General features: G+C 65.3%; 103 protein-coding genes and 2 riboswitches (1 of these 105 running past the window's edge). Of the genes, 50 read left to right on the top strand and 53 right to left on the bottom strand.

Features of this window, described 5'->3' with window-relative positions; translation table 11 throughout:
- Positions 1 to 614: the 5' end (the start) of an MFS transporter gene (locus tag DN388_RS16670; protein ID WP_054914613.1), read on the bottom strand. Its footprint begins 1,063 nt before the window's first position; 614 of the gene's 1,677 nt are visible here — the first part of the coding sequence; the start codon lies at positions 612 to 614; its stop codon lies off the left edge, out of view.
- Positions 615 to 835: 221 nt separating this feature from the next.
- Here DN388_RS16670 and DN388_RS16665 point away from each other — a divergent pair, with 221 nt between their 5' ends.
- Together DN388_RS16665 and DN388_RS16660 are read left to right on the top strand one after the other, a co-directional pair.
- On the top strand, positions 836 to 1,132 hold the full coding sequence (locus tag DN388_RS16665; protein WP_043861375.1) for a DUF3144 domain-containing protein: 297 nt from the start codon (positions 836 to 838) through the stop codon (positions 1,130 to 1,132).
- A gap of 50 nt (positions 1,133 to 1,182) precedes the next feature.
- The gene (locus tag DN388_RS16660) at positions 1,183 to 1,614 is read left to right on the top strand and encodes a hypothetical protein (RefSeq protein WP_043861374.1); all 432 of its coding nucleotides are present in this window, start codon (positions 1,183 to 1,185) and stop codon (positions 1,612 to 1,614) included.
- 52 nt (positions 1,615 to 1,666) lie between these two features.
- Here the strand turns inward: DN388_RS16660 and DN388_RS16655 are convergent, their stop codons facing one another.
- Positions 1,667 to 2,413: a hypothetical protein gene (locus DN388_RS16655; RefSeq protein WP_255001211.1), complete on the bottom strand. Its 747-nt coding sequence runs from the start codon at positions 2,411 to 2,413 to the stop codon at positions 1,667 to 1,669.
- Positions 2,414 to 2,579: 166 nt separating this feature from the next.
- Here DN388_RS16655 and DN388_RS16650 point away from each other — a divergent pair, with 166 nt between their 5' ends.
- The 5 genes from DN388_RS16650 (at position 2,580) to DN388_RS16630 (ending at position 9,084) form a co-directional block, all read left to right on the top strand.
- Positions 2,580 to 3,089: a sigma-70 family RNA polymerase sigma factor gene (locus tag DN388_RS16650; protein WP_043861372.1), complete on the top strand. Its 510-nt coding sequence runs from the start codon at positions 2,580 to 2,582 to the stop codon at positions 3,087 to 3,089.
- Positions 3,086 to 4,051, top strand: coding sequence for a DUF4880 domain-containing protein (locus DN388_RS16645; RefSeq protein ID WP_255001208.1), 966 nt, complete (start codon positions 3,086 to 3,088; stop codon positions 4,049 to 4,051). The genes DN388_RS16650 and DN388_RS16645 overlap by 4 nt, the downstream gene beginning before the upstream one ends.
- Positions 4,052 to 4,161: 110 nt before the next feature.
- Positions 4,162 to 6,567: a TonB-dependent siderophore receptor gene (locus DN388_RS16640; protein ID WP_058540112.1), complete on the top strand. Its 2,406-nt coding sequence runs from the start codon at positions 4,162 to 4,164 to the stop codon at positions 6,565 to 6,567.
- 157 nt (positions 6,568 to 6,724) lie between these two features.
- Positions 6,725 to 7,822 (top strand): carboxynorspermidine decarboxylase, encoded by a 1,098-nt coding sequence (gene nspC, locus DN388_RS16635; protein ID WP_043861418.1) that lies wholly within the window; start codon positions 6,725 to 6,727, stop codon positions 7,820 to 7,822.
- 26 nt (positions 7,823 to 7,848) lie between these two features.
- Complete coding sequence (locus DN388_RS16630) at positions 7,849 to 9,084, top strand: saccharopine dehydrogenase family protein (protein WP_043861369.1); 1,236 nt, start codon at positions 7,849 to 7,851, stop codon at positions 9,082 to 9,084.
- A 144-nt stretch (positions 9,085 to 9,228) separates the two neighbouring features.
- Here DN388_RS16630 and DN388_RS16625 read toward each other — a convergent pair whose 3' ends face one another.
- A complete protein-coding gene (locus DN388_RS16625; RefSeq protein ID WP_058540113.1) occupies positions 9,229 to 10,947 on the bottom strand; it encodes an amidase in 1,719 nt (572 codons plus the stop codon).
- Between the two features lie 217 nt (positions 10,948 to 11,164).
- On the opposite strand from DN388_RS16625, the gene DN388_RS16620 reads away from it, so the two are divergent.
- The 8 genes from DN388_RS16620 (at position 11,165) to DN388_RS16585 (ending at position 18,627) form a co-directional block, all read left to right on the top strand.
- The gene (locus tag DN388_RS16620) at positions 11,165 to 12,508 is read left to right on the top strand and encodes a gluconate:H+ symporter (protein WP_255001203.1); all 1,344 of its coding nucleotides are present in this window, start codon (positions 11,165 to 11,167) and stop codon (positions 12,506 to 12,508) included.
- A gap of 37 nt (positions 12,509 to 12,545) precedes the next feature.
- Positions 12,546 to 13,898, top strand: coding sequence for a D-serine ammonia-lyase (locus DN388_RS16615; RefSeq protein ID WP_255001201.1), 1,353 nt, complete (start codon positions 12,546 to 12,548; stop codon positions 13,896 to 13,898).
- A 14-nt stretch (positions 13,899 to 13,912) separates the two neighbouring features.
- The gene (dsdC, locus tag DN388_RS16610) at positions 13,913 to 14,851 is read left to right on the top strand and encodes a DNA-binding transcriptional regulator DsdC (RefSeq protein ID WP_054914605.1); all 939 of its coding nucleotides are present in this window, start codon (positions 13,913 to 13,915) and stop codon (positions 14,849 to 14,851) included.
- A gap of 37 nt (positions 14,852 to 14,888) precedes the next feature.
- Positions 14,889 to 15,386, top strand: a complete 498-nt coding sequence (locus tag DN388_RS16605) for a VOC family protein (RefSeq protein WP_058540117.1) — start codon at positions 14,889 to 14,891, stop codon at positions 15,384 to 15,386.
- A gap of 161 nt (positions 15,387 to 15,547) precedes the next feature.
- Positions 15,548 to 16,264, top strand: a complete 717-nt coding sequence (locus tag DN388_RS16600; RefSeq protein ID WP_043861363.1) for an AzlC family ABC transporter permease — start codon at positions 15,548 to 15,550, stop codon at positions 16,262 to 16,264.
- Positions 16,254 to 16,562, top strand: coding sequence for an AzlD domain-containing protein (locus DN388_RS16595; RefSeq protein ID WP_043861362.1), 309 nt, complete (start codon positions 16,254 to 16,256; stop codon positions 16,560 to 16,562). The genes DN388_RS16600 and DN388_RS16595 overlap by 11 nt, the downstream gene beginning before the upstream one ends.
- Before the next feature lie 124 nt (positions 16,563 to 16,686).
- Complete coding sequence (locus tag DN388_RS16590) at positions 16,687 to 17,661, top strand: quinone oxidoreductase (protein WP_255001197.1); 975 nt, start codon at positions 16,687 to 16,689, stop codon at positions 17,659 to 17,661.
- A gap of 27 nt (positions 17,662 to 17,688) precedes the next feature.
- Positions 17,689 to 18,627: a LysR family transcriptional regulator gene (locus tag DN388_RS16585; protein ID WP_255001194.1), complete on the top strand. Its 939-nt coding sequence runs from the start codon at positions 17,689 to 17,691 to the stop codon at positions 18,625 to 18,627.
- 3 nt (positions 18,628 to 18,630) lie between these two features.
- On the opposite strand, the gene DN388_RS16580 is transcribed toward DN388_RS16585, so the two are convergent.
- Positions 18,631 to 20,112, bottom strand: coding sequence for a PucR family transcriptional regulator ligand-binding domain-containing protein (locus DN388_RS16580; protein WP_255001192.1), 1,482 nt, complete (start codon positions 20,110 to 20,112; stop codon positions 18,631 to 18,633).
- Between the two features lie 176 nt (positions 20,113 to 20,288).
- Here DN388_RS16580 and DN388_RS16575 point away from each other — a divergent pair, with 176 nt between their 5' ends.
- The 4 genes from DN388_RS16575 to DN388_RS16560 all read left to right on the top strand — a co-directional run bounded on the left by DN388_RS16575 (position 20,289) and on the right by DN388_RS16560 (position 24,079).
- Positions 20,289 to 21,320, top strand: a complete 1,032-nt coding sequence (locus tag DN388_RS16575; protein ID WP_043861358.1) for an ABC transporter substrate-binding protein — start codon at positions 20,289 to 20,291, stop codon at positions 21,318 to 21,320.
- Positions 21,317 to 22,723 (top strand): FAD-binding oxidoreductase, encoded by a 1,407-nt coding sequence (locus DN388_RS16570; protein WP_054914599.1) that lies wholly within the window; start codon positions 21,317 to 21,319, stop codon positions 22,721 to 22,723. Before DN388_RS16575 ends, DN388_RS16570 begins: the two co-directional genes overlap by 4 nt.
- A gap of 9 nt (positions 22,724 to 22,732) precedes the next feature.
- Entirely contained in the window at positions 22,733 to 23,080 is a 348-nt protein-coding gene (locus DN388_RS16565; RefSeq protein ID WP_043861356.1) for a cupin domain-containing protein, read from the top strand.
- 105 nt (positions 23,081 to 23,185) lie between these two features.
- On the top strand, positions 23,186 to 24,079 hold the full coding sequence (locus tag DN388_RS16560) for an AraC family transcriptional regulator (RefSeq protein WP_054914598.1): 894 nt from the start codon (positions 23,186 to 23,188) through the stop codon (positions 24,077 to 24,079).
- A gap of 65 nt (positions 24,080 to 24,144) precedes the next feature.
- Here DN388_RS16560 and DN388_RS16555 read toward each other — a convergent pair whose 3' ends face one another.
- Both DN388_RS16555 and thpR read right to left on the bottom strand, forming a co-directional pair.
- Positions 24,145 to 24,855: a hypothetical protein gene (locus DN388_RS16555; protein ID WP_255001187.1), complete on the bottom strand. Its 711-nt coding sequence runs from the start codon at positions 24,853 to 24,855 to the stop codon at positions 24,145 to 24,147.
- Positions 24,856 to 24,899: 44 nt separating this feature from the next.
- Positions 24,900 to 25,442 (bottom strand): RNA 2',3'-cyclic phosphodiesterase, encoded by a 543-nt coding sequence (gene thpR / locus DN388_RS16550; protein WP_043861354.1) that lies wholly within the window; start codon positions 25,440 to 25,442, stop codon positions 24,900 to 24,902.
- Between the two features lie 125 nt (positions 25,443 to 25,567).
- Here thpR and DN388_RS16545 point away from each other — a divergent pair, with 125 nt between their 5' ends.
- Positions 25,568 to 26,590, top strand: a complete 1,023-nt coding sequence (locus tag DN388_RS16545; RefSeq protein WP_043861353.1) for a hypothetical protein — start codon at positions 25,568 to 25,570, stop codon at positions 26,588 to 26,590.
- Between the two features lie 9 nt (positions 26,591 to 26,599).
- Here DN388_RS16545 and DN388_RS16540 read toward each other — a convergent pair whose 3' ends face one another.
- Positions 26,600 to 27,673, bottom strand: a complete 1,074-nt coding sequence (locus DN388_RS16540; protein ID WP_043861352.1) for an NAD(P)-dependent alcohol dehydrogenase — start codon at positions 27,671 to 27,673, stop codon at positions 26,600 to 26,602.
- Between the two features lie 319 nt (positions 27,674 to 27,992).
- Between DN388_RS16540 and DN388_RS16535 the strand changes: the two genes are divergently transcribed.
- Complete coding sequence (locus DN388_RS16535) at positions 27,993 to 28,322, top strand: hypothetical protein (RefSeq protein ID WP_043861351.1); 330 nt, start codon at positions 27,993 to 27,995, stop codon at positions 28,320 to 28,322.
- A 34-nt stretch (positions 28,323 to 28,356) separates the two neighbouring features.
- Entirely contained in the window at positions 28,357 to 29,979 is a 1,623-nt protein-coding gene (locus tag DN388_RS25420; RefSeq protein ID WP_255001183.1) for an ankyrin repeat domain-containing protein, read from the top strand.
- A 67-nt stretch (positions 29,980 to 30,046) separates the two neighbouring features.
- Here the strand turns inward: DN388_RS25420 and DN388_RS16525 are convergent, their stop codons facing one another.
- From DN388_RS16525 to araD1, 4 genes are read right to left on the bottom strand one after another with little or no spacing between them, the layout of a single operon-like run.
- Positions 30,047 to 31,633, bottom strand: a complete 1,587-nt coding sequence (locus DN388_RS16525; RefSeq protein WP_255001181.1) for an aldehyde dehydrogenase (NADP(+)) — start codon at positions 31,631 to 31,633, stop codon at positions 30,047 to 30,049.
- A gap of 31 nt (positions 31,634 to 31,664) precedes the next feature.
- Positions 31,665 to 33,221, bottom strand: a complete 1,557-nt coding sequence (locus tag DN388_RS16520) for a UxaA family hydrolase (protein WP_058540127.1) — start codon at positions 33,219 to 33,221, stop codon at positions 31,665 to 31,667.
- A gap of 29 nt (positions 33,222 to 33,250) precedes the next feature.
- Positions 33,251 to 34,573, bottom strand: coding sequence for an MFS transporter (locus tag DN388_RS16515; protein WP_054914592.1), 1,323 nt, complete (start codon positions 34,571 to 34,573; stop codon positions 33,251 to 33,253).
- Between the two features lie 57 nt (positions 34,574 to 34,630).
- The gene (gene araD1, locus DN388_RS16510) at positions 34,631 to 35,629 is read right to left on the bottom strand and encodes an AraD1 family protein (RefSeq protein WP_255001180.1); all 999 of its coding nucleotides are present in this window, start codon (positions 35,627 to 35,629) and stop codon (positions 34,631 to 34,633) included.
- 112 nt (positions 35,630 to 35,741) lie between these two features.
- On the opposite strand from araD1, the gene DN388_RS16505 reads away from it, so the two are divergent.
- The gene (locus DN388_RS16505) at positions 35,742 to 36,659 is read left to right on the top strand and encodes a LysR family transcriptional regulator (protein WP_043861345.1); all 918 of its coding nucleotides are present in this window, start codon (positions 35,742 to 35,744) and stop codon (positions 36,657 to 36,659) included.
- Between the two features lie 80 nt (positions 36,660 to 36,739).
- Here DN388_RS16505 and DN388_RS16500 read toward each other — a convergent pair whose 3' ends face one another.
- From DN388_RS16500 to DN388_RS16480, 5 genes are all read right to left on the bottom strand, one after another.
- Positions 36,740 to 37,555 carry a gamma-glutamyl-gamma-aminobutyrate hydrolase family protein gene (locus tag DN388_RS16500; RefSeq protein ID WP_043861344.1) on the bottom strand — a complete coding sequence of 272 codons (816 nt, stop codon included), beginning with the start codon at positions 37,553 to 37,555 and terminating at the stop codon, positions 36,740 to 36,742.
- A 306-nt stretch (positions 37,556 to 37,861) separates the two neighbouring features.
- A complete protein-coding gene (locus DN388_RS16495) occupies positions 37,862 to 38,323 on the bottom strand; it encodes a hypothetical protein (RefSeq protein ID WP_052504253.1) in 462 nt (153 codons plus the stop codon).
- A 30-nt stretch (positions 38,324 to 38,353) separates the two neighbouring features.
- The gene (locus DN388_RS16490; RefSeq protein ID WP_058540130.1) at positions 38,354 to 38,992 is read right to left on the bottom strand and encodes a glycine zipper domain-containing protein; all 639 of its coding nucleotides are present in this window, start codon (positions 38,990 to 38,992) and stop codon (positions 38,354 to 38,356) included.
- A gap of 37 nt (positions 38,993 to 39,029) precedes the next feature.
- Positions 39,030 to 40,670 carry a hypothetical protein gene (locus DN388_RS16485; protein WP_255001175.1) on the bottom strand — a complete coding sequence of 547 codons (1,641 nt, stop codon included), beginning with the start codon at positions 40,668 to 40,670 and terminating at the stop codon, positions 39,030 to 39,032.
- Positions 40,671 to 40,672: 2 nt separating this feature from the next.
- The gene (locus DN388_RS16480) at positions 40,673 to 41,464 is read right to left on the bottom strand and encodes a hypothetical protein (protein ID WP_255001329.1); all 792 of its coding nucleotides are present in this window, start codon (positions 41,462 to 41,464) and stop codon (positions 40,673 to 40,675) included.
- 197 nt (positions 41,465 to 41,661) lie between these two features.
- Here DN388_RS16480 and DN388_RS16475 point away from each other — a divergent pair, with 197 nt between their 5' ends.
- Positions 41,662 to 43,392: a zinc finger-like domain-containing protein gene (locus DN388_RS16475; RefSeq protein WP_196933107.1), complete on the top strand. Its 1,731-nt coding sequence runs from the start codon at positions 41,662 to 41,664 to the stop codon at positions 43,390 to 43,392.
- Between the two features lie 158 nt (positions 43,393 to 43,550).
- On the top strand, positions 43,551 to 43,844 hold the full coding sequence (locus DN388_RS16470; RefSeq protein ID WP_054914585.1) for a hypothetical protein: 294 nt from the start codon (positions 43,551 to 43,553) through the stop codon (positions 43,842 to 43,844).
- A gap of 99 nt (positions 43,845 to 43,943) precedes the next feature.
- On the opposite strand, the gene DN388_RS16465 is transcribed toward DN388_RS16470, so the two are convergent.
- The 6 genes from DN388_RS16465 to DN388_RS16440 form a co-directional block, all read right to left on the bottom strand.
- Positions 43,944 to 44,732, bottom strand: coding sequence for an amino acid ABC transporter ATP-binding protein (locus tag DN388_RS16465; protein WP_043861496.1), 789 nt, complete (start codon positions 44,730 to 44,732; stop codon positions 43,944 to 43,946).
- 19 nt (positions 44,733 to 44,751) lie between these two features.
- Complete coding sequence (locus DN388_RS16460; RefSeq protein WP_043861425.1) at positions 44,752 to 45,996, bottom strand: FAD-binding oxidoreductase; 1,245 nt, start codon at positions 45,994 to 45,996, stop codon at positions 44,752 to 44,754.
- Between the two features lie 24 nt (positions 45,997 to 46,020).
- Entirely contained in the window at positions 46,021 to 46,731 is a 711-nt protein-coding gene (locus DN388_RS16455) for an ABC transporter permease (protein WP_043861426.1), read from the bottom strand.
- Positions 46,728 to 47,447: an ABC transporter permease gene (locus tag DN388_RS16450; RefSeq protein ID WP_043861427.1), complete on the bottom strand. Its 720-nt coding sequence runs from the start codon at positions 47,445 to 47,447 to the stop codon at positions 46,728 to 46,730. The genes DN388_RS16455 and DN388_RS16450 overlap by 4 nt, the downstream gene beginning before the upstream one ends.
- 109 nt (positions 47,448 to 47,556) lie before the next feature.
- Positions 47,557 to 48,315: an ABC transporter substrate-binding protein gene (locus DN388_RS16445; protein WP_054914583.1), complete on the bottom strand. Its 759-nt coding sequence runs from the start codon at positions 48,313 to 48,315 to the stop codon at positions 47,557 to 47,559.
- Positions 48,316 to 48,344: 29 nt separating this feature from the next.
- The gene (locus DN388_RS16440; RefSeq protein ID WP_043861429.1) at positions 48,345 to 49,214 is read right to left on the bottom strand and encodes a MurR/RpiR family transcriptional regulator; all 870 of its coding nucleotides are present in this window, start codon (positions 49,212 to 49,214) and stop codon (positions 48,345 to 48,347) included.
- A gap of 148 nt (positions 49,215 to 49,362) precedes the next feature.
- Here DN388_RS16440 and DN388_RS16435 point away from each other — a divergent pair, with 148 nt between their 5' ends.
- The 9 genes from DN388_RS16435 to DN388_RS16395 all read left to right on the top strand — a co-directional run bounded on the left by DN388_RS16435 (position 49,363) and on the right by DN388_RS16395 (position 65,427).
- Positions 49,363 to 50,379, top strand: coding sequence for an Ldh family oxidoreductase (locus DN388_RS16435; RefSeq protein ID WP_043861430.1), 1,017 nt, complete (start codon positions 49,363 to 49,365; stop codon positions 50,377 to 50,379).
- A gap of 137 nt (positions 50,380 to 50,516) precedes the next feature.
- Entirely contained in the window at positions 50,517 to 51,719 is a 1,203-nt protein-coding gene (locus DN388_RS16430) for an amino acid aminotransferase (protein ID WP_043861431.1), read from the top strand.
- Positions 51,720 to 51,947: 228 nt separating this feature from the next.
- A complete protein-coding gene (locus tag DN388_RS16425) occupies positions 51,948 to 53,225 on the top strand; it encodes a serine/threonine transporter (protein WP_255001169.1) in 1,278 nt (425 codons plus the stop codon).
- Positions 53,226 to 53,377: 152 nt separating this feature from the next.
- Entirely contained in the window at positions 53,378 to 53,878 is a 501-nt protein-coding gene (gene tpx, locus DN388_RS16420) for a thiol peroxidase (RefSeq protein ID WP_043861433.1), read from the top strand.
- Between the two features lie 256 nt (positions 53,879 to 54,134).
- Positions 54,135 to 55,421: an MdtA/MuxA family multidrug efflux RND transporter periplasmic adaptor subunit gene (locus DN388_RS16415; RefSeq protein ID WP_255001168.1), complete on the top strand. Its 1,287-nt coding sequence runs from the start codon at positions 54,135 to 54,137 to the stop codon at positions 55,419 to 55,421.
- Positions 55,418 to 58,516: an MdtB/MuxB family multidrug efflux RND transporter permease subunit gene (locus DN388_RS16410; RefSeq protein ID WP_255001167.1), complete on the top strand. Its 3,099-nt coding sequence runs from the start codon at positions 55,418 to 55,420 to the stop codon at positions 58,514 to 58,516. The genes DN388_RS16415 and DN388_RS16410 overlap by 4 nt, the downstream gene beginning before the upstream one ends.
- Entirely contained in the window at positions 58,513 to 61,620 is a 3,108-nt protein-coding gene (locus tag DN388_RS16405; RefSeq protein ID WP_043861436.1) for an efflux RND transporter permease subunit, read from the top strand. The genes DN388_RS16410 and DN388_RS16405 overlap by 4 nt, the downstream gene beginning before the upstream one ends.
- Positions 61,617 to 63,119: an efflux transporter outer membrane subunit gene (locus DN388_RS16400; RefSeq protein WP_255001166.1), complete on the top strand. Its 1,503-nt coding sequence runs from the start codon at positions 61,617 to 61,619 to the stop codon at positions 63,117 to 63,119. The genes DN388_RS16405 and DN388_RS16400 overlap by 4 nt, the downstream gene beginning before the upstream one ends.
- A gap of 229 nt (positions 63,120 to 63,348) precedes the next feature.
- Complete coding sequence (locus tag DN388_RS16395; protein WP_255001165.1) at positions 63,349 to 65,427, top strand: bifunctional diguanylate cyclase/phosphodiesterase; 2,079 nt, start codon at positions 63,349 to 63,351, stop codon at positions 65,425 to 65,427.
- 9 nt (positions 65,428 to 65,436) lie between these two features.
- On the opposite strand, the gene DN388_RS16390 is transcribed toward DN388_RS16395, so the two are convergent.
- A complete protein-coding gene (locus tag DN388_RS16390; protein ID WP_043861439.1) occupies positions 65,437 to 65,694 on the bottom strand; it encodes a DUF1652 domain-containing protein in 258 nt (85 codons plus the stop codon).
- A gap of 278 nt (positions 65,695 to 65,972) precedes the next feature.
- Positions 65,973 to 66,620: a DUF1345 domain-containing protein gene (locus DN388_RS16385; RefSeq protein WP_054914577.1), complete on the bottom strand. Its 648-nt coding sequence runs from the start codon at positions 66,618 to 66,620 to the stop codon at positions 65,973 to 65,975.
- 81 nt (positions 66,621 to 66,701) lie between these two features.
- Here DN388_RS16385 and DN388_RS16380 point away from each other — a divergent pair, with 81 nt between their 5' ends.
- The 4 genes from DN388_RS16380 to yiaY all read left to right on the top strand — a co-directional run bounded on the left by DN388_RS16380 (position 66,702) and on the right by yiaY (position 70,963).
- Entirely contained in the window at positions 66,702 to 67,373 is a 672-nt protein-coding gene (locus DN388_RS16380) for a DUF3313 domain-containing protein (RefSeq protein ID WP_043861440.1), read from the top strand.
- A gap of 156 nt (positions 67,374 to 67,529) precedes the next feature.
- Positions 67,530 to 67,982: a PACE efflux transporter gene (locus tag DN388_RS16375; RefSeq protein WP_210014543.1), complete on the top strand. Its 453-nt coding sequence runs from the start codon at positions 67,530 to 67,532 to the stop codon at positions 67,980 to 67,982.
- 191 nt (positions 67,983 to 68,173) lie between these two features.
- Positions 68,174 to 69,736 (top strand): threonine ammonia-lyase, biosynthetic, encoded by a 1,563-nt coding sequence (ilvA, locus tag DN388_RS16370; protein ID WP_088514957.1) that lies wholly within the window; start codon positions 68,174 to 68,176, stop codon positions 69,734 to 69,736.
- A gap of 78 nt (positions 69,737 to 69,814) precedes the next feature.
- Entirely contained in the window at positions 69,815 to 70,963 is a 1,149-nt protein-coding gene (gene yiaY, locus DN388_RS16365; RefSeq protein WP_054914574.1) for an L-threonine dehydrogenase, read from the top strand.
- A gap of 80 nt (positions 70,964 to 71,043) precedes the next feature.
- On the opposite strand, the gene DN388_RS16360 is transcribed toward yiaY, so the two are convergent.
- Positions 71,044 to 72,396, bottom strand: coding sequence for a GntP family permease (locus DN388_RS16360; protein ID WP_043861444.1), 1,353 nt, complete (start codon positions 72,394 to 72,396; stop codon positions 71,044 to 71,046).
- Between the two features lie 100 nt (positions 72,397 to 72,496).
- Entirely contained in the window at positions 72,497 to 73,036 is a 540-nt protein-coding gene (locus tag DN388_RS16355) for a gluconokinase (protein WP_043861445.1), read from the bottom strand.
- A gap of 207 nt (positions 73,037 to 73,243) precedes the next feature.
- Between DN388_RS16355 and DN388_RS16350 the strand changes: the two genes are divergently transcribed.
- Positions 73,244 to 74,263, top strand: coding sequence for a LacI family DNA-binding transcriptional regulator (locus DN388_RS16350; RefSeq protein WP_255001161.1), 1,020 nt, complete (start codon positions 73,244 to 73,246; stop codon positions 74,261 to 74,263).
- 89 nt (positions 74,264 to 74,352) lie between these two features.
- Complete coding sequence (locus tag DN388_RS16345; RefSeq protein ID WP_100632796.1) at positions 74,353 to 75,672, top strand: PAS domain-containing methyl-accepting chemotaxis protein; 1,320 nt, start codon at positions 74,353 to 74,355, stop codon at positions 75,670 to 75,672.
- A gap of 8 nt (positions 75,673 to 75,680) precedes the next feature.
- On the opposite strand, the gene DN388_RS16340 is transcribed toward DN388_RS16345, so the two are convergent.
- From DN388_RS16340 to DN388_RS16315, 6 genes are all read right to left on the bottom strand, one after another.
- Entirely contained in the window at positions 75,681 to 78,977 is a 3,297-nt protein-coding gene (locus DN388_RS16340; protein ID WP_054914571.1) for a transporter substrate-binding domain-containing protein, read from the bottom strand.
- Positions 78,978 to 78,984: 7 nt separating this feature from the next.
- Complete coding sequence (locus tag DN388_RS16335) at positions 78,985 to 79,599, bottom strand: response regulator transcription factor (RefSeq protein ID WP_043861449.1); 615 nt, start codon at positions 79,597 to 79,599, stop codon at positions 78,985 to 78,987.
- Positions 79,600 to 79,894: 295 nt separating this feature from the next.
- On the bottom strand, positions 79,895 to 80,641 hold the full coding sequence (gene cobM / locus DN388_RS16330) for a precorrin-4 C(11)-methyltransferase (protein ID WP_043861450.1): 747 nt from the start codon (positions 80,639 to 80,641) through the stop codon (positions 79,895 to 79,897).
- 28 nt (positions 80,642 to 80,669) lie between these two features.
- Positions 80,670 to 81,074, bottom strand: coding sequence for a cobalamin biosynthesis protein (locus DN388_RS16325; RefSeq protein WP_123752579.1), 405 nt, complete (start codon positions 81,072 to 81,074; stop codon positions 80,670 to 80,672).
- Positions 81,074 to 81,763 carry a CbtA family protein gene (locus DN388_RS16320; RefSeq protein ID WP_054914568.1) on the bottom strand — a complete coding sequence of 230 codons (690 nt, stop codon included), beginning with the start codon at positions 81,761 to 81,763 and terminating at the stop codon, positions 81,074 to 81,076. Before DN388_RS16320 ends, DN388_RS16325 begins: the two co-directional genes overlap by 1 nt.
- 11 nt (positions 81,764 to 81,774) lie before the next feature.
- Complete coding sequence (locus DN388_RS16315) at positions 81,775 to 81,960, bottom strand: CbtB domain-containing protein (RefSeq protein WP_043861453.1); 186 nt, start codon at positions 81,958 to 81,960, stop codon at positions 81,775 to 81,777.
- Between the two features lie 113 nt (positions 81,961 to 82,073).
- A riboswitch (cobalamin riboswitch) is annotated at positions 82,074 to 82,303 on the bottom strand.
- Positions 82,304 to 82,359: 56 nt separating this feature from the next.
- A riboswitch (cobalamin riboswitch) is annotated at positions 82,360 to 82,559 on the top strand.
- Between the two features lie 97 nt (positions 82,560 to 82,656).
- On the opposite strand from DN388_RS16315, the gene cobW reads away from it, so the two are divergent.
- The 4 genes from cobW to DN388_RS16295 all read left to right on the top strand — a co-directional run bounded on the left by cobW (position 82,657) and on the right by DN388_RS16295 (position 89,160).
- Positions 82,657 to 83,727 carry a cobalamin biosynthesis protein CobW gene (gene cobW / locus DN388_RS16310; RefSeq protein ID WP_043861454.1) on the top strand — a complete coding sequence of 357 codons (1,071 nt, stop codon included), beginning with the start codon at positions 82,657 to 82,659 and terminating at the stop codon, positions 83,725 to 83,727.
- Positions 83,728 to 83,730: 3 nt separating this feature from the next.
- Positions 83,731 to 87,480: a cobaltochelatase subunit CobN gene (cobN, locus tag DN388_RS16305; protein WP_058540146.1), complete on the top strand. Its 3,750-nt coding sequence runs from the start codon at positions 83,731 to 83,733 to the stop codon at positions 87,478 to 87,480.
- A 7-nt stretch (positions 87,481 to 87,487) separates the two neighbouring features.
- The gene (locus tag DN388_RS16300; protein ID WP_043861456.1) at positions 87,488 to 88,495 is read left to right on the top strand and encodes an ATP-binding protein; all 1,008 of its coding nucleotides are present in this window, start codon (positions 87,488 to 87,490) and stop codon (positions 88,493 to 88,495) included.
- Between the two features lie 101 nt (positions 88,496 to 88,596).
- A complete protein-coding gene (locus DN388_RS16295; RefSeq protein ID WP_058540516.1) occupies positions 88,597 to 89,160 on the top strand; it encodes a VWA domain-containing protein in 564 nt (187 codons plus the stop codon).
- A gap of 117 nt (positions 89,161 to 89,277) precedes the next feature.
- Here the strand turns inward: DN388_RS16295 and DN388_RS16290 are convergent, their stop codons facing one another.
- A complete protein-coding gene (locus tag DN388_RS16290) occupies positions 89,278 to 89,544 on the bottom strand; it encodes a hypothetical protein (protein ID WP_054914565.1) in 267 nt (88 codons plus the stop codon).
- A gap of 323 nt (positions 89,545 to 89,867) precedes the next feature.
- On the opposite strand from DN388_RS16290, the gene DN388_RS16285 reads away from it, so the two are divergent.
- The gene (locus tag DN388_RS16285; protein ID WP_043861458.1) at positions 89,868 to 91,193 is read left to right on the top strand and encodes a sigma-54 dependent transcriptional regulator; all 1,326 of its coding nucleotides are present in this window, start codon (positions 89,868 to 89,870) and stop codon (positions 91,191 to 91,193) included.
- 88 nt (positions 91,194 to 91,281) lie between these two features.
- Here the strand turns inward: DN388_RS16285 and DN388_RS16280 are convergent, their stop codons facing one another.
- The 9 genes from DN388_RS16280 to DN388_RS16240 form a co-directional block, all read right to left on the bottom strand.
- Positions 91,282 to 92,568 carry a hypothetical protein gene (locus DN388_RS16280; protein WP_123752581.1) on the bottom strand — a complete coding sequence of 429 codons (1,287 nt, stop codon included), beginning with the start codon at positions 92,566 to 92,568 and terminating at the stop codon, positions 91,282 to 91,284.
- Between the two features lie 47 nt (positions 92,569 to 92,615).
- Complete coding sequence (locus DN388_RS16275; protein WP_123752582.1) at positions 92,616 to 93,356, bottom strand: hypothetical protein; 741 nt, start codon at positions 93,354 to 93,356, stop codon at positions 92,616 to 92,618.
- A 33-nt stretch (positions 93,357 to 93,389) separates the two neighbouring features.
- A complete protein-coding gene (locus tag DN388_RS16270) occupies positions 93,390 to 94,070 on the bottom strand; it encodes a C39 family peptidase (protein WP_043861461.1) in 681 nt (226 codons plus the stop codon).
- Between the two features lie 60 nt (positions 94,071 to 94,130).
- Positions 94,131 to 95,126 (bottom strand): hypothetical protein, encoded by a 996-nt coding sequence (locus tag DN388_RS16265; protein WP_043861462.1) that lies wholly within the window; start codon positions 95,124 to 95,126, stop codon positions 94,131 to 94,133.
- A gap of 65 nt (positions 95,127 to 95,191) precedes the next feature.
- Complete coding sequence (locus tag DN388_RS16260; protein WP_123752583.1) at positions 95,192 to 95,764, bottom strand: adhesin; 573 nt, start codon at positions 95,762 to 95,764, stop codon at positions 95,192 to 95,194.
- Between the two features lies 1 nt (position 95,765).
- A complete protein-coding gene (locus tag DN388_RS16255) occupies positions 95,766 to 96,179 on the bottom strand; it encodes a hypothetical protein (RefSeq protein ID WP_054914659.1) in 414 nt (137 codons plus the stop codon).
- A gap of 333 nt (positions 96,180 to 96,512) precedes the next feature.
- Positions 96,513 to 97,064 carry an AAA family ATPase gene (locus DN388_RS16250; RefSeq protein ID WP_255001148.1) on the bottom strand — a complete coding sequence of 184 codons (552 nt, stop codon included), beginning with the start codon at positions 97,062 to 97,064 and terminating at the stop codon, positions 96,513 to 96,515.
- A complete protein-coding gene (gene pnuC / locus DN388_RS16245) occupies positions 97,061 to 97,627 on the bottom strand; it encodes a nicotinamide riboside transporter PnuC (protein WP_255001146.1) in 567 nt (188 codons plus the stop codon). Before pnuC ends, DN388_RS16250 begins: the two co-directional genes overlap by 4 nt.
- A gap of 150 nt (positions 97,628 to 97,777) precedes the next feature.
- Positions 97,778 to 99,412, bottom strand: coding sequence for a methyl-accepting chemotaxis protein (locus DN388_RS16240; protein WP_043861500.1), 1,635 nt, complete (start codon positions 99,410 to 99,412; stop codon positions 97,778 to 97,780).
- 284 nt (positions 99,413 to 99,696) lie between these two features.
- On the opposite strand from DN388_RS16240, the gene DN388_RS16235 reads away from it, so the two are divergent.
- Both DN388_RS16235 and DN388_RS16230 read left to right on the top strand, forming a co-directional pair.
- Entirely contained in the window at positions 99,697 to 100,527 is an 831-nt protein-coding gene (locus DN388_RS16235) for an undecaprenyl-diphosphate phosphatase (protein WP_054914658.1), read from the top strand.
- A 1-nt stretch (position 100,528) separates the two neighbouring features.
- Positions 100,529 to 100,930: a DUF1294 domain-containing protein gene (locus tag DN388_RS16230; protein ID WP_054914559.1), complete on the top strand. Its 402-nt coding sequence runs from the start codon at positions 100,529 to 100,531 to the stop codon at positions 100,928 to 100,930.
- A gap of 63 nt (positions 100,931 to 100,993) precedes the next feature.
- On the opposite strand, the gene DN388_RS16225 is transcribed toward DN388_RS16230, so the two are convergent.
- Both DN388_RS16225 and DN388_RS16220 read right to left on the bottom strand, forming a co-directional pair.
- A complete protein-coding gene (locus tag DN388_RS16225) occupies positions 100,994 to 101,353 on the bottom strand; it encodes an MmcQ/YjbR family DNA-binding protein (protein WP_043861467.1) in 360 nt (119 codons plus the stop codon).
- The gene (locus tag DN388_RS16220) at positions 101,346 to 102,254 is read right to left on the bottom strand and encodes a LysR substrate-binding domain-containing protein (RefSeq protein WP_043861502.1); all 909 of its coding nucleotides are present in this window, start codon (positions 102,252 to 102,254) and stop codon (positions 101,346 to 101,348) included. The genes DN388_RS16225 and DN388_RS16220 overlap by 8 nt, the downstream gene beginning before the upstream one ends.
- A gap of 128 nt (positions 102,255 to 102,382) precedes the next feature.
- On the opposite strand from DN388_RS16220, the gene DN388_RS16215 reads away from it, so the two are divergent.
- Both DN388_RS16215 and DN388_RS16210 read left to right on the top strand, forming a co-directional pair.
- Complete coding sequence (locus DN388_RS16215; RefSeq protein ID WP_255001143.1) at positions 102,383 to 102,994, top strand: FMN-dependent NADH-azoreductase; 612 nt, start codon at positions 102,383 to 102,385, stop codon at positions 102,992 to 102,994.
- A gap of 157 nt (positions 102,995 to 103,151) precedes the next feature.
- A complete protein-coding gene (locus DN388_RS16210; protein WP_229589113.1) occupies positions 103,152 to 104,159 on the top strand; it encodes a dienelactone hydrolase in 1,008 nt (335 codons plus the stop codon).
- Here DN388_RS16210 and DN388_RS16205 read toward each other — a convergent pair.
- The 4 genes from DN388_RS16205 to DN388_RS16190 all read right to left on the bottom strand — a co-directional run bounded on the left by DN388_RS16205 (position 104,153) and on the right by DN388_RS16190 (position 109,355).
- Positions 104,153 to 105,346: an MFS transporter gene (locus DN388_RS16205; RefSeq protein WP_054914556.1), complete on the bottom strand. Its 1,194-nt coding sequence runs from the start codon at positions 105,344 to 105,346 to the stop codon at positions 104,153 to 104,155. The two genes, DN388_RS16210 and DN388_RS16205, sit on opposite strands and share 7 nt — an antisense overlap.
- A 171-nt stretch (positions 105,347 to 105,517) precedes the next feature.
- Positions 105,518 to 107,104, bottom strand: coding sequence for an ABC-F family ATPase (locus tag DN388_RS16200; RefSeq protein WP_043861471.1), 1,587 nt, complete (start codon positions 107,102 to 107,104; stop codon positions 105,518 to 105,520).
- Between the two features lie 20 nt (positions 107,105 to 107,124).
- Entirely contained in the window at positions 107,125 to 108,318 is a 1,194-nt protein-coding gene (locus DN388_RS16195; protein WP_229589111.1) for a tyrosine-type recombinase/integrase, read from the bottom strand.
- Positions 108,319 to 109,166: 848 nt separating this feature from the next.
- The gene (locus DN388_RS16190; protein ID WP_229589110.1) at positions 109,167 to 109,355 is read right to left on the bottom strand and encodes a hypothetical protein; all 189 of its coding nucleotides are present in this window, start codon (positions 109,353 to 109,355) and stop codon (positions 109,167 to 109,169) included.
- 179 nt (positions 109,356 to 109,534) lie between these two features.
- On the opposite strand from DN388_RS16190, the gene DN388_RS16185 reads away from it, so the two are divergent.
- Positions 109,535 to 109,834 carry a hypothetical protein gene (locus tag DN388_RS16185; RefSeq protein WP_229589109.1) on the top strand — a complete coding sequence of 100 codons (300 nt, stop codon included), beginning with the start codon at positions 109,535 to 109,537 and terminating at the stop codon, positions 109,832 to 109,834.
- A gap of 3 nt (positions 109,835 to 109,837) precedes the next feature.
- Here DN388_RS16185 and DN388_RS16180 read toward each other — a convergent pair whose 3' ends face one another.
- The 5 genes from DN388_RS16180 to DN388_RS16160 all read right to left on the bottom strand — a co-directional run bounded on the left by DN388_RS16180 (position 109,838) and on the right by DN388_RS16160 (position 113,085).
- Positions 109,838 to 110,131 (bottom strand): hypothetical protein, encoded by a 294-nt coding sequence (locus DN388_RS16180; protein WP_229589108.1) that lies wholly within the window; start codon positions 110,129 to 110,131, stop codon positions 109,838 to 109,840.
- Positions 110,132 to 110,221: 90 nt separating this feature from the next.
- Positions 110,222 to 110,953: a hypothetical protein gene (locus DN388_RS16175; protein ID WP_229589107.1), complete on the bottom strand. Its 732-nt coding sequence runs from the start codon at positions 110,951 to 110,953 to the stop codon at positions 110,222 to 110,224.
- A gap of 13 nt (positions 110,954 to 110,966) precedes the next feature.
- Positions 110,967 to 111,890: a DNA cytosine methyltransferase gene (locus DN388_RS16170; RefSeq protein WP_229589106.1), complete on the bottom strand. Its 924-nt coding sequence runs from the start codon at positions 111,888 to 111,890 to the stop codon at positions 110,967 to 110,969.
- 16 nt (positions 111,891 to 111,906) lie between these two features.
- Complete coding sequence (locus DN388_RS16165; RefSeq protein ID WP_255001140.1) at positions 111,907 to 112,188, bottom strand: hypothetical protein; 282 nt, start codon at positions 112,186 to 112,188, stop codon at positions 111,907 to 111,909.
- Between the two features lie 117 nt (positions 112,189 to 112,305).
- Positions 112,306 to 113,085: a DUF2786 domain-containing protein gene (locus tag DN388_RS16160; protein ID WP_229589104.1), complete on the bottom strand. Its 780-nt coding sequence runs from the start codon at positions 113,083 to 113,085 to the stop codon at positions 112,306 to 112,308.
- Positions 113,086 to 113,111 lie beyond the last annotated feature (26 nt).

Genomic DNA, 113,111 nt, shown 5'->3' with positions numbered 1-113,111 from the left:
GACAGCAGGAATGGTATGCGCCAGCCCCACGCCTCGAACGCCTCGGTGCCCAGCACGGTACGGCACGCCAGGATCACCAGCAGCGACAGGAACAGCCCCAGCGTGGCGGTGGTCTGGATCCACGAGGTGAAGAAGCCGCGCTTGCCGGGCGGTGCGTGCTCGGCCACGTAGGTGGCGGCGCCGCCGTATTCACCGCCCAGCGCCAGGCCTTGCAGCAGGCGCAGGGTGATCAGGATCACCGGTGCCGCCACGCCGATGCTCGAGTAGCTGGGCAACAGGCCCACCACCGCGGTGGACACGCCCATGATCACGATGGTGATGAGGAAGGTGTGCTTGCGTCCGATCATGTCGCCCAGGCGGCCGAACACAATGGCGCCGAACGGCCTTACCGCAAACCCGGCGGCGAAGGCGAGCAGGGCGAAGATGAAGGCAGTGGTTTCGTTGACCCCGGCAAAGAAGTGCTTGGCGATGATCGCCGCCAGGGAGCCATACAGATAGAAGTCGTACCACTCGAACACGGTGCCCAGGGACGAGGCAAAGATGACCTTGCGTTCCTCTTTGGTGATCCCGCGCCTGGGCGCACTGCCTGTGGAAGTGCTGTCGATTGTCGCCATGAGTTTTCTCCGGATTGTTGTTGTAGGCCGGAACACCCACTGCCACTTCACCCAAGCCCTGGGGCTGATGTCATCGGACTACGCAATGCGCACAGACACCTCGCAGCGCTGCCCGCTCGTTTGAAGCATAATCAGCTTCGCGCAGATATCCACTCGCCGACGGTTGGCCGGACGGCAGGAGGGGGCTGCAATAACCAGACGTGATGAGAAAGGGACACGCAATGCCGCAAAATGCTGACGACTCGTTCTACGACCGCGCCGACGCCCATATAGAACTGTCCAACGAGCAGCTCGGGCAGGTCCAGGACCTGGGCAAGGTGAGCGCCTCGATGATGTTCGGCACCACCCGGTTCAATGCCTGGGTGAGTGCGCGCAACTTCAAGTCGGGGGAAGAAATGGCGCAGGCACGCGAGGCGATGCTCACGTACTTCTGCGACCAGTACCGGATGATGCTCGAAGACAACCTGGACGACCATATCAACAACTTTGCGACGTACATGCAGGGTTCGGCCAAGTAACGCGTTGCCCGCTTCGCCGGCAACGCCGGCTCCTACAAGGAAGAACCGTTATGGCAGGTGAATACAATCTGGCGCTGGTGATTGCCGCGGCGCTCAGCGCGCTGGCGGCCGTGCTGCACGTGGGTACGATCATCGCGGGGCCGTCCTGGTATCGCCTGTTCGGGGCGGGTGAGCGCTTCATCCGGGCGGCGGAGGCGGGCCGGACCTTTCCGGCGGTGGTCACGGCAGCGATTGCGCTGGTGCTGCTGAGCTGGGCGGCCTTTGCATTGTCGGGGGCGGGCGTGATCGCGCCGCTGCCGTTGCTGCTGCCGGCGTTGTGCGCGATCACGCTGGTGTACCTGCTGCGCGGTATCGCCGGGCCCTTCGTGCTGGCCAATACCGGGCGCAGCCAGCGCTTCATCGTGGTGAGCTCGCTGGTGTGCCTGGGGTTCGGGGTGGTGCACCTGGTGGGGCTGGTGCAGGTCTGGGGCCGCCTGGGCTGATCCGCGAATGGCCGGGCGGGGGCGCCGGGCCGGTGTCGCCACCCGGTTGGCCTCAGGCCTGTGCAGCCACACTGGCCATGAACAACCCCAGTTTTTTCTGGAAGTCGGCCACCTGCTGGTTGCCGGTGTCCTCGTTGCAGCGCAGCTCCCATTTCAGGCGTGATGCCTGGCGCTGCACCGCATCGCACTCGGTATCCAGTTGCACCAGCCGGTTCAACTGTTCGCCGCGTTGCCCGGCCTGCTGGCTCAGCTCCACGAACCGCCAGGATTTGCCCGGCTGGATGTGGGTCTTGCGATAGCTGACCTGCAACGTGGGGCGTTCATCGTGCAGGTTGAGGTTGAGGTAGAACTTGATCTGCTTTTTCAGCACGCTCTGCAGGTTGAGATCGTCCACCACCTCGCGACGGCCGCTCAGGTAGTCCTCGATGAACGGCAGGTTGTCGCGGTTCTGCTCACTGAAGGTCGCCGGTTCGATCAGTGCCGGGGTCAGGTTGACGGCAATCTTCTCGAACTCCAGAAAGTAGGTGTGGATGTCGTCGAGCAGCGCCTTGCGCTCGTCGTGAAGCTGCTGCAGGTGCTGTTCGCTGTCGTGCAGTGCCTGGGCCAGCGCCGGCGATGTCTTGTCCGGGCTGTGCTTGCCCTGCAACGAGCGGAAGGCATAGCGGGCGAGGAAGTCGGACAGTGCCTCTTCCCCCCGGGCCGCCAGTGCCACTGCCTGGGCCTGCAGGTCGGCGGCCGCGCCCTCGAGGTCGCAATTGCGGAGCTTGGTCAACAAGGTGGTGAGTGTCGCTTGATCCATATGCAGCCCTCCCTTTGGCTGCCTCGCACAGTACTGCACCTGAGCGCTGGCCTGCCAGTGTCGGTGAAGCAGGTTGTTTCGGCGGCAATCATAAAAATCCACCGCAAGCTAATGAGAAGTATTACCATGCACGACTCCCGTCAGCCTGCGTCCCGGAACCCTGCCGATGCATCCACTTTCCAGCACCCACCATGCGGTGGGCGAACTCTACGTTCAACACCACAGCTGGTTGACGCAGATGCTGCGCCGCAAGCTGGGCAACCGGGAGCAGGCGCTGGACCTGGCGCAGGACACCTTCGTGCGCATCCTGCGCAGCGAGGCACCGCCGGTGTACCGCGAGCCGCGCGCCTACCTCACCACCGTGGCCAGCCGCCTGTGCATCCAGTACTTTCGGCGCCATGCGCTGGAGAAGGCCTACATGGAGTCGCTGGCGCATCTTGAACCGGCGCTGGTGCCGTCCCCGGAAACTCGCCTGCTGGTGCTCGAGGCGCTGGACGCGGTGGGCCAGGTGCTCGATGGGCTGGGCAGCAAGGTGCGCGAGATCTTCCTGCTGTCACAGCTTGACGGTCTGACCTACGCGCAGATCGCCGAACACCAGGGCCTGACGGTGAACGTGGTGCAAAAGGCCATGCTCAAGGCCTACCGACACTGCTATGCGGCGGTCTACGGCGCATGAGCCGCTTCGCCCGGATCGACAACCAGCCGCTGGACCCCGGCGTGGTAGAGCAGGCCATGCTGTGGATGGTCACCCTGCAGTCGGGTGTCAGCAGCCTGGCCGAGCAGCAGGCCTGCCAGCACTGGCGCAATGAAAACCCCCAGCATGAACTGGCCTGGCAGCGTCTTGCCGGGCTCACCCATGACCTGCGCCAGGGCACCAGGACGTTACCGGCCGCCGGCGCGCGCGGATTGCTGCAGGCACGTGGCACTGCGTCGCGGCGCAATGTGCTCAAGGGCTTCGCCGGGCTGGGGGTGGTACTGGCGGCTGGCCTTAGCGTGCGTGAGCGGGTGCTGCTGCCGGAACTGTTCAGTGACTACCGCACCACCACCGGCGAGCGTCATCACGTGGCGTTGTCTGGCGAGGTGGAGCTGACCCTGGATACCCGCACCGGCGTGGATGCTCACGCAGACGTGCTGGCGCTCAACCTGGGGCGGATCATGCTCACCCTGGGGCAAGGTGCTTCGCTGGCGGTGCGCACCGCCAATGGCTGGGTACGCCCCGAGCCCGCCTCGCGGCTGGTGGTCAGCCAGGGCCTGCCCGGGGTGTCGGGTACCCAGGTGCAGGTGCTGGCAGGCAGTGCCTCGATCGCCTGGGCCGGCAGCACCCGCATGACCTTGAGCGCCGGCCAGCAGGTGGCGTTCGGGCAGCAGGTCGGCAGTGTCGAACCTCTCGACGCGGGCGCCCAGGCCTGGGTTGACGGCCTGCTGATTGCCGAGCGCATGCCACTGGGCCAGGTGTTGGCCCAGCTCGACCGCTACCGGCGCGGCGTACTGCGCTGCGATCCGGCGATGGCGGCCTTGCAGGTGTCGGGTTCGTTCTCCCTCGATCGGCCCGATGCCAGCCTCGACCTGCTGGCCAGTGTGTTGCCGATACGGGTACAGCGTGTGTTCGGCTACTGGGCAAACGTGGTCGTGGCCTGAGAACGATTATTTTTAACAGCGGCGGCAGTTTTTTCCATCTCATGCATCAAGACCAGGGAAGACGCTGAAAAACAGCGCATCGCCAACACCCTCAACCCATGGAATTGTTTATGCACAGCCGCCTCACTCCGCTTGCCGGTGCCTTGCGCACGGCCATCCTCGGGCTTTCCCTCGTGTGCGCCAGCCAGGGCGTACTGGCCGGCGCCGATGCCCACGCCACCCACGCCTTCCATATCGACGCCGGCAACCTCGATCGCGTGCTCGGCGCATTCGGCCAGCAGGCCGGGGTGATGATCGCGGTCGACTCGGCCCTGACCCAAGGCATCCACAGCAGCGGCCTGGACGGCAGCTACGCCATCGCCGAGGGCCTGGAGCGGCTGCTCGCGCCCAAGGGCCTGCAGGCGATGCCCGAAGGCGAGGGCTACCGGGTAATGCCAAGGCTGGCCACCGGCAGTGCGCAGCTGGAGCTGCAGGCCACCGAAGTCAGCGCCAACCAGCTGGGCACCATCACCGAAGGCACCGGCTCCTACACGCCGGGCACCATCGCCACCGCCACGCGCATGGTGCTGACCCCGCGGGAAACCCCGCAGTCGATCTCGGTGGTCACGCGCCAGGCCATGGACGATTTCGGCCTGAACGCCATCGACGATGTGATGCGCCACACCCCCGGCATCACCGTGTCGACCTACGACAGTGAACGTACCAACTACTATTCGCGCGGCTTCTCCATCGTCAACTTCCAGTACGACGGCATCCCGACCCTGCGTGACGCGCAGTACTCGGCCGGGCAGACCCTTACCGACATGGCGATCTATGACCGGGTCGAGGTGCTCAAGGGCGCCACCGGCCTGCTCACCGGCGCGGGCGGCCCCGGTGGCACGATCAACCTGATCCGCAAGAAGCCGACGGCCGACTTCAGGGGGCATGTGGACCTGGGCGCCGGCTCCTGGGACAACTACCGCTCGGAGATCGACCTCAGCGGCCCGCTGACCGACAGTGGCAACGTGCGGGGCCGGGCGGTGGCCGCCTATCAGGACAAGCACTCGTTCATGGACCATTACGAGCGCAAGACCAGCGTGTACTACGGCATCCTGGAAGTGGACCTGGACGAAGACACCCTGCTGACCCTGGGCGCCGACTACCAGGACAGCGACCCCAGGGGCTCGGGCTGGTCGGGCAGCCGTCCGGTGTACGACTCCCAGGGCAACCCCATCAGCCTGCCGCGTTCGTTCAACAATGGCGCCAAGTGGAGCAGTTGGGAGCAGTACTCGCGCACGCTGTTCGCCACCCTGGAGCATCGCCTGGCCAATGACTGGGTCATCAAGGGTCAGTACAACCACCAGATCAATGGTTATGACGCGCCACTGGGCTCGGTGTCGCCCGACACCCCGACCGTGTCGTCGATCTATTCGCGCAAGTACACCGGCGAAACCACCAGCGACAGCGGCGACCTCTACGCCACCGGGCCGTTCAGCCTGTTCGGGCGCGAACACCAACTGGTGGTGGGTGGCTCGGTGTCCAGCTCGCACTGGAAGGGCGACAACTACAACAACGTCACCTACTTCGACAACGAATACGATCTGGAGAGCTGGCACGGTCAGGCCATCGAGCCGGACTGGGGCTCGGTGACAAAGCGCAACGACGAAACCACCCGGCAAAGTGGCGGCTACCTGACTGCGCGCTTCAGTGTCACCGATGACCTTTCGCTGCTGCTGGGCAGCCGCCTGGCAAACTTTCAGGTCACCGGCACCAGCGACAGCCAGGAGAGCGGACGGCTGGTGCCCTATGCCGGGGTGGTGTACGACCTCAACAGCAACTTCTCTGCGTATGCCAGCTACACCGATATCTTCCTGCCGCAGACGGCCTACCGTGACAGCCGCAACAGGATGCTCGAGCCCAACGAGGGCCAGAACTACGAGGTGGGCATCAAGGGTGAGTTCTACGACGGTCGCCTGAACACCAGCCTGGCCTACTTCGAAGTGCACGAAGATAACCGCCCGCAGGCCGACACGTTCTACAACGCCAGGCCAACCAACCCCGACATCGACTACGCCTACATGGGCATCAAGTCCAGAACCAAGGGCTACGAGGCAGAGGTGTCCGGGGAACTGGCGCCCGGCTGGCAGGTGCAGGCCGGCTACACGCACAAGGTCAGCCGCGACCAGGGCGGGGCCAAGGTAGCTACCTGGGAGCCCGAAGATCAGCTCAACCTCTACACCACCTACAAACTTGGCGGGCGCCTCGACAAGCTCACCGTGGGGGGTGGGGCACGCTGGCAGGGCAAGGGCTGGCAGGTCCTCAACAACTACGCCAAGGGCACCAATGACACTTTCACCCAGACCCCGTACTGGCTGGTCGACCTGATGGCGCGCTACCAGTTCACCGAGCACCTGTCGGCGTCGGTCAACGTCTACAACCTGTTCGACAAGTACTACTACACCAACATCGGCTTCTATAACTCCTCGTACTACGGTGACCCGCGCAACGTGATGTTCAGCACTCGCTGGGACTTCTGACGTCCAGGCCCGCTCCCGTGTGGGGGCGGGTTCGACCTGCGATGGGTGCACCCGAAAAATCCGCGTCGGGCAAAAATCACTTCCGAGCTTTCGATTCCCGTGCAGTGAAGGCACAATGCGTGTCCTTTTTTTGGCCGGCCTTGCCGGGGGCCTCGAAATGATCAAGACGCCGTACTACCTCATCGACAAAACCAAGCTGCTGCACAACATGCAGAAGATCGCCTATGTGCGCGAACAGTCCGGGGCCAAGGCCCTGCTGGCGCTCAAGTGCTTCGCCACCTGGTCGGTGTTCGACCTGATGCAGCAGTACATGGACGGCACCACCTCGTCCTCGCTCTACGAGCTCAAGCTCGGCCGCCAGAAGTTCGAAGGCGAGACCCACGCCTACAGCGTGGCCTGGGCCGACGATGAAATCGACGAGATGATCGAGAACTGCGACAAGATCATCTTCAACTCCATCGGCCAGCTGCAGCGCTATGCCCAGGCCACCGAAGGCAAGGTGCGCGGCCTGCGCGTCAACCCGCAGGTGAGCAGTTCGGACTACCTGCTGGCCGACCCGGCGCGCCCGTTCAGCCGCCTGGGCGAATGGGACCCGGTCAAGATCGATGCGGTCATGTCGCAGATCTCCGGCTTCATGTTCCACAACAACTGCGAGAACGGCGATTTCGGCCTGTTCGACCAGATGCTCAACACCATCGAAGAGCGCTTCGGCGAGCTGCTGCACAAGGTCGAGTGGGTGAGCCTGGGCGGCGGTATCCACTTCACCGGCGAAGACTATGCACTGGATGCATTCTGCGCGCGCCTGAAGGCGTTCTCGCAGAAGTACGGCGTGCAGGTGTACCTGGAGCCGGGCGAAGCGGCGATCACCCAGAGCGCTTCGCTGGAAGTGACCGTGCTCGACACCCTGTACAACGGCAAGCACCTGGCCGTGGTCGACAGCTCCATCGAGGCTCACATGCTCGACCTGCTGATCTATCGCCTCAACGCCAAGCTGGCGCCCAGCGAGGGTGAGCACACCTACATGGTATGCGGCAAATCCTGCCTGGCCGGGGATATCTTCGGCGAGTATCAATTCGATCGTCCGCTGGCCATCGGCGATCGGCTGTCGTTCATCGACGCGGCAGGCTACACCATGGTCAAGAAAAACTGGTTCAACGGTTTGAAGATGCCATCCATCGTAGTGAAACAACTTGACGGTACTGTCGAGGTGGTTCGCGAATTTGGTTTTGACGACTACCTGTCCAGCCTCTCGTAAGCTGGCGGAAAGGAGAGATAAAGAAATTGAAGAAAAACGTTCTTATCATTGGTGCAGGAGGTGTCGCCAAGGTGGTGGCCCACAAGTGCGCGCAGCACAACGACGAACTCGGTCGTATTGCCATCGCGTCACGCAACATCTCCAAATGCCAGGCCATCATCGACAGCGTCAAGGCCAAGGGTAGCCTGAAGGTACCCGCCGACATCACGGCCTTTTCGCTCAATGCTCTGGATGTCGAGGCAACCAAGGCGCTGATCCGCGAAACCGAATCGCAGATCGTGATCAACGTCGGTTCCGCCTTCCTCAACATGTCGGTGCTGCGTGCCTGCATCGATACCGGTGTGGCCTACCTGGACACCGCCATTCACGAAGAACCGGGCAAGATCTGCGAGACGCCGCCCTGGTATGGCAACTACGAGTGGAAGCACCTCGAGGAATGCCAGCAGAAGAACATCACCGCCATTCTTGGCGTGGGCTTCGACCCGGGTGTGGTCAATGCCTATGCAGCACTGGCGCAACAACAGTATTTCGACCGCATTGATTCGATCGACATTCTCGACGTCAATGCCGGCTCCCATGGCAAGTATTTCGCCACCAATTTCGACCCGGAAATCAATTTCCGCGAATTCACCGGACAGGTGTGGAGCTGGCAGAACAGCCAGTGGACCAGCAACACCATGTTCGAAGTCAAGCGTACCGACGACCTGCCGGTGGTGGGTTCGCAGAACCTGTACCTGACCGGCCATGACGAAGTGCACTCGCTGTCCAAGAACCTCGACGTGCCGAACGTGCGTTTCTGGATGAGCTTCGGTGAGCACTACATCAATGTGTTCACCGTACTGAAGAACCTGGGCCTGCTGTCCGAGCAACCGGTGAAGACCGCCGAGGGCCTGGAAGTGGTGCCGCTCAAGGTGGTCAAGGCCGTGCTGCCGGATCCGTCTTCGCTGGCGCCGGGCTACACCGGCAAGACCTGCATTGGCGACCTGGTCAAGGGCACGAAGGACGGCCAGCCACGCGAAGTGTTCATCTACAACGTGGCTGATCACGAAGAGGCCTATGCCGAGACCGACAGCCAGGGCATCTCCTACACCGCGGGCGTGCCGCCGGTGGCGGCGGCCCTGCTGGTGGCCCGTGGCGAGTGGGACGTGCAGCGCATGGCCAACGTCGAGGAACTGCCGGCCGAGCCGTTCCTGAAGGCGTTGGACGTGATGGGCCTGCCGACCCGCATCAAGGACGAGAACGGCGATCGTCCCTGGAACTGATGGGGTCAGGCTGACAAAAAAGGGGGGCGCCGTGATGGCGTCCCCCTTTTTTGTGTTGTGCCCTTCGCCAGCAAGGCTGGCTCCTACAGACCTACCAAACCCGTAGGAGCCAGCGTTGCTGGCGAAGAGGCCAGACCAATCAACTCAAGATAAACGGCCACCCACCAGCATCGGGGTTCGCGGCGGTATCAAGCGCTTTGAACCCGTAGCCTCGAACGCCGAGGCCAGGCGCAGCAACGCCGAGTCATCATACGCCCGCCCGGCAAAGGTCAGCCCCACCGGCATGCCGATGTCCGCCATCACCCCCATCGGCACCGTCACCGTCGGCACCCCAAGGTGACGGATCGCCAGGTTGCCGTTGGCCACCCACACCCCGTTGCTCCAGGCAATATCCGCCGAGGCCGGGTTCACATCGGCATCGGCCGGGGCCACATCGGCCACCGTCGGGAACAGCACCGCATCCAGCCCCAGCCTGTCCATCCAGTCTTCCAGGTCGATGCGCCGCGTCTGCTCCAGCCCGCGCAGGCCATCGGGCAGGGTAGCGATCTGGTCCCACGGCGTGATGCCGCGCTCGGCCATGCGCACATACTCGTCCATGCCCGCCGCCAGGTCGCCCTCGCGGTTGGGCAGGGTGCCGGGGTCGTGGGGGAAGATCTTCGGCCCGTCCACGTCCACCAGGCGGTTGAGCTGCGGGTCGCCGTTGGCCTGCAGGAAGTCGTCGAAGGCCCAGGCCGTCAGGTCCCACAGTTCATGGTGCAGGAATGCCTTGGACACCAGGCCCCGATTGAACACGGTGGGCGCACCTGGGCGGTCGCCCTCGCAGTTCGATACCAGCGGGAAATCCACTTCGAGCACCTCGGCGCCGGCCGCTTCCAGTGCCTTGCGCGCCGCCTCCCACAGTGCGATCACCGAAGGCCGCGTGTTGATGCGCTGGCCGGTCGGGCCGCCGATGCCGGGGCTGTCCGAGGTGCCGGCATCCGGGTCCTTGTTGATGTACATGCGCGGGATGCCGAAGCGCTTGCCGGCCAGCGCCGCGCTGTCCGCCGCCAGTTGTGGGTAGGCGGCGGGGCGCACCGAGGCCACGCTGGGGATCGGCACCCAGGGCTGCAGGCGCCACAGGTCGCCACGGGTGTCGGGGTCTTCGGCCACCACCACGTCGAGCACTTCGAGCAGGTCGGCCATGGTGCGGGCGAAGGGCACCACCACGTCCATGGTCGGCGTCAGCGGCCAGTTGCCGCGCACCGAGATCACCCCGCGCGAAGGGGTGTAGGCGCACAGGCCATTGTTGGAGGCCGGGCCGCGGCCGCTGGACCAGGTTTCCTCGGCCAGGCCGAACGCGGCGAAGCTGGCCGCCGTGGCCGTGCCCGCGCCGTTGGACGAGCCCGAGGCGAAGGGTGCGGTGAGGTAGGCGGCGTTGTACGGGCTTTCGGCCCGGCCATACACGCCGCGCTGCATGCCGCCGTTGGCCATGGGCGGCATGTTGGTCTTGCCCAGGCAGATCGCCCCGGCGCCGCGCAGGCGCTCGATGGTGAAGGCGTCGCGGTAGGCCACCAGGTTGGCGAAGGCCGGGCTGCCGGAGGCGGCGGTCATGCCCTTGACCAGGTAACTGTCCTTGGCGGTGTAGGGGATGCCGTCGAGCGGGCCGAGGGGCTTGCCCTGGGCACGACGCTCGTCGGATGCCTGGGCTTCGCGCAGGGCTTCGGGGTTGCGCACCACCACCGCATTGAGCGCGGTGGGCGTGTCTGCGCCGTCGTAGGCATCGATGCGGGCGAGGTAGGCCTTCACCAGCTCGACCGAGGTGGTCTGGCCCGATTCGAGGGCGGCGCGCAGCTGCGCAATGGAAACTTCGGTGACTTCGATCATGCGGTGGTTACCAGCGGCCAAAGGGGTCATGAGTGATGGCGGGAATCATAGCGGTTTAAGGTTCAGGTGTCCGCCCGGCGAGGGCCCTGGCAGATGACCTCAGATCACCTGTGCGCTGAAAAACCATCCTTTGTAAAGGCCTGCCTGCGTGCCGCCTAATCGCCTCCGACCGCGCCCTGCGCGGCAATCGCTCACTAAAACAAATAAAGGCGAAGTCATGCACGAAGACGCAGGTTTGTTACTGATATTGATGGCGGCCATCGGCCTGATCGTGGTGCTGGTGGTCAGGTTTCGGGTGCACTCGTTCCTGGCCCTGATGCTGGCCAGTTTTGTGGTGGGCGCCGGGGCCGGCATGCCGCTGCCGGCCATCGCCGATTCGTTCGAGAAGGGCATGGGCGGCACCCTGGGTTTTCTTGCGGCGGTGATCGGCCTGGGCAGCATCCTGGGCAAACTGCTGGAGGTGTCGGGCGGCGCCGAACGCATTGCGCGCTCGCTGCTCGACGCCCTGGGTGAACAGCGCACGGCGTGGGCCATGATGCTGGTGGGCTTCGTGGTGGGCATACCGGTGTTTTTCGAAGTCGGTTTCGTGTTGCTGATACCACTGATCTACGTGGTGGCCCGCCAGACCCGGCTCAACATCCTCTACGTCGGCCTGCCACTGGCCGTATCGCTGATGACCGTGCACTGCATGCTGCCGCCGCACCCGGCGGCAATGGCCATCACCCAGCTGCTGGGGGGCGACGTGGGCAAGGTGATCCTGTACGGGCTGATCGTCGGCCTGCCGACCGCGGTGATTGCCGGCCCGGTATGGGCCACGCTGGTGTGCCCGCGGCACGCGGCGCCCGACGCGCAGGCTGCGGCAGAGCCTGCCGCCACGCCAGCCGCTGGCCAGTCGATGCCGGGCCTGGGCCTGACCCTGCTGGTGATTCTGCTGCCGCTGCTGCTGATGGTGGGCAAGACCCTGGCCAGCATGACCCTGGCGCCCGAGGCCGGGCTGTTCCGGCTGATGATGTTCCTCGGCAACCCGCTCACTGCCCTGGCCATCGCGGTGTGCTTCGCCTACTGGGCGCTGGGCCTGCGCCGTGGCCTGGGCATGGCGCGGTTGCAGGCGCTGACTGCCGGCTCCTTCACCCCGCTGGCCAGTATCCTGTTGATCATCGGTGCCGGCGGTGCCTTCAATGGCGTACTGATCGACAGCGGGGTCGGCAAGGTGCTGGCCAGCACCCTGTCGCAGTGGGACCTGAACCCGATCCTGCTGGCCTGGTTCGTCGCCGGGCTGATGCACCTGGCGGTCGGCTCGGCCACCGTGGCAATGGTCAGCGCCGCCGGCATGGTGCTGCCGCTGCTGGACGCGATGCCGGGGCAGAACCGCGAGATCGTGATCATTGCCATTGGCGCCGGCGCGATTGGCTGGACTACCGTCACCGACTCGGCGTTCTGGGTGGTCAAGGAATACCTGGGCGTGTCGCTGGGCGAGGCGCTCAAAAAATTCACTGCCGCGACACTGCTGGCTTCGGTCGTGGCCCTGGGCATGACCCTGCTGCTGTCGCACTGGGTATGAGCCTGCCCGTACTACCGTCACTTTTCTGGAGAACCGCATGATTCACGACAAGACCCTGGACCAGTGGCAGCACAGCCACCCCTTGATCGCCGACCTGGTGCGCCTGCAACCGACCACCTGGTTCAACCCGGGCCTGGCCCCGACAGCGCAGGCGCTGGGCGACGTGCCGCTGACCCTGGCCGATGTGGACGACGCCAGCGCGCGGCTGGAACGTTTTGCCAGCTACATTGCCTCGGCCTTCCCGCAGACGGCGGTGAGCAAGGGCATCATCGAGTCGCCCCTGCTGCCGTTGGCGCAGGTGCAGGCCGCGCTGTGCGCCGAAGCGCAGGTACCCGTGCAGGGCGCGCTGTGGCTCAAGGCCGACAACCTGCTGCCGATCTCCGGCTCGATCAAGGCGCGTGGCGGTATCTACGAGGTGCTCGAGCACGCCGAAGACCTCGCATTGGCGGCGGGCATCCTGCAGCCTGGGGATGACTACGCGAGCCTCGACAGCGACCGCGCGCGGGCATTTTTCGGCCAGTACAGCGTGGCGGTCGGCTCCACCGGCAACCTGGGCCTGTCCATCGGCATCATTAGTGCGCGCCTGGGCTTCAAGGCCAGCGTGCACATGTCGGCCGACGCCCGGCAGTGGAAGAAGGACCGCTTGCGCAGTTGTGGGGTGGAGGTGATCGAGTATGCGTCCGACTACAGCGTGGCGGTGGAGCAGGGGCGCCAGCAGGCCGAGGCCGACCCGCGCTGCCATTTCGTCGATGACGAAAACTCCATCAACCTGTTCCTCGGCTACGCGGTGGCGGCGCGTCGCCTGCAACGCCAGCTCGAGGCGGCGGGCATCAGGGTGGATGCCGAGCACCCGCTGTTCGTCTACCTGCCATGCGGCGTTGGTGGTGGCCCTGGCGGGGTGGCATTCGGTCTGAAGCAGATCTTCGCCGACGCGGTGCACTGCGTGTTCGCCGAGCCGACCCATTCGCCCTGCATGCTGCTGGGGGTGTACACCGGGCTGCACGAGCAGGTCAGCGTGTACGACTTCGGCATCGACAACCGCACCGCCGCCGACGGCCTGGCGGTGGGGCGCCCGTCCGGGTTTGTCGGGCGCTCCATGCAGCGCCTGATCGACGGCTATTACACCGTTACCGACGAGCAGCTGTATCGGCAACTGGCGCAACTCGAAGCCATCGAGGGTCATCGCCTGGAACCCTCGGCGCTGGCCGGGCTGCCGGGGTTCCTGCGAGTGACCGGGGAGCGGCAGGGCTATCGCCAGCGCCTGGGCCTGAGCGCGCAGCGCCTGGCCAATGCCACGCACCTGGTGTGGGGCACCGGAGGCAGCATGGTGCCGGACGATGAAATGCAGGCGTATCTGGCGCAGGGCCGTACACTGCTGGCCGGACACTAGCGGAACCTGCCCCGATGCTGAACCTGCCCCCGCGTTTGAGCGCACGCCTGAACAGCTCGCAATTTGCCAACCTGCACACCTTTCTGGTGGCGGCGCGGCACCTGAGCTTTGCCCAGGCAGCCGAGGAGCTGTGCCTGACCCCCAGTGCGGTGAGCCACCGTATCGCCCGCCTGGAGCAGGCCCTGGCGCTGCGCCTGTTCGAGCGGCTGACCCGGCGCATACGCCTGACAGCCGAGGGCGAGCGGGTGTTCGCGATACTGCAGGGGGTGATGGAGCAGTTGGGCGATGCCCTGGAGCCATCGCCCGAGGCCGAGCTGCGCGGGGCGGTGGCGTTGTATGCGCGCCCGTCCGCAGCGCAATGCTGGCTGGTGCCGCGCCTGGCCGACTTCCACCAGCGCTATCCGAATATCGCGCTGGACGTGCGGGTGGGCAACGATGCGGTCGACTTTCGCACGCACAACATCGACCTGGCGCTGCTGTACGCCAATGGCGAGTTTCCCGGCCTGGTCAGCCATGCGCTGATGAGCGAGACCATCGCCCCGGTGTGCAGCCCGCGCTATGCCGAGCTGCACCAGCTGTTCGACAACCCTGCCAATCTGCGCCAGTGCACCTTGCTGCACGATGCACTGGCCTGGGAGAACGCGGTGTTCGATGCCGAGTGGCAATTGTGGGCTGGCCAGCAGGGGCTGCTGGACGCCTTGCCGCAGCGCGGCCTGACCTTCGACCGGTCGGACCTGTGCGTGACGGCGGCCATCCACCACGCCGGTATCGCCATCGGCCGCCAGCGCCTGGTGCAGGCGCGTATCGACCAGGGCGAGCTGGTGCTGCCGTTCGGCGGGTTTTCCCAGCCGGGGCGCTATGACTACTTTCTGGTTCACCCGCCGCGCGACCCGTTGCCCCGGCGGGTGCAGGTACTGATCGACTGGCTCAAGGGTTGCGCCGCGGGCGACTAGACTGCAGAGGTCTGTCGCTTTTCTGTGGAGAACCACGATGAACAGCAAGAACACGATCTGCCTCTGGTACGACGGCGCGGCGCTGGAGGCTGCCACCTTTTACGCCAGCATCTTTCCCGACAGCGCGGTGGGCGCCGTGCACCGTGCCCCCGGCGACTTCCCTGCCGGCAAGCAGGGCGATGTGCTGACCGTGGAATTCACGGTCATGGGCATCCCGTGCCTGGGCCTCAATGGCGGCTCGGCCTTCCATCACAGCGAGGCGTTCTCGTTCCAGGTGGCCACCGACGACCAGGCCGAGACCGACCGCCTGTGGCAGGCGATCATCGGCAACGGCGGCCAGGCCAGCGTGTGCGGCTGGTGCAAGGACAAGTGGGGGCTGTCGTGGCAGATCACCCCGCGCGCGCTGACCGCCGCGATCACTCACCCCGACCCGGCTGCGGCCAAGCGTGCCTTCGACGCGATGATGCAGATGGACAAGATAGACATCGCCGCCATCGAGGCCGCCTTGCGACCCCAGGCACCGACGCGAGAGTAAATTCGCCGACAACTGCACAACAGGCTTTGTGACGCGCGTGTGTGCGGGCATAGTAGCGCCCGCACGCCAGCGCGCGCGTGCGTCACTATAAAACGAGCGGTTCGGCATGCGCCCCTTCGGGCCGGTGCATGACAAGATCGCCACACGAAGGAGGCTGTGCCTTGTCAACCGTAGAGAAGCATCTATCCAGGCTTGCGTGGAGCGACGTCTGGGCTGGCTTCAAGCAACTCTTGCCGATTTCCCTGTTCGTCGTGGTGTTCGGTGTGGCCTTCGGCCTCGCTGCAGCCCAGACCGGGCTGGGGGACGCGGCGACCCTGCTGATGAGCGCACTGGTGTTCGCCGGCGCTTCGCAGTTCGCCGCGCTGGAACTGTGGGGCGAGCAGGTACCGCTGGTGCCGCTGATTATCACCGTGTTCGCCATCAATGCCCGTCACCTGCTGATGGGCGCCACGCTGTACCCCTGGCTGCGTGAGCTGCCCACTGCCCGGCGCTACGGCGTGATGCTGGTGGTGTCCGACGCCAACTGGGCGATGGCCATGCAGGCATTGAACGCCGGCAAGCCGGGCCTGGGCCTGGTGCTGGGCGGCGGTATCGCGCTGTGGTCGGCGTGGTGCCTGGGCAGTTGGCTGGGGCTGCATTTCGGCAATGCGATCCACGACCCGGTCAGCCTGGGCCTGGACATGGTGATGGGCTGCTTTCTGCTGGCGATGGTGCTGGGCGGGCACAAGAGCCTGCGCATGCTGATGATCTGGATCGTGGCGGCCGGTTCGTCGCTGCTGGCCTACTGGTACCTGCCGGAGAACAGCCACGTGGTGGTGGGCGCGCTGGCGGGCGGCATTCTGGGTGTGGTGTGGATGGAGAACAAGCATGAACGTTGAAACTGCAGGCGCCGGCACGCTGCTGCTGGTGGTGATCATGGGCCTGGTGACCCTGGCCACCCGTTGGGGGGGTGTGTTCGTGATGTCGTTCGTGCCCATCAATTACCGCGTGCAGCAGTTCATCAGCGCGATGTCCGGCTCGGTGCTGGTGGCGGTGCTGACGCCGTTGGCGGTGAACGGCGACAACGGCGCACGCCTGGCGCTGCTGAGCACGGCGGTGGTGATGCTGCTGGTGAAAAAGCCGCTGCCGGCGATTGCGGCAGGCATTGTGGCAGCGGCGCTGGTGCGGGCGCTGTAGGGGGCGAAGGGCACCTGGCATTGCTGCATCAGGTGCATATATGTTCGGCAATGGCGCTGTATTGTCGTTTACGGGTGCGCTAATTAGCCTTTGCAGACCTTCAACCACTGCAAGAGGCAACATCATGGTGACTTCAATCACGCTCCAGGCGGTAGGCGCCCCCGAGGTGATGCAGCTTCAGGCCGGCGCCGTGCAAGCGCCAGGCCCGGGCCAGGTGTGGCTTGAACAGGCCGCGATCGGCGTCAACCCGCTGGACATCAACCAGCGCAAGGGCACCGTGCCGATTGCCTTGCCGTCCGCGCTGGGCCTGGAAGGTGCCGGCACCGTGCGGGCGCTGGGGGCGGGCGTGACCGAGGTGGCCGTGGGCGACCGTGTGGCCTATGCCACCGGGCCGCTGGGTGGCTATGCCAGTGCACGCCTGTACCCGGCCGAGCGCCTGGTCAGGCTGCCCGCTGCCGTGTCGTTCGAAGACGCGGCTGCCGTGCTGTTCAAGGGCATCACCGCCCAGTACCTGCTCAAGGCGAGCTACCCGGTAGGCCCCGGCACGCGTGTGCTGATCTACGGTGCGGCGGGGGCGGTAGGGCAGATCATGGTGCCGTGGGCCAGGCACCTGGGCGCCCATGTGATTGGTGTGGTGTCCAGGGCGCAAAGCGTCGAGCGCGCCAAGGCGGCCGGCTGCAATGCGGTGCTGGTGTTTGACGCGGCCACGTTGGCGGCCCAGGTGAGCGAGCTGACCCAGGGCCTCAAGGTCGATGTGGTCTACGACTCGGTCGGCCGGGTGAGCTGGGAGGCGTCGCTGGACAGCCTGCGCCCGCGCGGCACGCTGGTGTCGTTCGGCGCCACCAGCGGCGTGCCCCCAGCGGTCGAGGTGGGCACGCTGAACGCCAAGGGCTCGCTGTTCCTCACCCGGCCGTCACTGGCGGCACATACCGCCAGCCCCCAGGAGTACCAGCAGCGCGCACAGGATGTGCTGGATGCACTGGCGGCGGGTATCATCCAGCCGCACATATGGCAACGCTACCCCCTGGCCGACGTGGCCAGCGCCCATGCTGCCATCGAGCAAGGCCGGTCCCAGGGGGCGGTCGTGCTGATTCCCTGACCGACCCGCACGAGGCCGACCTCACCGATGGACCCTTTCGACAGCCGTCAGGCCGATGAATTTGCCACCTTGCTGGCGCTGCACGAGCACGGCTCGTTCGCTGCCGCCGGCCGGGTGCTGCAACGCCATGCCTCGGTGCTGTCCAAGCGCCTGGCGGCTCTGGAGCAGCGCCTGGGTATCCGCCTGGTGGAGCGAACCACCCGGCAACTGCGCTTCACCGACGAGGGCACGCGGCTGGTGGAGCGCCTGCAGCATGCCGCCAGCCTGATCAGCACGGCCGAACTCGAGGCCTGCAACGGTGCGGCGCAGGTGCGCGGGCGGCTACGCGTGGCGCTGCCGGGGGCGATGGGCCGGCGCTGGCTGAGCCCGCTGGTGGCCGGGTTTTCCCTGGCCTACCCCGAGGTGACCGTCGACGTCGACTATGCCGACCGCTTCGTCGATATCGTGGGCGAAGGCTTCGACGTGGCCGTGCGCGTCGGCGAGCTGGCCGACAACCGGCTGGTGGCGCGCAAGCTGTGCGAGCACACGCGCATCCTGTGTGCTGCGCCGGCCTACCTGCATCGTCACGGCGCACCGCAACGGCCATCCGACCTGGCCGGGCACAATTGCCTGGGTTTCAGCGGCTTGCGTTCGTTCCCCGACTGGCGCCTGAACGGGCAGGGCGGGCAGCAGACGGTGCGGGTGCAGGGCAGCCTGATCAGCAATGACAACGAGGCACTGCTGGTGGCGGCGCGCTGCGGCGTGGGGATTCTGGCCGGTGGCGACTGGATGATGCACCAGGACCTGGCCGAGGGGCGCCTGGTGCGCGTGCTGCCCCAGTGGCAGCTGGACTCGGCGTCGGGCATCTACCTGATGCGGCCTTCGGCGCGCTTCACCACGGCCACTACCCTGGCGTTCAAGCACTGGATGGAGGCGGCCTTCGCCAAGGGGGCGCCATGGCAGCGCGCTGGGGCGTCTGCCGCCTAGCCCTCAGGCCAGCCCCGCCATGCGCGCCGCGCGCAGGGCGAACCACAGCGTGGCCACGTCCTCGGTACTGTCCAGCGAGCGGCCGGTGATCTCTTCGATGCGGCGCATGCGGTACACCAGCGTCTGCTTGTGCACGTGCAGCTGCGCGGCCGCCGCCAGCCACGAGCGGTTGTGTTGCAGAAACACCTGCAGGGTGTGCAGCAGCTGGGTGTTCTGCTGGCTGTCGTAGTCGGCCAGCGGGCCCAGTACGTTGCGGAAGGTACGTTCGGCTTCATCCAGGCTCTGCGCCAGCCACGGTACGCTGGCGCCGGCCTGGGCGTAGGTCACCAGCGGTTGCGCGGCGCTGGTGTGGGCCAGTGCCAGGCGCGCCTCGCGCAGCGCCTCGACACTGCGCCCGGCGTGGCCCAGCGGGTTGCTCACCCCCAGCGGCGCCTGCAGTTGCGCCTGCAACTGCGGGATGCACTCGGCGGCGCCGAGCACGATCAGGTCATCGCCCTGAACCCGAATCAGCACGCGACGACCCTGGCGTTGCAGGGCTTCGTCGCAGGCCGCCGGTGACACCCCGGCGGCGCGGCCGAGCAGCAGGCAGGCCTGTTCGGCGCCGATGTCGAAGGCGGCCAGGCGCTGTTGTGCCTGATGCGCCGGCAGACGCTGCTGCAACAGGTCGTCCAGCAGCTCGGAGCCCAGGCGCAGGTTGCGCTCGTTGTCGACCCGCAGGCGCTCCAGCTCGATGCCCAGCACCGCCACCACATGGTGCAACAGGCCGTAGTCGAGCAGCCCGTCACCTTCGGCCACCAGCAGGCAGTCGGCCTGGGACGGCAGCGCCATCACCAGCAGCTCGCCCGCCTCCAGCGCGTGGCGCTGCACCACCGGCCGGTTGCCCGAGGTGTCGCGCTGGCGGGCCGCCAGCCATTGGCGCTGGCTTGCCGGCAGGCCGCCGAGTGCGTCGCGCCAGGGCGCCAGCGAGGCGGCGTCGAGCAGGGTCAGGCGCGCCTGCACGTCCTTTTCCAGGCGCTTGAGCAGTGCGCCCAGGCCCAGCCCCTGAATGCTCATGCGGGCACTTTCGTAGACCCGGGTGATGGCATTGCGGCGCGCCTGCTCCTCCTGCTGGCCGGCATCGACGATGGCCCGCGTGACTGCGGCGAAGGGCACGCCGTAGTGGGTGAACATCACCGCAAAGCCCAGGGCGTCGGCCCGCTCCATCAAGGCCTCGAGGTTGGCCGGGGCCTGCATGTTCTCGCCGATCATCATGCCCGCCAGGCCAGCGGCCGCGAGGTTTTCCACGTACGCGCGCTGGGCATCGGCATCGGCGGGTATGCCGATGCCGGTGGTCATCAGCAGGTCGGCGTCGCCCAGCCATTCGCTGGGGTCGGCCAGTTCGCACACGTGGGCCCAGCGCACCGGCTTGCCCAGCCCTGCGGCACCGCTGATGACGCGGGTGCGCAGTTCGGGCAGGGCGATGATGTCGCTGACAGACAGGGCCATGGGGCAGCTTCCGGGGCAGGGTGACGGCCAGTGTAACCGGGCATGGCGCGCCTTTGAACGGCTTTGTACGAACGTATGAAGGTACGCGGCTGAATCTTGTTTGCGTCTGATTGTGGCGACCCGGCTGCGGCTCGACACTTGGCCTACTGAGCCATCCCGACCCGGAGAACATAACAATGCACAAGAATCTGGCCTTTTCGCTCACCCTGATCGCTGCCGCTGCGTGCAGCACATCGGCGCTGGCCGACCTCACCGTGGTGTCCCACGGCGGGGCCAACAAGGCCGCACAGGTGGCGGCCTTCTATGACACCTACCAGGCACAGACCGGCACCCGCATCGTGGCCGGCGAGTTCAATGGCGAGATGGCCAAGGTCAAGGTGATGGTCGATACCGGCAGCGTCTCGTGGGACGTGGTCGAGATGGAGATGCCCGAGCTGGCACGCGCCTGTGAAGAAGGCCTGCTCGAAGAGTTCGCCCCGGACCCGGCCGTGGCCGCGCAACTGCTGCCCGGTGCGGTACAGCCGTGCGGCGTGGGCTTTTTCGTGTGGTCGACGGTGATCGCCTACAACGCCGACAAGCTCAAGGTGGCCCCCACCAGCTGGGACGACTTCTGGAACCTGGAGAAATTCCCCGGCAAGCGCGGGCTGCGCAAGGGCGCCATGTATACCCTGGAATTCGCCCTGCTGGCCGACGGCGTGCCGGCGGCCGATGTCTACACCCTGCTGGCCACCCGTGAAGGCCAGGACCGCGCCTTCGCCAAGCTCGACCAGATCAAGTCGAGCATCCAGTGGTGGGAGGCCGGCGCCCAGCCGCCGCAATACCTGGCCTCGGGCGACGTGGTGATGAGCTCGGCCTACAGCGGCCGGATCAGCGCGGTGCAGAGCCAGACCCCGCTGCGCATCGTGTGGAATGGCGGCATCTATGACATGGACGCCTGGGCCATTCCGCGTGGGGCCAAGAAGCGCGACGAAGCACTGAAGTTCATCAACCACACCCTCAAGGCCGAGCAGCAGAAGGGCTACGCCGAACAGATCGCCTACGGGCCGGTCAACCGCGAGGCCCTGGGCCTGCTGAGCGAGCAGCGGGTCAGCGAGCTGCCCACCGGCAGCCCCAACCTGCAAGGCCAGTTGCCGATGAACGCAAGCTTCTGGGCCGACCACGGCGAACTGCTCGAACAGCGCTTCAACGCCTGGGCGGCACGCTCATGAAACTGACCCCCAGCGCACCGCTCAAACGCAGCTACTGGCTGGAAAGCGCCGAGCCCAGCCTCAAACCCGGCCCGGCGCTGCAGGGTGAGCACGACGCCGATGTGGTGATCGTCGGTGGCGGCTTCGTCGGCCTGTGGACCGCCCTGACCCTCAAGGAGCATGAGCCGGATATCCGCGTGATGGTGCTGGAACAGGACGTGTGCGGCGGGGGCGCCTCGGGGCGCAACGGCGGCTTCGTGATGTCGTGGTGGCCCAAGGTGGGCACCCTGGCGAGCTTCTGCACCCCGGAGCAGGCGCTGTTTCTGGGGCACAGCGCCGAGCGGGCGATCAGCGAGCTGGGCGAGTTCTGCCAGCAGCACCAGATCGACGCGCACTTTCGCCAGAAGGGCTGGCTGTGGACGGCCACCAGCCCCGCGCACATCGACACCTGGAACGCCACGCTGGCCGCCTGTGCCCGCCTTGGGGTGACGCCGTTCGAGCGGGTGCCGGCTGCCGAGGTGGCGCGCCGTTGTGGCTCGAAGGTGCACCTGGCCGGCGTGTTCGAGCGCAGCAACGCCACCGTGCAACCCGGCGCCCTGGTGCGCGGCATGCGCCGGGTGGCGCTGGAGGCGGGGGTGGTGATTGCCGAGGGTACTGCGGTCAGCGATATCCAGCCCGGCACACCGGTGCAGGTGCTGACCCCGCAGGCGCGCATCCGTGCCGGCTCGGTGGTGCTGGCCACCAATGCCTGGGCGGCTGCCTTGCCGCAACTGGCGCGCCTGATCACCCCGGTCAACAGTTCCATCGTGCTCACCGAGCCGGTGGCGACCCGCCTGGAACAGATGGGCTGGACCGGCGCCGAGTCGATCACCGATTCGCAACTGATGGTCGACTACTACCGCACCACCGTGGATGGCCGTATCGCCTTCGGCAAGGGCACCGGGGCGATAGCCTACGGCGGCAGGATCGGGCCGGTGTTCAGCCACGACCCGGGCAGCATCGCGCTGACCGAGGCCGACCTGCGCCGTACCTACCCGATGCTCGATGACGTGCGCATCACCCATACCTGGTCGGGGCCCATCGACCGCACCTACGACAGCCTGCCGACCTTCGGCGGCCTGGGCGAGCAGGGCAACATCCACTACGGCATCGGCTGGAGCGGCAACGGCGTGGGCCCCAGCCGCCTGGGCGGGCGCATCCTGGCCAGCCTGGCCCTGGGGCGCAAGGATGCCTGGAGCACCTGTGCGCTGGTGGGGCGCAACTGCAAGGCCTTCCCGCCGGAGCCGCTGCGTTATGTGGGCGGTTCGCTGGTGCGCAACGCCGTGATACGCAAGGAGCGCGCCGAAATGGCCGGCCACACCGCCGGCCGTCTCGATTGCATGCTGGCCCGCCTGGCCCCGGCCGGGCTTGAAGACAAATCCTGAGGACTGCACATGAACCCTGTACTGATTCACCTTGAAGACGACACCGCCTTCGGCCCCAGCGCGGCAGTCGGCGCCCCCCTGGGCGAGCCGGTAGCCATGGCGCGTACCGCGTTGCACCAGGAGCTGGCCGGGCAGGGCGCCAGCACCGGCTTGTGGGAATGCACGCCGGGGCGCTTCCGGCGCCAGGTGGTGCAGGCCGAGTACAGCTACATCATCAGCGGCGAGGGCAGCTTCACCCCCGAGGGTGGCGAACCTATCCCGTTCGGTGCCGGCGATGCGCTGTACTTTGCCGCCAACAGCCAGGGCACCTGGGACGTGCGCCAGACGGTACGCAAGACCTACCTGATCCTGGGGTAATGCTCCGATAGTCATGCCTGATCCTCCGGGATCGGGCGTGCGGTAGTGGCGGTGGGCAGCGAATCTGCGATGATGCGCGTGTCTGATCCTCTGATGCGGTACCCCATGCAGCTCACCTGCCACGCCGATGCCAATGCCACGCTTTGCGCCCTGATCCAACCCCTTGCCACCCGCCCGGGCCCGGTCGACACCCACCTGCCGCAGGTGCAGGTGTTGTCCTGGAGCCACTACGTGGCGAGCAGCCCGCAGATCTACGAACCGAGCCTGATGATCCTGGCCCAGGGCAGCAAACTGGCCCGGCTGGGGCCGCGCACCCTGGAATATGGGGCTGGCCACTACCTGGTGCAGGCACTGTCGGTGCCGTTCATGTGCGAAACCTTCGCCACCGAAGATGAACCCCTGCTGGGCGTGTCGGTGGCGATCGACCGCACGGTGCTGAGCGAGCTGGTGCAGAGCATGGGGCTGGGGGCTGGCCAGGTGGTGGCGGCGCAGACGCCCGAGTCCATGACATCAGCGGCGCTGGATGCGCCGATGCGCGAGAGCGTGGAGCGGCTGCTGCGTTGCCTGCACGACCCACTGGAAAGCCGGGTGATGGGGGCGGCGCGAGTGCGCGAGGTGTTGTACGTGGCCTTGCGTGGGCCGCAGGCCGGGGTGCTGCGGGCGCTGGTGGAGCAGCAGGGGCATTTTGCGCGCATCGCTGCAGCCCTCAGCCATTTGCGCGAGCATTACGCCGAGCCGTTGAGCGTGGAGGCGTTGGCGGGGCGGGCGAACATGAGTACCTCGACGTTTCATGAGCACTTCAAGCGCTGCACGTTGCTGTCACCGATCCAGTACCTCAAGCGGTTGCGTTTGCTCAAGGCGCAGCAGATGTTGATAGGCGAGGGGTTGGGTGTAGCGCAGGTGGCGCATCGGGTGGGGTATCAGAGCACGTCGCAGTTCAGCCGCGAGTACAAGCGGCATTTCGAGCGCAGCCCGGGGCGGGAGCAGGCTTATCTCTAGGGAGGCGAGCGCGTGGCGCTCGTTCGCCGGCAAGGCCGGCTCCTACAATAGAGGTGGGCCACCCCTCATTCGGTGTAGTAGTAGCTCTTCAGGAACCGGAACTCATGCGCCTGCGCCTCGCACCACTGGGCAAACCCCACCGCCCGATCACCCGCCTGATACTGCGCCCAGGCCTCGAGCATTTCACGCAGGCTGCACACTTCACCATCAATGTAACTGCGGGTCGTCTCGGCCTCGATCAACCGCGCCAGCGCGCTGGCACGCGTAAGCTTCGTCGCCGCAACGGTAACGTCACCCAGAAACACCGACTCATGCAGGTGATGAACCATGAAATCAACCTCGCCCAGCTCATCCAGCGCCAACTGCCGCAACGCCACCTGATCCTGCGGGTCGTGCGCCAGTGCCGCCTGGAGCCACGCCGACTCGCCCGTCAGCTTGCCCATCCAGCGATAAGGCTCGGCCAACGCCGGGCCCTCGTCGCACCAGGCTCGCAGCACCTGCCTGAGGTAGCGGGTCAAGGCATGCGACAACAACTGGTGCGCACCACTGTTGCTGAAGGCAAGGTCGGCAATCTCGCAGACAATCGCCCGCTGCTGGCCCACCTCCCGCTGACGCGCACCGTCGAGAAACTCGTCCAGCGCCTTGAGCGCCGGCTTTTTCAGGCCCTGTTCGCGCAGCAGGCAATACCGCGAGAAACCGGCAAAGCCTTCACGGGAGGCATAGACCTCGCCAATGCGCCTGAGGCCTTCGAAATTGTCCTTGTTCCAGTAATACATGCTCTTCCTTGCCAGTCAGCGCCGACACCACGGTCGGCAGGGGTTCACGCCAGCGGCCATTGCGCTATCGGCTTGTAGCGGCCGCCACTGGACTCGAACAACACGAAATCGTCGATGTTCAATCTGAACGCCGGTGGCTCCGGCGTCTCCGGTACATCACCCGGGTAGTCGCGCACCAGCGTCAGGTGCGCACGAAACTCACGCACGCTGTCTTCCACGCCCAGCGGCAGCAACGCCTGCTGCAGGGCATACACCCATTGACGCAAGGCCACCGGCGTCTGCGTGGGCTCCAGCACCAGTGCATCGGCGCGGTGCCATGCGACCAGCCGGTCCAGCTCCAGGCGCAGCGGGCCTTCGGGGCGCGGCACCGCCGCCATGGCGTCGCACAGCGCAGGCAGGCGCGAGACGCCGACTTCCCCAAGGAACATCAGCGTCAGGTGAAAATTGGCCGCAGGCACCGGACGACCACGGGTGATCCCCAGTGTGCTGCGCCATTTGCCGATGGCCCGGCATTGCTGCTCGGTACAGGGCAGGGCGATGAACAGGCGCTTGAACGGCTCGCCCGGGGTTCGCAGTTCACCTCGCATGGAAGCTCCCTTGAATGTGTGCAGGTGCCGACAGGGTACCGAGCAGCGCCGACCAAGGCCAGCCGTGGTTCCCGCGCCGCTCGCTATACTCCAGGCAAGCGCTTCACTGCACCGGGGGGCCGACCTTGAACCAGCGCATCCTGCTCGCCCTGTGCACCCTTGCACTGTTGCTGGCCATCGGCGGTTGCGCCCGGTCCCGGCCGACACCAGCGCCGCAACCCCCGGTGGTGCTGTCCCAGGCCGCCTGGCAACGTGTCGACTGGGACATCATCGACGCCTCCGAGGGCGCCAGCCGTTCCGCCCAGGACTATGCGCGACGCTCCATGAAGGTATGGAAAGACGCAGTGCACGCGCGTACCGAGGCGGACTTCATTCCGTGGTTCACCGGCTACTGGACCCAGCAGTGGCTGACCCTCAAGGTGGCCTGGTACAAGGTCAGCAAGAACCAGCAGACCGCGCCCGGCGAGGACCGCCTGGCGCTCTACCTGCAGGAGCAGTACCGCGAACGGGTGCTGGAGCCGGTGGCCAGGGAAATCAACCCGCAGCTGATCCGCGAGCGCGCCACCCAACTGTACGTGCAACTGCTCGGCCAGCAGCTGCAAGGTATCGGCCAGCGCTACCGCGCCGCCCCCGACCAGTTCGCCCTGCACCTGAACCGCATTCCCGCCATCGCCCTCGGCCCGCCGGCCGCACGCGACGCCTCGGTGCATCAGCTGATCACGGCCCAGCCACTGCTGACCCTGCCGGCCTACCTGGCGTTGAACGAGCAGATCCAGAAGGCTGCGGTGGCGGCAGGCCAGGCGCCGTCCGACACGGGCCTGTCGTCGGTGGCCAAGCGCGCCAGCGCCCAGCTCGAAGCAACGCTGGTGCCGCGCGGCGCGGCCAGCGCGGTGGCGGCTGCGGTGGGCAAGGCGGTGGGGGCGCTGATCTCGGTGGCCTCGGCGGGCATCGGCGCGATGATGCACGAAAGCGAGCGCCCGGCCATGGTCGAGCAGCTGCGGGTGATCCTCAATGTGGCGCTCAACGAGGAATGGCAGGGCCTGATGCAGAACCCCGCCACCGGGGTGATGGCGGGGGTCAATGCGCTGTCGGGGCAGATCCGCGACAGCCTGGTGCTCAGCAGCGGCTTGCCGGCGATGCAGCCCTGATGGCGGTGCTCATGGAGTGATCGCGACTTTCATCACGCCGTCGCGCTGGTGCGCGAACAGTTCGTAGGCCGCCTCGATGTCGTCGAGCTTGTAGCGGTGGGTCACCAGCGGCTTGAGGTCGACGCTACCGCTGGCCACCACCTCCATCAGGCGGCGCATGCGCTCCTTGCCGCCGGGGCACAGGGTGCTGACGATGCTGTAGTCACCAAGCCCGGCGCCAAAGGCCGACAGCGGGATGGTCAGGTCCGAGGAATACACCCCCAGGCTCGACAGCGTGCCGCCCGGGCGCAGGATGCGCAGCGCCGACTCGAAGGTCGACTGGGTGCCCAGCGCCTCGATGCTCACGTCTACGCCACGGCCGTGGGTGAGGGCCATGATCTGGTCCACCACGTTGCCCTGCTTGAAGTCCACTACGTGGGTGGCGCCCAGCTGGCGGGCTACCGAAAGACGCGCGGGCACGGTGTCGACGCCGATGATGGTGGTGGCGCCCATCAGCTTGGCCCCGGCCACCGCGCACAGGCCGATCGGCCCCAGGGCGAACACTGCCACCGTGTCGCCGATACGCACGCCGCCGCGCTCGGCCCCGGAGAACCCGGTAGACATGATGTCGGGGCACATCAGTACCTGTTCGTCACTCAGCCCGTCCGGGATCGGCGAGAGGTTGGCCATGGCGTCCGGCACCAGCACGTATTCGGCCTGGCAGCCGTCGATGGTGTTGCCGAACTTCCAGCCGCCGGCCGGCTTGAAACCGTGCGGCGTGCCGGGGCCGTCCTGGGACGAACAGCCACACAGGCAGGCATAGCTGTGGCCGCTGGGGGTGATGGCGCCGGCGATGACGCGCTGGCCCTCGGTGAAGCCCTTAACCTGGGCGCCGAGCTTTTCGATGATGCCGACCGGTTCATGGCCGATGGTCAGGCCCTTTTCCACCGGGTACTCGCCGCGCAGGATATGCACGTCGGTGCCGCACAGGGTGGTGGTGGTGATGCGGATCAGGGCGTCCGAGGGGCCGACCTCGGGGATCGGTTTTTCATCGAGCACGATGCGGTTCTTCTCGACAAAGATTGCAGCTTTCATGCGGGCCATGGTCGTTTCTCCTCAAGGGGGTACACGCGCAACTTCATGGGGCAGGGTGCGCCTGCACGGGCGGCGGGCTGTTGATCCGGGTCAAGCTGATGAGCATAGGCCATGGCGGGGCTCATCTGCGTAGAAAACAAATCATCGGGTTCCCAGGCTATTTTCATGATCTTTCGTTTTAAAACAGATAGTTAGGTAAATAATCTAAAGTTGTTTATGAAGTGAACTTAAATTGTAGGACAGGGTCATAGGTTGCTCATGCTGGCAGGTTGATATGAAAGTGCCAGCGTGCAACCCACAAGACAGATACGTGCTAAGGACTCGGTTAATGAAAATCATCAAGACGCTGGTGCTCACCTCGCTGTTCGCCGCCCTGGCCGGCTGCGGCAGCGATGCCATCGAAGGCAAGTTCAACGTGCAGGCCAGCGTGATGGGCTTCAAGAGCAACGTGGGTACCGCAGAGCTGGACGAGGACTACATCACCCTGCTGGGCGACAAGTACGAGATCGACGAGTGGAAGCGTGACGGTGACACCGTCGTCGCCCGCGACAAGAACGGCACCGCGGTGATGAACGCGCGCGTCGAAGACAACGGTAACCGCCTGGTGGTGCTGGACGGCGGTGAGCTGGTCAGCATGACCCTGACCCGCATCAAGTAACTCCCCACGCCACATTCAACTCCAAGGACGTTCTGTGAAAAAAGTACTGGCTGTATCAGGCATTGCCGCGTTGCTGGCTGGCTGCGGGTCGAGTTACCAGTGGGACGAGGTCACCACCTCCAAGGGCAGCAAGGGCAAGCCCACTGCCATCTATGTGGACAAGAAGACCAAGGAGCCGGTGTCCGGCACCATCATCTGGAAGGAAGGCGACACGCTGATCTCCGAGTTCAAGGTCAAGAACGGCAAGGTCCAGGGCGACTGGGTTACCCACAATGCCGACGGCTCGGTGGCCATCGAGGCGCAACTGGATGACGGCCAACTGACCGGCACCACGACCGTGTATTGCAGCGGCGGCGAGAAAAAGCCGCAGCAGCGCATCGTCATCGCCGGCAAGAAGCAGACCGATAGCCAGTTCGACTGCGCCAGCGGCCTGCAGACCCGCGAAGAGGTCACGGTGCACGAAGAGGGCAGCAAGCAGAACGGTCGCACCCTGGCCCAATCGGCCTGGCGCGTGGTCAATGGCGAGCAGGTGCCGGCCGTGGTCGCCAACTATGACAAGGACGGCAGCGGCCAGCTCGATGGCGTGCAGGAAACCTTCTACCCGACCGGCCAGTTGCAGGAGCGCAAGCACTACAACCAGGGCAAGCTGGAGGGCCTGCAGGAGGAGTTCGTGCTGCTCGACGACGGCACCTACCGTCTGCGTAAGGTCACTGCCTACAAGGATGGCCAGCGCGATGGCGATTCGATCCAGTACTTCGTCTCGCCCGACTGGCCGGAAAAGACCGTCGAAAAACGCGAAACCTACGCGGCGGGGCAGGACACCGGCAAGACCGTGATCTACCGCGAGCTGGATGTACAGGTGCTGGTGCCGTACCAGGACGTGCCGCCCAACCACTACAAGCTCAAGGAAGCGCTGGCCGGCAAGTCTACCCGTGACGGCTACGTGGCCGATGTGGAGTCGCTCAAGTACCTGCTGCAGGCCTCAGACATCGACCTGAACAAGCCGCTGGTCGCCGAAGCCGAGCTGCCGGTCCACTATGTGGCCGAGAATGCCTACGACATGCTGGTGAGCCTGGGCGCCGACCCGCTCAAGACCACCGCAGAGGGCAATACCCGGCTGATGATGTGCCTGAAGAACGCGTGGCGCGATTGCTCGGACGCGCACTTCGACCAACTGCTGGCCTTGTCCAATGCCAAGACGGCCAACCTGTTCGGCAACACGCCGCTGCACGAGCTGTGCAAGAGCAACAGCCTGACCAAGGAGCGCCCGGAACTGGGCCAGCGCCTGATCGCCAGCCAGGACATCAACGCGGTGAACTACGCGGGCCAGACTGCCTTGCACTACTGCATCACGCAGCGTGACAAGACCGTGGCCAATGCGCTGATCGCGGCCGGTGCCGATCTGGACAAGGCGGACTATTCGGGCGTTACCCCGGTGCAACTGGTGTTCCTGCGCGACCCGCGCCTGGGCCGTCAGAAGCAGGTGAGCTGGGACGCGGCGCGTATCCAGTACGTGGGCGGGCTGCTGGGCAAGTCCACATTCAACTTCGAAGCGCCGTTCCCGGGCTTCGACAAGAGCCTGAAGCAGCTGATGATCGAAGCCAGCGATGCGCAGAGCGCAATGCTGGTTGACAGCCTGGCTGCCAACAAGGGTTGACCCCAGTCGCCGGGAAGGCTGGCCCCTGCAGGTGCAGGAGCCGGCCTTGCCGGCGAAGGCGCCCGCATCAGGCGCCGACAGCCTCGCGGCTCATGACGCCATCGACCAGCCGCTGGATTCCCAGCGGATTGGCATTCTGCAACGCTTCGGGCAGCAGTGCATCGGGGTAGTTCTGCAAGCACACCGGGCGCAGGAACCGGTCGATCGCCAGTGAACCCACCGAGGTGCCCCGGGCATCGGACGTGGCCGGGTACGGTCCGCCATGCACCATCGCATCGCACACCTCGACCCCCGTCGGATAGCCATTGAGCAGAACCCGCCCGACCTTTTCCACCAGCAACTCACCCAGCCAGCGGTATTCGAGCAACTCGGCCTGCTCGCCGATCAGGGTGGCGGTCAGTTGTCCGCGCAGCCCTTGCAATGCCAGCGCCAGCTGCGCATCGTCCTCTACCTCGATAACGACGGTGGCTGGACCGAACACTTCTTCCTGAAGCAAATCATCACCTTGCAGCAACAAGTTCACATCGGCCTTGAACAGCTGGGGTTGCGCCTGGCGCCCGTTCTGCGCGGCCCCTGCCAGGTGCGTGAGGCCAGGATGGCGGTGCAGGTGCTCCAGCCCCTTGGCATAACTGGCCAGTGCCCCGGCATTGAGCATGGTCTGTGCAGGCTGTTCGGCCATCTGTGCGACGAAGGCGTGCACAAAGGCACTGAACGCCGGCGAGCGCACGCCGATGATCAGGCCGGGGTTGGTGCAGAACTGCCCGCAGCCCAGGGTCACCGAACCGGTCAGCTCGCGGGCGATGGCCGCCCCACGTACCTGTAGCGCCTGTGGCAGCAGGATGACGGGGTTGATGCTCGACATCTCGGCGAACACCGGGATCGGCTGCGGGCGCTCGGCGGCCATTTTGCACAGGGCGTTGCCGCCCTTGAGCGAGCCGGTGAAGCCCACCGCCTGGATCGCCGGGTGGCGCACCAGCCATTCCCCCACGCCTGCGCCATAGATCATGTTGAATACCCCCGCCGGCATGCCGGTGCGCTGCGCAGCGCGCAGGATCGCATCGGCCACCCATTCGGCGGTGGCCATGTGCCCGCTGTGAGCCTTGAACACCACCGGGCAGCCGGCGGCCAGCGCCGAGGCGGTATCGCCGCCGGCCGTGGAGAAGGCCAGCGGAAAGTTGCTGGCGCCGAACACCGCCACCGGCCCCAGGCCAATACGGTACTGGCGCAGGTCCGGGCGCGGCAGTGGCTGGCGCTCGGGCAGCGCGCGGTCGATGCGAGCCCCGTGGAAGTCGCCACGGCGCAGCACGTTGGCGAACAGGCGCAGCTGCCCGCTGGTGCGCCCGCGTTCGCCCGAGATGCGTGCAGCGGGCAGGGCGGTTTCGCGGCATACCGTGGCGATGAAGTCATCGCCCAGTCCGTCCAGCTCGTCGGCGATGGCATCAAGAAATTCGGCGCGCCGCGTCGCAGGCAGCGTACGGAACTGCGGGTAGGCGCTGGCGGCAGCCTTGGCGGCGGCGTCCACTTCTTCGGCAGTGGCCTGGATGAAGGTGCACGCCAGCGCTTGGCCGGTGCTTGCATCCAGGCTCTGCAGTACGGTGGTGCCGGCAGCGCTGCGCTGGCCGGCGATGTAGTTGTGGCCGAGAACAGAGGTCATTGCGGGGTCCTTGTCGGTTGAGGGCAGGGGCTCAGGTGATGGCGCCGATCTGCCAGGGCACGAATTCGTTCTGGCCGTAGCCATGTTGTTCGCTCTTGCTGCGCTCGCCCGAGGCAATGCGCAGCATCAGGCGGTAGATGTGTTCGCCGCGTTCCTCGATGGTGGTGCTGGCGTCGGCGATGCCGCCGCAGTTCACGTCCATGTCGTCTTCCTGGGTTTCCCACAGGCGGGTGTTGGTGGCCAGCTTGATCGAGGGCGACGGTGCGCAGCCGTAGGCCGAACCGCGCCCGGTGGTGAAGGCGATCAGGTTGGCGCCGCCGGCGACCTGGCCGGTGGCCGAGATTGGGTCGTAGCCGGGGGTGTCCATGAACACCAGGCCGTGGGCACGCACCGGTTCGGCGTATTCGTAGACGTCCATCAGGTCGCTGGAGCCGGCCTTGGCCACGGCGCCCAGGGATTTTTCGAGAATGGTGGTGAGCCCGCCGGCCTTGTTGCCGGCCGAGGGGTTGTTGTTCAGTTCGGCGCCCATGCGCTCGCAGTAGGCTTCCCACCAGTGGATGCGCGCGATCAGCTTTTCGCCCACTTCGCGGCTGACCGCACGGCGCGTGAGCAGGTGCTCGGCGCCGTAGATTTCCGGGGTTTCGGACAGTATCGCGGTGCCACCGGCCGCCACCAGGCGATCCACCGCATTGCCCAGTGCCGGGTTGGCGGTGATGCCCGAATAGCCGTCGGAGCCGCCACATTGCAGGCCGACGGTCAGGTGCCTGACGCTGACCGGCTCGCGACGTACCTGATCGGCTTCGGCCAGCAGCGACTTGACCTGGGCGATGCCGCTGGCAATGGTGCGCGTGGTGCCGCCGGTGCCCTGGATGGTGAAGGTGCGCAGGGTGTGGCTGCTGTTCAGGCCCTGGGCGGCCAGCAGGTCGGGGATCTGGTTGGTCTCGCAGCCCAGGCCGATCATAAGCACCGAGGCGAAGTTGGCATGCACCGCGTACCCGCCCAGGGTGCGCTGCAGCATCGCCAGCGCCTCGCCGCCAGGGTCGACCGCGCAGCCCACGCCGTGGGTCAGGGCCACCACGCCGTCCACGTTGGGGTAGGGCGCGAGCGCCTCGGGGTGGATGTCGCGGCGAAAATGGTCGGCGATGGCGCGTGCCACGGTGGCCGAGCAGTTCACCGAGGTGAGGATGCCGATGTAGTTGCGCGTGGCCACCCGGCCGTCGGCGCGCACGATGCCCATGAAGGTATCGTCGGTGGTGGCCGGTGTGCCCCTGGCGTCCACGCCGAAGGCGTAGTCGCGGGCAAAGTCGCCCATGGCCAGATTGTGCACGTGCACATGCTCGCCGGCGGCGATGGGCTGGCTGGCAAAACCGATGATCTGCCCGTAGCGGCGCAGCGGCTGGCCGGGGGCGATGGCGCGCACCGCCACCTTGTGCCCTGCCGGGATGGCCTGCAGCACCTCGATGTGCTCGGCCTGCAGGTGCAGGCCCTTGGGCAGGGGCTGGCGGGCGATCAGCACGTCGTCCAGCGGGTTGAGGCGGATCACGGCATTGGCGGCGCTGTCGCTGCCTGTTGTTGTAATGAGTTGCATCTCAGTCATCTCCAGAGGCGTGGGCCGGGCTACGCCAGGCCGCGCTCGCGATAGTCGATCAGGCCGGAGAACAGCATCAGGCCGAAGGCCATGACCACGAAGAAGATCAGGGCCAGGAAGTAGGAGCCGGTGAACTGCACGATCAGGCCGATCAGGATCGGCACCAGTACGCCGACCATGTTGCCGCAGAAGTTCATGCTGCCGCCCAGGATGCCGGCCTTGGACTTGCCGCCCAGGATCGCCGGCAGGCACCAGTACATGCCGCACCAGCGGATGAAGAACAGCGCGACGCACAGCAGGGCGATGACCCGCGCGGCATCCGGGGTGTAGGCCACCAGCAGGATGCACAGGGCAGCTACGGCGGCGGAGCCTGCGAACATGCTGCGCATCACGGTGTTGGGCTGGCCGCCGCTGGCTTTCCACTTGTCGGCGATCCAGCCGCCGATCAGCTCGCCGACGAAGCCGCACATGAAGATCAGGAAGGTGGCGCCGCCCATGGCCTTGATGTCCAGGTTGTGGGCCTGGTGCAGGTAGCTCGGCATCCAGGTCAGCAGGCCGTAGAACACGCTGTTGTAGCAGGCATAGCCGGCGAACATGGCCAGTACCGAGCGGCTCTTGAGCAACTCCTTGAGGATCGCCTTGCGCCCGTTGCCGTCGCTGGCCACCGCGTTGGCCTGGTTGATGTAGTCCAGCTCGGCGGCGTTGACCTTGGGGTGCTCGCAAGGGTGGTTGCGGATGTACCACCAGGCCCAGATGCCGACCACGATGGTGCCCACCCCGGCGATCACGAAGGCGATGCGCCAGGAGTCGAACCAGGTGATCAGGCCGGCGATGATGATCGCGCCGAATGCGGTGCCCAGCGGCGCGCCGCCGTCCACCAGGGTGGCGCCACGCCCACGCTCGTTGGGGGTCAGCCAGGCGCCGTTGAGCTTGGCCCCGGCCGGCATGATCGGCGATTCGGCCACACCCAGGCCGACGCGGGTGATCAGCAGGGTGATCCAGTTGTGCGCGCCGCCGGCCAGTGCCTGGAAGGCCCCCCAGCCGATGGTGGCGGCGCCGATGATGTTGCGCACCTGGAAACGGTCCAGCAGCATGCCGCTGGGGATCTGCATCAGTGCGTACGACCAGAAGAACGCGCTGAGAATCAGGCCTTCCATGGCCGGGGTCAGTTCGAATTCCGCCGAGATCAGCGGCAGCGCCACCGACAGCGAGGCGCGGTCGATGTAGTTGATCGCGGCCAGCAACAGCAGGATCAGGAAGATGCGCCAGCGCACGGTGGTGGGCCGCTGGGCATCGGTGGCAGCCAGGGCAGGTGCCGGGGCGGCCTGCAAGGAGGTGTCTTTCATGCTCATCTCACTCTTATGGTTGTTATGAAATGCCGCGGCGGCGCGCGGGGCGCCGCCTGCGGTTCAGAGCGCTTTCACCTCGCCGGGTGAGATGGCCGAAGGCCTCACGCTGATGCCATTGCGCAGCGGGGCGCCGAACTCGGGCAGGCTGATTTCGAACACGTCGCCGGGCGCGGCCTTGACCTGGTCGGCGAACGACAGGGTCGCGGTGCCGAAGAAGTGCACGTGCACATCGCCCGGACGCAGGAACTGGGTGTACTTGAAGTGGTGGTACTCCAGGTTCTCCAGCGAATGGCACATGTTGTCCTCGCCGCTGAGGAATTCCTTTTCCCACAGCAGGTTATCACCGCGGTGGATACGGCTGACGCCGCCCAGGTGAGCGGGCAGCTCGCCGACCCGCAACTCGGGGCCGTAGGAGCAGTTGCGCAGCTTGGAGTGGGCCAGGTACAGGTAGTTGCGCCGCTCCATCACATGGTCGGAGAACTCGTTGCCGATGGCGAAGCCTACCCGGTAGGGCTGGCCGTCATCGCCAATCACGTACAAGCCGGCCAGCTCGGGCTCTTCGCCGCTGTCTTCGGCAAAGGCGGGGCTCTGGAACGGCTGGCCGGGGCGTACCACGATCGAGCCGTCGCCCTTGTAGAACCATTCCGGCTGCACACCGGCGGTGCCGGAGGGCGGGCGGCCGCCTTCGATGCCCCACTGGAAGATGCGGGCGGTGTCGGTCAGGGCGGTGCTGTCGTCGATTTTCTGCTGGTGCATCTTGTCGCGGGTCGAGGCGCTGCCCAGGTGGGTCAGGCCGGTGCCGCTGATCAGGCAGTGGGCGGGGTCGTCGTGGTCCAGCGGCGGCAGCACCCGGCAGTCGGCCAGGGCCTGGGCGTAACTGTGGGCGGTGGCGTCCAGGCCGCGGGCGAGCACTTCGTCGCACAGGCTGCGGGCGTTGCGAATCGCGGCCAGGGCCAGTTCACGCATGGTGCGGGTATTGCGTACCACCTGGATCAGGTCGCCTTCGATGACGCCGACGTGACGCGCGGCTGCAGGGGTTTCGAATTGGATCAGACGCATGCTGACTCCTGATTGTTCTTGTGGGGAGGGCTGTTGTCCGACACTTTAAATTTGCGTGGCTTTGCTGCCTAATGACAGCTGTTGACCGAGGGATAACCAAAAGTAATCACCTATGCTGCCACCCCTGACTACCATGGCTTCGCGCCTGCGCATGCGCCAGTTGCGCCTGCTGATCAGCCTCGACGAGCTGGGCTCGATCCACAAGGCCGCCCAGGCCCTGTCGATTACCCAGCCGGGCGCGACCAAGGCGCTCAATGAAATCGAATCGACCCTGGGCGCGGTGCTGTTCGAGCGCACCAGCAAGGGGCTGGAGGCCAATGACCTGGGGCGCTGCGTGGTGCGTTATGCGCGCCTGATCAATACCGACCTGGCGCACCTGCGCGAAGAGATGATCGGTATTCTGCAGGGCCACGGCGGGCGGCTGTCGGTGGGGTCGATCATGGGGGCGGTACCGATGCTGGTGGAGGGCCTGGCGCGTCTGCGCGAGAGCCAGCCGGACCTGTCGGTATCGATCGTCGAGGACACCAGCGACCGCCTGCTCAGCTTGCTCGATCAGGGCCGTCTGGATGTGGTGATCTGCCGAACCAGCGTGAGCCCGCGACCGGGCGCCTATGTGAGCCGGGCCAGGCATCAGGAGCAGTTGGTGGTGGTGGCCAATCTGCAGCACCCGCTGGTGGGGTGTGCCGAGTTGAGGCTCGAGGCGTTGGCCGATTCACGCTGGGTGGTGTTCCCGGTGAACATGCCGATGCGCTTGACGCTGGAGCGGGAATTTCGTGAGGCGGGTTTGAGCTTTCCGCTGTATCCCATTGAAACTTCATCAACTTTCACCACGCTCACGCTGCTGTTGCAGGACCGTGGGCTGGTGGCGGTGATGCCGTGGGACTCGGCCAGGATCGCGCTCGAGCATGGGATGCTGGCGCAACTGCCGCTGGAATTGAACTCGCGCAGCGAGCCCTATGAGGTGGTCACGCGCAAGGGGGTGGAACTGCCGGTGCCGGCGCAGTTGCTGATCGAGGCGCTGGGGGTGTGAGGTGACAGGCCGGGCCCGTCGCCGGCAAGGCCGGCTCCTGCGGCAGGAGCCGGCCTTGCCGGCGAAGCGGTTGGCGCGAATCAGGCCGTAGAGCCGACCTTCTTTGCCGCCTGACCTTTGGCTGCCTGCTGGCGGCAGGCCTGGCCGAAGGCTTCGAACATCTTCACCGAGTCCGGGTTCTGCGCCGCCTGCCATTCCGGGTGCCATTGCACCGCGAACAGGAACGGCGACAGGCTTGGTGCATGGATCGCTTCCACCAGCCCGTCTTCGGCACGTGCCAGTGGCTCGAGGCCTTCACCCAGGGTCTTCAGGCCCTGGCCATGCAGCGAGTTGACGCGGATTTCATCGCTCTGCAGCAGTTCTCGCAGCCAGCTGCCGGCTTCCAGGCGCACGCTGTGAACCTGGCTGTACTGCACATCAACCGGATCATCGGGGTTCTCCCGGTGATCGTTGAAGCCTGGCTCGGCATAGACCTTCTGGTAGATGTCGCCGCCCAGTGCCACGTTGATTTCCTGCATGCCGCGGCAGATACCGAAGATCGGCAGGCCACGGGCGATAGCCAGTTGCACCAGCGGCAGGTCGAACAGGTCGCGGTCGCGGTCCTGGGCCTTGCCCGGGGTTTCGTTCTCCTGGCCATACAGCGCCGGGTCGATGTTGCTGCCGGCACCGGTCAGGTACACGCCGTCGGCCATGTCCAGGTACTGCTCGAGGTCTTCGGTACCGCAGCAGGTCGGAACCAGAACCGGCACGCATCCGGCATGGTCGACCAGGGGTTGGATGTATTTGTGGGTCATTACCTGGTAGGCATGGCCCTTGCGTTCCTGGGCACCCATGGTCATGAGCACGACAGGCTTGCGCAGGGTCTGATTCTTATTGCCAATGTTGCTGTTGGGCATATGTCACCTTGGGACAGGCTCGGCCTGTCATTGTTGTGCAGGCGCATCGGGAACCGCTGACGCTACCTGAGGTTTCGAGCACTGCCGAGAGCGCCTGGAAGGACGACTCCCGGTCGAAACCTGTGACATAGCTTGCCAGAGCCGTTAAATATGTCAAACGGCTTTACCCTGTGGCAGGCTAATTTCATTATGTTGTTTCTAGAAATACAACCCAATACCTTGTTTTATAAGGATTAATGTCAATTGTTAGCGTGCTTGGTAGTTCATTATATTTAACGTACGACTTTCGGCGTAGGCAACCAGGCCTCAGCTGGCCGGCTGGCCCTTGCGCCAGCGCCGCATGCCGGTGGTGATTGCGTACAGCAGCCAGACAGCCCAGCCGACCAGCACGAACCAGCCGAACACGAAGGGTATGCCGATGACGCCCACCCCCAGCAGCAACAGGCCGATCCAGAACATGCGGATCTGGAAGGTGTAGTGGCTGCGGTCCAGGTCGTTGGCGCCAGCGCGGCTCTGGTAGGCGTAGACCAGCCCGGCAGGCGCGGTGACCACCACCAGCAGGCTGATGAGGTACAGCACGTAGACCAGCATCGGGCCGTTGTCGCTGCTGCGGGTGTAGTTGCTCTGGTTCTGCTGCGCCTGGCGGTGGCGGGGCTTGTAGTAGGCCGTGTGGTCGGTGCTGTCGGGCTGCTGCGGTTGGCTTTGCGGCTTGCTCTGCGGCTTTGCGCGGCCATCCGGGTCGGGGCGTTGAATCTTGAAATCCTGCATGCTTGCTGTTCTCCACTGGAGTTGGAAGGCTTAAGCCTGGGCGTCGTGCATGACCTGAATCGCCGACTGGGTGCCGCGGGTCTGCTCGCGGTACTGGTAGGTGACCTTGTCGGTGGCGACCTTGCCGTTGTAGCCGCTCTTGATGGTTCTGACGATGTAGTTGAAGTCGCCCTTGCTGCGGGTGGTGACCACCACATTGGCCTTGCTGCGGGCACCGGACACGTAGCTGCCGACACGGCCCAGGGGCTCCTTGAGGCGCTTGTCGCGCTTGTTGACCAGGGCCTGGGGCACGTTCACCTGCATGGAGTCGACGGCATCGATGCTGGCGGCGCCCACCGCATTGCGCTCGTCGGCCGGCACCGCGACCTGGCGGGTACTGACCTGCACGGCGGCTACGTCGGCAGACTGGCGCTCGATGTCGGCCTGCACCTGCCGGGCCTGCTGCAGGTCTTTCTGGCGGCCGATGTAGTAGCCGCTGGGGGCGCCCAGCGCGGCACCAATGGCGCAGCCCACACCGGGCTTGCCGCCGGTGCCGACCGCAATGATCGCGCCGCCCAGGCAGCCGGCAGCACCGCCCAGTGCGGTGCTGCCCATCTGCGAGTTCTGGCAGCCGCCGAGCAGCACGCTGCCAGCCAGTAGTACAAGGGTAAGGGTGGTCGAGCGGGTCAAGGTGGGGCTCCTTTCAGGCCGTGGCGGGGCGCTGTCATCAGTCGTTGTCGTGGTAGCCGTAGCTCAGGCCTTGCAGCAGGTGCAGGCGTATCGCTTCGTTGAGCGGGTAGAACAGCGGCTGCACCTGGGCGGTCCACTGCGCACCGTGGGCGATCACCCAGCCCATGGCACCCAGGGTGCTGGCGCCTCGCTGCTTGAGGGTGAGAAACAGCGGCTGTTCGGTGACCTTGTTGCTGAACGGCATCGGCAGCGCCAGCACCACCACCGCGTACACCGCCAGCGCCCCCCAGTAGGCGCGGCGCGGCACCGGGCGCACGGCGCGCAGGGCGAACAGGGTGCACTTGAACAGGTGGGTGAAGGCCCCCAGCAACGAGAACAGCAGGGCGATCATCGGCACGATCAGGGCGCGGTAGCTGTCGCGGCCGATGTCTGCCTTGTCGTTGCGCTCGCCATAGCGGGCCGGCTCGACCAGGCGTTCTTCGAGCAGTTGCTGGGCATCCAGGCGCAGGGTCGGGCGGTAGATCGCCTGTTCATAGGCGTCGAGCGACCAGTCGGGCTTGAGTGACAGGCTGTCGGGCAGGTACAGCGCGCTACGCCAGCGCTGCTGGATCGCCGGGTCGGCGAAGAACCCCTGGCGCGACAGGCCGGGTTTGATCCAGTCGCCCTGGATATGCTTGAACAGCTCGGTGCCGTAGGCGCCGCTGGCATGGCCCTGCACGCGCTTGGCCACGGCCAGGTTGAAGCCGGCGCGGTCGCCGGGTTGCCAGTTGTCACTCACCTGAATGCCCTTGTCATCCAGCATGCGGCGCACCTGCGGCCAGTGCCGACGCGGCACGTTGCCTGGGGTCAGGCGGCGATTGCGCTGCTTGAGGGTCTGCACGTAATCGTCCCAGGCCTGCTGCTGATGCCGGGCGATGGTGGCCGGGCTGGTGGCGTCCAGGTAGCGCTGGCTGCCCTGGCGGTAGTTGCCGTACAGCTCGTCCAGCTCGGCCAGGGCCTCGCGGTAACGCTGGTAGTTGTCGGCCAGCGGGCCGCGGCGGGTTTCGGCGAACAGTTCGAAGAAGGCCAGGCCCTGCTGGCGCACCCGCTCTTCGAGGCGATCGACCGACTGCAGCAGGATCGGCAGGGTGGCCAGCAGGGTCTTGCCCTCGGGGCGCTTGTAGTCGTCGGTGCCCAGCTCCAGCCCCTTAAGGCCGAACTCGCGATGCACCAACAGGTAGCTGATGGGCACGCCCAGCACGGCGCGGGCACGCTCCTGCGGGGTGGAGGTGGCGACCAGGTGGTTGATCAGGGCCAGCTGCGCATAAAACACCACCAGCAGGCAGCTGCCCACCGTCAGCGCAGACCAGGCCAGCGTGCGGCCCAGGCTCCAGTACTGGCTGCAGGCCTTTTGCAGTACCCAGCCCAGGCCCAGCAGGGCCACGGCGGTGCCGGCGATCAGGCGTCCGTAGAATTCGATCGACTCGACCTGGGCGGGGCTGGCCAGCCCGCCCACCACATCCAGCAGGCGTGCGTTGAAGCCCATCTCGACGAGCAGGTAACACAGCGTCAGCCCCAGCATCAGGCGGGCCACGAAGCGTTGCTGCTGGCGGGGCGTTGACGCACGTGCCACGACAGGCCGGCGCAGCCACCCGCGCCATGGCCGGCCCATCAGGTCGGGCGACAGGCGGCTGTTCACGGCTAGTGTTCCAGCTCGGAGGTCAGGTCGAGCGTCACCCGGCGCTGGGCTGGCGCCGCGGTTTTGGCGCGGTCTACCACTTCAGTGGCGACCTGGGGCGTGACCTGCGGCGCGGCCGATGGCGCTGCTGCCGGGGCAGGCGTTGGCGGTTTGGCTTCGACCCTGGCCACTGCGGGCGCGGGCCTGGGTTGCGGCGGGGGCGTCGGGGCCACGGCGTGCTGGACGGGTGCAGGGCGTGGCGCTGCGGCCCTGGCAGGGGCTGGCGTCGCCTTGGCCAGGCCCTTGAGCAGGTTCGGCAGGTCGACCCGCAGCGGGCCGCGGAACTGCCGGTCGAGCGACGAGTAGGTCCAGGCCGCCGACTGCGTGCCGTTGAGCTGCATCGCCACCAGGCTTTTGCCGTCTTCGGCGCGCTGCAAGGCCAGCATGTCGGAACAGCCGCCCAGGCGGTAAGGCCCCCACGCCGAGGTGCCGGACAACACCACCAGCGCGCTTTGCGAGTCGCATTGCGGCGTGCGGTAGCTGAGCACCACGGCGGTTTCGCCGTGCAGGTCGTAGGTGCCCTCCACATTGGTTTCGCGCCACTGCGCTGGCAGCTGCAATTGCAGCTTGCGCTGGGGCAGCGTGAGGTAGGCGTGCCCCTGCGGGGTTTCCATGTGGTTGATCGGGCCGGCAGCCGAGGGGTGGGTGCCGATCAACTGGTCGGCCAGCGCGCCGGATGCCTGGAAGGCGAGCCCGGCCATTAGCCAGCAGGCCAGGGCGAGTGCGCTGAAACGTGAGGGGGTGTGGTGTTTCAAAGAGTGCTTCCCTGTACTGATGGCGCGCGTGACCCGCTGCGCGGGATGGTAGCACAGGGCTACATATTGGGCAGTTTCCTACAAGAATTGCTGATAACCGAAACGTGACGCGTAGCGCACGCCAGGGGCAGCGTGGCATTCTGTGGCGTTACGCCAGCAGGCGAAAACAGGACGCGCGCATTGAGACGGAGTAGACGATGACCCAGGCATTCACCCGCACCGTGGAGCAAGCACTGCGCAGCCGCCTGCAGGGATGCGGCTATGACACCTCCGATCTCGAGCTGACCGTGCAGCAGGTCGAGGACAAGGGGCGCGCGGTGAGCGTGAGCCGGCGCTGGAGCCTGGTGACCGAAGTGCGCCGCGAGTCGGCTTCGGTGGGGCTGCGGATCAATTCGGTGAGCGAACACCAGCTCGAGCAGTCGATGGCCGAGCAGCGTCAAGTGCTGCTGGGCAGGGGCGCGGCGCATTACAAGAACCGTGTGCTCAAGGGGCTGGGCAGCAATCCCGCGCATTTTCTGCGCAGCCAGCAGGTGAAGCTGTTTGCCCTCGACCCGCTCTACACCAGCCATACCTGCGGCACCTGCAGCGGTTACGGCAAGCAGCGCTGCACCGCGTGCAACGGCAGTTGCAAGCTAAGATGCAGCAGTTGCAGCGGCAAGGGCCGCACGCAGTGCTGGGGCTGTGGCGGCTCCGGCCGCACCGGCAGTGGCAGTTGTGCCTACTGCATGGGCGCAGGCGGCGACAACTGCCCCAGTTGTGTGGGCGGCTCTGTGGCGTGCGGCTGCATGGGGGGGCAGGTGACCTGCGGCGGCTGTTTGGGCGACAAGTTCATCTGCACCCGCTACACCCTGGAGGTGTCGGCCAAGGCAGTCGGCAATTCGGTACACCTGAAGTCCAACGATACCTGGCTCAAGCCTTACGTCGACGAGTGGGGGGATGAGCCCGAAACCATCGAGCGGGCTGCCGAAGGGTTCGCCGCGCCCTATTACCCGGACAACACACCCGAGAAGGGCGACCTGGTACTGAGCGTGGACGGCACCTGCTATTACAGCCAGGCCCAGGTGCGTGCCGGACGGCGCAGCATCCGTTGCAACATGCTTGGCCGCTACCGGCATGTGGTGTTCGATGACGGGCTGGCCGCCAGCTACTTCGACAGGGTGATCGAGCAGTTGGAAAACCCGGCAGACATCGAACAGGTGGCCCTGGCCAGCGAGCGTTCGGTGGCCCGGCGCATGATCGAGGAGTCTGGACACGTGAATTACGTCAGCCAGCTGTCGGACGTGAAAAACGGCACGGTCAGCCCCGAGCAGGCCAATCGCTTCTTCGCGCTGCGCAAGAACGCCTCGGACCAGCAGACGGCCCTGCGCAGCAAATTGGAGCCCAGGCTGGTGCTGCGCCGCGCGCTGGGTTACCTCTGGCGGCTGAGCCTGCTGATGCTGGTGCTGTTCTTTTTCAGCGCGGGCAAGCTTCTGGAAGTGAAGTTCGGTGGGCCGCAGGTGCTGTTCAGGGCCGATGGCCCGGCCACGGTGTGGGCCATGTTCAAGCATTACCTGGTGCTGCCGTTCACCAGTCCGATCAACGGGGTGATGCTGGTGGGCGTGGGGCTGCTGTGCACCTGGCTGTTCAAGGACATGCTGTGGCACCGCATGAACCGCTTCATGGGCAAGGGCCCGGGCAATCGGCTGCTGGCCGCCGTGGTGCTGGCCTTCTGCCTGATGCCGCTGCTGGCGTTGTTCCCGGACACGCCGATCGCCCTGCTGCGGGACGGGCCACGCCTGCAGCACATGCTGCCCAATGCGCTGGTCGGCATGCTGGGGGCCTTGCCCACGCTGGTGCCGCTGTCGCTGCTGCTGGCCCTGGTGTTCAACCGCGCGCTCAACGCGCCGGCCATCGATGCGCGGCTGCGGCGCATGAACTTCGACGTGTGAGGGGGCAAGGGCAGGGCGTGTACCTGTCCTATACTTCGCGTATCCGCAACAGCTGGCTGTCGTTGATCGGATCGAGACGTCTCGATGCCGCCGGTAGTGCCTGTAGTCGTAGTCGCAGCTGAGCCGTCACTCAATCAGCGCTGCGCAGGGGTATAGCCATGGACATCGTGAGTCTGGTCATTCAGGTCATCAGTGGTGTGGTAGGCGGCAATGCCGCCGGCATGAGCAAGCAGAGCATGGGGCCGTTGCTCAATTCGATCTTCGGCGGGGTGGGCGGGGTGATCGTGGGCCAGATACTGGCCGCGATCACCGGTGAGCCCGGGGCCGCCATGGGGGCTGGCGGGTCGCTGGACATGGCGGCGATCATCAGCAGCATCGTCGGCGGTGGTGCCGGCGGCGCGGTGCTGACGTTCGTGGCCGGGTTCATCAAGTCGAAGATGCAGGCGCGCTAGGCGTAGTACGTGGTGGGCCTTTCGCGGGGCAAGCCCGCTCCCACAAGGCCGGCGTGAGCCCCTGTGGGAGCGGGCGTGACCCGCGAAAGGCCAGCGGCTTCAGTGCAGAATCTGCGCCAGGAAGCCCTTGGCCCGATCACTCTGCGGGTTGTTGAAGAACGCCTCGGGCGGGGCATCCTCGATGATCTGCCCGCCGTCCAGAAACAGCACGCGCTCGGCCACCTGTCGCGCAAAGCCCATTTCGTGGGTCACGCACAGCATGGTCATGCCGGTGTCGGCAAGCTTGACCAGCACATCCAGCACTTCGGCGACCATCTCCGGGTCCAGTGCCGAGGTCGGCTCGTCGAACAGCATGATCTTTGGCTTCATGCACAGCGCCCGGGCGATTGCCACGCGCTGCTGCTGCCCGCCCGACAGCTGGCTGGGATACTTGCCCGCCTGGCTCTCGATGCCCACCTTGTTCAGGTAGAACCGTGCCCGCTCCTCGGCCTCCTTGCGCGACAGGCCGCGCACGCTCATCGGCGCCAGGGTGCAGTTGTCGAGCACGCTCATGTGCGGGAACAGGTTGAAGTGCTGGAACACCATGCCGATCTCGCTGCGCACCTCGGCGGCCTGGCGCGTGGTCAGCGCCAGGTCGGTGTCGTTGACCAGCAGGGTGCCTTTTTCGGCGATCTCCAGGCGGTTGATGCAGCGGATCAGCGTCGACTTGCCCGAGCCGGACGGCCCGCACAGCACGATGCGCTCACCTTCACGCACCTTGAGGTCGACGTCGCGCAGTACGTGAAAGTCGCCATAGAACTTGTTCAGCCCGTCGATGCTCACCACGACCTTGCGCGGGTCGGGGTGCGTGTCGGGGCGTGCAGCGGCAAGGCTCAGTGGTGCGGTCATGTTGTTGTTCTCCGCGATCTCAGTGTTCGAAGCGGTCGGCGCCATAGGGCGTCGGGTCGGTAAAGGTGTTCTCGCCGGTAATCATTTCTGCCAGCAGGCGCCCGCATACCGGGCCCAGGGTGAGGCCGTGGTGGGCGTGGCCGAAGTTGAACCACAGGCCCTTGTGCCGCGGCGCCGGGCCGATCACCGGGCGCATGTCCGGCAGGCAGGGGCGTCGGCCCAGCCACGGCGCGTCCTGGGTGCGCTCGCCCAGCGGGAACAGCTGGCGGGCGATGGCTTCGCAGCGCTGCAACTGGACCTCGTTGGCCGCATCGTCGCTGGCGGCGAACTCGATGCCGGTGGTCAGGCGAATGCCCTGGGCCATCGGTGCCAGCACGAAGCCCCCCTGCACGTCGCACAGTGAATGCTTGAGCGCAGCACCGGCCTTGGCATGGAAATGTACGTGATAGCCGCGCTTGACCTCCAGCGGGATGTCGTAGCCCAGCGGGCGGAACAGCTCGCCGGCCTGCGGGCCCAGCGCGATCACTGCCTCCGGCGCAGTGACCGGGCCCTGGCGGGTGTCGACCTGCCATTCGCTGGCCACCTGGCGCAGGGTGCGCGCATCGCCCTGGATGAACTGCCCGCCGCGCTTGACGAACAGCGCCGCGTAGCCGCGGGTGAGGCCGCCGGGGTTGCTCACGGTCTTGGGGTCGAGCCAGTGGATGCCGCCCACTGCGTTGGCGCTCAGATCCGGTTCGCGCTCGTGCAGTTGCTGCTTGTCGAGAATCTCGAACTGCAGGCCGTAGGGCTTGAGCGCCTGGGCATCGGCCACGGCCTGGGCCAGGGCAGGCTGGGTGCGGTACACCTCGATCCAGCCCTTGGCCTGCACCATGGCGCCCAGTTCGGCGGCCTCGATCAGTGCGTCGTGTTCCTCGACGCAGCGCTGCACCAGCGGCAGCATGGCGCGGGTGGCCTCGGCCAGGGGCGCCGGGGCGGAGTTCTTCCAGTACTGCAGCAACCAGGGCGCGGCCTTGGGCAGGTAGCTGAAGCTGTAGCGCACGTCGGGCTGGCGGTTGAGGCCGTAGCGCAGCAGCTTGGACAGCTCGCGCGGGAAGGCATAGGGGATCACGCTGGAGCGCTCGATCAGGCCGGCATTGCCGTGGCTGGTGCCGCTGCCCGGTTCGTCACGGTCGATCAGGATCACCTTGCGCCCGCGTGCTTGCAGGTGCAGGGCCGTGGAAACACCGACGATACCGGCGCCCAGAACGATGGTTTGGCAATGCATGAAAAAATCCTCTACGGCTACGGTTCAGCGCAGGTGGCGGCCCAGTCGGGCTTCTATGTGTTTGAGGCTGCGGCGCACGATCTCCACGATCAGCAGGTAGAGCACCGCGGCCCACAGGTAGATCTGGAAGTCGAAACTGCGCGAGAAGGCCAGCTTGGTCACGCCCATCAGGTCGTAGATGGTCACCAGCGAGGCGATTGCACTGGCCTTGATCATCAGAATCAGCTCGTTGCCCAGCGGGCCGATGGCCACGATCAGCGACTGCGGCAGGATCACCTTGAAGAAGGTGGTCGAGCGCTTCAGGCTCAGTGCCCTGGCCGCCTCGTATTGCCCTGGGGCCACGGCCATCAGGCTGCCGCGAAAGATCTCGGCCTGGTAGGCGGCGGTGTTCAGGGTGAAGGCCAGCAGGGTGCAGTACCAGGCTTCGCGGAAGAACCACCACATGCCGACGTCCTGCCAGAAGCTCTTGAGCGAGCCCAGCCCGTAGTACAGCAGAAACAGCTGCGCCAGCAGCGGCGAGCCCCGGAAGAAGTAGATGTAGCCGGCGCTCAGGCGTTGCAGCAGCACGTTGTTCGACAGCCGCGCCAGCGCCAGCAGCAGGCCCAGCAGGGCGCCCAGGGTGAAGGAGATGGCCACCAGTTTGCCGGTGACCAGCAGCCCGTCGATAAAGCGCGGGCCGTAGCGTTCGAGCAGGTCGGGGTCGACGAAGAACGCCAGCAGGGCATCGAGATTCATGTGCGTGCACTCCGCAGGTGACGGCTGGTGTGGCGTTCGATATAGGCGAAGACCCGGCCCGACAGCGCCGAGAACAGCAGGTAGCCCAGGCAGGCCACGGTGTAGAAGAACATCGGCTCCTTGGTCACGCTGACGGCCAGGTTGGTCTGGCGCATCAGGTCGACCAGCGAGATGGTCGACACCAGCGAGGTGTCCTTGAGCAGCGACAGCCAGTTGTTCGACAGGCCCGGCAGGGCGATGCGCACCAGCTGCGGGAACACCACCTTGCGGAAGGTGGTGGTTTTGCTCAGGCCCAGCGCGGCCGAGGCCTCGTACTGGCCCTTGGGAATGGTCTTGAACGCGCCCAGCCAGATTTCACTGGAAAACGCGGCGAACACCAGGCTGAAGGCGATCATGGCGGCGAGGAAGGTATTGATCATTACCTCGCCCTCGTAGCCCATGGCGGTGAGGATCTTCTGCGCGGCGATCTGGCAGCCGTAATAGATGATCAGCAGCGTGAGCAGTTCGGGCAGGCCGCGAAATACCGTGGAGAACACGGTGGCCCAGGCGCGCGGAAAGCGTTTTTTAGAGCGGGCGGCCAGCGCCACGCCCAGGCCCAGCGGCAGGCCGATGGGCAGGCAGGCCAGGGCCAGGGAAATGGTCACCAGGGCGCCGGCCAGCAGGGCCTGGCCCCAGCCACCGCTGGCGAAGGATAACAGGGACAGTTGTTCGATCATGCGCGAACCCTCGGCAAGACAACAGGGCCTCTTCGCCGGCAAGCCGGCTCCCACAGGGTCGCGGTTGACGCAAAACCCTGTGGGAGCTGGCTTGCCAGCGAATGCGGTCTTACTGGTAGATATCGAAGTCGAAGTATTTGCTGGAGATCTTCTGGTAAGTCCCGTTGGCGACGATCTCGTCCAGGGCCTTGTTCAGGCGCTCGCGCAGCGCCTCGTCTTCCTTGCGCACGGCGATAGAGGCATCGGCGGTGGTGCCCTTGACGTCACCCAGGATCTTGCAGCAGTCCTTGCCTGCCTTGCCCAGCCATTCGAGCAGCGGGAACTTGTCGGCAATCACCCCGTCCAGGCGCCCGGCGGCGAGGTCCGCGTTGGCTTCGTCCAGGGTCGGGTACAGCTTGACGTCGGCACCGGCCTTGCCATACACGTCTTCGGCGTAGATCGCCTGGGTGGAGGAGGACTGCGCGCCCACCGTGTAGCCCTTGAAGTCGGTCTGCGCGTCGGTGATCTCGCTGTCCTTGGGCACTGCGACCGACAGCGGCGTCTTGTAGTAGTGGTTGGTGAAGGCGATTTTCTTGCGGCGCTCTTCGGTGTTGATCATCGAGGCCACCACGGCGTCGTACTTCTTGGCCATCAGCGCCGGGATGATGCCTTCCCAGTCCTGGGCCACCACGGTGCACTCGACCTTCATCTGTTCGCACAGGGCCTTGGCGATGTCCACGTCAAAGCCGTGCAGCTGGTTCTTGGAGTCGACGTAGTTGAACGGCGGGTAGGCGCCTTCGGTGGCGATCTTCAGGGTTTCGGCCTGGGCCGAGGTGATGCCGGCGAACAGCAGCGCGCATGCGCCTGCAAAGCGGAGGACGGGTTTCATGAAACACCTCGTGGTTGATTGCACTCTTGCTATTGTTTGCTCGTTGACGTGTAGCCAACGAATTCGTTGTGTAGAGCGGCAGTTGCTTCCAAGCGTTTTTCAACATCCGGCCCGAGCTTCTTGCAGACCTCGTTGACCATCAGGTGTACCCACGACAGCATCGTCGCGGTGGACTCCCAGAACAGATTGAATTCGGTGGGGATGCGAAACACCTCGTCGGCGTTGGCATCGGCCCAGTCACAGAAGGTGTCGGTAACCAGTGTTACCGGGATGCCCGCTTCGCGTGCCTTGCGACACAGCACCAGGGCGTGGCGCGAGTAGCGGCGCGCCTCGAACACCACCAGCGCGCAGTCGTGCGAGGCGCTGAGCAGCACTTCGCCGAAGTGCCCGGCGCTGCCGTCCACCACCTGCACGCCATCGCGCAGGTATTGCAGCAGGTGGCTCATGCACTGGGCGATACCGCGCTCGGTCTGGAACCCGGCAATGAATACCCGGCGCCGTTCGGCCAGGCGCCGGGCCACGGTGTGCCAGGCCTCGGTGCGGCTGTACTCGTAGACCCGCACCAGGGCGGCGACCTCCAGCTCGAGGCTGCGCGCGCGGTCGATGTCGTCCTTGCCCTGTTGTTGGCGAAATTCTTGCAACCGATCACCGACCAGCCATGGGCCATCGCCCAGGTCGTCCTTGAGATCGTGCTTGAGGGCCTTGAGGTGTTCGTAGCCGAGCGAGCGGCAGAAACGCCCGACACTCGATTCGCTGACGCCGATTTTTGCCGCCAGGCTGGCCGAGGTCTCGAAGGGCAGGTCGGTGAAATGGGCGAGCATGTACGTGGCGATCTTGCGACCCGAGGCCGCCGCATGTTGCAGGCTGTTTTCCAGGCGTTGCTTGATCGGTTGGCTCACGGACGATTCTCGACGGCGGTTGCGCTGGGAATAGAAAATGAATGTTTTCTGTCATCAAGTCAACATTTGACAGTTTGCTGTCAATCGGAGGAAAGTCCGCTATCGCTCACTGCTGTCGCCCATACCAATTCCAACAAGGGAGCTTCAGATGTCCGCAGCTGTTCACCACTTGCCCCAGGCCGATCTCGAGCGCCTGTTGCAGCAGATTTTCGTGCGCCACGGCACCAGCGAATCGGTTGCCCGCACGCTGGCCGCCAACTGCGCCAGCGCCCAGCGCGACGGCGCCCATAGCCACGGGGTATTCCGGATTCCCGCCTATGTGTCGACCCTGGCCAGTGGCTGGGTCAACGGCACGGCGGTGCCCCAGGTGCAGGACGTGGCCAGCGGCTACGTACGGGTCGATGCCGGGGGCGGTTTTGCCCAGCCGGCGCTCGAGGCGGCGCGGGCGCTGCTGGTGGAAAAGGCCCGCAGTGCCGGCATTGCGGTGCTGGCGATACACAACTCGCATCACTTCGCGGCCCTGTGGCCGGATGTCGAGCCCTTTGCCGAAGAAGGCCTGGTGGCCCTGAGCGTGGTCAACAGCATGACCTGCGTGGTGCCGCACGGCGCGCGCAAGCCACTGTTCGGTACCAACCCCATCGCGTTCGCCGCACCCTGTGCCGGGCATGCGCCGATCGTGTTCGACATGGCCACCAGCGCCATCGCCCATGGTGACGTGCAGATTGCCGCGCGCAAGGGCGAGCAGTTGCCCGAAGGCATGGGCGTGGACCGCGACGGGCAGCCGACCTGCGACCCGCAGGCGATTCTCGACGGGGGTGCCTTGCTGCCCTTTGGCGGGCACAAGGGCTCGGCGCTGTCGATGATGGTCGAGTTGCTGGCCGCGGCGCTGACCGGCGGCAACTTCTCGTTCGAGTTCGACTGGTCGCAGCACCCGGGCGCCAAGACACCGTGGACCGGGCAACTGGTGATCGTGATCGACCCGACCAAGGCCGAAGGCAGCCGTTTTGCCGAGCGCAGCCGTGAACTGGTGGAACAGATGCAGGCGGTAGGCCTGACCCGCATGCCCGGCGAGCGGCGCTTGCGTGAGCGCGAGGCGTCGGCGCGGGACGGGGTGAGCGTGACGGCGCAGGAGTTCGAGCAGTTGCAGGTGTTGGCCAAGGGGTGACCCGCGGCCTTTTCGCCGGCGGATGCATGCGCAGCTGCACTGATCAGTTGCATCCAGGGTCATGTCACAAATCGGCGGCTACAGGTATCCTCGGCAGCGTCTTTCACGATTTGCCCAGACCCAAGGAGCTGCACGCTGTGTTCAAACATGTCGATGCCTATGCCGGCGATCCGATTCTCTCCCTGATGGAGACCTTCAAGGCCGATCCGCGTGCCAACAAGGTCAACCTGAGCATCGGCCTGTATTACGACGCCGCCGGTGTGGTGCCACAGCTGGCGGCAGTGGGCGAGGCGGAAAAACGCCTGGCCGACCAGCCCCACGAAGCCTCGCTGTACCTGCCGATGGAAGGCCTGGGCAGCTACCGCCAGGCGATCCAGGCGCTGCTGTTCGGCGCCGATCACCCGGCCGTGGGTGGCGCACGTGTGGCCACCGTGCAGACCGTGGGCGGCTCGGGTGCGCTGAAGGTCGGTGCCGACTTCCTCAAGCGCTATTTCGCCGACTCGCAGGTATGGGTCAGCGACCCGACCTGGGACAACCACCGCGCGATCTTCGAAGGCGCCGGGTTCAAGGTCAACACCTACCCGTACTTCGACCCGGCCACCCGTGGCCTGGACTTCGACGGCATGCTCGCCACCCTGCAGACCCTGCCGGCCAACAGCATCGTGCTGCTGCACCCGTGCTGCCACAACCCGACCGGGGTCGACCTGAACCAGGCGCAATGGCAGCAGGTGATCGAGGTGGTCAAGGCGCGCGAGCTGATTCCGTTCCTCGATATCGCCTACCAGGGCTTCGGTGAAGGCCTGGACGCCGACGCCTACGCCATTCGCGAGTTTGCCCGCGCCGGCGTGCCGTGCCTGGTCAGCAACTCGTTCTCCAAGATCTTCTCGCTGTATGGCGAGCGGGTTGGCGGCCTGTCGGTGGTCTGTGACGACAGCGCCACCGCGCAGAGCGTGCTGGGCCAGCTCAAGGCGACCGTGCGCCGCAACTACTCCAGCCCGCCCAACTTCGGTGCGCAACTGGTTGCGACGGTGCTTGGCGATGCCGGCCTGAATGCCCAGTGGCAGGCTGAAGTGGAGGGGATGCGCCTGCGTATCCTGGACATGCGCCAGGCGCTGGTGGATGCACTGGCGGTGCTGCTGCCGGGTCAGAACTTCGACTTCTTCCTGAGCCAGCGCGGCATGTTCAGCTACACCGGCTTCAGCGTGGAGCAGGTACGCCGGCTGCGTGACGAGTTCGGCGTGTACCTGATCGACAGCGGCCGGGTGTGCATGTCGGGCGTGCGCCCGGACAACCTGCAGCAGGTGGCCGAGGCGTTCGCGGCGGTGCACAAGACCGCATAACGGCCAGTTGCGGCTCAAGCCCGCTCCCACACGTACAGTGATGGCCTTGTGGGGGCGGGCTTGACCGGCGATGCGTTGCCGGCAGGTGCAACCACTCCTCGGCAAGGGCTTTGCAAGTGCAACCAAAGCGCGCACAATCGCGCCCCTCTTTTACAGCTGGGGTGCGCCGATGCGTCTGTTTGGCCACTCCCAGCGATGTTGCAGTCTTGCGAGCGGAGTTGCACCCGGATGAATGAGCAGGCCCCGAGCGTTGATCAACGCTTCGAATCGACCCCCGCCGCCCTAGGTAGCTGGGCCCGGCAGGACACCACCTGGATGCTGGGCCTGTTCGGTACCGCCATCGGTGCCGGCACGCTGTTCCTGCCGATCAACGCCGGCCTTGGCGGCTTCTGGCCGCTGCTGATCCTCGCGCTGCTGGCCTTCCCGATGACCTACTACGCACACCGTGGCCTGACCCGCTTCGTGCTCTCGGGGCGTGACGGTGCCGACATCACCGAAGTGGTGGAGGAGCATTTCGGCCTCAGCGCCGGCGCCTGCATCACCTTGCTGTACTTCCTGGCCATCTTCCCCATCCTGCTGATCTACAGCGTGGCCCTGACCAACACGGTCAGCAGCTTCATGGAGCATCAACTGCACATGGCGCCGCCGCCGCGGGTGCTGCTGTCGTTAGTGCTGATCCTGGGCCTGCTGGTCATCGTGCGCTGCGGCGAGCAGGCCACCGTCAAGGTCATGAGCCTGCTGGTGTACCCCTTCATCGTGGCCCTGGCATTGCTGGCGGTGTTCCTGATACCGCACTGGAACGGCGGCATCCTCACGACCGCCACCGAGCTGCCATCGGGGTCGGCATTCGTGCACACCCTGTGGCTGGCGATTCCGGTGATGGTGTTCTCGTTCAACCACTCGCCGATCATTTCGGCCTTTGCCGTGGACCAGAAACGCCGCTACGGCGAGCACGCCGACGAGCGCAGCGGGCAGATCCTGCGGCGCGCGCACCTGTTGATGGTGGCGATGGTGATGTTCTTCGTGTTCAGCTGCGTGCTCACCCTGAACCCGGCGCAACTGGCCGAGGCCAAGGCGCAGAACCTGTCGATCCTGTCGTACCTGGCCAACCACTTCAGCAACCCGACCATCGAGTTCGCTGCACCGCTGATTGCCTTCATCGCCATCGCCAAGTCGTTCCTGGGCCACTACATCGGTGCCAGCGAAGGCCTCAAGGGCCTGGTGCTCAAGACGGGCAAGCGGCCGGGTGCCAAGGCCCTGGACCGGTTCACCGCAGCCTTCATGCTGGTGATCTGCTGGGTGGTGGCCACGCTCAACCCCAGCATCCTGAGCATGATCGAGTCGTTCGGCGGCCCGGTGATCGCGGCGATCCTGTTCCTGATGCCGATGTACGCCATCCGTCGCGTGCCGGCGATGCGCAAGTACAGTGGCGCGCTGTCCAACGTGTTCGTGGTCGTGGTGGGCCTGGTGGCCATCAGCGCCATCGTCTACTCGCTGGTCGGCTGAGGCCGGGGGCGGGCAGGGGTGCACACCCTTGCTCGCTCTTTGTCCACAAAAACTCTCTGGATATTCAACAATTTATCGCTGCCCCATAGGTGTCGGGGCACTTTCATGCTTAACTCTGGTCCTTTACTCACCCCCGCATAAGGACTTCTTTCATGGCTCAAGTGACTCTCAAAGGCAACCCGGTTCAGGTCAACGGCGAACTGCCGAAAGTCGGTGCCCAGGCACCTGCGTTTTCCCTGGTGGCGGGCGACCTGTCCGACGTGACCCTGGCTTCCTTCGCCGGCAAGCGTAAAGTGCTGAACATCTTCCCGAGCGTCGACACCCCGACCTGCGCCACCTCGGTGCGCCAGTTCAACGCCAAGGCCAACGAACTGGCCAACACCGTGGTACTGTGCATCTCGGCCGACCTGCCGTTCGCCCAGGCACGCTTCTGCGGCGCCGAAGGCCTGGAAAACGTCAAGAACCTGTCCACCCTGCGTGGTGCCGAATTCATCCAGAACTACGGCGTGGCCATCGCCGACGGCCCGCTCAAGGGCCTGACTGCCCGTGCAGTCGTGGTACTGGACGAAAACGACAAGGTGCTGCACGCCGAACTGGTCAAGGAAATCGCCGAAGAGCCGAACTACGACGCGGCGCTGGCGGTACTGAAGTAACGCATTCAGGCACCGCGAGTTTTCATGCACCGCATGGATGCCTTCGCTGGCAAGCCAGCTCCCACAGGGGGGCGGTGCTGAAATAGAAAGGTTATTTGAAAAAAGTTGTAACGGCCTGGCCTTAGCCCAGGCCGTTTTTATTTATAGTTCAGCACTTTGCCAACGTCAGCTCTAGGTAAATAGCCGGTAAAGGCGCTTTGCTAAAACCGCTCTACTGCTTATCGTTCAGCCTCCTCAAGAGAAGTCTTTCCGCACAATGGCCGATCAACCGATGCAAACCGCCCGTCCTCGTCACTCCCGTCGCTGGCTGCTGAGCCTGCTGGTCCTGCTGCTGATTGCCGGCCTGTGCTGGGTATTCTGGTCTTCATCGCCGGCGACCAAGGCCCCGGGCGCAGGCAAGCCGGGGGGCGGGCGGCCAGGTTTCGGCGCGTTCGGCGGGCCGGTACCGGTGCGTGTGGCACCGGCCACCGTGGGCGACTTCCCGCTGTACTACAAGGCGCTGGGCACCGTGACCGCGACCAACACGGTCAACGTGCGCAGCCGCGTGGGCGGCGAGCTGGTCAAGATCAACTTCAAGGAAGGCCAGCGGGTCAAGGCCGGCGACCTGCTGGCAGAGATCGACCCGCGCAGCTACCAGATCGCCCTGCAGCAGGCCGAAGGCACCCTGGCACAGAACCAGGCGCAGCTGAAAAACGCCCAGATCGACCTTGAGCGCTACAAGGGCCTGTTCGCCGAAGACAGCATCGCCAAGCAGACCCTCGATACCCAGGCCGCGCTGGTAGCCCAGTACCAGGGCACCATCAAGACCAACCAGGCGGCGGTGGGCGATGCCAGGCTCAACCTCGACTTCACCAGGATTCGTGCCCCCATCAGCGGGCGCCTGGGCCTGCGCCAGCTGGACGTCGGCAACCTGGTGGCGGCCAACGACACCACGGCACTGGTGGTGATCACCCAGACCCAGCCGATCACCGTGGTCTTCACCCTGCCGGAAACCGAGCTGAGCACCGTGCTGTCGCGCTACCGCAGCGGGGCCCAGCTGCCGGTGCAGGCGTGGGACCGCGGCGACACCCAGCAGCTCTCGGTGGGCGTGCTGAGCAGCCTGGACAACCAGATCGACACCACCACCGGCACCCTGAAGTTCAAGGCCGGGTTCGAAAACCAGGATGAAATGCTGTTCCCCAACCAGTTCGTCAACGTGCGCCTGCTGGCCGACACCTTGAAGGACGTGGTGCTGGCGCCATCGGCCGCGATGCAGTTCGGCACCAACGGCACCTTCGCCTACGTGATGGACGGCGACAACAAGGTGACCATCCGCAGCCTCAAGCTCGGCGCCAGCGACGGCGACCTCACGGTGGTCAAGGAAGGCCTGGCCAAGGGCGAGCGCGTGGTGCTCGAAGGTACCGACCGCCTGCGTGACGGCAGCGAGGTGGAGGTGGTCAACGACAGCAGCGACGTGCCCGCCACCCCAGGCCAGCACCTGCAGGGCCAGGACAAGAAAGACCTCTCGGCCACGCCGGGCGAGCAGGGCAAGGCTGGCGCATGAACCTTTCGCGGCTGTTCATCCTGCGCCCGGTCGCCACCACGCTGAGCATGCTTGCCATCGTGCTGGCCGGCCTGATCGCCTACACGTTGCTGCCCGTGGCGGCCTTGCCCCAGGTCGATTACCCGACCATCCGGGTCATCACTCTGTACCCCGGTGCCAGCCCGCAGGTGATGACCAGCGCCGTCACCGCGCCGCTGGAGCGCCAGTTCGGGCAGATGCCCGGGCTTACCCAGATGGCCTCGACCAGTTCGGGCGGTGCCTCGGTACTGACCCTGCGCTTCAGCCTCGAAATGAACATGGACGTCGCCGAGCAGCAGGTGCAGGCGGCGATCAACGCGGCCAGCAACCTGTTGCCCAGCGACCTGCCGGCGCCGCCGGTGTACAACAAGGTCAACCCGGCCGATACCCCGGTACTGACCCTGGCCATCACCAGCAAGACCATGCTGCTGCCCAAGCTCAACGACCTGGTCGACACACGCATGGCGCAGAAGATCGCACAGATCAGCGGTGTGGGCATGGTCAGCATCGCCGGTGGCCAGCGCCAGGCGGTACGCATCAAGGTCAACCCTGACGCGCTGGCCTCGGCCGGGCTGAACCTGGCCGACGTGCGCACCCTGATCGGCGCCTCCAACGTCAACCAGCCCAAGGGCAACTTCGACGGCCCCACGCGGGTCTCGATGCTCGACGCCAACGACCAGCTGCGCTCCCCCGAGGAATACGCCAACCTGATCCTGGCCTACAAGAACGGTGCGCCGCTGCGCCTGAAGGACGTTGCCGAGATCGTCGACGGCGCCGAGAACGAGCGCCTGGCGGCCTGGGCCAACCAGAGCCAGGCAGTGCTGCTGAACATCCAGCGCCAGCCTGGGGCCAACGTCATCGAGGTGGTCGACCGGATCAAGGCGCTGCTGCCGTCGATCACCGACAACCTGCCGGCGGGGCTGGACGTGGTGGTGCTCACCGACCGCACCCAGACCATCCGTGCTTCGGTCAAGGATGTGCAGCACGAGCTGCTGATCGCCATCGTGCTGGTGGTGCTGGTGACCTTCCTGTTCCTGCGCCGGGCCAGCGCCACCCTCATCCCGTCGATCGCCGTGCCACTGTCGCTGATCGGCACCTTCGGCGTGATGTACCTGGCCGGGTTCTCGATCAACAACCTCACGCTGATGGCCCTGACCATCGCCACCGGCTTCGTGGTGGACGATGCCATCGTGATGCTGGAGAACATCTCGCGGCATATCGAGGAGGGCGAGACGCCGATGCAGGCCGCGCTCAAGGGCGCCCGGCAGATCGGCTTCACCCTGATCTCGCTGACCTTCTCGCTGATCGCGGTACTGATCCCGCTGCTGTTCATGGCCGACGTGGTGGGGCGGTTGTTCCGCGAGTTCGCCATCACCCTGGCGGTGGCGATCCTGATCTCGCTGGTGGTGTCGCTGACCCTCACGCCGATGATGTGCGCGCGCCTGCTCAAGCGCGAGCCCAGGGAAGAGGAACAGGGGCGCTTCTACCGCGCCAGCGGTGCCTGGATCGACTGGATGATCGCCCACTATGGTCGCGGCCTGCAGTGGGTGCTGCGCCACCAGCCGCTGACCCTGCTGGTGGCGGTGGCGACCCTGGGCCTGACCGTGCTGCTGTACCTGGCGGTGCCCAAGGGCTTTTTCCCGGTACAGGACACCGGGGTGATCCAGGGTATTTCCGAAGCCCCGCAGTCGATCTCGTTCGCCGCCATGAGCCAGCGCCAGCAGGAACTGAGCGCGGTGATCCTGCAGGACCCGGCCGTGCAGAGCCTGTCGTCGTACATCGGCGTCGACGGCGACAACGCCACGCTCAACAGCGGCCGGTTGCTGATCAACCTCAAGCCCCACGGCGAGCGCGACATCACTGCCTCGCAGGTCATCACCCGTTTGCAACCGCAACTGGACAAGCTGGTGGGCATTCGCCTGTTCATGCAGCCGGTGCAGGACCTGAGCATCGAAGACCGCGTCAGCCGCACCCAGTACCAGTTCAGCCTGTCGTCGCCGGATGCCGACCTGCTCGCGCAGTGGAGCGGCAAGCTGGTGGATGCGTTGCATGATCGCCCCGAGCTGACCGATGTGGCCAGCGACCTGCAGGACAAGGGCCTGCAGGTGTTCCTGGTGATCGACCGCGACGCCGCCAGCCGTCTGGGCATCAACGTGTCGGAAATCACCAACGCGCTGTACGACGCCTTCGGCCAGCGCCAGATCTCCACCATCTATACCCAGGCCAGCCAGTACCGCGTGGTGCTGCAGGCCGCTGCGGCGGCCGACCTTGGGCCCAAGGTGCTCGACCAGATCTACGTCAAGACCACCGATGGCGCGCAGGTGCGCCTGTCGAGCCTGGCCCATGTGGAGCAGCGCCAGGCGCAACTGGCCATTGCCCACATCGGCCAGTTCCCGGCGGTGATGATGTCGTTCAACCTGGCCGAAGGCGTGTCGCTGGGCGAGGGCGTCAAGGTCATCGAACAGGTGCAGCAGCAGATCGGCATGCCGCTGGGCGTGCAGACCCGCTTCCAGGGCGCGGCCGAAGCCTTCCAGGCGTCGCTGTCGAGCACCCTGCTGCTGATTCTGGCGGCGGTGGTGACCATGTACATCGTGCTCGGCGTGCTCTACGAGAGCTACATCCACCCGGTGACCATCCTTTCGACCCTGCCCTCGGCTGCAGTGGGCGCGCTGCTGGCCTTGATGATCAGTGGCAACGACCTGGGCATGATCGCGATCATCGGCATCATCCTGCTGATCGGTATCGTCAAGAAGAACGCGATCATGATGATCGACTTTGCCCTGGAGGCCGAACGCAACCAGGGCATGGACCCGCAGACGGCGATCTACCAGGCGGCGCTGCTGCGCTTCCGGCCGATCCTGATGACCACCCTGGCGGCGCTGTTCGGGGCCATCCCGCTGATGCTCGCCACCGGCTCGGGCGCCGAGCTGCGCCAGCCGCTGGGCCTGGTGATGGTGGGCGGGCTGCTGGTGAGCCAGGTGCTGACGCTGTTCACCACGCCGGTGATCTACCTGTACTTCGACCGCCTGGCGCGTCGCTGGCGCCGTCAGCCTGACCCGCAACAGGCCGACGCATGAACCTCTCCGGCCCGTTTATCCGTCGCCCGGTGGCGACCATGCTGCTGAGCCTGGCCATCATGCTGCTGGGCGGGGTCAGCTTCGGCCTGCTGCCGGTGGCGCCGCTGCCGCAGATGGACTTCCCGGTGATCGTGGTGTCGGCCAGCCTGCCCGGGGCCAGCCCCGAGGTGATGGCCTCCACCGTGGCAACCCCGCTGGAACGCTCGCTGGGCAGCATCGCCGGGGTCAACACCCTGACCAGCCGCTCCAGCCAGGGCTCCACGCGGGTGATCCTGGGCTTCGACATGGGGCGCGACATCGATGGCGCCGCACGCGAGGTGCAGGCGGCCATCAATGCCACGCGCAACCTGCTGCCCAGCGGCATGAAGAGCATGCCCACCTACAACAAGTTCAACCCGGCCCAGGCACCGATCATGGTGCTGTCGCTGACCTCCGATGTACTGCAGAAGGGCCAGCTCTACGACCTGGCCTCCACCATCCTGTCCCAGAGCCTGTCCCAGGTGCCGGGTGTGGGCGAGGTGCAGATCGGCGGCAGTTCGCTGCCGGCGGTGCGTATCGAGCTTGAGCCGCAACTGCTCAACCAGTACGGCGTGAGCCTGGACGATGTGCGCCAGACCATCGCCAACGCCAACGTGCGCCGGCCCAAGGGCTTCATCGAGGACACCCAGCGCAGCTGGCAGGTACAGGCCAACGATCAACTGGAGAAAGCCAAGGACTACGGCCCGCTGGTGATTCGCTACCAGGACGGCTCGGTGCTGCGCCTGAGCCACGTGGCCAAGGTCACCGATGGCGTGGAGAACCGCTACAACAGCGGCTTCTTCAATGACAAGGACGCGGTGCTGCTGGTGATCAACCGCCAGACCGGCGCCAACATCATCAAGACCATCGAGAGCATCAAGGAGCAGTTGCCGGCGTTGCAGGACCTGATGCCGGCCAGCGTGCAACTGAACGTGGCCATGGACCGCTCGCCGGTGATCAAGGCCACCCTCAAGGAGGCCGAACACACGCTGCTGATCGCCGTGGCGCTGGTGATCCTGGTGGTGTTCCTGTTCCTGGGCAACCTGCGCGCCTCGCTGATCCCGACCCTGGCGGTGCCGGTGTCGCTGGTGGGCACCTTCGCGGTGATGTACCTGTGCGGGTTCTCGCTCAACAACCTGTCGCTGATGGCGCTGATTCTCGCCACCGGCCTGGTGGTGGACGACGCCATCGTGGTGCTGGAGAACATCTCGCGGCATATCGACGAAGGCGTCGCGCCGCTGGCCGCGGCCTTCCTCGGCGCCAAGGAGGTGGGCTTCACGCTGCTGGCGATGAACGCCTCGCTGGTGGCGGTGTTCGTCTCGATCCTGTTCATGGGCGGCATCGTCGAGTCGTTGTTCCGCGAGTTCTCCATCACCCTGGCGGCGGCCATCCTGGTGTCGCTGGTGGTGTCGCTGACGCTCACGCCGATGCTCTGCGCGCGCTGGCTCAAACCTCACGCCCCCGGCGAGCAGACCCGCCTGCAGCGCTGGAGCGAGCGTCTCAACCAGCGCATGATGGCCGGCTACGACCGCAGCCTGGGCTGGGCGCTGCGCCATCGCCGCCTGACGCTGCTGAGCCTGCTGGTGACCATCGTGGTCAACGTGGCGCTGTACGTGGTGGTGCCCAAGACCCTGATGCCGCAGCAGGACACCGGCCAGCTGATGGGCTTTGTGCGGGGTGACGACGGGCTGTCGTTCGCGGTGATGCAGCCGAAGATGGAAATCTACCGGCGCGCCTTGCTCAAGGACCCGGCCGTGCAGAGCGTGGCCGGTTTCATCGGCGGCAACAGCGGCATCAACAACGCCATGGTGCTGGTGCGCCTCAAGCCGATCAAGGAGCGCAAGGAGTCGGCGCAGAAGATCATCGAGCGCCTGCGCAAGGAGATGCCCAAGGTACCCGGCGGGCGGCTGTTCCTGATGGCCGACCAGGACCTGCAGTTTGGCGGTGGCCGCGAGCAGAGCAGCTCGCAGTTTCTCTACACCCTGCAAAGTGGCGAGCTGACGGCGTTGCGCGAGTGGTACCCGAAGGTGGTGGCGGCGTTCAAGGCGCTGCCGGAGCTGACGGCCATCGACGCCCGCGAAGGCAGCGGCACCCAGCAGGTGACCCTGGTGGTCGATCGCGAGCAGGCCAAGCGCCTGGGCATCGACATGAACATGGTCACCGCCGTGCTCAACAACGCCTACAGCCAGCGCCAGATCTCGACCATCTACGACAGCCTCAACCAGTACCAGGTGGTGATGGAGGTCAACCCCAAGTATGCGCAGGACCCGCGCACCCTGGAGCAGGTCCAGGTGATCACCGCCGACGGCGCGCGCGTGCCGCTGTCGACCTTTGCCCATTACGAGAACAGCCTGGCCGAGGACCGTGTCAGCCACGAGGGGCAGTTCGCCTCCGAGGACATCTCGTTCGACCTCGCAGAAGGCGTCAGCCAGGACGTGGCGCTGGCCGCGGTGGAGCGTGCGGTGGCCAAGGTCGGCCTGCCCGAGGACGTGATCGCCAAGCTTGGCGGTACCGGCGATGCCTTCACCAAGAGCCAGGAGGGCCAGCCCTGGATGATCCTCGGCGCCTTGCTGGCGGTGTACCTGGTGCTGGGGATTCTGTATGAAAGCTACATTCACCCGCTGACCATCCTCTCGACCCTGCCGTCGGCCGGGGTAGGGGCGCTGCTGACGCTGTACGTGGTCGGCAGCGAGTTCAGCCTGATCTCGCTGCTGGGGCTGTTCCTGCTGATCGGGGTGGTGAAGAAGAACGCGATTCTGATGATCGACCTGGCCCTGCAGCTGGAGCGCCATGAAGGGCTCAGCCCGCAGGAGTCGATTCGTCGGGCCTGCCTGCTGCGTCTGCGGCCGATCCTGATGACCACCCTGGCGGCGATCCTGGGCGCCTTGCCGTTGCTGCTGAGCACCGCCGAGGGCGCCGAGATGCGCCAGCCGCTGGGCCTGACCATCATTGGCGGGCTGGTGTTCAGCCAGATCCTCACGCTTTACACCACCCCGGTGGTCTACCTCTATCTGGACCGCCTGCGCCATCGCTTCAATCACTGGCGCGGCGTGCGTACCGACGCTGCTTTGGAAACCCCGCTATGACCCGACCTGCCGATGTTTGTCCACCTTCCCTGCAGCGCGTGCTGGCGGCCCGTGGTTCGCGCCTGCTGACCTCGGCCCTGTGCCTGGCGATGCTCAGCGCCTGTACCCTGAGCCCCGACTACCACCGGCCACAGGCGCCGGAGCCGGTGGCGTTCAAGTACGCCGAGGGCTGGACCCAGGCCAACCCGTCCGACGCCCTGGCGCGCGGCGCCTGGTGGGAGCTGTACGGCGATGCGCAGCTCAACGGTCTGGTCGAGCAGCTCAATGCCAACAACCAGACGGTGGCCCAGTACGAGGCGCAATACCGCCAGGCCCAGACCCTGGTGCGCAGCGCCCGGGCTTCGCTGTTTCCCAGCCTCGACCTGAGCGCCGGCAAGACCCGCTCCAGCCAGGGCACCGGCAGCAGCAGTTCGAGCCTGAGCAACAACAGCAGCGGTATCCGCGACACGTACAGCGCCCAGCTGGGCGTGAGCTGGGAAGCCGACCTGTGGGGCAAGCTGCGTGAGGGCCTGAACGCCAACGAGGCGAGTGCCGAGGCGAGCCTGGCGGACCTGGCGGCGATACGCCTGAGCCTGCAGTCGGAGCTGGTGCAGAACTACCTGCAGCTGCGTGTGATCGATGAGCAGAAGCGCCTGCTCGAGGCCACGCTGGCGGCCTATCAGCGTTCGCTGACCATGACCCAGAACCAGTACCGCGCCGGGGTTTCGGGCAAGGACGCGGTGGCCCAGGCACAGACCCAGCTCAAGAGCACCCAGGCCGACCTGATCGACCTGATCTGGCAGCGGGCGCAGTTCGAGAATGCGATTGCCGTGCTGATGGGCAAGGCGCCGGCCGAGTTTGCCCTGGCGCCGAGCACCACCATACCGGCCTTGCCGCAGATCCCGCTGGCGCTGCCGTCGCAGCTGCTGGAGCGCCGCCCCGACATTGCCTCGGCCGAGCGCAAGGTGATGGCGGCCAACGCCAATATCGGCGTGGCGCGGGCGGCGTACTTCCCGGACCTGACCCTGAGCATGAGCGGTGGCTACAGCAGTAGCAGCTTCAGCGACTGGATCAGCTTGCCGAACCGATTCTGGTCGGTGGGGCCGCAGTTGGCCGTGACCCTGTTCGATGCCGGCAAGCGCTCGGCCGAGGTCGACCGTACCAAGGCCGTGTACGACCAGACTGTGGCGCAGTACCGTCAGAGCGTGCTGGATGGCTTCCAGGAGGTGGAAAACTACCTGGTGCAGTTGAAGGTGTATGCCGATGAGGCGCAGGTGCGCGATGAGGCGCTGGCGTCGGCGCGCGAGTCGCTGCGCCTCACCGAGAACCAGTACAAGGCGGGCCTGATCGGGTATCTGGACGTGGTGAACGTGCAGACCACCGCGTTGAGCAATGAACGCAGCGTGCTGAACCTGCTGCAGGGCCGGCTGGTGGCCAGCGTGCAGTTGATTGCGGCGTTGGGGGGCGGCTGGGAGGAAGCCAGCCTTGCTGCTGAAGACCGCACCGCGATCGACAGGTAGTGTGCGTCGAGGCGTTCGCCGGCAACGCCGGCGCCTACAGGCCGCGGTGTGATTGTAGGAGCCAGCCTTGCTGGCGAAGGCCGCGACGCGGTTCCAAAGCCTGATGGCCATTCGCCAAAAACATCCCGCCATCCCTCGGAAACTCCGTGCGTTTCGCTAAAGGTTGAGTACAATCATCGGTTTTTCACCGGGCCGGGACAGCGCCCGTCAACCGGGCCTTGGAACCTTCATGCTCAACGGTAGTTATTCCTCCTCGCTGGTCCTGATTTCGCTGTGCGTGGCGATTCTGGCGTCCTACACGGCGCTGGACCTGACCGGGCGCATCGCCACCGCCAAGGGCCGTACCGCGTACCTGTGGATGGTCGGCGGTGCTCTGGCCCTGGGCACCGGGATCTGGTCGATGCACTTCATCGGCATGCTTGCCTTCAGCCTGCCCATCGAGCTGGGCTACGACCTGAGCCTCACCGCGCTGTCGCTGGTGATCTCGGTGCTTTCGTCGGGCTTCGCACTCTGGCTGGTGAGCCAGCCGAGCCTGCCGGGCCGCGTGCTGGCGCTGGGGGCGCTGATCATGGGCGCGGGCATCAGCAGCATGCATTACACCGGCATGGCTGCCATGCAGATGCAACCGGGCATCGACTACGACCCGCTGCTGTTCGCCGCCTCGCTGTTGATTGCAGTAGGCGCGTCGGTGGCCGCACTGTGGATCGCCTTCCGCCTGCGCCGCAATACCCCGTATGTACGCCAGATTCGCGGCGGCGCCGCCGTGGTGATGGGCATTGCCATCGTCGGCATGCACTACACTGGCATGGCAGCGGCCAATTTTGCCGACGGCAGCTTCTGTGGCGCGCTGGACGGTGGGCTCAGCGGCAGTGGCCTGGACTACCTGGTGCTGATCACCACCCTGGCGGTGCTGGCGGTGGCGCTGCTGACCTCGGTGCTGGATGCACGCCTGGAGGCGCGCACTGCGGAGCTGGCGCAATCGCTGACCCTGGCCAACCAGGAGCTGACCCAGCTGGCGCTGCACGACACCCTCACCGGGCTGCCCAACCGCAGCCTGCTGACCGACCGCATCGAGCAGGCCATCGCCAAGGTGGCCGAGCAGGGCGGCTGCTTTGCGCTGATGTTCATCGACCTGGACGGGTTCAAGCCGGTCAACGACGCGTTCGGTCATCACACCGGCGACCAGTTGCTCAAGGAGGTGGCGATGCGCCTGCGTGGCCACCTGCACAGCCAGGACACCCTGGCGCGCATCGGCGGTGACGAATTCGTGCTGCTGGTGGAGCTGGACGAGCCTGAAGACGCGGTGGGGGTGGCCGCCAAGCAGGTCAACCTGGTGTCGCGCCCGTTCCGGGTGGCCGAGCAGAGCCTGCAGATCTCCGCCAGCGTCGGCATCGTGTTGTACCCCGGCAACGGCGCCGACCAGATGGAGCTGCTGCGCAATGCCGACGCGGCCATGTACCACGCCAAGAGCGCCGGCAAGAACGCCTACAGCTTTTTCGATGTGTCGATGAACAGCAACGCGCGCCTGCAGCTGCAGTTGCTGCAGGACCTGCGCATGGCGCTGGAGCAGCGCCAGTTGCGCCTGTTCTACCAGCCCAAGTTCGATGCGGTGGGGCGCCAGCCTATCGGTGCCGAGGCCCTGCTGCGCTGGGAGCACCCGCAGCACGGCATGTTGCTGCCCGATCGCTTCATCCAGCTGGCGGAAAAAACCGGGTTGATCATCCCGATCGGCGAGTGGGTGCTGGACGAGGCCTGCCGCCAGATGCGCAGCTGGATGGACCAGGGCTATGAAAACTGGCGGGTTGCAGTGAACCTGTCGGCCATCCAGTTCTGCCATGCCGGGCTGGTTGACAGCGTGGCGTCGGCCTTGCAGCGTCATCGCCTGCCGGCCAACAGCCTGACCCTGGAGATCACCGAAACCACCGCCATGCACGACGCCGATGCGAGCCTGATGGTGTTGCAGCGCCTGTCGGACATGGGCGTGGACCTGTCCATCGACGATTTCGGTACCGGCTACTCAAGCCTGATGTACTTGAAGCGCCTGCCGGCCAACGAGCTGAAGATCGACCGTGGCTTCGTGCGCGACCTGGAGCAGGACAGCGACGATGCCGCGATCGTGTCGGCCATCGTGGCGCTGGGGCAGGCACTGGGGTTGAGGATTGTTGCCGAAGGGGTGGAAACCGACCGCCAGCAGGACTTCCTGACCCGTCTGGGGTGTGATTCGTTGCAAGGGTACCTGCTCGGTCAGCCGCTGCCGGCCGAGCGTTTCATGGCTGATATCGAGAGACTGGCGGTGGGGCAGGCCTGAGCGCCAGCGTCAGGCCGAGCGCAGCGCACACGAGGGCTGGAACGCTTCAAGCTCGTCTTCCACCGCTTCGATGATGCGCTCCACATCCGACGCTGCCATCAGTGTGGCGCACGGAATGCCGGCAATCGCCAGCAGGGTTTCGCCGGTGGCGCGGTCGAATACGCGCGCCACCATGCTGCGCGGTGCATCCATGCTGGCTTCAAAGCCCAGCGGATGGAAGTGCCAGCGCATCATCTGGCAGGCGTTGGGAAACGTGAGCTTGTTCATGCCGGCCTCCTTTTACAGCTGACCCCGATTCGCTGAGCATGCCTGTACCCGGGACACGCTGCCCAGGGAAGGCCAAGACCCTAACCATAGCACCGATGCGGCCGCTGTCCGCCGCTTGTTTGCGCCCCGTTGCAGTATGTTTGACCTGCGTCACAATGGCTTTTTGCTATGTGTGGGTTGCGCAAGCGTTTGCGTGGTCCGCATTGCGGCGGGTGAGGCTGTCCTGGCCGCTGAAGCGGGCAGGGTGGGGCCACGGGTATTTCAGACCAGCGGCGGGCTCAGCTGAGCAGGCCGGCGGCGATGTTGATGGTGAAACCCAGAATCGCGGTGTTGAACACGAAACCGATCACCGAGTGGGCCAGCACCACGCGGCGCAGTTCACGCCCGGCGACGCCCACATCGGAGGTTTGCACCGCGACGCTGAGGGTGAACGAGAAGTAGTGGAAGTCCCAGTAATCGGGGTTGCGCTCCTCGTCTGGAAAGCGCAGCAGCGGCTGCTTGGCGGTGCTGGTGTAGAACAGGCGCGCATAGTGCAGGCTGAAGATGGTGCCGATCAGCAGCCACGAGCCGGCCACGGTGAGGCCGGTGTACAGGTAGTGCAGGGCCTGGGTGCTGCCGGTCAGGCCCTTGCTGCTGGCCAGTTGCAGGGTGACTGCGGCAAGGCTGGCGATGGCCGCAATACTCACGGTAAACAGCACCAGCCCGGCATTTTCGTCCTCGATGCAGGCCACCTTGCGCACCTGGCCCGGTTTTGCCCGCAGGGTCAGCCAGAACACCAGCAGCAGGTACAGCCAGACCCCGAGGTTCCAGCCCGCCAGGATGTGTTGCACCAGGTTGTCTGCCGGGATGAACACGCCGCCCAGGCAGCCGACCAGTGCGGCGGCGCTCAGGCGCGGGTGGGTATGGGCCAGTTTGTGGAATGCCATGTTGCCTCACGTCGATGGATGCACCGCCAACTGTAGCCTATACCTAGGAAGCCTTTCTTCAGGCGCCACTGGAGCGACCGCATGAAACACGCATTGATCATCGGCACCTTGTGCCTGGCCGGGCTGGGCCTGGCCGGTTGTTCGAGCAGCACCGTGCAGCCCGACGAGTACTCCGGGTTCCTCAAGGACTACAGCCGTCTCAAGCAGACCACCTCGCCCTCCGGTGCCACGGTGATGCGCTGGATCGACCCGAACCTCAAGCTCGACCGCTACACCAGCGTATACATCGAGCCCAGCCAGCTGTATCCCAAGCCGCAACCTACCGCGCGGATTCCGCAGAGCACCCTGCAAGGCATCACCCACTACTACGACCAGGCGCTCAAGCGCGAGCTGGGCAAGTCGTTGCCGCTGGCCACCGGCCCTGGCCCGGGGGTGATCGTGGTACGCCCGGCGATCACGGCCGTCAGCAGCAAGACCGAGGGCCTGAAGGCATACGAAGTGATTCCGGTGGCGCTGGTGGCGGCAGCGGTGAGCACGGCCTCGGGCATCCGCGACCAGGAAACCGATATCGCCACCGAGGCGCAGTTTCTGGATGGCGGCAACAACAAGGTGCTCGCCCAGGTGGTGCGCAAGGGTAGTGGCAAGCCGCTGGAAAACGACAGCCAGGTGATGAAGGCCGACGATGTGAAGGCAGTGCTCGATGGCTGGGCGTCCGACCTGCACCAGTCCTACCTCAAGCTCAAGGGCCATTGAGCCCTGTGCCAGGCCATTCGGGGAGCTTCGCAATGGCCTGGCAGCGTGTTGGCCGGTCTGCCGGCCCCTGCGGCCGACGACAGTTGACCGCTTCAGCATTGAAACCCGGCTTCAATCAGCCTAGCCTGCGCGGCATACCGTTGAAAGGAGCCCGTCATGCAAGGCGTTACCCGCAAGATCACCCAGGCCATTCTGTACGAAGTCATCGCGGTGGCCTGTGTCGCACCGGCCCTGGCGTTGGCCTTCGATGAGGGCATGGCCCATTCCACCGTGCTGTCGGTGATCATGTCGGGCATGGCCCTGGGCTGGAACATGCTCTACAACTACCTGTTCGAGTTCTGGGAGGCACGTCAGGCCCGACGCAGCCGCACCTTCGTACGGCGCCTGCTGCATGCCATCGGCTTCGAGGGCGGGCTGGTGCTGATCCTGCTGCCGGTGGTGGCCTGGTGGCTGGACATCAGCCTGTGGGCGGCACTGGGCACCAACCTTGCGCTGTTCGTGTTCTTCTTCGTGTACGCCTTCGTGTTCCAGTGGAGCTTCGACCGGGTGTTCGGCGTGCCCGAATCGGCGCACGAACGCGGCGTGCAAGCCTGCACGAGCGCAAAATGAATGATTGACTTGAAAAAGGCCCTGGGCTAGTTTCGCTGCCATGAGCTTATTCGCAGCGTTGCCTTCGCACAGCATTATTACCGCCATTATCAGATTGGCGGGCTAGCGAGCACCTTGCACCTAACCCGCCCTGGAGGCGGGTTTTTCCTTTCTGACTCCTGGGCACTTCAAAAAAAAACCAGGAGTCACCGATGACCAGCCTTACCGTCTGCCCCAGCACCTCGACCAGCGCCACCAGCCTGCTGTCGGACTACGTGCGAAGGATTCTTGCCGCACCGGTATATGACCTGGCCATCGAGACGCCCCTGCAGCCCGCCCGGGCACTGTCCGAGACCCTGGGCAACAACGTGCTGCTCAAGCGCGAAGACCTGCAGCCGACCTTTTCCTTCAAGATCCGCGGGGCCTACACCCGTCTCAGTCGCCTGAGCACCGAGCAGCGCGAGCGCGGGGTGATCACCGCGTCCGCCGGCAACCATGCCCAGGGCGTGGCGCTGGCCGCCCGTGAACTGGGCATGCGCGCCACCATCGTGATGCCCACCACCACTCCGGCGCTGAAGATCGAAGGGGTGCGCTCGCGTGGCGGCAATGTGGTGCTGCACGGTGACAGCTTCCCGCGGGCGCTGGCCCATGCGCTGCAACTGGCCCAGAGCGAAGGCGCCACGTTCGTGCCACCGTTCGACGACCCGGACGTGATTGCAGGGCAGGGCACCGTGGCCATGGAGATCCTGCGCCAGCAACCGGGCGAGCTGGACGCGATCTTCGTGCCGGTGGGTGGCGGCGGCCTGATCGCCGGCATCGCCGCCTACGTCAAGTACCTGCGCCCGCAGGTAAAGGTGATCGGCGTCGAGCCGCATGACTCTAACTGCCTGCAGGCCGCGCTGGCCGCTGGCGAGCGGGTGGTGCTGCCCCAGGTCGGCACCTTCGCCGACGGCGTGGCGGTTGCGCAGATCGGCGCGCATTGCTTCGAGGTGTGCCGGCATTACGTGGACGAAGTGGTCACGGTCAGCAGCGACGAGCTGTGCGCGGCCATCAAGGACATCTACGACGACACCCGCTCGATCACCGAGCCTTCCGGTGCGCTGGCGGTGGCCGGGATCAAGAAGTACGTGGCCAGCCGCGGCGTGACGGGCCAGACCCTGGTGGCAATCGACTCCGGTGCCAACGTCAACTTCGACCGCCTGCGCCATGTGGCCGAACGCGCCGAACTGGGCGAGCAGCGCGAGGCGGTCATCGCGGTGACCATCCCCGAGCAGCCGGGCAGCTTCCGCGCCTTCTGCCAGGCCCTGGGCCAGCGCCAGATCACCGAGTTCAACTACCGCTACCAGCCCGGCAAGGAGGCCCGCCTGTTCGTCGGCGTGCAGACCCACCCGCACACCGACCCGCGCGCGCAGTTGCTGGCCAGCCTGGCCGGGCAGGGCTACGAGGTGCTGGACCTGACCGAGAACGAGCTGGCCAAGTTGCATATCCGCCACACCGTGGGCGGCCACTCGGCCCCCTCGCTCGACGAGCGGGTGCTGCGCTTCGAGTTCCCGGAGCGTCCTGGCGCCTTGCTGGGCTTTCTGGAGCGCCTGGGCAAGCGCTGGAACATCAGCCTGTTCCACTACCGCAACCACGGGGCTGCCGAGGCGCGGGTATTCGTGGCGCTGCAGGTGCCGGACGATGAGCTGGCGCAGTTGCCAGGCACCCTCGACGGCATGGGCTATCGCTACTGGGACGAGACCGACAACCCGGCCTATCGGCTGTTTCTTGGCTGACTTTGCGCTGGATCAACATGCCCTGCGGCCCACGGGCGGATCCTTGAGGCAGAGATATAAAGCCTGAGGAATACCGCCATGAGCAGCACGTTTTTCATCCCAGCCGTCAACATCATGGGCATCGACTGCCTGGACGAAGCCATGACCGCCATTGTCGGCTATGGCTTTGCCAAGGCGTTGATCGTCACCGATACCGGGCTGGCCAAGGCCGGCGTGGCACAGCGAATCGCCGAGCAGCTGGCGATGCGTGACATCGACTCGGTGGTGTTCGACGGCGCCAAGCCCAACCCGAGCATCGCCAACGTGGAGCAGGGCCTGGCGATGCTCAAGCGCGAGCACTGCGACTGCGTGATTTCGCTGGGCGGCGGTTCACCCCACGACTGCGCCAAGGGCATTGCCCTGTGTGCCACCAATGGCGGGCACATCGGCGACTACGAAGGGGTCGACCGCTCCGCCAAGCCGCAATTGCCGCTGATCGCGATCAATACCACGGCCGGTACGGCCAGCGAGATGACGCGCTTCTGCATCATCACCGACGAGGCGCGCCACGTGAAAATGGCCATCGTCGACCGCAACGTCACCCCGTTGCTATCGGTGAACGACCCGGCGCTGATGGTCGGCATGCCCAGGTCGCTGACGGCGGCCACCGGTATGGATGCACTGACCCACGCCATCGAGGCCTATGTATCCACGGCGGCCACGCCGATCACCGACGCCTGCGCACTCAAGGCCATCGAGCTGATCAGCCGCAACCTGCGCCAGGCGGTGATCGACGGGCAGGACCTGACCGCGCGGGAGAACATGGCCTATGCGCAGTTCCTCGCCGGCATGGCGTTCAACAATGCTTCGCTGGGGTTCGTGCATGCGATGGCGCATCAGCTCGGTGGCTTCTACGACCTGCCGCACGGGGTGTGCAACGCGGTGCTGCTGCCCCATGTGCAGCGGTTCAATGCGGCGGTGAGCGCGGCGCGCCTGCGTGATGTGGCACAGGCGATGGGCGTGGCGGTGGAGGGGCTGAACGCGGCGCAGGGTGCCGATGCGGCGATCCAGGCCATCGTGCAACTGAGCGACGATATCGAGATCCCGCCGGGGCTGGAGGTGCTGGGTGCGCGGGTGGCGGATGTGCCGACCCTGGCGGCCAACGCGCTCAAGGATGCCTGCGGCCTGACCAACCCGCGGCGGGCCAGCCAGGCCGAGATCGAGGCGATCTTCAAGGCAGCCTTCTAGGGCATCTTCGCTGGCAAGCCAGCTTCCACAGGGTTCTGCGGTACGGCCAGAACCTGTGGGCTGGCATTGCGGCGATGCCGTCAGACCACCAGCGACAACAGCATGATGAAGATGATGCCCACCACCGACAGGATGGTTTCCATCATGCTCCAGGTCTTGAAGGTTTCGGCCACGGTCATGTTGAAGTACTGCTTGACCAGCCAGAAGCCCGCATCGTTGACATGCGACAGGATCAGCGAGCCGGCCCCCGTGGCCAGCACCAGCAGCTCGCGGTTCACGCCGGGTATCATGCCGATCACCGGGGCCACGATACCCGCACCGGTAATGGTCGCCACCGTCGCCGAGCCCGTGGCGATGCGAATCACCGCCGCCACCAGCCAGGCCAGCATGATCGGCGAGATCTGCGCCTGCACCGCCATCTGACCGATCACGTTGCCCACGCCGGTATCCACCAGCATCTGCTTGAAGCCGCCCCCAGCGCCCACGATCAGCACGATTGCCGCCGTAGGCGCCAGGCTCTGGTCGAGCATCTTCATGATCTGCTGGCGGCTGAAGCCCTGGGCCGAGCCGAAGGTGTAGAAGGCCAGCAGCAGGGCTGCCAGCAGCGCCGTGATCGGGTGCCCGATCAGGTCCATCCACTGGCGAAAGATGTGCTCGGCCGGCAGTACCACGTCGGCGAAGGTCTTGAGCAGCATCAGGAACACCGGCAGCAGGATGGTCACCAGCGTGATGGCGAAGCTGGGCAGTTGCGTGCGCTCGGCTTCGCGGGCGATCTGGTCCATCAGCTCCTGGGACGGCGAGCCGGGGATGTACCGCGAAATGAACGTGCCGTACAGCGGCCCGGCGATGATCGCCGTGGGCAGCGCCACGATCAGCCCGTAGAAGATGGTCTTGCCGATGTCGGCGCCGAACACGCCGATGGCCAGCAGCGGGCCCGGGTGCGGCGGCACCAGCCCGTGCACCACTGACAGCCCGGCCAGCAGCGGAATGCCGATCTTGATCAGCGATACCCCGGTGCGCCGGGCCACGATGAACACCAGGGGTATCAGCAGCACGAAGCCGATTTCGAAGAACAGCGGGATGCCCACCAGGAAGGCGGCGAACATCATGGCCCAGTGCACCTTCTGCTTGCCGAAGGCGCGTATCAGGGTTTGCGCGATCTGGTCGGCGCCGCCGGAATCGGCCATCAGCTTGCCGAGCATGGTGCCCAGTGCCAGCACGATCCCGACAAAGCCGAGTACGCCCCCGAAGCCGTCCTGGAACGACTTCATCACTTTGGCTACCGGCATGCCGGAGGTCAGGCCCAGAAAGCCCGCGGCCAGGGTCAGCGCCACGAAAGGGTGCACCTTGAAGTGGGTGATCAGCAGCACCAGGCCGATGATGGTCACCAGTGCATCGAGCAAGAGGTAGGTATCAGTTGCCAGACCGAACATGGTTCAGTGCCTCGTATTGTCATTGTTGTGGGCGGAACTTTTACAGCGTGCAGCAGTCGAGACAGCGCTATCTTTGGTGAGCCGGAAAACTGCCGGAAAATCAGGCAGTTCGCGCCAGTGCCGACTCACCGCAGGGCTTTAGCCAGGTGTCTACCTGACGGGCCAGCTGGGCGATGGGTTGGGTGGCGTCCAGGGTCAGGGTCAGGGTTTCGCCGCGCGGCGACTCCAGGGCGGCGAACTGGCTGTCGATCAGGCTTGCCGGCATGAAGTGGCCGGGGCGTGCCAGCACGCGGCGTTCGGCTTCCTGGGGCGTCAGTTCGAGGAACACGAAGCCCAGGTCGGGTACGGCGTGGCGCAGGGCGTCGCGGTAGCGCTTTTTCAGCGCCGAGCAGGTGAGGATCGGCCGTTCGCCGGCCTTGAGGGTGGCCTGCAGCTCTTCGCCCAGGCGGATCAGCCAGCCAGCGCGGTCGTCATCGTCAAGGGGAATGCCGGCGCTCATCTTCTGGATGTTGGCGGCAGGGTGGAAGGCATCGCCTTCGATCAGGCGGCCGCCGCTGCAATCGGCGATGGCAGAACCGACGCAGCTCTTGCCGCAGCCAGCCACGCCCATCACCACAATAGCGGACAGGGGAGAGTTCATCGGTACCTCCTGCGGGGCGAGATAGCGCTATCTTTGGCCGAGGCTGACAACGCCTCGGCGGCTTCCCACCCGGTTGTTATTGGTTTTGTAAAAGCAGTCTGGGCGCTCATCGCCGTGCACCTGCAGTTATGCATTGCCTGACGTCTGAGACAGCGCTACCTTAGTGCCCGTTCCCTTCTCTTTGCAAGCCGAAAAATAAAAGCACCCATGACCCGCATTGGCTCCCGTACTACCGGTCGTCCCACCCTGGCTGAAGTGGCCAGGCTTTCCGGGGTTTCCCCGATCACCGCCTCGCGCGCCCTGCGCGGCATCAGCACGGTTGCCCCGGAACTGGTGCAGAAGGTCAAGGATGCTGCCGCAGCGCTGGGCTATGTCGCCAACCCGGCAGCCCGCGCGTTGGCGTCGGCACAGAGCCAGTCGGTGGTGGTGCTGATTCCGTCGCTGTCCAACCAGCTGTTCATCGAAACCCTCGAAGCCATCCACGACGTGATGCGCCCGCGCGGCCTTGAAGTGCTGATCGGCAACTTCCACTACGACGTGGCCGAAGAGGAGAACCTGATTCGCAACTACCTGGCCTACCAGCCGTGCGGCATGCTGCTCACCGGTTTTGACCGCACCGAGGCGTCGCAGCAGATGCTGGCCGCCAGTGGTGTGCCCTGCGTGCACATGATGGAGCTGGGTGGGCCGGACACGGCCATTTCGGTCGGGTTTTCCCAGCAGCAGGCCGGGCGCGCGGCTGCCCGGCACCTGATCGAACGCGGGCGGCGGCGCCTGGGCTTCATTGCCGCGCAGCTCGATCCTCGGGTGATGCAACGCGCCGACGGGTTCCGCCAGGCGCTGGACGATGCAGGGCTGTATGACCCGGCACTGGAAATGCTCGCACCGCAGCCGTCATCCATCGGCCTGGGCGGCGAGCTGTTCAGCCAGTTGCTCGAGCGTCACCCGGAGGTGGACGGGCTGTTCTTCTGCAACGACGACCTGGCCCAGGGCGCGATTCTGCAGGCCTTGCGCCAGGGCATCGAGGTGCCGGGGCAGGTGGCGATGGTGGGCTTCAACGACCTGCCGGCATCGGCTCACCTGGTACCGCGCCTGACCTCCATTCGCACCCCGCGCGCTGCCGTGGGGCGGCAGGCTGCGCAGGCGCTGCTGGCGTTGCTCGACGGCAAGGGCGGGCAGCCGCGCACCCAGGACCTGGGCTTCGAACTGATGGTGCGCGAAAGCAGTTGACGTGGGGTGATAAACGGTGATGGCAGTTGGCTTGCAGGGTACAGAAGTGCATCTATGCTGAGCAAAAACCGCCAATGGAGTGGTAACCAATGTTTAACGCCCATCGCAAGTCTGACCTGGCTGAAATCGAGCGTTGCACCCAAGCGTTACACCACTCCAATGCCAAGCTTGCGGCCATAGGTCGCTCGATGGCCATGATCGAGTTCAGCCCCGACGGGGTGATTCTCGAAGCCAACGAGCGTTTCTGCTCCACCCTGGGCTATGCCGCCGAGGAGATCATCGGCAAGCACCACCGCATTTTCTGCGAGCCCGACTACGTCAAGAGCGATGAGTACCGCACCCTGTGGCGCGACCTGGCGCGGGGCGAGGCCCACAGCGGTACCTTTCTGCGGCGCGACAAGGCCGGGCACGATGTGTGGCTGGAGGCCAGCTACATGCCGGTGTTCGGCGCCAACCAGCAGGTCACCAGCGTGATCAAGGTCGCCTCCGACATCACCCGGCGGGTGGTCGAGGAGCATGAGAGCGACAGCCTGATCAATGCCATCAGCCGTTCCATGGCGATGGTCGAGTTCACCCCCGAAGGCAATGTGATCCGTGCCAACGAGAACTTCCTCAAGACCATGCATTACCGGGCCGAGGAGGTCATTGGCCAGCACCACAGCCTGTTCTGCCACCGCAGCGAAAGCGAGTCGAGCGCCTACAAGGCATTCTGGGCCTCACTCAATCGCGGCGAGTACCATTCCCATCGTTTCGAGCGCAAGAACAAACTCGGGCAGATGGTGTACCTGGAAGCTTCCTACAACCCGATCTTCGATACCCGTGGCCGCCTGTACAAGGTGGTCAAGTTCGCCAGCGACATCACCCACCAGGTATGTACCCAGCAGACGGCTGCCGAAGCGGCCCACGCCACCTCGGTGCAGAACGATGCCTGCGCGCGCAAGGGCTCGGAGGTGGTGCAGCATACGGTGCAGGTGATCGAGGAGATCTCCCGCGAGCTCAATGCCGCAGCCCGCAGCATCGATGCGGTGAGCAAGCAGTCGGAACTGATCGGGCAGATCGTGCAGACCATCCGCAGCATTGCCGACCAGACCAACCTGCTGGCCCTGAACGCCGCCATCGAGGCGGCGCGGGCAGGTGAGCACGGCCGCGGCTTTGCCGTGGTGGCCGACGAGGTGCGCAGCCTGGCGGCACGCACCAGCAAGGCGACCCTGGAGATCGTCGATGTGGTGCGCCAGAACCACGACCTTTCACTCAATGCGGTGGCCAGCATGCAGTCGAGCCTCAGCCGCACCGGGCTGGGGGTGGAACTGGCCAATGAGGCGGGGGAAGTGATCCTGGAAATCCAGCAGGGTTCGCAGCACGTGGTGGACGCCATCAGCCAGATCAACTCGACCCTGCAGCTGCACTGAGCCTCATCTCAACCGGCGGCGATGGATCGCTGCAGGTGTTCATGCAGATCCTTCAGGCTCTGTTCCAGCGCCGCCAGCAACGCCTCGATGGCCTTGTCCGGGGCCTTGCCGGTACAGGCCTGCTCCAGCGCATCGCAGTGCCCCACCAGGCCATGGGCCTTGAGCATCTTGGCGCCGCCCTTGATGCGGTGCGACAGGCTGCGCAGTTGCTGTCGACTCGCGCCTGAGCCCAGGGCACGCAACGCCTCGAGGTCTTCGGCGCTGCTGCGCTCCAGCTCCGTCAGCAGACGCTTGATCAGCCGTGGGTCACCCAGGGTCAGGTGCTTGAGGTTGTCGATGTTGAAACCACTGTTGTCCTCGGCGCGGGGCTCGGGTGGCGTCTGCGGCTCGGGGGTATCCACCCCCGACAGGTGACGGCTCAAGGCGCCCAGGCCGATCGGCTTGAACAGGCAGTCATCCATGCCCGACGCCAGGCAGCGCTCGCGTTCGTCGGCCTGGGCGTTGGCGGTCAGGCCCAGTATCAGGCAGGGCGGGCGATTCGCCTGGGCTTCCTGGGCACGAATCTCGCGCGCCAGCTGGTGGCCGTCCATGCCGGGCATGTTGCAGTCGGTGATCACGGCGTCGAAGCGCCCGGCCTGCCAGGCCTGCAGGCCGCCCGCGCCGTCGCTGGCCTGGGTCACCCGATGGCCCAGCACGCTCAGCTGCTTTTCCAGCAGCATGAGGTTGGCGGGGTAGTCGTCGACCACCAGGATGTTCAGCCGCTGGCTGGCCTGCGCCGTTGGCTCCTGGGCCGGTTCCTCGGGTTGACTGGCAGTGCTGGCCAGCATCAGCGGCAGGCTGACCGTGACCTGGGTGCCATGGCCCGGGGTACTGTGCAGCTCCAGGCTGCCCTGCATCAGTTCGCACAGGGTCCGGCTGATCACCAGGCCCAGGCCGGTGCCCTGGCGAGCCGGCTGGCTGCCGGCCTGGATGAAGGGGTGGAACAGGCGCTGCTGGTCCGGCTGGCTGATGCCGATGCCGCTGTCCTCGACGGCCAGGTGCATGTGCACCTGCTTGCCGCACGGTGTGGGCTGGCACTGCAGGCGCACGCTGACGCCACCGCGCTCGGTGAACTTGATGGCATTGCCCAGCAGGTTGGACAGGATCTGGCGAAAACGCAGCGGGTCGATCTCCACCAGGGCGGCGGGGGGCTGCAGGTCCTGGGTCAGGCTGATGTCCTTGAGACGGGCGCTGCTTTCGAACACCTGCACGGTGCTGCGTACCAGCGCACCCAGGTCGGTGGGTTGTGGCGCCAGGCTCATGTGTCCGGATTCGATGCGGGCGATGTCCAGCACGTCGCCGATCAGCTCCAGCAGGCTGCTGGCCGAATCGAATGCCACCTGCAGGGAGTGCTCGTCGGTGCGGCCCTGTGCGGCATCCTTCAGGGCAAGCTCGAGCAGGCCGATCACCGCGTTCATGGGGGTGCGGATCTCGTGGCTCATGGTGGTCAGGAAGGTGCTCTTGGCGTGGTTGGCGCTGTCGGCCTGTTCCTTGGCCACATGCAGCTCTTCGAGCAGGTGTTCGCTGATGCGCAGCTGCAGTTGCAGGGCCTGCTCGGCCTCGGCGCGTTGCTGCATCAGCTTGCGCAGGTAACGGTTCCACAACGCTATGGCAAGCACCAGCGCCACCGCGATGCCAAGAATCTGCAGCACCAGCGAGCGGTAGTTGCGCCAGGGCGTGTCGCTGATCAGGGCGTTGATGCGCCAGCGATTGACCAGCTGGGTCATCTGCTCGGGCGGGATGCTGAGCAGGGATTTTTCCAATATCGCATGCAGTGGCGAAGAACGTTCGGTGGCGAAGGCGGCGAGGGCAGGGGTGTCGTCCAGCAGGGTGGCGATGCGCAGGCGGTCCTTGAACATTCGGCTGATGAAGTAGGCGGCGTTGATCTGCGAACTGAGCGCCGCGTCCGCGCGGCCCTGGGCCACGTACTCCATCAGTGCCAGCGGGTCGTCGACTTCGATCAGGCTGATGGCGGGATAGCGCTGGCGCAGTTCGGCGCTCACCGGTGTACCGCGAATGATCGCCAGGCGCTTGCCGTCGAGCTGGTCGGGGTGGCGGATCGATGTATCGCGCACGCTGGTCACCAGCACCCGCGGGTTGGCCAGGTAGGGCCGGGTGAAGGCCAGGGTTCTGGCGCGCTGCTCACCATAGTTGAGCGCGCCGACGACCTCGGCTTCGCCCTGTTCGACCATGCTGATCATGGTGGGCACCGAGTCGGTCTCGATGATCTGGAACTTCAGCCCGCTGCGCAGGCTGATCTGCGCCAGCACGTCGGCGGTGATGCCGCGAAAGTGCTGGTTTTCGTCGAAGAAGCTCAGGGGCGCGAAGTACTTGTTGATGACCACGCGCACGCTGGGGTGCTGCGCGATCCAGTGTCGCTCTTCGTCGGTCAGCGCGATGTCCGCCCGGTTGAGCAGGATGCTGCTCACGCCGCTGGTCCAGCGGCGCATCACGTTCAACCGGTCGCTGTCGGTGATGCTGCCCAATGCCTTGTTCACCAGGTCCAGCAACGCGGTGTTCTCGCGCACCAGGGCAAAGCCGAAGGAAGAGCGCTGGGGTTTGACGTAGTGGGAGATCTGCAGGCTTTCGCGGTAGTTCTTGCCGATCAGGTAGTCGGAACTGATCGCGTCGCCGATGAATGCATCGGCCTGGCCCAGGGCCACCGCCGACAGGGCCGACATGGTCGAGGCGTACAGTTGCAGGTTCGCCCGGGGGTAGAGCTGGCGTACCAGCGACGGTGGCAGGTAGTGTTCGACCATCGACAGCGTCAGCCCGTCGAGCGGGTCGTCTGGGTCATGGGTCACGCCGACGGGGGTCGCGATGATCGGCTGGTCGTCGGCGTAGGGCTGGCTCATCACCAGTGCGCTGTCGGCGGCTTCGTAGCCGTTGGCGCTGCCCAGCAGGTCGATCTGGCCACTGTGCAGGGCGGCGATGGCCTGGATACGGTTCGGGAACTGCAGCACCTGCACCGGGATCTTCAACTGCTCGCCGATCAGGCCGGCGAAGTCGGCGCTGACCCCTTCATAGTCGTGCTGGCTCACATTGATGTCGAAGGGCGGGTAGTCCGGCGCCGAGGTGCCCAGGCGCAGCACCTGCTTGTGCTTGAGCCACCGACGTTCGGCGAGGGTCAGCGGGGGTGGCGCACTGCTGCTGACCGAGCGCCCGAGCAGTTGGCGGGCAACCCCCGGCTCCTGTGCCATGGCGCTTATCGCCAGCCACTGCACCAGGCAGGCGAGCAGCAGGGCAGGCAGGCAACGCTTGGTCATGGGCGGCTCAGGTCAGTGCGTTGCGGTTGGCCACATCGATCAACTCAACCAGCGATACCACCCCGAGCTTTTCCATGATGCGGGTCTTGTAGGTGCTGATGGTCTTGGCGCTGAGGATCATCGCCGTAGCGATTTCGCCGTTGCTGGCGCCCTTGGCCAACTGGCGCAGCACCTCGAACTCACGGTTGGACAGCTTGTCCAGGCGCTGGAGTTCCGAGCTTGACCGGTCATTGAAGCGTGACGCATCGGGCAGGTAGGAGTAACCGTTGAGCACGGCCTTGAGGGCGGCGCTCAGGATATCGAGGTCTTCGTCCTTGCGCACGAATGCCGAGGCACCGGACTCGATGCAACGGCGGGCGAACAGCCGGGGTGGGCGGCCGGTCAGTACCAGGATACGTGGCGGGTTGGTCAACTGGCTGAGCCGCTCCAGCACGCTCAGGCCATCCAGGCGTGGCAGCCCCAGATCGAGGATCACCACGTCAGGCTGCAGCTTGCGCGCCAGTTCGACAGCACTGGCGCCGTCTCGGGCTTCACCGACGATGTTGTAGCCATCGCGCTCCAGCAGGGTGCGGATGGCGAAGAGGATGGTGGTGTGGTCATCAACGATCAAGACTTTGGGCATCGCGCAACTCCTTGTCAGAGAGGTGATCCAGGCCCCGAACCGTTCGGGGCGACGCCTGCCCAGGCTCTGGCAAGGCGGCCAAGATACGTGGAAACGCTCAGCAGGAGTACGTCCAGTATAGAAGTGAGGAAGAAATCAGTTCGATTAGAGGATTTTTCTTACAAGGCGCTCGAAAGTTCTGTAGCCGATTTCCTATCGCCTGGGCCGGTTATCGCTAGCAGAGGCTGTTGAATCGGCAGGCGCGCCCATGGGAACGTGCCGGGCATCGGGCCGGGAGGGCCGCCGTCAATGGCCGTCAAGGTCGGTACAGGTGCGCATGCCCGGCGCGGTAGAGCGCCGACTCGCTGAAGGTATCGCTGCCCAATACCCGGCCCACTAGGATCAGTGCGGTGCGTCGAAAGCCCTTGGCCTGCACCCGTTGCACGATGTCGTCCAGGCTGCCCAGCACCCAATCCTGATCTGGCCAGGTGGCGCGGTGCACCACGGCGATCGGGCAGTCGCTGCCGTAATGCGGGCGCAGTTCCTCGACGATTCTGGCCAGGTGCTTGACCCCCAGGTGAATGGCCAGTGTTGCCTGGTGGCTGGCCAGGCTTCCCAGCGATTCGCCCGGCGGCATCGGCGAGGTATCGCCGTAGCGCGTCAGGATCACGCTCTGGGCGATGTCCGGCAGGGTCAGCTCGCATTCGAGCAGGGCGGCACTGGCGGCCACGGCGGTCACGCCGGGGATGATCTGGAACGGGATACCCAGTTCACGCAGGTGGCGGATCTGTTCGCCGATCGCACCGTACAGCCCCGGGTCGCCGCTGTGTACGCGGGCCACATCCTGGCCGTTGGCGTGGGCCGTGCGCATCAGCTCGATGATCTGCCCCAGGTGCAGTTCGGCGCTGTTGATCACGGTTTCGGCGCGGTGGCCTTCGAGCACGGCGGCGGGCACCAGCGAGCCGGCATAGATGATCACCGGGCAGCTGTGGATCAGGCGCTGGCCCTTGACGGTGATCAGCTCGGGGTCGCCCGGGCCGGCACCGATGAAATAGACGGTCATGATGAATCCTTGGAAAGATTGCGCGGCATTATCCGTCAAACGGCGGGGCCCAGGCCAATGCCAGGGTGGCGGCGCCTTGCACGGTGCGTGGCAGGCGCAGTGCGGCATTGGCGCCGCCGCGTTGCTCGGCCAGGGCCAGCGCGGCGCTTTCGGCCACCCCATGGCAGCCGCTGAGGGCGAACGCCGTGGGCGAACGGTGGCTCAGGCGGCTTTCGAAGGGGGCCAGTTGCGCGGCCGAAAAGAACACCAGCGGCAACCCCAGTTGCCTGGCCAGTTCATGCAGGCCGGGCTCGTCGGCCTTGAGGTCGATGCTGGCCAGCCCGGCGAGGGCAGAGGTGGGCAGGTGATGGGCGAACAGGGTCTGCTGGAGCAGGGCGGCCAGTTCGCGGGCCGGGCAGCCGCGACGACAGCCCAGCCCGGCATACAACTGCATCAGGCTGGCTGGCGACGGTACAGCCAGGCACTGAGCAGGCCCAGGGCCAGCCAGAACGCGGCATTGGTCAACAGCGACGCCACCTTGAACTGCGCCTCCAGTGCTTGCGGCGCCAGGCTCTCGTGCACCTCCGGCTGCGGCGCACCGATCACGTGCGGAACAACCAGCAATGCCACACCCAGCGCCTTGAGCAGCCAGTTGTGCGCAAACACGATCAGGGCCAGGCCGGCAGCGGTGGCAGCCGCGGCGCCCACCCACCACAGTTGACGCTGCGCCAGGTCGGCGGCGGCAGTGCCCGGCAGCTCTGGCGGCAGCCCGAGGGTGGGCGCCAGGCAGAATACCGCGAACCCGGCAAGCCCCCAGGCTGCGCCGGTGGCGGTACGGCCCGGCGCACGCAGGGTGTACAGCGCAGCCAGGATCAGGGCAAAGCCGACCGCCACCACCAGGTTGCCACCGGTGGTCGACAGCACGCGCTGCCAGCCGTCTTCAGGCGACCAGGCCTCGGCATCGTGGTGGTGGCCTTCACCCGCGGCGTCGGCATGCTCATGGGTTTGGGCGGCCGGTGCCGGGTTCTCGTAGGTTTCGGCCTGCAGAATCAGCGGTGCGACCCAGAAGCTTTGCAGCAGGGTCAGCAGCAGGGCGGCGAGCAGGCCGGTAAAGCCTGCGGTGCGGGCAATGCGCTTGATCATCGGGGCAGGTCTCAGTGGCAAGGGAACGCGGCGCTGTGGCGGGTATCGTGGGCAGCGTTGTGCACCGCCTCGATGTGCGAGAAGCCGGCGAAGTAGACCAGGCAAAGGCCCAGCAGCGATGCACCGATGGCGACGGCCAGGCGCTGGCTGAGGGTAGTGGGGGTGACGAGGGGCTGGCTGGCGGTACTGATGGGCATGGCGCGTTCCTTTTTGCTGTTGTCGTGTCGTCGGGGCTATCGGCAACAGGCAAGCGCGGCCAACCCCTGCGCGAGGCTCGCTCAGGGGTTCAACAGCGCCCGCCCACCGCGGGTTTGTCATGACTGTATCGGGCCGGTCTCCGGGCTTGCGAGGGCTGGCAGCATGCTCAGCCTGAGGGCGTCACCTTCCCATGCCGCACAGCTGGCACAGTGGTAAAGACGCTTTCCTCGCTTACCGTTGCGGGGGCAGCACCGGATTTGTCGCTGCTTCTTTGCAGAAGCGGCTGACGCACCGGTTTCCCGTTTCACCTTGTAAAAAGGCACCCGAACGAATGCGGCTAGCAAATCACGCGCGCCGGCATCCGTCAATACAGCGGTTGACCTGCCCCGGACCACTGCGTAGCCTAGCCGCTTCGAGGTTCTGCGGCCCTGGCTGCAGCTAAGACGGGAATACGGTTCAAGCCGTGGCTGCCCCCGCAACTGTAAGCGTTGAACGGCATCGGCCGTGCCACTGCCCCGGGCGGGAAGGCGTCGATGCTGCCGGCAGGCGTGCCGGCACAGCGCGAGCCAGGAGACCTGCCTCGAACAGTTTCCGACTTTCAACCGGGCGGGGTGATCCGGTGGCGAATGCGCTCAGGCAGCAAGGCTCCTGCGGCTCTCGTCCTGCATGCCCGCCATCCTGCCAAGGGCACCCCCATGAAAACACTGGCCAAACTCCCCGTCACCATCGTTACCGGCTTCCTCGGCTCGGGCAAGACCACCCTGCTGCGGCACATGCTCGACAATGCCCAGGGCCGCCGCATCGCGGTGATCGTCAACGAGTTCGGCGAGCTGGGCATCGATGGCGAGATCCTCAAGCAGTGCAGCATCGGCTGCACCGAGGAAGAAGCCAGCGGGCGCGTCTACGAGCTGGCCAACGGCTGCCTGTGCTGCACCGTTCAGGAAGAGTTCTTCCCGGTGATGCGCGAGCTGGTGGCGCGCCGTGGCGACCTGGACCATATCCTCATCGAAACCAGCGGCCTGGCGCTGCCCAAGCCACTGGTGCAAGCCTTCCAGTGGCCGGAAATCCGCAACGCCTGCACGGTCGATGCGGTGATCACCGTGGTCGACAGCCCGGCCGTGGCCGCCGGCACCTTCGCTGCCTACCCCGACCAGGTGGACGCCCAGCGCAAGCTCGACCCGAACCTGGACCACGAGTCCCCACTGCACGAACTGTTTGCCGACCAGTTGGCCAGCGCCGACCTGGTGGTGCTGAACAAGGCTGACCTGATCGCTGCCGACGACCTGGCCAGGGTGCGCGCCGAGGTGGCCGAGGAACTGCCGCCTGCGGTCAAGGTGGTGGAGGCCAGCAGCGGCCGCCTGCCGTTGGACGTATTGCTGGGCCTGGGCGCCGAATCCGAGCAGCACATCGACGCGCGTCGTACCCACCACGATTCGCACCATGACGGCGATGACGACCACGACGATCACGACCATGATGCTTTCGACTCCATCTCCATCGAGTTGCCCCAGGCCGACGAAAGCCTGCTGCTCGATGCCCTGACCCAACTGGTGGTGCAGCACGGCATCCTGCGCGTGAAGGGCTTCGCGGCCATTCCGGGCAAGCCGATGCGTCTGCTGGTGCAGGGCGTGGGTACGCGCTTCGACAAGCACTTCGACCGCGCCTGGCGCAGCGACGAGCCACGTACCACGCGCCTGGTGCTGATCGGCCAGGACCTTGACGCCGTGCAACTCGAAGCCAGCCTGCGCGCCGCACTGGGCGCCTGACCCATGCACCTGCTGCGGACCCAGCCCGGCGGCTTTGTGCCGGACGACAGCATCGCCGACCTCGGCCAGACCCCCGCCGACCTGGTGATTCTCTGCAGCGGTGATTCGCACCTGGCACTGCTGGCCGAAACCGCCCAGCAGTTGCCGGACGACTACCCCAGCCTGCGCCTGGCCAACCCGATGCAGGTGCAGAACCATGCTTCGGTCGACCTGTATGTGGACGAAGTGCTGCGCCATGCCAAGGTCATCCTGGTGTCGCTGCACGGCGGCATCGGTTACTGGCGCTATGGCGTGGAGCAACTGGTGGCGCTGGCGGGGCGGGGCGTGCAACTGATCCTGGTGCCGGGCGACGACCGCCCGGACCCTGAGCTGACCAGCCTGAGCACGGTGCCCGCTGCCCAGGCCGAACGGTTGTGGCACTACCTGCGCCAGGGCGGCAAGGCCAATGCGCTGAACCTGTTCCAGTGTCTGGCCAGCCAATGGCTGGGCCGCGACTACCACTGGGACGAGCCGCAGCAGTTGCCGCGCACCAGTGTCTATCACCCGCAACACCCCCAGGCGAGCGTGGACAGCTGGCGTGCCCTGTGGCAGCCCGGCCAGCCCGTGACGCCGATCATCTTCTACCGCTCGCACCTGCAGGCCGCCAACACGGGGTTCATCGATGCGTTTTGCGAGCGTCTGCAAGGCGCGGGGCTCAACCCGCTGCCGATTGCCGTGGCCAGCCTCAAGGAGGCAGCCTGCCTGGACCAGGTCGAGCAATGGCTGGACCAGGTCGACGCGGCCCTGATCATCAATACCACAGGCTTTGCCCAGTCCAGCCCGCAGCAGCCGCATTTGCGCCCGTTCCGGCGCGACATCCCGGTGCTGCAGGCCATCTGCGCACAGGACAACCAGCCGGCCTGGGAGGCCAGCGAACAGGGCCTGGGCGCCCGCGACCTGGCCATGCACATTGCCCTGCCGGAACTGGACGGGCGCATCATCAGCCGGCCGATCAGCTTCAAGGACCTGGCCTGGCGCAGCGAACGCAGCCAGTCGGACGTGGTGTGCTACAAGCCGCACCTGGAACGCATGGATTTTGTTGCGGAACTGGCCCGGCGCTGGTGCGAGCTGGCGCGCCTGGACAACCCGCAAAAACGCGTGGCGCTGATTCTGGCCAACTACCCGACCCGCGACGGGCGCATCGGCAACGGTGTGGGGCTGGACACCCCGGCGGCGGCGCTCAACATCCTGCGCGCCATGCAGGCTCAGGGCTACCCGGTGGGGCCGTTGCCAGACAGTGGCACGGCGCTGATCCAGGCCCTGCTCGGCGGGGTCAGCAACGACCTCGACACGCTCGACCAGCGCCCCTGTGCGCAGAGCATGGCGCTGGACGATTACCGCGCCGCCTTCGCCCTGTTGCCCCAGGCCAACCAGCAGGCGGTGCGCGAGCGCTGGGGCGAGCCGGAGCAGGACCCGATGTTCCGCAGCGGGCGCATGATGGTCGCCGGCCTGCGCCTTGGCCTGACCTTCGTCGGTATCCAGCCGGCGCGCGGTTATCAGGTCGACCCCAGTGCGGTGTACCACGACCCCGACCTGGTGCCGCCGCATGGCTACCTGGCGTTCTACTTCTGGCTGCGCCACGCCTATGCCGCCGATGCGCTGATCCACGTGGGCAAGCACGGCAACCTGGAGTGGCTGCCGGGCAAGGGCGTCGGCCTGTCAGCCGGGTGCTGGCCGGACGCGTTGCTGGGGCCGCTGCCGAACATCTACCCGTTCATCGTCAACGACCCGGGCGAGGGCGCCCAGGCCAAGCGCCGCACCCAGGCGGTGATCATCGACCACTTGATGCCGCCGTTGACCCGCGCCGAAACCTACGGGCCGTTGCGCGACCTGGAACTGCTGGCCGACGAGTACTACGAGGCGCAACTGCTGGACCCGCGCCGGGCCCGTGAACTGCAGCGCGACATCCTCAACCTGGTGCGTGACAACCACATCGACCGCGAGCTGCAGCTGGAAGGCGCGCTGGACGATGCGGCGGTGTGGCTGCCGCGCCTGGACACCTACCTGTGCGACCTCAAGGAGTCGCAGATTCGCGACGGCCTGCATGTGTTCGGCCAATCGCCGGACGGACGCCTGCGGATCGACACGCTGCTGGCCCTGCTGCGGGTGGAACGTGGTGATGGGCGCGGCCCCAATGCCAGCCTGCTGCGCGCCCTGGCCCGCGGCCTGGGGCTGGGCTTCGACCCGCTGGACTGCGACCTGGGCCTTGCCTGGGAAGGGCCACGGCCGCCGAGCCTGGCACAGGTGAGCAGCGAGGCCTGGCGGACCAACGGCGACACCCGCGAGCGGCTTGAACTGTATGCCGCCCGCCTGATCGAGCAGACCCTCGACGGGGCGCCGGCCAGCCACCAGCACAGCGCCGACGTCGAGGCCGTGCTGCAGGCGCTGCGGGCCCAGGTGGCGCCGCAGCTGGATGCCTGCGGCCCGGCCGAAATGCAGGGCCTGCTGGCGGCGCTGGACGGGCGTTTCGTGCCGGCGGGGCCGAGCGGGGCGCCCAGCCGCGGGCGCCTGGACGTGCTGCCCACCGGCCGCAACTTCTACACCGTGGATGTGCGCAACCTGCCCACCGCCACGGCATGGCGCATCGGTTTCGCCTCGGCCAACCTGATTCTGGAACGCCACCTGCAGGACCACGGCGACCACCTGCGCCAGCTCGGCCTGTCGGTATGGGGCACGGCCACCATGCGCACCGGCGGCGATGACATCGCCCAGGCCATGGCCCTGCTCGGCGTACGCCCGGTATGGGCCAGCGGCAGCCAGCGAGTGGACGACTTCGAGATCCTGCCGGTGAGCCTGCTGGATCGCCCACGGGTAGACGTGACCCTGCGCGTTTCGGGGTTCTTCCGCGATGCGTTCGGCAACCTGATCAAGCTGTTCGACGCGGCGGTGCAGGCCGTGGCGGCACTGGATGAGCCGGATGACCTCAACCCCCTGGCGGCCAAGGTGCGCAGCGAGCGTGCCGAACTGCTGGCCGCTGGCCTGAGCCCCGAGCAGGCCGAGCGCCAGGCCGGCTGGCGGGTGTTCGGCTCCAAGCCCGGTGCCTACGGCGCCGGGGTGCAGAACGCCATTGACGGCCGTCTGTGGCACAGCCGTGAAGACCTTGCCGAGGTCTACCTCAACCATGGCGCGTATGCCTATGGCGCCTCGGACGACGGCACCGCCGCGCGCGAACCCTTTGCCCGGCGCCTGAGCCAGGTGCAGGCGGTGCTGCAGAACCAGGACAACCATGAGCACGACCTGCTCGATTCCAACGACTACTACCAGTTCCAGGGCGGCATGCTCGCGGCGGCAGAAAGTCTGGCCGGTGCCGGCGTTGCCAGTTACCACGGCGATCACAGCCAGCCGGATCGCCCGCGCATTCGCACCCTCAAGGAAGAACTGAACCGGGTGATCCGTGCGCGCGCGCTCAACCCCAAGTGGATCGACGGGGTCAAGCGCCATGGCTACAAGGGCGCGTTCGAGATGGCCGCGACGGTCGACAACCTGTTCGCCTTCGATGCCACCACGCACCTGATCGATGATCATCATTACCAGTCGCTGGCCGAGGCCTATGTGCTCGATGCCGCGACCCGCGAGTTTATCCGCCAGCACAACCCCGAGGCCCTGCGCGACATCACCGAGCGTTTGCTGGAGGCCCAGCAGCGCGGGCTGTGGCAGGCACCGGGCGAGTACCGCCAGGCCCTGGAAGAGCAACTGCTGGACGCAGAGGAATAAGCCAGACATGAGCGAACCCGTACATTTTCCGCTGGCCGCCGTAGTCGGCGCCCACGACCTGAAGCTGGCGCTGTGCCTGACGGCCATCGACCCCAGGATCGGCGGCGTGCTGATCGAAGGCCCGCGCGGCATGGCCAAGAGCACCCTGGCCCGGGGCCTGGCCGACCTGCTGGGCGAGGGGCCCTTCGTGACCTTGCCGCTGGGCGCCACCGAGGAGCGCCTGGTCGGCACCCTGGACCTGGATGCTGCGCTTGGGCAGGGCCGCGCGCAGTTCTCGCCGGGTGTGCTGGCCAAGGCTGATGGCGGCGTGCTGTACGTCGACGAGGTCAATCTGCTGCCCGATCACCTGGTCGACCTGCTGCTGGATGTGGCTGCCAGCGGCACCAACCGGGTAGAGCGCGATGGCATTTCCCATCGGCACAGTGCGCGCTTCGTGCTGATCGGCACCATGAACCCGGAGGAGGGCGAGCTGCGTCCGCAGTTGCTCGACCGTTTCGGCCTGAATGTGGCCCTGCAGGGCCAGCCGCTGCCCGAGGCGCGAGGCCAGATCATCCGCCGCCGGCTGGACTTCGACAGCGACCCGCAGGCGTTCTGCGCGCAGTGGGCCGATGCCCAGGCCGAGCTGCGCCAGCGCTGCCAGCAGGCACGCGAGCGCCTGGAACAGATTGCCCTGGATGACCAGGCCCTGGCGCAGATCACCCAGCGCTGCTTCGAGGCCGGGGTCGACGGCCTGCGCGCCGACCTGGTCTGGTTGCGTGCCGCCCGTGCCCATGCGGCCTGGCGCAGTGCACCGGGCATCGAGGCCGAGGATATCGAGGCGGTGGCAGAGTTTGCCTTGCGCCATCGGCGCCATGACCGGCCCGCCGAGCAACCGCCTCGCCCCGACGCTCAGCCCCAGGGGCAATCGAGCCCGTCGAGCGAGCCCCAGGGCAGTGGCCAGTGGGGTGAGCTGCCAGGCCAGCCGGTGGCTGTGGGCGCTCGGCGCGAGGTACCGCGCTGGCCAAAAAAGCCTTGAGCATCCGCCCGCGCTCGCACCCGGCGGCGGATGCCAGGCCCCGTGCAGGCAAGCTCGACCGGGGCCCGCGCGGGCGTGCCCGGGCAGCCGGGCAGGGCAGCGTGGCCTGGCCTGCCACCCTGCTCAAGGGCCGCCCGCGCCAGCGCGACGAGCTGTGCTGGGCGCAGCGCACCGCAGCGCCGGCGCAGCTCTGGCTGGTGATTGTGGATGCGTCGGCGTCTACCCGGCGTTACCAGGCACTGAGCAAGGCCAAGGGTTTGCTGGCCGAGCTGTTCGACCAGGCGTACCGGGCCCGCGCCAGGCTCGCCCTGCTCACGGCCAGCGGCCGCGAACCGCGCTGGCAGCGCCACGGCCTGAAGGCCTCTGCTGCGCTGCAGCCCTGGCTGGCGGAGCTTGGCGCCGGCGGAGGCACGCCACTGCTTGAGGCACTGCAGCAGGCCCGGCAATGGCTGACCCAACGCCAGCGGCGCTACCCCAATGAGGTGCAGCACTGCCTGATCCTCACCGATGGCCGGCTCAAGGCCTGGCCGGCGCTGGAGGCACTGCCGTGCAGCAGCCTGCTGGTGGACATGGAAAGCGCACCGGTTCGCCTGGGCCGCGCCAGGCAAATGGCGCTGGAACTGGGTGCGCAATACCAACACCTGGAACAGTTCAACTTGCGTTGAAACAAGTACTTGGGCCGTAAACTGCGGCCAACTGCCGCAGCCGCCGGCGCACACTTCACAAACAAAAAAAGTGCACCCAGTGGGTGCACTTTTGCATGAACGGGGCAGGCCGGAAAGTTACTTCGGCATGCTCCACGGCTGCAAGTCATAACCTTTCTGGCTCAACTCGGCGCGCACTTCCTCGATCAGGTGTGCCAATTGCTGCGGGTCGGAATAGGTGCTGCTTGGAACTTGCTTGCTGCCGATACGGGTGCTGGTCCGGTCGATTACCGCCAGGCTGAGTTCGCCAGTGCCGTTAGGCACATCCCAGGCGACGCACTGGAAAGGTTCGAAGGCGTGGTCGGCAATCAGCAGTGCTTCGTTGACACGGAGCGGGGCGTTCATGGGTTCGGTCTCTCTGTGGTCCCAAACATTGAAAAAGTTGCGGCAAGGTGTGTTCCCTGCGGCAGGTTACTTGTACTGATGCACGCAGTAGTGGGTCAGGTCACACTGCAAGTAATGTTTTTTTAATCGGTGCTGACAATCTGCATTCATTGGCAACATCTGGGACGTTGAATTAACAGGAAAATTCTACCGAGCCGAAAGCAAGGCCGTATTTGCAGACGGACGGTAGTGGGCATTCTGACGTTGGTTGCTACTGTTACAGACGGGCCATACAACATGCTGTTTCTACTAACATTTCCAATAATTGGCGCCAAGGAAAGGTCATGCTGGAACCGGTACCGAACCGCCGCTTGCTGATCGTTGACCCTTGTGACGATTGCCACCGCTTGTTGCCAGGCCTGCGCAGCGTAGGTTGGGACGTGCGCACCTGCACCCTTGCCACTGCCCTGGAGCACCCTTGCGATGTGGGGCTGCTGCGCCTGCACGCCAGCCACCTGCAGCACCCCGATGCGGTCAAGGACCTGATCAGCCGCAGCGGCACCGAGTGGATCGCGGTGCTCAGCGCCGAGGAGCTGCGCGCGCAGAACGTGGGTGATTTTGTGTGCGAGTGGTTTTTTGACTTCCATACGTTGCCATTCGATGTCTCCCGCGTGCAGGTGACCCTGGGTCGCGCTTTCGGCATGGCACGCCTGCGCGGCAAGGGCAACCTGCATGTGGATGAGCCCGAGCACGAACTGCTGGGTGACAGCCGCCCGATCCGCGAACTGCGCAAGTTGCTGAGCAAGCTGGCGCCCACCGAGTCACCGGTGCTGATTCGAGGCGAGAGTGGTACCGGCAAGGAACTGGTGGCGCGCACCCTGCACCGGCAGTCGCAACGCCACGACAAACCGTTCGTGGCGATCAACTGCGGGGCGATTCCCGAACACCTGATCCAGTCCGAGTTGTTCGGCCACGAAAAGGGCGCCTTCACCGGCGCGCACCAGCGCAAGGTCGGGCGCATCGAGGCTGCCAACGGCGGCACGCTGTTTCTCGACGAGATCGGCGACCTGCCGCTGGAACTGCAGGCCAACCTGCTGCGCTTTCTGCAGGAAAAGCATATCGAACGGGTGGGCGGCAGCCAGCCGATTGCGGTGGACGTGCGCGTGCTGGCTGCGACCCATGTCGACCTGGAGAGCGCGATCACCAGCGGGCGTTTTCGCGAAGACCTGTATTACCGGCTCAACGTGCTGCAGGTGGTGACGGCACCGCTGCGTGACCGGCATGGCGACCTGTCGATGCTGGCCAGCCACTTTTCGCGTTTCTACAGCCAGGAAACCGGCCGGCGCCCGCGCACCTTCAGCGAAGACGCGCTGATGGCGATGGGCAAGCATGATTGGCCGGGCAATGTGCGCGAACTGGCCAACCGCGTGCGTCGCGGCCTGGTGCTGGCCGAAGGGCGGCAGATCGAGGCCCAGGACCTCGGGTTGCAGGGCGCGCAGGTCGAGATGACGCCGATGGGTACCCTGGAAGACTACAAGCACCGCGCCGAGCGCCAGGCGCTGTGTGACGTGCTCAATCGTCACAGTGACAACCTCAGCATTGCGGCCAAGGTGCTTGGGGTGTCGCGGCCTACGTTCTACCGGTTGCTGCACAAGCATCAGATTCGCTGAAGATCCCACGCTACGTCCATTCGCCAGCAAGGCTGGCTCCTACCCGAAGGTAGGAGCCAGCCTTGCTGGCGAATGGCGTCGGCGCAGATCAGAAGTAGTAAGGGAATTTGAGGCTGAAGGTGAAGTCCGGCGCATCGTCGGTCAGGCCGATCGACAGGTTGGGCACTATGGTCAGGTTGTCGGTGGCGGCCAGGGTCATGCCCACGTTGAAATAGGCGGCGTTGGCATCACTGCTGGGTACCGAGGTCCAGCTGTCGCCGGTTTCGGCCGACTTGATCTTGGATTTGCGCGCGATCAGGTCGGACACCGAGAACGACATGCTCATCTTCTCGTTCAGCGCAAAGGCGATACCGGCGCCGATCTGGAAGCTGTCGCCCAGCTTGACCTTGCCCGGCACCTTGACCCCGGACGTGGAGCTGACGTCACTGAACGACTCTTCCAGGGTATGGGTATAGGACAGGCTGCCGAACAGTACTGCCGGGTCGAACGTCTTGACCAGCGAGATGCCCGGGCTGATGGACCATACGCCGTTGCCGGTGGGCAGGTCTTCGGGGTAGGCGAGGCTGTCGTTGTTCGGGTCCTGGATCAGCTTGATGCCGAACGGGTCCTTGCCGGTGGGTGCCTTGACCCGCAGGGTGAGCACCGCATCGGGGCTGTTTTCCGATTCGTCGAGGAACTTGTAGGCCACGCCGAAGTTGACATCCCCCAGGGTCGGGTCGCGGGTGACGGTCTGTTCGGTCACGCCCTGGGCGTTGTTGCCGGCGCCCCCGGACTGGTAGGTGGACTCGCGGTAGACGATGGGGGCGTTGATATCGAACTGCCAACGCTGGTCGAGGTTGTAGCGGGCAGTCAGGTCCAGGGTCCAGTTGTCGGCCTTGATGCGGTCCAGGTTGATGTTGCCCAGGAAAATCGAGTCCAGCGCGAGGAAACCGTTGAGGATCAGTTGGCGGGTGTCGTAGCGGGCGTAGGTGATGCCGGTCTCGACGCTGAACTTGCCGCCACCGAAGAAGCCGCTGGCCTCGTCGTACAGGTTGGACACGCTCTGCGCAGGTTCCGAATCGCCCTTGAGCGCTTCGCCGTAGGAACTGCCGGTGCCGGGGGCCGCCCCGGATGCAGTAGCCACCTGGCCTGACCGGGTGGAGGCCGCTGGCGAGCGGGTCAGGCGCTGAGGGGGTGCCGGGGGTTGCTCTTCAACCTGGCGGACCCGCTGCTCGAGCACCATCAGTGCCTGCTGCTGGGATTCATAGCGTTGCTTGAGTGCCTGCAACTCCTGTTTCAGGGCCTCAACTTGCGGGTCTGGCGCCGCTTGCAGCAGCGCTGAAGACGCCAGCGTGCTCACACAGACCACTGCCTTCAACGAAAACGATCGATGCATGGGTTAGCCGTCCCTTCTAACTGCGGTGAATTGAGACAGAGCGTAGATCAATATCCGGAAATACGAAGGCCTTTGAGTTGATCCAGGTTGCAGTTCAAGGCCCCGGCAGTAGGCAGGTTGTTGCGCAGTACCACATTGAGCTGGGTGATGTTGTTGACGGCGTTGTTGCCGCCCAGGAGCGTGGTGGCCTGCAGCAGCCCGCCCTGGGCCAGGCGCTGCACCGTATTGCCCTGGTTGTTGTTGGCCTGGATACCCAGCTGGATGCCCTTGCCGGTGGAGGAAACGCTCAGCGTGCCGGCGCCATTGCTGCCGGTGATGGTCTGCCCGCTACCCAGCAACTGACCCTGTGGCTGGCCCGCCGCCGGGGCACTGTTGGCTTCCTTCACGTTGATCGAGACATTGTTGTAGGCCGTGTTGTAGTCGCCCGCTGCGCGTACCGACTGGGTAACGCCCTGGGTCGTGCCAAGGCCGGCCCCGCCGGTGACGGTACCGCTGCCCTGGGTTACTGGGGCGCCGTTGCCGTCGCGCGTGTCGAGTGAGACATAGAACTGCGGCTTGAACGAGGACTGCTGCACTTGCATGCTGGCGGTGGCGCCGATGCTGTCGCCGCGGGCGTTCTGCCAGGTGCTGCTCATCACCACGCCAAAGCTGATGATGCGCCCTGGCATCACATAGCGTCCGCGCAGCTCGGACAGTTCCTGGTCCTTGATCTCGATGGGCTTGAACTGCGCATGGGCAGGCAAGCTGGCGGCCAGGCAGGCGGCAACCAGCCAGGTTGAAGTCTTCATCGGGTGCTCCCCGGAGCTTCATGCCCCTTCTGATTAGAAGAAATCGCTTTGTATGAAACCAAAATCCATCAACTGCGCATCGTCTACCGGGCTGAACCCGTTGATCTTGTTTTTTGCAGTCAAGGGTTGTGGCGGGTCGAGCAATGCGTTGGCCTTGTCATAGCCAGGGCCGATGACGGCAAAGATGATGCCGTTCCAGCCTTTGACGAAATCATCGAACTTGTAGCGTTTGTGGCCCAGAACCGGGTCACCGATGTACACCCAGTCCTTTTCGGTGCGTTGCAGCACCACGAAGTGCTTGTAGCCGCGAATGTCCATCAGCACCACCACCGGAATGGTGACGCTTTGCAGGCTCTCGGGCGGGATCCGATAGCCCCGGGCACGCATGCCGATGCTTTCCACGTATTTCTTCATGTCCAGCATGGAGAAGCCCTGGGTCTTGACCACTTGCTGGTCGGCGTGGGCGAGCATGCCGTCGATGATGTGTTCTTCGTCGACGTCCAGCCAGTAGGCCTGCTTGAGGACGGTGGCCAGGGCGGCGGCGCCGCAACTGAAGTCGGTTTTCTGTTGTACAAGGTCGGCGAAGCGTCGTTCGCGAATGCTCTGGATGGGCTTGTAAATGACATTGCCGCCCGGCAGGGCAGCGATGGGCATCTGTGCGGCCTCGGCCAGGCTGGCCAGAAACAGCAATGCGGCAAGCAGGGCAATGCGCATGGTCTTCGCACCGTGTAGATGGCAGGAAAGGGGCCCTTGGGGGCCCCGTCCTTTTTCAGCTTACAGGCAGGCGCGGCAGCCTGCTGCGATGGACAGCGAGTTGCTCTGCTGGTTGCCCGAGCCGGCCGACACGTTGGCGCCCACGTTGCCCGACACGCCATTGAGCGAGTTGCTCATGTTGGCGTTGTTGACCACAGGGTTGGCCCAGCCGGTAGGTTTGAGCACCTGGTAGGTGTAGACGCCACCGAGTACGAAGCTGCCTTCTTCGGTGAAGGTAAGCTTGTCTTTCTGTGGTTTGTTGCCGCCACGATCATCCCAGCCACCGTTGTGCCCGGGTTTGTCGTCTTTGCGTTCCACGTAGCCGTGGCCTTCGCCTTCGTACTGGCCATAGGCGGCAAAGGCGCCACCGAGGGTTTCCTTGGTGTAGGTACGGTCGGCCTTGTTGTTGACGCTCAGGCCGGAGGTGGACTGGTTGGCGGCTGCGCTGGCCACGGCCACACGGCCGCCGGACACGGCGATTGCCAGGTTGTTTTTCTGTTGGTTGAAGTCGCCGGCGGTCACGTTGACACCGATGTTGCCGGAGCTGTTGTTCGCCGAATTGGTGAGATTGGCGTTGTTCTGGGTAGAGAAGTTGTTGACGATGTTGCTGGTGTTGGTCTGGGTGGCGCTGGAAACAGCAACCGCACTGCCGAAGATGAAGCGTTCGTCGGCGGTGGCGATGGCGGCAACGTTGTCTTGCTGGTTGCCGTCACCGGCTGCCACGTTGGCGCCCAGGTTGCCTTGAGAGCCGTTTGCCGAGTTGTCCATGGTGCCGTTGTTGCGGGTGTTCTCGTTGAGCACACCGTTACCACCATTGCCCTGGGTATCGATCACGGTGGCGCCAGCGCCGGCGTTTACCAGCAGGGCGAGCAGCGCGCTGGAATTGTTGTTGCCGCCGTTATTGCCGCCATTGTGTCCGCCGTTGTGACCACCGTTGTTTCCGCCCGCTTGTGCAGCAACTGCCATGACCGCTGCGAGTGCGAATACCAGAGGCTTGAGTGCCATTGTGGGTTTCATGGTGTTTCTCCGCATTGTTTTTAGTTGTTAAGTGTTGTGTTGTGCTGCGTTGTGAACTGCTCGGGTCAATCTGCAACCCGTACGCTCAGGGTGTTGGCCATTCGGTTCCCGACCCCGGCGCTCTGGTTCAACTGGATCACCCCACGGCTGCCGGTGAAGGCCTGATCGCTGGTAGCGACCTGGCGACTGCCGGGGGTTTGACCTGTCGAGCCTGAGCCGTTTGACAGCGCCACGTTCTGCTGGTCGAGGACGCTGTCGTCGATGCTCTGCGCGGTGGCACTGATGCTTACCCGCACGGCATTGACTTGTTGTGTGTTGGCACCGGCCGACTGGTTGATCCCAATCATCCCGTTACCGTTGGTGAAGGCGTTGCCACCGATGCTGGCGCGGGCATTGATCGCGCTGCTGGCAGGGGTGTCGATGCGCTGGCGCACCTGGGTGGTGGCGGTGGCATCGGGGTTGATGGCGATGGCGCGGCTGTTGTTCTGTTGCTGCTGGTCGCCAGCCGCCTGGTTGATGGTCACGTTGCCCTTGTAGCCCTGGCCGCTGGCGTTGATGGTGGCGTTGTCATCGACCGGTTGGCCGGCCAGGGCCGACGCGCTGCAGGCCAGCGCCAGAAACAGCAGTGAGTGGTTCATCTCAACGGCCCCCGGTCAGGATCTGCAGCGGCGCAAGGCCACGCTGCACGTTCTGGTTGACCGAATTGGAGATGCTGTTGGCGCCCCCTGCGCCAGGGCCGGAGCCGCCACGCAGGCCCGGCAGGCTGGTGGGCACCGCCCCCATGCCGCGGATGTTGCCGGATGCGTCGGGCATCAACACCCGGTTTACACTGGCACCGCTGGCCACACCGGCAAAGTCGCCATCGCTGAGCTCGTTGGTCTGGCTCAGGATGCGTGGCGACTGATTGGCATTGACGGTCATGGGGCGGGGGTCGGGGGTGCCGGTCGGGCGAACGGCCGAACGGGGCTGAACCTGGCGCTGGATGATGATGGTGCCGTCGCCGGCGGCCAGTATCGGCAGGCTCAGGGTGCTGGCGCCCAGCGCACAGCCCATGACGAAAAGACTCAGCAGCTTGTTGGTGTGATTCCCCACGGCAGCGATTCCTTCTTCGGTGCGCTGGCCCTATCAGCGTTGCGAGAAGGAGAGCAGAAGCTGTGCCGCTTTTGCTTTGTGCCAGCGAATCAAGGGCATAGCGCACGGGGCAGGGGCCGGTCGGACAATCTGTATCACCGGTGATACAACCGCTGGTCCTTTTTACAGGACTTGGAGCAGCGCAGATGCCCGGCGTGCCCGAGGGTGGGTGTATCACCGGCTTAACACGTCACCGCGTGTTGGTCGCAAGTGCTCTGGATCGGCGGTTGAGGTGGCCGGGTGTGTAACGCCGGGTTAACACTCGGTGGCGCAGGCCGGGGGCTTGCCTTCCAGCAGTGCCTGTACGGCCGCCAGTACCGTCGATTGGCGGTATGCCCAGTCGCCCTCGATGACCTGCATGGGTTGGCCATGCCGTTGCAGCCATTGGCGGCTGGCCTCGAAGAACGCCTGGCGCTCCTCCAGCCGTGGTTGACAGCGCTGGCCGTCGCCGACCCAGGGCACGCCTGCGGGGCTGAGCAACAGGTGCAGGTCGTAGCGCCGTGCCAGCAGCGCCTGTTCCAGCCACGCCGGGCAGTCGTTGAACAGTACGCGGCTCCACAGCATGTTGCTCAGCAGGTGCGTATCGAGTATCAGCAGCTCGGGCTGGCGCCCGCGGGCCGCATCCTCCCACATCAGTTGCCCGCGGGCGATGGGGTCGATGTCGGCGTAGCAGGTGTCGCGTCGCTGCTCGTCGATGAAGTGGCGCACGTACTCGCCTACCAGTTCGCCACCGAAATGCGCCTGGATTTCGCCGCCCAGCCAGCTCTTGCCACTGGACTCCGGGCCCGCCAGTACCAGGACCTTCATGGGCTGGCCAATGCCGGGTCACGTCGCCAGCTATGCCAGCCCTGCAGGGCGATCAGGGTGAACAGCGCATACAGCGCGGCGGTGATGTACATGCCTTTGTAGAGGAACAGGCCGACGAAGATCACGTCCAGCACCATCCACAACGGCCAGCATTGCACGCGCTTTTGCGCCATCCAGAACTGCGCCACCAGGCTGAAGGCGGTGAGGGTGGCGTCAAGCCAGGGCTCTGCAGCATCGGTCCAGGTGGCCATGGCCGCACCGAGGGCCAGGCTGGCCAGCAGGCCCACGCCCAGGCCCGACAGCAGCGGCGCGGTACCCAGGTAGGTCACCTGCCGGATCGGGCGATCCTCGCCGGGGCGTGTCCACTGCCGCCATCCATAGAGCTGGAACACGGCAAACGCCAGTTGCAGCAGCATGTTCGAATACAGCTTGAAGTCGAAGAAGATCCAGCTGTAGAGCAGCACCACCAGCAGGCCGATGGGCCAGCACCAGGGGTTCTGGCGGGTCGTGAGCCATACAGCGATGACGCCCAGCACGGCAGCGTACAGTTCCAGGCCGGACATCGGCGTTCCTTAAGGGGGGCAGGGCGGCGATTGTACCTTGTGGCACGTCAGGCGCCAGCCTTGGGTGAGCACTTCGCCGCCAAGGCCGGCTCCTGCTGAGGCAATGTCGAGCCTTGCAGAAGCCGGCCGCCGGCGAGGTGCAGGCTGCGGTCAGACCCGGAACTGCCTCAGCAACTGCCCCAGCTGTTCGCTCAACTGGTTCAATGCGGCCCCGGCACTGCTCGACTGGTGCGCCGCCACGGCCGTCTGACGCGACAGCTCGGCCGTCTGGGTGACGTTGTGGTTGATCTCTTCGACCACATGCGACTGCTGCAGCGTGGCACTGGCAATCGAGGCATTCAGCGCGCTGAGGTTGTGCAGTGCCTGGCTGATGGCATCCAGGCTGGCACCGGCCTCGCTGGCCTGTTCGACCGTCTCGCGCGAGGCCAGGCTGCTGGCATCGATCGCCTTGACCGCAGCCTCGGACTGGCCCTGAAGGTGCTCGATCATCTGCTGGATCTCGGCCGTCGACTGCTGGGTGCGTTGCGCCAGCAGGCGCACTTCGTCGGCCACCACGGCGAACCCGCGACCCTGTTCACCCGCCCGCGCGGCCTCGATGGCGGCGTTGAGTGCCAGCAGGTTGGTCTGCTCGGCAATCGAACGGATCACCTCCAGCACGCTGCCGATACGCGTGCTCTGGCCCGCCAGGGCCTGGATCACCTGCACCGCCTGGTCGATGGTGCCCGACAGCTCGTCGATTTTCAGCAGGCTGCCATGAATGCTTTGCCGGCCCTGTTCGGCCCGCTGCTGGGCGTCCTGCATCTCGCTGGAGGCGTGCTCGGCGTTCCTGGCCACGTCCTGCACCGCATAACTGACCTCGTTGATTGCGGTGGCCACCTGTTCCATCTGCTGCGACTGCTGTTCGCTGCGCTGGTGCGCCTGGCCGGCGTTGCTGCCTACGTCCCCGGCCGAATGGCCCAGGGCCTGGGCGGCGCCCTGCAACTGGGTCACCACCTGCTGCAGCTTGGCGGTGAAGGTGTTGAAGTGCAGGCCCAGCTGGGTGACTTCATCCTGCCCATGGGTGTCGAGGCGACGGGTCAGGTCGCTTTCGCCGCTGGCGATATTGCCCATGGCATCCACGGCTTCCTGCAAGGGGCGGGTGATGCTGCGGGCGATCAGCATGACCACCAGTGCCATTATCAGCGCGATGACCACCCCCAGCAGCGATGCGTCGCGAAGCTGGCGCACGAACTCGGCGTGCATGTCGTCGATGTACACGCCAGAGCCGATCACCCAGCCCCAGGGTTTGAACAGCTGGATGTACGAGGTTTTTTCCACCGGCTCGCTGGCACCGGGCTTGGGCCAGCGGTAGTCGATGCTGCCGGCGCCCTGGGCCTTGGCCAACGCGACCATTTCGTTGAACAGCGCATAGCCGTCCGGGTCGCGAATGCCGGAAAGGTCCTGGCCTTCGAGCTTGAGGTTCATGGGGTGCATGATCATCTTCGGGCCCAGGTCGTTGATCCAGAAGTAGTCGTCCTGGTCATAGCGCAACCCGCGCACCGCACTCAGCGCCTGTTGCTGGGCGGCCTCGCGGGTAAGGGTACCGCTGGCTTCCAGCCCCTGGTAATAGGCCAGCACGCCGGCTGCAGTTTCGACCACGTGCCGGGTCTTTTCGGCCTTTGCCTGGTACAGGTCACCGTGGATCTGACGCAGCATCAGCAGCCCCAGGGTCACCAGCATCAGCACCGCCACCACCAGGATGAGCCACAGCCGACGGCTGATCGACATACTGCGTAAAGTCTTCATGAAGGTCACCCTATGTTCTTGTTATTGTCCGCATCCAACCACGCTTTACCGAAACAACCTACTCGACCAAGGGCTAAGTGATTGATTAGTAGAGCGCTGTCGCGTCGAGCGGCAGCGTTTGCACGAGCGCTCTGTTAGGATTTCGGCCTTCACGGGGCAGTTCTGAAGGCCGGGGTAGCATTTCCTTCGGTTTTGCGACGGAGTGTCGCCGTAATATGCCCGGTTTCGGGCAATCAAATAACGAATGATGAGACCTGCCAGCGGCAATGTCTTACGGGGGAATGATGGATTTTTGGACCGCCATGCAGGCTGTGATTCTCGGCATCGTCGAGGGTCTGACGGAATTTTTGCCCATTTCGAGTACCGGTCACCAGATCGTGGTCGCCGACCTGATCGACTTTGGCGGCGAACGCGCGATGGCGTTCAACATCATCATCCAGCTGGGCGCGATCCTGGCGGTGGTGTGGGAATTTCGCCGCAAGATCCTGGACGTGGTGGTGGGCCTGCCCCGCCAGGCCCGGGCCCAGCGCTTTACCCTCAACCTGCTGATCGCCTTCATGCCCGCCGTGGTGCTGGGCGTGCTGTTCGCCGACCTGATCCATGAGTACCTGTTCAACCCGATCACGGTGGCGGTGGCCCTGGTGGTGGGCGGGGTGATCATGCTGTGGGCCGAGCGCCGCCAGCACGTGGTGCGCGCCGAGGAGGTCGATGACATGCGCTGGACCGATGCGCTGAAGATCGGCTGCGCGCAGTGCCTGGCAATGATTCCAGGGACTTCGCGGTCGGGCTCGACGATCATCGGCGGGCTGTTGTTCGGCCTGTCGCGCAAGGCCGCCACCGAGTTCTCGTTCTTTCTGGCGATGCCGACCATGGTCGGGGCGGCGGTGTTCTCGGGCTACAAGTACCGTGACCTGTTCCAGCCGGATGACTTCCCGGTGTTCGCCATCGGCTTCGTGGTGTCGTTCATCTTCGCGATGATTGCGGTGCGCGGCTTGCTCAAGTTCATCGCCAGCCACAGCTACGCGGTGTTTGCCTGGTACCGTATCGCATTTGGCCTGGTGATCCTGGCGACCTGGCAGTTCGGCTGGGTCGACTGGGCCGTGGCGCACGGCTGAGATGGCCCGCATCGAAACGCGCCCGCCCATGCGCCACCTGCGCCTCAAGTTGCTGGCATTCGTGGCCCTGTGCCTGCTGCCGGTGCTGGGCGCACTGAAGCTGGGTGTGGGCACAGGCAACTGGTTGTGGCTGGCGGCCTATGGGCTGGCGAGCCTTGGCTGTTTCGGGCTGTATGGCTACGACAAGCGTCAGGCGCGCGGCCAGGGGCAGCGTACCCCCGAGAAGGTGCTGCATGCCTGCGAACTGGCCGGTGGCTGGCCAGGGGCGCTGCTGGCGCAGCAGGTGTTCCGGCACAAGACACGCAAGTTGTCGTATCAGCTGGTGTTCTGGGTGATCGTGCTGGGGCATCAGGTGTTCTGGGCCGACTACCTGTTTCTTGCCGGGCGATTGTTCGGATTCTAGAGCGCTTTCGCCAGCAAGGTCGGCGCCTTCAGGGGCCGGCCTTGCCGGCGAAAGCCATCGGCCTCAGAGCAGCAGCCCGACCTGTACGCGCTTGGGCAATCGCCGCACCACCAGTTGGTGCGAGCGGCGCAGCAACTCTTCCAGTTCCCCACGCCCCATCGCATAAGGCTGCGCCACACTGATCCAGTGTGCCCGCGCCAGGTACGGCGCCGGTCGCACCCCGGGGCGGTCCACGTAGCCCAGGAACAGCTCGGTGTCGACCTTGAACGACAAGCCTGCACCCGCCAGGTCCATCACCGCGAACATCTTGTTGCCGGCCACCGAGAACACGCGCACGCCACCCCATTTGTAGTCTTCCTGCACACCGGGCAGGCCCAGGCAGAATGCCGCCACCTGTGCCTCGGTCATTTTTCGCTCAGACATAACGCTCTCCGCATTCCTCGAACGAGGCTACCAGGTGATCGATCCACGCCCTGACCGCCGGCAGCACGCCGCGCCGGTGCGGGTACACCGCCTGCAGGTAACCGCCCGGCAGTGACCAGCCCGGCAGCAGGCGTACCAGTTCGCCGCGCTGCAGTTCGGCCTCGCAGTGCATGATAGGCAGCGTGGTGAAGCCCAGGCCCGCCAGGGTGGCGGCCTTGCGCACCACGAAGTCGTCGATGGCCAGGCGCGCTTCCAGGGTCAGGTCCTGCTTGTGGCCCTGCTCGTCGAGCAGGCGCAGGTGCACCAGGCGGTCGGCCTCGACCGCGCCCAGTACCGGCACCCTGGCCAGGTCGGCAGGGGAGCTGACAGGGTGCCGGGCGGCAAACTCAGGTGCGGCCACCAGCAACATCTGCGCCTGGCGCAGACGGCGGGTGACCAGTGCCGGGTCTTCGTCGCCCAGGTCGCGCACACGCAGGGCCACGTCGATGCCCTCGGTGATCAGGTCGACGCGGCGGTTGAGCAGCACCATGTCCAGCTGTACCTGCGGGTACTGCTGCAAAAATGCGCTGATCACGCCGGGCAGGAACTCATGGGCCAGGCCCACCGGGCACGACACCCGCAAGCGCCCGCGCGGTTCGCTGGTCATGCTGGCCACCGCTTCGTCGGCCATCTCGGCCTCCAGCAGCATGGCCTGGCAATGGCGCAGGTAGCGCTCGCCCACGGCGGTGAGCTTGAGTTGCCGGGTGGTGCGCTGCAGCAGACGCGTGCCCAGGCGCTCCTCCAGTTCGGCAATGCGCCGCGACAGCCTGGATTTGGGCACACCGAGCAGACGCCCGGCCGCCGCGAAGCCGCCGGCCTCCACCACGCGGGCGAAATAGAACAGATCGTTGAGGTCTTGCATGCCGGTCATGGGCATTGTCCTGCCAGTGGGACGAAGAAGTGCGAATTTGCGATCTTATCAGCTATTGGCTATCCCGGTAGCATCCTCCCCATCGTGATCGCCAGCCGATCCTCATTCAGGAGAGCCCCATGAAACTGTTGCACATCGATTCCAGCATCCTCGGCGACAACTCCGCTTCTCGCCAGCTCAGCCAGCGCGTGGTCGCCGCCTGGCAAGCGGCAGAACCTTCGGCGCAGGTGGTCTACCGGGACCTGGCCGCCGATGCCATCAGCCATTTCTCGGCCGCGACCCTGGTTGCCGCCGGCACGCCTGACGAACTGCGCGATGCGGCGCAGCAACATGAAGCCAGGCTCAGCAGTGAAACCCTGCAGGAGTTTCTGGCGGCCGATGCGGTGGTGATCGCCGCGCCCATGTACAACTTCACCGTGCCGACCCAGCTCAAGGCCTGGATCGACCGCATTGCCGTCGCCGGCCAGACCTTCCGCTACACCGAAGCCGGGCCTGAAGGCCTGTGCGGCAACAAGAAGGTGATCGTGGTGTCGACCTCCGGCGGCCTGCACGTCGGCCAGCCGACCGGTGTGGCCCACGAGGAATTCCTCAAGGTGTTCCTGGGCTTTATCGGCATCACCGACGTCGAGTTCGTGCGCGCCCATGGCCTGGCCTACGGCGACGAGCACCGCAGCAATGCCCTGCAGGCCGCCCAGGCGCAGATCGACAGCGAGCTGTTCGCGGCTGCCTGAGCCCCTGTCGAAAAGCCGACTTGCGGTCACCCCGCAAGTCGGCTTTTTCATGCACCTTTCATCCAGCCCGGCCTGGCCCGCTCTATGCTTGCCAGTACCGGTCACAGGTGCGGGCCGGGCAGGGTGAGCAACGATGCGGTGGGTTCGAACATTTTTGATGCTGGTGCTGTGGGGCTGCTGCCTGCTGGTGCAGGCCGAGCCCGCGCAGCACTGGAGTGTCGGCCTGCATCGCATGGCTGTGACCGACCCGGTGGACGGCCAGCCGATGCAGGCGCTGGCGTTCTACCCATCCAGCGACGCCGCCCGGTGGCATCAGGTCGACGGCTATCGGGTCCACGTGGCCGAAGAAGGCGCGGTGGTAATGGGCCGCTTCCCGTTGCTGATGTTGTCCCATGGCAATACCGGCACGCCACTGGCGCTGCATGACCTGGCCAGCGCCCTGGCACGCCGGGGCTTCGTGGTGGTGGCGGTGGTGCACCCGGGAGACAACGCCCGCGATCACAGCCGGCTTGGCACCCTGAGCAACCTCTATGGCCGGCCCCTGCAGATCAGTGCCGCCTTGACCGCGACCCTTGCCGATCCGTTGCTTGCACCTTACGTCAGCGACGGGCAGGTAGGCATGATCGGTTACTCGGCCGGTGGCGAGACGGCGTTGATCCTGTCCGGTGCCCGACCAGACCTGCAACGCCTGCGCCGCTACTGCCAGCAGAACCCGCTGGACGCCGATGCCTGCAAGGCCCACGGGGTGCTGGTGGCAGACCGTGACGACCTGCTGCCCCATGCCGACCCCAGGGTGCGTTCATTGCTGCTGATGGCGCCGTTGAGCCTGATGTTCGGACGCCACGCGCTGGCCGATGTGAAGGTGCCCGCGCTGATCTACAGCGGCGACCGCGACCAGTTGCTGGCCATCGACAAGAATGCCCAGGCACTGGCGCGCAAACTGCCGATCACCCCCAACTACCGCCTGCTGGCGGGTGCCGGGCACTTCGTGTTCATGGCCCCGTGCGACGCATCCCAGCTGCAGCACATGGCCACGCTGTGCACCGATGCCGAAGGGGTGGACCGCGCCGGCATCCACCTGTCGTTACAGGCCGAAGCCACGCGCTTCTTCACCCGCACCCTGGGGGGCGCCGAGCGTGTCGGCCTGAGTGCGGTCGATCACTGAGCCGTGGCGCGGCGCAACAGCACCAGGGTCAGGCCCACGCCGGCCAGTGACAGCAGCGCCGCCACACAGAAGATCGAGGCGTAGCCCAGGTGCGCAGCGATGGCGCCCATCACCGGGCCGGCAATCGCCAGGGCCAGGTCGAAGAACACTGCGTAGGCCCCCAGCCCGGCGCCGCGGCTGGAACTGGGCACCTGCTTGATCGCCTCGACCCCCAGTGCCGGGTACACCAGTGACAGGCCGAAGCCGCTCAGCCCCGCGCCGACCAACGCCAGCAGCGGTGACGGCGCCAGCCACAACAATGCCAGCCCCAGGGCCTCGACGCCCATGCAGGCAATTGCCACGCGGTAGCCGCCCCACTGGTTGACCGCGTTCACGAACAGCAGCCGCGACAGGATGAAGCACACGCCGAAGGCGCTCAGGCACAGGGCGGCGCCGCTCCAGCCGCGTTCTATATAGAAGAGCGTGACGAAGGTGGTCAGCGTGCCATAGCCGATGGAGGCCAGGGTAAGGCCCACACCGCACGGTGCCACCCGCGCGAAGGCGGCCCAGAACGGCAGGCGCACGCCACGCACCACCGGCACCGAGGGCTTGTTGCGTATCACCAGTAGCGCCGCTGCCGCCAGCGCGGTCAGGCTCAGGCCCAGGGTGGCGAAGTTCAGTTCGCTGGCCACGATCACCCCCAGCGGTGCACCGATGGCGATGGCGCCATAGGAGGCGATACCGTTCCAGGAAATCACCCGCGCGGTGTGTTCGGCGCCCACCTGGCCGATGCCCCAGCTCAGGGTGCCCACGCCAATCAGGCCCTGCGCGATGCCCAGGGCCACCCGTGCAGCCAGCAGCACCGCCAGGCTCATCACTGGCAGGTGCACGGCCAGTGCCGATGCCCAGGTCAGCACGCCGCTCAGCGCGATGCCCAGCAGCCCGTAGATGATCGCGCGCTTGGTCCCCAGGCTGTCGGCCAGGCGTCCGGCCATGGGGCGGCTGAGCAGGGTGGACAGGTATTGCAGGCCGATGGTGATGCCGGCGATGACCGCGCTGAACCCCAGGGTGTCATGCACATGGCTGGGCAGCACCGCGATCGGCAGGCCGATGCAGAGGAAGGCGATGAAGGTGTAGAAGACGATCGACAGTATCTGTCGGGTAACCGACTCGTTACTGAGTGCAGCAGAAGGGGGCGGGGCAGACATGGGGCTCGTTCGCAGGCAAGCGGCTGGAGGCGACCATGATGGCGGGAGCGGGCAGGAAAAGAAAGCAGGCTAACGAACAAGCTGTGGCCAGCAAGGCTGGCCCCTACCCGGGTCGCGGAAACCACGCACCCTGCAGGAGCCGGCCTTGCCGGCGAAGCTTGTGTACGACGTTTAGATCAACACACCCTGGCTGCGCAGGTAGTCGTCATAGGTACCGCTGAAGTCGATCACGCCGCTGGGGCTCAGCTCGATGATGCGGGTGGCCAGCGAGGACACGAACTCGCGGTCGTGGCTGACGAACAGCAGCGTGCCCGGGTAGTTTTCCAGCGCCAGGTTGAGCGCCTCGATCGATTCCATGTCCAGGTGGTTGGTCGGTTCGTCCATCACCAGTACGTTGGGCTTTTGCAGAATCAGCTTGCCGAACAGCATGCGGCCTTGCTCGCCACCGGAGATCACCTTCACCGACTTGAGGATCTCGTCGTTGGAGAACAGCATGCGGCCCAGAGTGCCGCGGATGATCTGCTCGCCCTGCGTCCACTGGCCCATCCAGTCGAACAGGCTCAGGTCCTCTTCGAAATCGTGGGCGTGGTCCTGGGCGTAGTAGCCCACTTCGGCGCTTTCGGTCCATTTCACCTCGCCGGCATCCGGGGTCAGCTCGCCGACCAGGGTGCGCAGCAGGGTGGTCTTGCCGATACCGTTGGGGCCGATGATCGCCACGCGCTCGCCGGCTTCGACGGTGAAGCTGAAGTTCTTGAACAGGGTCTTGCCGTCGAAGCCCTTGGACATCTTCTCGATGGTCACGGCCTGGCGGTGCAGCTTCTTGGTCTGCTCGAAGCGGATGAACGGGCTGACGCGGCTCGATGGCTTGACCTCGGCCAGCTGGATCTTGTCGATCTGCTTGGCGCGCGAGGTGGCCTGCTTGGCCTTGGAGGCGTTGGCCGAGAAGCGGCTGACGAAGGTCTGCAGCTCGGCGATCTGGGCCTTCTTCTTGGCGTTGTCTGACAGCAGTTGCTCGCGCGACTGGGTGGCGGCGGTCATGTACTCGTCGTAGTTGCCCGGGAACAGACGCAGCTCGCCGTAGTCCAGGTCAGCCATGTGGGTGCACACGCTGTTGAGGAAGTGACGGTCGTGGGAAATGATGATCATGGTGCTGTTACGCGCCGTGAGGATGCTTTCCAGCCAGCGGATGGTGTTGATGTCCAGGTGGTTGGTCGGCTCGTCGAGCAGCAGCACTTCAGGGTCGGAGAACAGTGCCTGGGCCAGCAGCACACGCAGTTTCCAGCCTGGGGCGACTTCGGTCATGGGGCCGAAATGCTGTTCGAGGGGGATACCCAGGCCCAGCAGCAGTTCACCGGCGCGGGATTCGGCGGTGTAGCCGTCCATCTCGGCGAATTCGGTTTCCAGCTCGGCGACGGCCATGCCGTCGTCTTCGGTCATTTCCGGCAGCGAGTAGATACGATCGCGCTCGGCCTTGACCCGCCACAGTTCCTCGTGGCCCATGATCACGGTATCGATCACGGTGAATTCTTCGTAGGCGAACTGGTCCTGGCGCAGCTTGCCCAGGCGCACGTTCGGCTCGAGCATCACCTGACCGGCCGACGGCTCCAGGTCGCCGCCAAGGATTTTCATGAAGGTCGACTTGCCACAGCCGTTGGCGCCGATCAGGCCGTAGCGGTTGCCATTATTGAACTTGACCGAGACGTTCTCGAACAAGGGCTTGGCGCCAAACTGCATGGTGATGTTAGCGGTGGAGATCAAAGGGCTTACCTATCAATAGCTTACGTCGCTGGCAATGCAGCTGATACCGATTTGATACCAATTTGCAGCTTTTCCAGCTCGCTCCAGTCGGAGCTTGAGTTAATCCAACGCGCATAAGTTGACAGCAGCATCTGAACGCTGTGGCCAAGCTGTTGGGAGATGAATGCGGGGTTGAGGCCGGACATTAAGCATATTGTCGCATAGGTGTGACGGCAGTTGTATGGCGGCCGGTAACGAATTCCTAGGTCCTTCAGCACCGGCCGCCACTGGTGATGCAGGTCCGAGGTCTGCTGAACGAACTCTGCGTTCTTCGACGGCGGGAACACGAACGGTGTTTCGATGACCCGTCCCTTTCCATTCCTGCGGCGCTCGGCGTAGTTCTTTGCGAACTCGAGCGCGCGCAAGGCCCTCTCGTTGAGCAGTACAAACCGGTCTTTGCCGGTCTTAGTGCGCTCTACCACCTCCCCCAATGCGACTGTGCGTCGCACGTGGGCTACCTTCTTATCCATATCAACCGCATCCCACCGCATCGCCAGGCCTTCGGACAGGCGCACCCCGGTGAAAAACACGAACTCAAAAAAAGCCGCATAAATTTGGCTGGGCCAGTGAGCGTGCTGGTACAGCTTCTCAACTATCTGGTTTGCCTCGTCCAGGGTGAAGGGGTCGATTTCCTTTCGTGATCGTTTCGGCAGCTCGACTGCGGCAGCGGGGTTCTTCGTTATCAGCCCCTCCTTGAGCGCCGCGCTGAGGATTGTCGAAAGCCTGATCAGAGCGTTTCGCTTCACACCTGGCGAGTGCCATTCGGTGCTGGTGATGATGCGTCGAATGGTTGTCGTCGAAATCAGGTCCACCTGGGTGAGGGCCAGCGTAGGCATCCAATAGAGGTTGAGCGCGCTTTTGTAGTTCTGGCGGGTGCCGGGTGTGATTTCGCGGCTATCGAGCCAGAGCTGGGCGTACTCCCCGAACGAGGGTTTGCTACCGGCGACGGTCTGCGAACCCGGAAACAGCTCTGCGTACTTGTCCTGGTCAAGCAGCCCAAGCCTGTTGAAGCTGACTACCTGATCGCGAAGCTGGGATGCAGCCTGGATGCCTTTTTGTGTCGGGGGATAGGGGAGCGTTTCACATCGACGGATACCGCCCCATGTGAAACGAATCCGGAGGGAATTGCGGAAGATTTCGACCCCGCGGGGCAAATCCATTGGCTTTCGAGCCATTCGTCGTACCTTCTTTTGCTGTACATGATGCGGCCGTGGATCTTCATCCAGACGCCTTCGGGGAAAACCGAGCGCAGGCGCCGGCCTTCGAGGGATCGCTTCGTGCAGCCAAGTAGTTCGGCCATGCGCTGCTCGGTGACTTTGTCGAAGTCGCCGCTCTCGGCCTCTTTGTTCATGGCAATAGATCTCCATGCCCGCGCATGTCGGCAGGCTTCAGGTTTAATGTGGGGGGGAGGGAGAAAAGGGGGATGCTTAGCTGTCTATGGCGTATTGCTATCATTTCTTTATGTTTGGGCTATTCGCGCTATGAGGAAATCAAGAAATGCCTAATGGTGACAAGAGGTACCATGCCTATCAGCTCCTTAGAGAGCTCGACAGACTGACATCTTCAATGATGAATCAAGTCGCATATGGCCGAGTTGGCGGATCTCTTTGGGAGGAGGCCTTGTTGTTGCAACGAAAGGCGTTCAACGAGTGGATGGCGTATGCAGATACTCTGAGCGTCGTTGACATCCAAGAAACCCAGCTGGATGCTATTAAGGTTCGCGGGGTAGAAAGCCAAGAGTGATGTGATCCATCACCGTTATGCCGTATTTCAACCGCTTAATGTCCGTTTTTGATGCATCCACATTGCCACAAGCCCAGCGGTTCGATGGCGTTCTCGGTTACGCTGGCGCCGGTGGCCAGCAGCCGGAGGCAGAGGGCGAGGCGGGTCATGGCTGCACCTTGTGGCGAACCCACACGCAGATTGGGCCATCGTCGTTGTCATGGATGGAAAAGATGAACCAGCCGTCACCCGCCGGTTGCGTAGGGTTCCAGCTGGTGCAATCTGCCGTTCCGTCGTGGTATCAGGCTGCCTGCAGGGTTTCGGGGGCGTCGTACTCGAACTCAACCTGCTTTACGTCCAGGCCGCGATCATAGAACCAGGCATAGGGAATCAACTCCTCTTCCGTGGATGGCCACGCAGGGTGAGTCCAGAAACCGTGCTCATCACGCTCTATGGCTACTGGCTGAATCAGCTGCTTTTCTTCAGGCATGACTTCGTCCTTCTGACATATAACGGTTACACAAAAGTTGTACATATTTATTGATTGTATCGAATCTGTATAGATTTTTAGGCCGATTATCTAGTTGGTACTAAAAAGAGGGAACAGGGAGTGACTTAAGTCGTCCACGTTATTACGCTGCTATTTCCAATTTCGAGCAGGAGGCTTTTATGAGGCAAAGAGGACAGCAATTTTGGGCGTGGGCAGACCCTCAATTGCACACGCGGACCCATGACGAGACACTCGATGATGGTAAGTCCATCGATGTGCAGGTGAGGCTGTCCCGTACAGGGGCCACTCAAATGTTTATCGGTGTATATTTCGCTTGCGGAAGAGCCATCGCCGAAGAGGCTTACGATTCGCGCCCGCAAGAATCAATGACACGGGCCTTGGCATGGGGCGTATGTCGAGCTCGACGCATCGCCATTGAGTCCGATTCGGCACCTCAAGCAGTTGCTAAGCAGGCCTGAGTCTCAAGGGACGCGAACCCACCAACTCTGGGCGTAAGCAACGCCTTCGATGATCTCGATTCCTGTGAACGTCGCGCCCAGAGTGGACATACCAGTCATGACTGCTTCATACAACGGCGGCAGATCAGGCTCGCCCGGGTGAACTTTGAGGATCGACGCCGAGTTCGAAGCCCGACCCAGCGGCGCGAACTCATCCAGGCGTAAATGCACGTCGCCGCGGATCGGGTTGAATGCGCGGATCTCTTTCTGGCTACGCGGCACGCCGCGCACGCGCATTGGAACGATGAGGAAGCGCATAGAGAGTACTGTTCAAATAAACAGTATTTTGTTCGCGCAATCCTCTGCCGTCGATGGCGCTTCGTCGGGTGGAGTACAAATGTTCTCCTGCTATGGCTTGCGCTCCAGGGCGGCGCGGGCTTTTACCCTCGCGGCGATCCTGCGCGCCAGGTCTTCGACTCCCTCCAGCTCATTCGGCGCGCTGGGTTCTGCTGGCAGGCGTTCGATGCCCAAACGACTCTCGTCTTTCAGGATATGCGCCTCTCGTGCGCTTGGCTCTGCGCTGTACGGCTCGTCGCACTTCACGCACTTGCTGCGAAACGGCACGAACTCATGGGCACCTTCTGCGCACAGGTCGTTGCTCGGGTCTGCGCTGGTGGATAGGGCGGCGCGGGCAACAGATCCGTCTTCAATGAAGTCCGGATCGTCGCCGCACCACAGGATGTTCAGGGGCTCGCCGCTCACCGTGTCCCAGTTGCCGCTTTCGAAGTGGTAGTGCTCGCGGTCGGCGTAGAACTTCAACGCAGCGCGCAGGCGCTCCAGCTCGCCAGCGTCGGCGGAGGTTGGTGGATGGCGGTACAGCGGCACACAGTAAGCCCTCATGTCGAATCCCTGCCGTTCGCTTTTGGCTTTATCTTTCGCATGCACTGCGCTAAGGCCATTTTCGATCATGTACCAGGCCGGCTCGCCCTGGTACTGGGCGGGCGGCTGGGCGAGAAGGTCGCGCAGTTCCTTCCGCGCTCGGTCTTGGGTGATTCGAAGTCCGTTGCACGCTTCCTCAAGGAGGCTGCGCGGCACGCTGAACATCTGTTCGGTGTTGCTGTATAGGTTTTCTGTGGGCATGGGTGTCTCCGGCCTATGCGGCTTTCAGAAGGGCTTCGATTACGCGCTGTCCCGCCAGCGGCGGTACCGCGTTGCCGGCCATGTGCATGGTCAGCCGGTGGTTGTCCGGGCGCAGGGTGCCGGCCGGGAATGACATGGCGGCCAGGCCCTCGTCAGCGCTGAGCATCCGCATGCGGTCGCCATCGACCAGAGCCCAGCGATCCACCGTGGTAATTGTGCCGATCGGCCGACCGATATCGCGCCCTGTCGTGCCGGAGCCTCTGCCGTAGTAAGGCATGATGAATCGCTCACCGAAGCGTTGGCGTCCGTTGCGCACCCGGTCAAGCGTGGCCTGGGCTCGACCTGGCTTCTCGATCTGCGACCAACGACCGGTGTCGAAATCGAGGAAGCTGCTCGCCGGCACATGGCGCTCCTGCGGCAGCTGAAGCGTCAGCGGTGCCTTGCTACGGGTCAGGACCATGAACAGGCGCACGCGGTGCTGTGGCACGCCCAGGTCGGCGCAGTCAACGATGTGCGGTGCCGCCTGATACCCCAGCGCCTGAACAGCCTGCAACCAGGCCGGGTAGAGCACCCAGTCGGTGAACTCCGGAACGTTCTCGATCACTGCCGCCTGCGGCCGGTGGAATTCCAGAGCCGATACCGGCGCCCAGGCTGTCGAGCGCGATGCGTCGTGCTCAGGATTGCCCGACTTCTTGCCACGGGCCTTGGCGTGGCCCTGGCAGCATGGCGAAGCCAGCAGGATGTCATGCGCCGGCACCTGTTCCCAGCGCGCTTGGTGCAGGTCCTGGCAAACGTGCTGCGTGTCGGGGTGGTTGGCGCTGTGCCATTCAACGGCCACCGGCCAGTGGTTTGCCGCCCAGAGTACCTGGACGCCTGCGGCGCGCGCGCCGGTGCTCCATCCGCCGAGGCCAGCGAACAGGTCGATTGCTGTGGTCATGAGTTTTTGTCCTGGGTTAAGCGGCGGTGGAGGTTGCGTGGCTGTACTCGGTCCAGCCGATCCTAGGCAGCTTGGTCTTGGGGTTGATTACCGGCTTGCCTTGGGCGTCGGTGATCTCACACTTAGCCCTGATGCGCAGATCGCGACACTTGCCTGACTTCCTGGCCAGCTCTATGAACTGCTGGGCGTACTGCGGTGCGTCGAACATTTGGCTCAACTGCTTCACCTTCTCGCCGGCCATGATCTTGGCTGCCTGCTGTTCAACTGCCTCATTCCACTCAGCAAGGGTCAGCTCCAAGGGGGGGCGCCGGCTTTCCCGCTCGGTCTGGTCGTCTTGGTGATCTTCCTGGCCTCAGCCAGCGCTACGTCGGCGGTCATGCCGAAGACTGCGAATGTGCTCATGGTGGTCTCCTTGTCAGGCGATGCCGATCTGCGGTGCCTCTTGCCCGCCAGTGGCCAGTCCTGGATTGAGATCCACTCGCCGACCGGCGAGCAGCCCAGCAATCTGGGCATCGAGGTCAAGCTCGATATCGCGGGCTTTCCTCGCCTTGCCAATCTCTCGGCCTGACAGGTACTGCTCGATCAGGGCTTTGTCTTTCGCTTCGACCGCCACCAGCTCGCGGCCATTGGAGTGCTGGCCGATGGCGAGATCTTCTTCGCCCCGGGGTACCAGTTCGTGAATTTTGTCGCGCACTGCCGACACCCAGGCCAGCGCGAAATGATCTCCAGCAGTTTCAGGTGAATAGGAACTGCGCTGTTTGCCAGCTCGCACTTGCGACACATACTCACGTCGGGCCTGAGTTAGCTTGGTCAGCAGTGCTTCATAGGCGTACATAGCGATCTGCGGGGCCGGATTCACTCCCACGAACAATTCGCGGTCCATAATGCGGCTGGTCGATTTGCACCAACGGCGCATGGAGAACGACCGAACCCCGAATGCCTCTCCAACGATCGAGCCCAGATGCTGGTCCCAAGTTGGCCTGCGCTTGGCCTTGGCCTTCTCCGACTCGACTTCGCCCACATCACTCAGGTGCACATCTATTTCAGTGAGGCGGTATTCACGCATTAGCGCCTGCGCCTGACGCATCGCGGTTGCAGCCTCATTCTCGTTCGAGCTTTTCGAGAGGGCCAGGCAGCGCTTGATTTTGCGGATGACCCGTTCGAGTTTGCTTTCGTCGTGATGTTGTTCGGTCATGTCGTGGTCCTTCCATGCAGGCGCCG

Source organism: Pseudomonas sp. S12(2018) (assembly GCF_024355235.1).
Classification (GTDB): Bacteria; Pseudomonadota; Gammaproteobacteria; order Pseudomonadales; family Pseudomonadaceae; genus Aquipseudomonas; species Aquipseudomonas palmensis.
This window is presented reverse-complemented; position numbering and strand designations above follow the sequence as displayed.

Coding starts and splice junctions, on each gene's coding strand:
- DN388_RS16450 (WP_043861427.1), bottom strand. CDS start 47,447: ATGATCGAACAACTGTCCCTGTTATCCTTCGCCAGCGGTGGCTGGGGC.
- DN388_RS16525 (WP_255001181.1), bottom strand. CDS start 31,633: ATGACCTCTGTTCTCGGCCACAACTACATCGCCGGCCAGCGCAGCGCT.
- DN388_RS16410 (WP_255001167.1), top strand. CDS start 55,418: ATGAACCTTTCGCGGCTGTTCATCCTGCGCCCGGTCGCCACCACGCTG.
- DN388_RS16405 (WP_043861436.1), top strand. CDS start 58,513: ATGAACCTCTCCGGCCCGTTTATCCGTCGCCCGGTGGCGACCATGCTG.
- DN388_RS16225 (WP_043861467.1), bottom strand. CDS start 101,353: ATGTCTGAGCGAAAAATGACCGAGGCACAGGTGGCGGCATTCTGCCTG.
- DN388_RS16230 (WP_054914559.1), top strand. CDS start 100,529: ATGGCCCGCATCGAAACGCGCCCGCCCATGCGCCACCTGCGCCTCAAG.
- DN388_RS16275 (WP_123752582.1), bottom strand. CDS start 93,356: ATGAAGACTTCAACCTGGCTGGTTGCCGCCTGCCTGGCCGCCAGCTTG.
- DN388_RS16620 (WP_255001203.1), top strand. CDS start 11,165: ATGCACGAAGACGCAGGTTTGTTACTGATATTGATGGCGGCCATCGGC.
- DN388_RS16500 (WP_043861344.1), bottom strand. CDS start 37,555: ATGCCCAACAGCAACATTGGCAATAAGAATCAGACCCTGCGCAAGCCT.
- yiaY (WP_054914574.1), top strand. CDS start 69,815: ATGAGCAGCACGTTTTTCATCCCAGCCGTCAACATCATGGGCATCGAC.
- pnuC (WP_255001146.1), bottom strand. CDS start 97,627: ATGTCCGGCCTGGAACTGTACGCTGCCGTGCTGGGCGTCATCGCTGTA.
- DN388_RS16415 (WP_255001168.1), top strand. CDS start 54,135: ATGGCCGATCAACCGATGCAAACCGCCCGTCCTCGTCACTCCCGTCGC.
- DN388_RS16585 (WP_255001194.1), top strand. CDS start 17,689: ATGGACCCTTTCGACAGCCGTCAGGCCGATGAATTTGCCACCTTGCTG.
- nspC (WP_043861418.1), top strand. CDS start 6,725: ATGATCAAGACGCCGTACTACCTCATCGACAAAACCAAGCTGCTGCAC.
- DN388_RS16515 (WP_054914592.1), bottom strand. CDS start 34,573: ATGAGCATGAAAGACACCTCCTTGCAGGCCGCCCCGGCACCTGCCCTG.
- DN388_RS16435 (WP_043861430.1), top strand. CDS start 49,363: ATGTCCGCAGCTGTTCACCACTTGCCCCAGGCCGATCTCGAGCGCCTG.
- DN388_RS16285 (WP_043861458.1), top strand. CDS start 89,868: ATGCTGGAACCGGTACCGAACCGCCGCTTGCTGATCGTTGACCCTTGT.
- DN388_RS16190 (WP_229589110.1), bottom strand. CDS start 109,355: ATGCCTGAAGAAAAGCAGCTGATTCAGCCAGTAGCCATAGAGCGTGAT.
- cobM (WP_043861450.1), bottom strand. CDS start 80,641: ATGACCGTCTATTTCATCGGTGCCGGCCCGGGCGACCCCGAGCTGATC.
- DN388_RS16655 (WP_255001211.1), bottom strand. CDS start 2,413: ATGGATCAAGCGACACTCACCACCTTGTTGACCAAGCTCCGCAATTGC.
- DN388_RS16160 (WP_229589104.1), bottom strand. CDS start 113,085: ATGACCGAACAACATCACGACGAAAGCAAACTCGAACGGGTCATCCGC.
- DN388_RS16400 (WP_255001166.1), top strand. CDS start 61,617: ATGACCCGACCTGCCGATGTTTGTCCACCTTCCCTGCAGCGCGTGCTG.
- DN388_RS16205 (WP_054914556.1), bottom strand. CDS start 105,346: ATGTCTGCCCCGCCCCCTTCTGCTGCACTCAGTAACGAGTCGGTTACC.
- ilvA (WP_088514957.1), top strand. CDS start 68,174: ATGACCAGCCTTACCGTCTGCCCCAGCACCTCGACCAGCGCCACCAGC.
- DN388_RS16625 (WP_058540113.1), bottom strand. CDS start 10,947: ATGATCGAAGTCACCGAAGTTTCCATTGCGCAGCTGCGCGCCGCCCTC.
- DN388_RS16660 (WP_043861374.1), top strand. CDS start 1,183: ATGGCAGGTGAATACAATCTGGCGCTGGTGATTGCCGCGGCGCTCAGC.
- DN388_RS16425 (WP_255001169.1), top strand. CDS start 51,948: ATGAATGAGCAGGCCCCGAGCGTTGATCAACGCTTCGAATCGACCCCC.
- DN388_RS16325 (WP_123752579.1), bottom strand. CDS start 81,074: ATGCAGTTGTATGCCGGGCTGGGCTGTCGTCGCGGCTGCCCGGCCCGC.
- DN388_RS16565 (WP_043861356.1), top strand. CDS start 22,733: ATGAACCCTGTACTGATTCACCTTGAAGACGACACCGCCTTCGGCCCC.
- cobN (WP_058540146.1), top strand. CDS start 83,731: ATGCACCTGCTGCGGACCCAGCCCGGCGGCTTTGTGCCGGACGACAGC.
- DN388_RS16650 (WP_043861372.1), top strand. CDS start 2,580: ATGCATCCACTTTCCAGCACCCACCATGCGGTGGGCGAACTCTACGTT.
- DN388_RS16345 (WP_100632796.1), top strand. CDS start 74,353: ATGTTTAACGCCCATCGCAAGTCTGACCTGGCTGAAATCGAGCGTTGC.
- DN388_RS16220 (WP_043861502.1), bottom strand. CDS start 102,254: ATGCAAGACCTCAACGATCTGTTCTATTTCGCCCGCGTGGTGGAGGCC.
- DN388_RS16250 (WP_255001148.1), bottom strand. CDS start 97,064: ATGAAGGTCCTGGTACTGGCGGGCCCGGAGTCCAGTGGCAAGAGCTGG.
- DN388_RS16340 (WP_054914571.1), bottom strand. CDS start 78,977: ATGACCAAGCGTTGCCTGCCTGCCCTGCTGCTCGCCTGCCTGGTGCAG.
- cobW (WP_043861454.1), top strand. CDS start 82,657: ATGAAAACACTGGCCAAACTCCCCGTCACCATCGTTACCGGCTTCCTC.
- DN388_RS16640 (WP_058540112.1), top strand. CDS start 4,162: ATGCACAGCCGCCTCACTCCGCTTGCCGGTGCCTTGCGCACGGCCATC.
- DN388_RS16595 (WP_043861362.1), top strand. CDS start 16,254: ATGAACGTTGAAACTGCAGGCGCCGGCACGCTGCTGCTGGTGGTGATC.
- DN388_RS16555 (WP_255001187.1), bottom strand. CDS start 24,855: ATGTATTACTGGAACAAGGACAATTTCGAAGGCCTCAGGCGCATTGGC.
- DN388_RS16605 (WP_058540117.1), top strand. CDS start 14,889: ATGAACAGCAAGAACACGATCTGCCTCTGGTACGACGGCGCGGCGCTG.
- DN388_RS16290 (WP_054914565.1), bottom strand. CDS start 89,544: ATGAACGCCCCGCTCCGTGTCAACGAAGCACTGCTGATTGCCGACCAC.
- DN388_RS16255 (WP_054914659.1), bottom strand. CDS start 96,179: ATGGGCTGTGCGCTGGGCGCCAGCACCCTGAGCCTGCCGATACTGGCC.
- DN388_RS16390 (WP_043861439.1), bottom strand. CDS start 65,694: ATGAACAAGCTCACGTTTCCCAACGCCTGCCAGATGATGCGCTGGCAC.
- DN388_RS16320 (WP_054914568.1), bottom strand. CDS start 81,763: ATGATCAAGCGCATTGCCCGCACCGCAGGCTTTACCGGCCTGCTCGCC.
- DN388_RS16560 (WP_054914598.1), top strand. CDS start 23,186: ATGCAGCTCACCTGCCACGCCGATGCCAATGCCACGCTTTGCGCCCTG.
- DN388_RS16520 (WP_058540127.1), bottom strand. CDS start 33,221: ATGCAACTCATTACAACAACAGGCAGCGACAGCGCCGCCAATGCCGTG.
- tpx (WP_043861433.1), top strand. CDS start 53,378: ATGGCTCAAGTGACTCTCAAAGGCAACCCGGTTCAGGTCAACGGCGAA.
- DN388_RS16445 (WP_054914583.1), bottom strand. CDS start 48,315: ATGAAACCCGTCCTCCGCTTTGCAGGCGCATGCGCGCTGCTGTTCGCC.
- DN388_RS16215 (WP_255001143.1), top strand. CDS start 102,383: ATGAAACTGTTGCACATCGATTCCAGCATCCTCGGCGACAACTCCGCT.
- DN388_RS16350 (WP_255001161.1), top strand. CDS start 73,244: ATGACCCGCATTGGCTCCCGTACTACCGGTCGTCCCACCCTGGCTGAA.
- DN388_RS16385 (WP_054914577.1), bottom strand. CDS start 66,620: ATGGCATTCCACAAACTGGCCCATACCCACCCGCGCCTGAGCGCCGCC.
- DN388_RS16470 (WP_054914585.1), top strand. CDS start 43,551: ATGGACATCGTGAGTCTGGTCATTCAGGTCATCAGTGGTGTGGTAGGC.
- DN388_RS16355 (WP_043861445.1), bottom strand. CDS start 73,036: ATGAACTCTCCCCTGTCCGCTATTGTGGTGATGGGCGTGGCTGGCTGC.
- DN388_RS16380 (WP_043861440.1), top strand. CDS start 66,702: ATGAAACACGCATTGATCATCGGCACCTTGTGCCTGGCCGGGCTGGGC.
- DN388_RS16570 (WP_054914599.1), top strand. CDS start 21,317: ATGAAACTGACCCCCAGCGCACCGCTCAAACGCAGCTACTGGCTGGAA.
- DN388_RS16240 (WP_043861500.1), bottom strand. CDS start 99,412: ATGAAGACTTTACGCAGTATGTCGATCAGCCGTCGGCTGTGGCTCATC.
- DN388_RS16590 (WP_255001197.1), top strand. CDS start 16,687: ATGGTGACTTCAATCACGCTCCAGGCGGTAGGCGCCCCCGAGGTGATG.
- DN388_RS16300 (WP_043861456.1), top strand. CDS start 87,488: ATGAGCGAACCCGTACATTTTCCGCTGGCCGCCGTAGTCGGCGCCCAC.
- DN388_RS16460 (WP_043861425.1), bottom strand. CDS start 45,996: ATGCATTGCCAAACCATCGTTCTGGGCGCCGGTATCGTCGGTGTTTCC.
- DN388_RS16645 (WP_255001208.1), top strand. CDS start 3,086: ATGAGCCGCTTCGCCCGGATCGACAACCAGCCGCTGGACCCCGGCGTG.
- DN388_RS16210 (WP_229589113.1), top strand. CDS start 103,152: ATGCTGGTGCTGTGGGGCTGCTGCCTGCTGGTGCAGGCCGAGCCCGCG.
- DN388_RS16265 (WP_043861462.1), bottom strand. CDS start 95,126: ATGAAACCCACAATGGCACTCAAGCCTCTGGTATTCGCACTCGCAGCG.
- DN388_RS16540 (WP_043861352.1), bottom strand. CDS start 27,673: ATGGCCCGCATGAAAGCTGCAATCTTTGTCGAGAAGAACCGCATCGTG.
- DN388_RS16615 (WP_255001201.1), top strand. CDS start 12,546: ATGATTCACGACAAGACCCTGGACCAGTGGCAGCACAGCCACCCCTTG.
- DN388_RS16465 (WP_043861496.1), bottom strand. CDS start 44,732: ATGACCGCACCACTGAGCCTTGCCGCTGCACGCCCCGACACGCACCCC.
- DN388_RS16260 (WP_123752583.1), bottom strand. CDS start 95,764: ATGAACCACTCACTGCTGTTTCTGGCGCTGGCCTGCAGCGCGTCGGCC.
- DN388_RS16315 (WP_043861453.1), bottom strand. CDS start 81,960: ATGCCCATCAGTACCGCCAGCCAGCCCCTCGTCACCCCCACTACCCTC.
- DN388_RS16495 (WP_052504253.1), bottom strand. CDS start 38,323: ATGCAGGATTTCAAGATTCAACGCCCCGACCCGGATGGCCGCGCAAAG.
- DN388_RS16335 (WP_043861449.1), bottom strand. CDS start 79,599: ATGCCCAAAGTCTTGATCGTTGATGACCACACCACCATCCTCTTCGCC.
- thpR (WP_043861354.1), bottom strand. CDS start 25,442: ATGCGAGGTGAACTGCGAACCCCGGGCGAGCCGTTCAAGCGCCTGTTC.
- DN388_RS16665 (WP_043861375.1), top strand. CDS start 836: ATGCCGCAAAATGCTGACGACTCGTTCTACGACCGCGCCGACGCCCAT.
- DN388_RS16505 (WP_043861345.1), top strand. CDS start 35,742: ATGCTGCCACCCCTGACTACCATGGCTTCGCGCCTGCGCATGCGCCAG.
- DN388_RS16375 (WP_210014543.1), top strand. CDS start 67,530: ATGCAAGGCGTTACCCGCAAGATCACCCAGGCCATTCTGTACGAAGTC.
- DN388_RS16180 (WP_229589108.1), bottom strand. CDS start 110,131: ATGCGCTTCCTCATCGTTCCAATGCGCGTGCGCGGCGTGCCGCGTAGC.
- DN388_RS16175 (WP_229589107.1), bottom strand. CDS start 110,953: ATGCCCACAGAAAACCTATACAGCAACACCGAACAGATGTTCAGCGTG.
- DN388_RS16235 (WP_054914658.1), top strand. CDS start 99,697: ATGGATTTTTGGACCGCCATGCAGGCTGTGATTCTCGGCATCGTCGAG.
- DN388_RS16185 (WP_229589109.1), top strand. CDS start 109,535: ATGAGGCAAAGAGGACAGCAATTTTGGGCGTGGGCAGACCCTCAATTG.
- DN388_RS16535 (WP_043861351.1), top strand. CDS start 27,993: ATGAAAATCATCAAGACGCTGGTGCTCACCTCGCTGTTCGCCGCCCTG.
- DN388_RS16475 (WP_196933107.1), top strand. CDS start 41,662: ATGACCCAGGCATTCACCCGCACCGTGGAGCAAGCACTGCGCAGCCGC.
- DN388_RS16270 (WP_043861461.1), bottom strand. CDS start 94,070: ATGCGCATTGCCCTGCTTGCCGCATTGCTGTTTCTGGCCAGCCTGGCC.
- DN388_RS16280 (WP_123752581.1), bottom strand. CDS start 92,568: ATGCATCGATCGTTTTCGTTGAAGGCAGTGGTCTGTGTGAGCACGCTG.
- DN388_RS16455 (WP_043861426.1), bottom strand. CDS start 46,731: ATGAATCTCGATGCCCTGCTGGCGTTCTTCGTCGACCCCGACCTGCTC.
- DN388_RS16360 (WP_043861444.1), bottom strand. CDS start 72,396: ATGTTCGGTCTGGCAACTGATACCTACCTCTTGCTCGATGCACTGGTG.
- DN388_RS16395 (WP_255001165.1), top strand. CDS start 63,349: ATGCTCAACGGTAGTTATTCCTCCTCGCTGGTCCTGATTTCGCTGTGC.
- DN388_RS16580 (WP_255001192.1), bottom strand. CDS start 20,112: ATGGCCCTGTCTGTCAGCGACATCATCGCCCTGCCCGAACTGCGCACC.
- DN388_RS16575 (WP_043861358.1), top strand. CDS start 20,289: ATGCACAAGAATCTGGCCTTTTCGCTCACCCTGATCGCTGCCGCTGCG.
- araD1 (WP_255001180.1), bottom strand. CDS start 35,629: ATGCGTCTGATCCAATTCGAAACCCCTGCAGCCGCGCGTCACGTCGGC.
- dsdC (WP_054914605.1), top strand. CDS start 13,913: ATGCTGAACCTGCCCCCGCGTTTGAGCGCACGCCTGAACAGCTCGCAA.
- DN388_RS16195 (WP_229589111.1), bottom strand. CDS start 108,318: ATGGCTCGAAAGCCAATGGATTTGCCCCGCGGGGTCGAAATCTTCCGC.
- DN388_RS16170 (WP_229589106.1), bottom strand. CDS start 111,890: ATGACCACAGCAATCGACCTGTTCGCTGGCCTCGGCGGATGGAGCACC.